The sequence below is a fragment of the Streptomyces sp. NPDC050388 genome (assembly GCF_040655635.1).
In the GTDB taxonomy this organism is placed as follows: Bacteria; Actinomycetota; Actinomycetes; order Streptomycetales; family Streptomycetaceae; genus Streptomyces.
The window spans coordinates 1-88,486 of sequence record NZ_JBFAKH010000033.1 but is presented as its reverse complement, the minus strand read 5'-3'; the positions used below and the strand labels follow the sequence as shown (position 1 = coordinate 88,486).

Annotated in this window: 71 protein-coding genes and 6 pseudogenes; 29 read left to right on the top strand and 48 right to left on the bottom strand. The window is 72.9% G+C overall.

What is annotated here, in order from left to right:
• Window positions 1-89: 89 nt before the first annotated feature.
• Window positions 90-1,018 (top strand): annotated as a pseudogene (locus AB0I73_RS20575) (MFS transporter); the annotation flags it as partial.
• 397 nt (window positions 1,019-1,415) lie between these two features.
• Entirely contained in the window at window positions 1,416-2,894 is a 1,479-nt protein-coding gene (locus AB0I73_RS20570; RefSeq protein ID WP_363039299.1) for a glutamate--cysteine ligase, read from the top strand.
• Window positions 2,895-2,945: 51 nt separating this feature from the next.
• Here AB0I73_RS20570 and AB0I73_RS20565 read toward each other — a convergent pair whose 3' ends face one another.
• Window positions 2,946-3,668: an FAD binding domain-containing protein gene (locus AB0I73_RS20565; RefSeq protein ID WP_363039297.1), complete on the bottom strand. Its 723-nt coding sequence runs from the start codon at window positions 3,666-3,668 to the stop codon at window positions 2,946-2,948.
• Window positions 3,669-3,919: 251 nt separating this feature from the next.
• Between AB0I73_RS20565 and AB0I73_RS20560 the strand changes: the two genes are divergently transcribed.
• The gene (locus AB0I73_RS20560) at window positions 3,920-16,108 is read left to right on the top strand and encodes an amino acid adenylation domain-containing protein (RefSeq protein ID WP_363039295.1); all 12,189 of its coding nucleotides are present in this window, start codon (window positions 3,920-3,922) and stop codon (window positions 16,106-16,108) included.
• 21 nt (window positions 16,109-16,129) lie between these two features.
• Here AB0I73_RS20560 and AB0I73_RS20555 read toward each other — a convergent pair whose 3' ends face one another.
• The 3 genes from AB0I73_RS20555 to AB0I73_RS20545 form a co-directional block, all read right to left on the bottom strand.
• Window positions 16,130-16,708: a TerB family tellurite resistance protein gene (locus AB0I73_RS20555; RefSeq protein ID WP_363039293.1), complete on the bottom strand. Its 579-nt coding sequence runs from the start codon at window positions 16,706-16,708 to the stop codon at window positions 16,130-16,132.
• Between the two features lie 151 nt (window positions 16,709-16,859).
• Window positions 16,860-17,324, bottom strand: coding sequence for a hypothetical protein (locus AB0I73_RS20550; protein WP_363039291.1), 465 nt, complete (start codon window positions 17,322-17,324; stop codon window positions 16,860-16,862).
• Between the two features lie 65 nt (window positions 17,325-17,389).
• Window positions 17,390-18,649 carry a lectin gene (locus tag AB0I73_RS20545; protein ID WP_363039289.1) on the bottom strand — a complete coding sequence of 420 codons (1,260 nt, stop codon included), beginning with the start codon at window positions 18,647-18,649 and terminating at the stop codon, window positions 17,390-17,392.
• Between the two features lie 556 nt (window positions 18,650-19,205).
• Here AB0I73_RS20545 and AB0I73_RS20540 point away from each other — a divergent pair.
• Window positions 19,206-19,628 carry a DUF350 domain-containing protein gene (locus tag AB0I73_RS20540; protein ID WP_363039287.1) on the top strand — a complete coding sequence of 141 codons (423 nt, stop codon included), beginning with the start codon at window positions 19,206-19,208 and terminating at the stop codon, window positions 19,626-19,628.
• A 7-nt stretch (window positions 19,629-19,635) separates the two neighbouring features.
• On the opposite strand, the gene AB0I73_RS20535 is transcribed toward AB0I73_RS20540, so the two are convergent.
• The 3 genes from AB0I73_RS20535 to AB0I73_RS20525 form a co-directional block, all read right to left on the bottom strand.
• Window positions 19,636-20,193: a hypothetical protein gene (locus AB0I73_RS20535; RefSeq protein ID WP_363039286.1), complete on the bottom strand. Its 558-nt coding sequence runs from the start codon at window positions 20,191-20,193 to the stop codon at window positions 19,636-19,638.
• A 98-nt stretch (window positions 20,194-20,291) separates the two neighbouring features.
• A complete protein-coding gene (locus tag AB0I73_RS20530; protein ID WP_363039284.1) occupies window positions 20,292-20,708 on the bottom strand; it encodes a hypothetical protein in 417 nt (138 codons plus the stop codon).
• 218 nt (window positions 20,709-20,926) lie between these two features.
• Window positions 20,927-22,336 (bottom strand): cytochrome P450, encoded by a 1,410-nt coding sequence (locus AB0I73_RS20525; protein WP_363039282.1) that lies wholly within the window; start codon window positions 22,334-22,336, stop codon window positions 20,927-20,929.
• 225 nt (window positions 22,337-22,561) lie between these two features.
• Here AB0I73_RS20525 and AB0I73_RS20520 point away from each other — a divergent pair, with 225 nt between their 5' ends.
• Complete coding sequence (locus AB0I73_RS20520) at window positions 22,562-23,398, top strand: alpha/beta hydrolase (RefSeq protein WP_363039280.1); 837 nt, start codon at window positions 22,562-22,564, stop codon at window positions 23,396-23,398.
• Between the two features lie 12 nt (window positions 23,399-23,410).
• On the opposite strand, the pseudogene AB0I73_RS20515 reads toward AB0I73_RS20520, so the two are convergent.
• From AB0I73_RS20515 to AB0I73_RS20505, 3 genes and pseudogenes are all read right to left on the bottom strand, one after another.
• Window positions 23,411-24,010, bottom strand: a pseudogene (locus AB0I73_RS20515) (transcriptional regulator); the annotation flags it as partial.
• Window positions 24,011-24,076: 66 nt separating this feature from the next.
• Window positions 24,077-24,958 carry a YegS/Rv2252/BmrU family lipid kinase gene (locus tag AB0I73_RS20510; protein WP_363039278.1) on the bottom strand — a complete coding sequence of 294 codons (882 nt, stop codon included), beginning with the start codon at window positions 24,956-24,958 and terminating at the stop codon, window positions 24,077-24,079.
• Between the two features lie 68 nt (window positions 24,959-25,026).
• Window positions 25,027-26,622, bottom strand: a complete 1,596-nt coding sequence (locus AB0I73_RS20505) for an FAD-binding oxidoreductase (protein ID WP_363039276.1) — start codon at window positions 26,620-26,622, stop codon at window positions 25,027-25,029.
• An 84-nt stretch (window positions 26,623-26,706) separates the two neighbouring features.
• Here AB0I73_RS20505 and AB0I73_RS20500 point away from each other — a divergent pair, with 84 nt between their 5' ends.
• On the top strand, window positions 26,707-27,306 hold the full coding sequence (locus tag AB0I73_RS20500) for a TetR/AcrR family transcriptional regulator (protein ID WP_363039274.1): 600 nt from the start codon (window positions 26,707-26,709) through the stop codon (window positions 27,304-27,306).
• Window positions 27,303-28,883 (top strand): glycerol-3-phosphate dehydrogenase/oxidase, encoded by a 1,581-nt coding sequence (locus tag AB0I73_RS20495; RefSeq protein WP_363039272.1) that lies wholly within the window; start codon window positions 27,303-27,305, stop codon window positions 28,881-28,883. The genes AB0I73_RS20500 and AB0I73_RS20495 overlap by 4 nt, the downstream gene beginning before the upstream one ends.
• Before the next feature lie 30 nt (window positions 28,884-28,913).
• Here the strand turns inward: AB0I73_RS20495 and AB0I73_RS20490 are convergent, their stop codons facing one another.
• Both AB0I73_RS20490 and AB0I73_RS20485 read right to left on the bottom strand, forming a co-directional pair.
• Entirely contained in the window at window positions 28,914-30,902 is a 1,989-nt protein-coding gene (locus AB0I73_RS20490) for a discoidin domain-containing protein (RefSeq protein ID WP_363039307.1), read from the bottom strand.
• 320 nt (window positions 30,903-31,222) lie between these two features.
• Entirely contained in the window at window positions 31,223-31,573 is a 351-nt protein-coding gene (locus tag AB0I73_RS20485; RefSeq protein WP_109381155.1) for a hypothetical protein, read from the bottom strand.
• A gap of 180 nt (window positions 31,574-31,753) precedes the next feature.
• On the opposite strand from AB0I73_RS20485, the pseudogene AB0I73_RS20480 reads away from it, so the two are divergent.
• Window positions 31,754-31,894 (top strand): annotated as a pseudogene (locus tag AB0I73_RS20480) (serine/threonine-protein phosphatase); the annotation flags it as partial.
• A gap of 283 nt (window positions 31,895-32,177) precedes the next feature.
• On the opposite strand, the gene AB0I73_RS20475 reads toward AB0I73_RS20480, so the two are convergent.
• The 7 genes from AB0I73_RS20475 to AB0I73_RS20445 form a co-directional block, all read right to left on the bottom strand.
• Window positions 32,178-33,107, bottom strand: a complete 930-nt coding sequence (locus AB0I73_RS20475; RefSeq protein WP_363039270.1) for a hypothetical protein — start codon at window positions 33,105-33,107, stop codon at window positions 32,178-32,180.
• A gap of 88 nt (window positions 33,108-33,195) precedes the next feature.
• Entirely contained in the window at window positions 33,196-33,537 is a 342-nt protein-coding gene (locus AB0I73_RS20470) for a hypothetical protein (RefSeq protein ID WP_363039268.1), read from the bottom strand.
• A 28-nt stretch (window positions 33,538-33,565) separates the two neighbouring features.
• A complete protein-coding gene (gene ctaD, locus AB0I73_RS20465) occupies window positions 33,566-35,293 on the bottom strand; it encodes a cytochrome c oxidase subunit I (RefSeq protein ID WP_363039267.1) in 1,728 nt (575 codons plus the stop codon).
• A gap of 195 nt (window positions 35,294-35,488) precedes the next feature.
• On the bottom strand, window positions 35,489-35,839 hold the full coding sequence (locus tag AB0I73_RS20460; protein WP_363039265.1) for a hypothetical protein: 351 nt from the start codon (window positions 35,837-35,839) through the stop codon (window positions 35,489-35,491).
• An 81-nt stretch (window positions 35,840-35,920) separates the two neighbouring features.
• Entirely contained in the window at window positions 35,921-36,745 is an 825-nt protein-coding gene (locus AB0I73_RS20455) for a transferase (RefSeq protein WP_363039263.1), read from the bottom strand.
• Window positions 36,742-38,007: a glycosyltransferase family 4 protein gene (locus tag AB0I73_RS20450; protein ID WP_363039262.1), complete on the bottom strand. Its 1,266-nt coding sequence runs from the start codon at window positions 38,005-38,007 to the stop codon at window positions 36,742-36,744. The genes AB0I73_RS20455 and AB0I73_RS20450 overlap by 4 nt, the downstream gene beginning before the upstream one ends.
• A gap of 72 nt (window positions 38,008-38,079) precedes the next feature.
• Window positions 38,080-38,514, bottom strand: coding sequence for an AraC family ligand binding domain-containing protein (locus AB0I73_RS20445; protein WP_363039260.1), 435 nt, complete (start codon window positions 38,512-38,514; stop codon window positions 38,080-38,082).
• Window positions 38,515-38,999: 485 nt separating this feature from the next.
• Here AB0I73_RS20445 and AB0I73_RS20440 point away from each other — a divergent pair, with 485 nt between their 5' ends.
• On the top strand, window positions 39,000-39,524 hold the full coding sequence (locus AB0I73_RS20440) for a hypothetical protein (RefSeq protein ID WP_363039258.1): 525 nt from the start codon (window positions 39,000-39,002) through the stop codon (window positions 39,522-39,524).
• 46 nt (window positions 39,525-39,570) lie between these two features.
• Here AB0I73_RS20440 and pgm read toward each other — a convergent pair whose 3' ends face one another.
• The 3 genes and pseudogenes from pgm to AB0I73_RS20425 form a co-directional block, all read right to left on the bottom strand.
• Complete coding sequence (gene pgm / locus AB0I73_RS20435) at window positions 39,571-41,211, bottom strand: phosphoglucomutase (alpha-D-glucose-1,6-bisphosphate-dependent) (protein WP_363039256.1); 1,641 nt, start codon at window positions 41,209-41,211, stop codon at window positions 39,571-39,573.
• Window positions 41,212-41,300: 89 nt separating this feature from the next.
• Complete coding sequence (locus AB0I73_RS20430) at window positions 41,301-41,729, bottom strand: hypothetical protein (protein WP_363039254.1); 429 nt, start codon at window positions 41,727-41,729, stop codon at window positions 41,301-41,303.
• Window positions 41,726-42,217 (bottom strand): annotated as a pseudogene (locus AB0I73_RS20425) (radical SAM protein); the annotation flags it as partial. The pseudogene AB0I73_RS20425 and the gene AB0I73_RS20430, both read right to left, overlap by 4 nt.
• On the opposite strand from AB0I73_RS20425, the pseudogene AB0I73_RS20420 reads away from it, so the two are divergent.
• The 3 genes and pseudogenes from AB0I73_RS20420 to AB0I73_RS20410 all read left to right on the top strand — a co-directional run.
• Window positions 42,206-42,850: pseudogene (locus tag AB0I73_RS20420) on the top strand (DUF6745 domain-containing protein); the annotation flags it as partial. The pseudogenes AB0I73_RS20425 and AB0I73_RS20420 sit on opposite strands and share 12 nt — an antisense overlap.
• Before the next feature lie 105 nt (window positions 42,851-42,955).
• Window positions 42,956-43,105, top strand: coding sequence for a hypothetical protein (locus tag AB0I73_RS20415; protein ID WP_363039252.1), 150 nt, complete (start codon window positions 42,956-42,958; stop codon window positions 43,103-43,105).
• A 152-nt stretch (window positions 43,106-43,257) separates the two neighbouring features.
• Window positions 43,258-43,947, top strand: a complete 690-nt coding sequence (locus AB0I73_RS20410; RefSeq protein ID WP_363039250.1) for an adenosylcobinamide amidohydrolase — start codon at window positions 43,258-43,260, stop codon at window positions 43,945-43,947.
• 26 nt (window positions 43,948-43,973) lie between these two features.
• Here AB0I73_RS20410 and AB0I73_RS20405 read toward each other — a convergent pair whose 3' ends face one another.
• Genes AB0I73_RS20405 through AB0I73_RS20375 form a run of 7 tightly spaced genes read right to left on the bottom strand, consistent with a single transcriptional unit; the run spans window position 43,974 to window position 49,475 of the window.
• Window positions 43,974-44,855, bottom strand: coding sequence for an SDR family oxidoreductase (locus AB0I73_RS20405; RefSeq protein ID WP_363039248.1), 882 nt, complete (start codon window positions 44,853-44,855; stop codon window positions 43,974-43,976).
• Window positions 44,852-45,370: a hypothetical protein gene (locus AB0I73_RS20400; protein ID WP_363039246.1), complete on the bottom strand. Its 519-nt coding sequence runs from the start codon at window positions 45,368-45,370 to the stop codon at window positions 44,852-44,854. The genes AB0I73_RS20405 and AB0I73_RS20400 overlap by 4 nt, the downstream gene beginning before the upstream one ends.
• Before the next feature lie 34 nt (window positions 45,371-45,404).
• A complete protein-coding gene (locus AB0I73_RS20395; protein ID WP_363039244.1) occupies window positions 45,405-47,054 on the bottom strand; it encodes an NAD(P)/FAD-dependent oxidoreductase in 1,650 nt (549 codons plus the stop codon).
• Entirely contained in the window at window positions 47,047-47,553 is a 507-nt protein-coding gene (locus AB0I73_RS20390; protein WP_363039242.1) for an SRPBCC family protein, read from the bottom strand. The genes AB0I73_RS20395 and AB0I73_RS20390 overlap by 8 nt, the downstream gene beginning before the upstream one ends.
• Before the next feature lie 58 nt (window positions 47,554-47,611).
• Window positions 47,612-48,535, bottom strand: a complete 924-nt coding sequence (locus AB0I73_RS20385) for an oxygenase MpaB family protein (protein WP_363039240.1) — start codon at window positions 48,533-48,535, stop codon at window positions 47,612-47,614.
• 50 nt (window positions 48,536-48,585) lie between these two features.
• On the bottom strand, window positions 48,586-48,852 hold the full coding sequence (locus AB0I73_RS20380; protein ID WP_363039238.1) for a hypothetical protein: 267 nt from the start codon (window positions 48,850-48,852) through the stop codon (window positions 48,586-48,588).
• Window positions 48,853-48,887: 35 nt separating this feature from the next.
• On the bottom strand, window positions 48,888-49,475 hold the full coding sequence (locus AB0I73_RS20375) for a hypothetical protein (protein WP_363039236.1): 588 nt from the start codon (window positions 49,473-49,475) through the stop codon (window positions 48,888-48,890).
• 315 nt (window positions 49,476-49,790) lie between these two features.
• Between AB0I73_RS20375 and AB0I73_RS20370 the strand changes: the two are divergent.
• Window positions 49,791-50,447 (top strand): annotated as a pseudogene (locus tag AB0I73_RS20370) (MMPL family transporter); the annotation flags it as partial.
• A gap of 118 nt (window positions 50,448-50,565) precedes the next feature.
• Here AB0I73_RS20370 and AB0I73_RS20365 read toward each other — a convergent pair.
• Window positions 50,566-52,506 carry a DUF1996 domain-containing protein gene (locus AB0I73_RS20365; RefSeq protein ID WP_363039305.1) on the bottom strand — a complete coding sequence of 647 codons (1,941 nt, stop codon included), beginning with the start codon at window positions 52,504-52,506 and terminating at the stop codon, window positions 50,566-50,568.
• Window positions 52,507-52,848: 342 nt separating this feature from the next.
• Window positions 52,849-53,481 (bottom strand): GNAT family N-acetyltransferase, encoded by a 633-nt coding sequence (locus AB0I73_RS20360; RefSeq protein WP_363039234.1) that lies wholly within the window; start codon window positions 53,479-53,481, stop codon window positions 52,849-52,851.
• Window positions 53,482-53,584: 103 nt separating this feature from the next.
• Between AB0I73_RS20360 and AB0I73_RS20355 the strand changes: the two genes are divergently transcribed.
• On the top strand, window positions 53,585-54,652 hold the full coding sequence (locus tag AB0I73_RS20355; RefSeq protein ID WP_363039232.1) for a YhjD/YihY/BrkB family envelope integrity protein: 1,068 nt from the start codon (window positions 53,585-53,587) through the stop codon (window positions 54,650-54,652).
• A gap of 24 nt (window positions 54,653-54,676) precedes the next feature.
• Here AB0I73_RS20355 and AB0I73_RS20350 read toward each other — a convergent pair whose 3' ends face one another.
• Window positions 54,677-55,129: a flavodoxin family protein gene (locus AB0I73_RS20350; protein WP_109377943.1), complete on the bottom strand. Its 453-nt coding sequence runs from the start codon at window positions 55,127-55,129 to the stop codon at window positions 54,677-54,679.
• A gap of 159 nt (window positions 55,130-55,288) precedes the next feature.
• Between AB0I73_RS20350 and AB0I73_RS20345 the strand changes: the two genes are divergently transcribed.
• The gene (locus AB0I73_RS20345; RefSeq protein ID WP_363039230.1) at window positions 55,289-55,948 is read left to right on the top strand and encodes a class I SAM-dependent methyltransferase; all 660 of its coding nucleotides are present in this window, start codon (window positions 55,289-55,291) and stop codon (window positions 55,946-55,948) included.
• 64 nt (window positions 55,949-56,012) lie between these two features.
• Here AB0I73_RS20345 and AB0I73_RS20340 read toward each other — a convergent pair whose 3' ends face one another.
• The 5 genes from AB0I73_RS20340 to AB0I73_RS20320 all read right to left on the bottom strand — a co-directional run bounded on the left by AB0I73_RS20340 (window position 56,013) and on the right by AB0I73_RS20320 (window position 64,467).
• Complete coding sequence (locus tag AB0I73_RS20340) at window positions 56,013-56,354, bottom strand: metalloregulator ArsR/SmtB family transcription factor (protein ID WP_363039228.1); 342 nt, start codon at window positions 56,352-56,354, stop codon at window positions 56,013-56,015.
• Window positions 56,355-56,545: 191 nt separating this feature from the next.
• A complete protein-coding gene (locus AB0I73_RS20335) occupies window positions 56,546-58,282 on the bottom strand; it encodes a SulP family inorganic anion transporter (protein WP_363039226.1) in 1,737 nt (578 codons plus the stop codon).
• A gap of 169 nt (window positions 58,283-58,451) precedes the next feature.
• Window positions 58,452-59,057: a hypothetical protein gene (locus AB0I73_RS20330; protein WP_363039224.1), complete on the bottom strand. Its 606-nt coding sequence runs from the start codon at window positions 59,055-59,057 to the stop codon at window positions 58,452-58,454.
• Between the two features lie 439 nt (window positions 59,058-59,496).
• On the bottom strand, window positions 59,497-63,846 hold the full coding sequence (locus AB0I73_RS20325; RefSeq protein WP_363039222.1) for a cation-translocating P-type ATPase: 4,350 nt from the start codon (window positions 63,844-63,846) through the stop codon (window positions 59,497-59,499).
• Window positions 63,847-63,870: 24 nt separating this feature from the next.
• The gene (locus tag AB0I73_RS20320; RefSeq protein ID WP_363039220.1) at window positions 63,871-64,467 is read right to left on the bottom strand and encodes a hypothetical protein; all 597 of its coding nucleotides are present in this window, start codon (window positions 64,465-64,467) and stop codon (window positions 63,871-63,873) included.
• A 278-nt stretch (window positions 64,468-64,745) separates the two neighbouring features.
• Here AB0I73_RS20320 and AB0I73_RS20315 point away from each other — a divergent pair, with 278 nt between their 5' ends.
• From AB0I73_RS20315 to AB0I73_RS20295, 5 genes are all read left to right on the top strand, one after another.
• Window positions 64,746-65,489, top strand: a complete 744-nt coding sequence (locus tag AB0I73_RS20315) for a nucleotidyltransferase family protein (protein WP_363039218.1) — start codon at window positions 64,746-64,748, stop codon at window positions 65,487-65,489.
• On the top strand, window positions 65,486-65,773 hold the full coding sequence (locus AB0I73_RS20310) for a hypothetical protein (protein WP_363039216.1): 288 nt from the start codon (window positions 65,486-65,488) through the stop codon (window positions 65,771-65,773). The genes AB0I73_RS20315 and AB0I73_RS20310 overlap by 4 nt, the downstream gene beginning before the upstream one ends.
• On the top strand, window positions 65,770-66,534 hold the full coding sequence (locus AB0I73_RS20305; RefSeq protein WP_363039214.1) for a metallophosphoesterase: 765 nt from the start codon (window positions 65,770-65,772) through the stop codon (window positions 66,532-66,534). The genes AB0I73_RS20310 and AB0I73_RS20305 overlap by 4 nt, the downstream gene beginning before the upstream one ends.
• Window positions 66,535-66,941: 407 nt before the next feature.
• Window positions 66,942-68,333 carry an alpha-lytic protease prodomain-containing protein gene (locus tag AB0I73_RS20300; protein ID WP_363039212.1) on the top strand — a complete coding sequence of 464 codons (1,392 nt, stop codon included), beginning with the start codon at window positions 66,942-66,944 and terminating at the stop codon, window positions 68,331-68,333.
• Between the two features lie 222 nt (window positions 68,334-68,555).
• Window positions 68,556-69,095: a hypothetical protein gene (locus tag AB0I73_RS20295; RefSeq protein WP_363039210.1), complete on the top strand. Its 540-nt coding sequence runs from the start codon at window positions 68,556-68,558 to the stop codon at window positions 69,093-69,095.
• Between the two features lie 66 nt (window positions 69,096-69,161).
• Here the strand turns inward: AB0I73_RS20295 and AB0I73_RS20290 are convergent, their stop codons facing one another.
• The 5 genes from AB0I73_RS20290 to AB0I73_RS20270 all read right to left on the bottom strand — a co-directional run bounded on the left by AB0I73_RS20290 (window position 69,162) and on the right by AB0I73_RS20270 (window position 74,793).
• Window positions 69,162-69,725 (bottom strand): hemerythrin domain-containing protein, encoded by a 564-nt coding sequence (locus AB0I73_RS20290; protein ID WP_363039303.1) that lies wholly within the window; start codon window positions 69,723-69,725, stop codon window positions 69,162-69,164.
• Between the two features lie 120 nt (window positions 69,726-69,845).
• Window positions 69,846-70,379 (bottom strand): DoxX family protein, encoded by a 534-nt coding sequence (locus AB0I73_RS20285; protein WP_363039208.1) that lies wholly within the window; start codon window positions 70,377-70,379, stop codon window positions 69,846-69,848.
• A 136-nt stretch (window positions 70,380-70,515) separates the two neighbouring features.
• Window positions 70,516-70,839 (bottom strand): hypothetical protein, encoded by a 324-nt coding sequence (locus AB0I73_RS20280; protein ID WP_363039206.1) that lies wholly within the window; start codon window positions 70,837-70,839, stop codon window positions 70,516-70,518.
• A 174-nt stretch (window positions 70,840-71,013) separates the two neighbouring features.
• Window positions 71,014-72,672: a catalase gene (locus tag AB0I73_RS20275; RefSeq protein WP_363039205.1), complete on the bottom strand. Its 1,659-nt coding sequence runs from the start codon at window positions 72,670-72,672 to the stop codon at window positions 71,014-71,016.
• Window positions 72,673-73,272: 600 nt separating this feature from the next.
• Entirely contained in the window at window positions 73,273-74,793 is a 1,521-nt protein-coding gene (locus tag AB0I73_RS20270) for a helix-turn-helix domain-containing protein (RefSeq protein WP_363039203.1), read from the bottom strand.
• 191 nt (window positions 74,794-74,984) lie between these two features.
• On the opposite strand from AB0I73_RS20270, the gene AB0I73_RS20265 reads away from it, so the two are divergent.
• Together AB0I73_RS20265 and AB0I73_RS20260 are read left to right on the top strand one after the other, a co-directional pair.
• Window positions 74,985-75,605, top strand: a complete 621-nt coding sequence (locus tag AB0I73_RS20265; RefSeq protein ID WP_363039201.1) for an L-threonylcarbamoyladenylate synthase — start codon at window positions 74,985-74,987, stop codon at window positions 75,603-75,605.
• Window positions 75,606-75,784: 179 nt separating this feature from the next.
• The gene (locus AB0I73_RS20260) at window positions 75,785-76,540 is read left to right on the top strand and encodes a dienelactone hydrolase family protein (RefSeq protein ID WP_363039199.1); all 756 of its coding nucleotides are present in this window, start codon (window positions 75,785-75,787) and stop codon (window positions 76,538-76,540) included.
• Window positions 76,541-76,579: 39 nt separating this feature from the next.
• Here AB0I73_RS20260 and AB0I73_RS20255 read toward each other — a convergent pair whose 3' ends face one another.
• Window positions 76,580-77,599 carry a TauD/TfdA family dioxygenase gene (locus tag AB0I73_RS20255; RefSeq protein ID WP_363039197.1) on the bottom strand — a complete coding sequence of 340 codons (1,020 nt, stop codon included), beginning with the start codon at window positions 77,597-77,599 and terminating at the stop codon, window positions 76,580-76,582.
• Between the two features lie 144 nt (window positions 77,600-77,743).
• On the opposite strand from AB0I73_RS20255, the gene AB0I73_RS20250 reads away from it, so the two are divergent.
• Complete coding sequence (locus AB0I73_RS20250) at window positions 77,744-78,574, top strand: aldo/keto reductase (RefSeq protein WP_363039195.1); 831 nt, start codon at window positions 77,744-77,746, stop codon at window positions 78,572-78,574.
• An 84-nt stretch (window positions 78,575-78,658) separates the two neighbouring features.
• Here the strand turns inward: AB0I73_RS20250 and AB0I73_RS20245 are convergent, their stop codons facing one another.
• Window positions 78,659-79,027 (bottom strand): hypothetical protein, encoded by a 369-nt coding sequence (locus AB0I73_RS20245; protein WP_363039301.1) that lies wholly within the window; start codon window positions 79,025-79,027, stop codon window positions 78,659-78,661.
• A 337-nt stretch (window positions 79,028-79,364) separates the two neighbouring features.
• On the opposite strand from AB0I73_RS20245, the gene AB0I73_RS20240 reads away from it, so the two are divergent.
• Entirely contained in the window at window positions 79,365-80,141 is a 777-nt protein-coding gene (locus AB0I73_RS20240; protein ID WP_363039194.1) for an NPP1 family protein, read from the top strand.
• Window positions 80,142-80,258: 117 nt separating this feature from the next.
• Window positions 80,259-81,194: a hydroxymethylbilane synthase gene (gene hemC, locus AB0I73_RS20235; RefSeq protein ID WP_363039191.1), complete on the top strand. Its 936-nt coding sequence runs from the start codon at window positions 80,259-80,261 to the stop codon at window positions 81,192-81,194.
• A 7-nt stretch (window positions 81,195-81,201) separates the two neighbouring features.
• Here the strand turns inward: hemC and AB0I73_RS20230 are convergent, their stop codons facing one another.
• The gene (locus AB0I73_RS20230; RefSeq protein ID WP_363039189.1) at window positions 81,202-81,723 is read right to left on the bottom strand and encodes a hypothetical protein; all 522 of its coding nucleotides are present in this window, start codon (window positions 81,721-81,723) and stop codon (window positions 81,202-81,204) included.
• A gap of 542 nt (window positions 81,724-82,265) precedes the next feature.
• On the opposite strand from AB0I73_RS20230, the gene AB0I73_RS20225 reads away from it, so the two are divergent.
• The gene (locus AB0I73_RS20225; protein ID WP_363039187.1) at window positions 82,266-83,060 is read left to right on the top strand and encodes an RNA polymerase sigma factor SigF; all 795 of its coding nucleotides are present in this window, start codon (window positions 82,266-82,268) and stop codon (window positions 83,058-83,060) included.
• Here the strand turns inward: AB0I73_RS20225 and AB0I73_RS20220 are convergent.
• Window positions 83,008-83,346, bottom strand: a complete 339-nt coding sequence (locus AB0I73_RS20220) for an ANTAR domain-containing protein (RefSeq protein ID WP_363039185.1) — start codon at window positions 83,344-83,346, stop codon at window positions 83,008-83,010. The genes AB0I73_RS20225 and AB0I73_RS20220 overlap by 53 nt on opposite strands.
• 248 nt (window positions 83,347-83,594) lie before the next feature.
• Here AB0I73_RS20220 and AB0I73_RS20215 point away from each other — a divergent pair, with 248 nt between their 5' ends.
• Window positions 83,595-84,398 (top strand): VOC family protein, encoded by an 804-nt coding sequence (locus AB0I73_RS20215; protein WP_363039184.1) that lies wholly within the window; start codon window positions 83,595-83,597, stop codon window positions 84,396-84,398.
• A 43-nt stretch (window positions 84,399-84,441) separates the two neighbouring features.
• Here the strand turns inward: AB0I73_RS20215 and glgX are convergent, their stop codons facing one another.
• Together glgX and AB0I73_RS20205 are read right to left on the bottom strand one after the other, a co-directional pair.
• Window positions 84,442-86,586 (bottom strand): glycogen debranching protein GlgX, encoded by a 2,145-nt coding sequence (gene glgX, locus AB0I73_RS20210; RefSeq protein ID WP_363039182.1) that lies wholly within the window; start codon window positions 86,584-86,586, stop codon window positions 84,442-84,444.
• Window positions 86,583-87,095, bottom strand: coding sequence for a pep a2 (locus AB0I73_RS20205; protein ID WP_363039180.1), 513 nt, complete (start codon window positions 87,093-87,095; stop codon window positions 86,583-86,585). The genes glgX and AB0I73_RS20205 overlap by 4 nt, the downstream gene beginning before the upstream one ends.
• A gap of 395 nt (window positions 87,096-87,490) precedes the next feature.
• On the opposite strand from AB0I73_RS20205, the gene AB0I73_RS20200 reads away from it, so the two are divergent.
• Together AB0I73_RS20200 and AB0I73_RS20195 are read left to right on the top strand one after the other, a co-directional pair.
• Window positions 87,491-87,838: a DUF5133 domain-containing protein gene (locus tag AB0I73_RS20200; RefSeq protein WP_363039178.1), complete on the top strand. Its 348-nt coding sequence runs from the start codon at window positions 87,491-87,493 to the stop codon at window positions 87,836-87,838.
• 75 nt (window positions 87,839-87,913) lie between these two features.
• Window positions 87,914-88,486, top strand: a 573-nt coding sequence (locus AB0I73_RS20195) for a maltotransferase domain-containing protein (protein ID WP_363039176.1), incomplete at its 3' end; no start/stop codon positions are given.

Genomic DNA, 88,486 nt, shown 5'->3' with positions numbered 1-88,486 from the left:
GGAGCGCCGGGACGACATCCATGACGCCTTCCTGCAGTTGGCTGTCTGCCTCATCCTGCACCGGCGCGTCCGAGCACTCTGTTAGGACCTCTAAGGAGGTCATGGTGCCGGAGGCGGCCGAGCGCGGCCGGGTACCGCTGGAACGGGCCGCCGGCCTGTCAGGGGTGACCGGACGCCTGGCCTCCACCGTCGGCCTGGCGTCCGGCGGCGCCCTGGTGGCGCTGCTCGGTCCCCTGACAACGCTGACCGCCGACGCGGGCTGCTTCGCTCTCGGTTCGGTGGTCACCGCGCTGTCCCTGCCTCGCGGCACGGGGCGCGCCGCCACCGCACCGCCCTCGCCGGCCGGTTCGCCGGAAGCAGGCTGCTGGCGACGGTTCGCGGCGGGCTTCACGTTCTTCCACGGTGACCTGTTGCTGCTGACGGTCGCTTTCATGGCCGCCGTCACCGACCTGCTGGACACGGCGTTCAACTCGGTGCTCGTGCCGGTCCGGGCCGACGAGTCCGGGAACGGGCCCGGTGCGATCGGCCTGTTGGGGAGCGTCCAGGAAATCGCCGCGGCGTACGCGCACCGGCTGCGGCGTCGGCTGGTGTTCTTCACCGGGTTCCCGCTCGCCGGGGCACCGAGATTCCTGGTCCTCGCCCACGACGCGCCGAGGGGGCGGTACTGGCCGTGTCCGCCCTCGGCGGTTTCGGCGTCGGCTTCGTCACCCCGGTGCTGGGAGCCGTGCTCTTCGAACGGATCCCCCGCCGGATGCCGGGCAGGGTCAAAGCGCTCACCACGTCACTGGCCTGGGCCGGCATGCCACCGGGCGGGCTGATCGCCGGGGCGGCGGTGGCTTCGGCCGGGCTCGTGCCGGTGCTGCTCGGTGGAGGGGCCGCGCCCTTCCACACCACGAATCCGGCCGGCCTGAGGCCGGAATGGCGTCAGATGGACCGTGCGGGCGGGCCCGGCACCGGGGAACCTCAGTCTGAGAAGCCACGTTCTCCGGTTCGTTCTCCGGAGAGGAAACGCCGCTGATCGGCACTCGGGAGGGAGCGTTGGGCAGGCCTTGCACCTGCATCTCCCCACGGGGAGTGGGGCGTCTTGCCTTGGACCACCAACGCGTGAGAACCGCCGGACGCTGCCACGGCGTCTTCACGCTGCACGCTGGCCCGGTCCGCGCGGCGGTTCGCAACCGAGGTACGCCGATGGGGTGCCGCTGCGGTTTCGGGGGCCGCCGACGGGTGGTGGCGGGGCGAGGGCGCCGGGGCGTCAGGAGCCCGTCGCCCGAGGAGCGTTTCCCTGCCCGCCGGGTACCCCACCCGGGTACCCGGCGGGCAGGGTGTCCTGGTGGGTCCCGTCTGGTCGGAGTCGCCCGGTGGTGCGACGCTGGGGTGGAGAGGTGTCCGAGGACGGGGATCCGGGAGGCGAAGCGATGGGACGCGACGTCCCGGCGTTGGTGTTCACCCGTGAGGACCGCCGCCGGTACCGGATCAAGATGCAGGAGTGCCTCGACACGTTCGCACAGATGCTGCGCGAGGCACGGTTCGAGTCCGAGCGGCCCCAGGTGGGGCTGGAGATCGAGCTGAACCTGGTCGACGAGCGGGCGGAGCCGGTGATGCGCAACCTCGACGCGCTCGAAGTGATCGCGGACCCCGCCTGGTCCACGGAGCTGGGCCGGTTCAACCTGGAGATCAACGTGCCGCCCCGACATCTGACGGCGGGCGGCCCGGACTCCTGGGAGTCCGAGATCCGCGCCGCGCTGAATCACGCGGAGCGACGCGCGAAGTCGGTCGGCACCCATCTGATCATGACCGGTATTCTGCCGACGCTGCGGCAGGAGGACGTGGGTGAGTCGGCGCTGTCGGAGAACCCGCGCTACCGGCTGCTCAACGACCAGATCTTCGCGGCCCGGGGCGAGGACCTGCACATCGAGGTGGACGGCGTCGACCGGCTGCGGACCTACGCGGACACGATCACCCCCGAGGCCGCGTGCACCAGCACCCAGTTCCACCTCCAGGTGTACCCGGAGCAGTTCGCCGACTACTGGAACGCGGCGCAGGCGATCGCGGGGGTGCAGATCGGGCTGGCGGCCAACTCACCGTTCCTGTTCGGCAAGGAACTGTGGCACGAGACACGGATCCCGCTGTTCGAGCAGGCCACCGACACCCGCCCGCAGGAGATCAAGGTGCAGGGGGTGCGTCCCCGGGTCTGGTTCGGGGAGCGGTGGATCAACAGTGTCTTCGACCTCTTCGAGGAGAACCTGCGGTACTTCCCGGCGCTGCTCCCCCTGTGTGACGAGCAGGATCCCGCCGAGACGCTGGACCGCGGCGACATCCCCGAACTGGGCGAGCTGACCTTGCACAACGGCACCATCTACCGCTGGAACCGCCCGGTCTACGCCATCGCGCACGACAAGCCGCACGTCCGGGTGGAGAACCGGGTGCTGCCGGCCGGCCCCACCGTGGCCGACACGCTGGCCAACGGCGCCTTCTACTACGGGCTCACCCGTGCCCTGGTGGAGGAGGAGCGGCCCGTGTGGTCGCGGATGTCGTTCTCGGCCGCCGAGGAGAACCTGCACACCGCGGCACGGCACGGCATCGAGGCACGGCTGTACTGGCCCGGGATGGGCGAGGTGCCGGTGCCCGAGCTCGTGCTGCGGCGGCTGCTGCCGCTGGCGCACCGCGGGCTGGAGCTCTCCGGGATGGACGAGGTCTGGCGGGAGCCGCTGCTCGGCATCATCGAGCAGCGGTGCGTCACCGGGCGCAACGGGGCGGTGTGGCAGAAGGAGATGTTCCACCACATCGACGCCTCGGCCCACTGCGGCCGCCATGAGGCCCTGCGGCGGATGACGCAGGTGTACATCGACTACATGCACCTCAACGCCCCGGTGCACACCTGGCCCGTCGACTGACGCGGGCTCGGCACCCCCACGGCCGGCTGGAGCGGTGAGCCGTCGGTGCCGTCAGCCGTCGGTGGCCCGGCCGAGGACCCCGGACACCTCCCGGCGCATCACGTCCCGGGCTGCCGGGGGGAGCGAACCGAGATCCGTGCGGTCCAGGGCATCCAGCACCTCGTCCGGGCCGGCCGTGAACTGCGTGCTCCCGCCGTTCACCTCGTAGCCGTCACGGACGGCGACGCGGACACGGCGCCGTCCGTCCCCCTCGGCGTGCACGGCGGTGGCGACGACGAGCGGCGGCGGTCCGCCCACCTCGCCGGGCGCCTTGTGGTACCCGCTCGTCACGGGGGCGCGCCAGCGCAGGCTGAGCAGCAGGTGACGCTTGGCCACCACCTCGCCCAGATCGGTCTCGTAGGTCCCGTCCCGGTCCAGCACGGTGGCGCGCGCGTCCAGGACGAGCGCCGCCGGCAGCAGGCAGCGCAGGGTGCTGCCCACGATGTTGCCGCCGACCGTGGCCGTGCGGCGCACGGCGCCGGTGCCCACGGTGGCGGCCGCGCCGCGCAGGACCTCCGGCACCCGCTCGTCGATCCGGTGCAGCAGAACGGCCGCGCCCAGGGTCTCGCGCTCGAGCACATTGGCCTCCGGGAGGCTGCGCAGGGACATCGCCTGCTCGGGGAAGCCGTCCCGCTGCCAGAGTGCCCACACGAGGGTGGCCCCGCCGATGGGCACCGCTCCCTCGGCCATGCAGTTCTGTGCTTCGGACAGGGACGTGGGCAGACGCAACAGCACGGCGGTCGACCTGCTTTCCTCTGCTTCGGCGGAAGGAACCGGGCACTCCGCACATGATCACGGACACTGCATTCTCCGTACGGCCACGGGGGCGCGTACAGGGCTCACGCATGCACCGTGTGCGGCGGAGGTACGCCCAGCGAGAGGCAGCACGGCAAAGCAACCTGTCCCGGCTCCGGACCGTCCCACACAACGCATGCCTCACCCACCGCTCACCACACCGCTTGCCCCACCGACGAACGAACGGACAGATGAACGCCGCGACGCTGCTGGACGTCCTGCTCGATGCCGCCCACCGCTCCCCCGACCAGGTGATCGTCCATGTCCGGGGGGACGGCGGTGAGGTGGCCGTCACCTTCCGGGAACTGGTGGACCGGGCACTGCGCGTCGCGGGCGGTCTGCGCGCGGCACATGTCGCGCCGGGCACCTGCGTCCCGGTGCTCGCGGAGGACAGCGCGGACTTCCAGCCCCTGTTCTGGGGCGTGCTCGCGGCCGGTTCGGTACCGGTGCCGCTGGCGCCGGACGCGCGGCGGGTCCGGCCGGTGTGGGAGCACCTCGGCCGTCCCCCGGTCGTCGTGGACGCGGCCTGCGCGCCGGTGGCCGCCGAACTCCCCGGCGGCGCCGAGGTCCTGCGGCTGGACGCACTGCGGGCGTGCCCGCCCCTGGCCGTTCCCGCCGAAGCGACCCCGGACGGACTGGCCTTCCTGCAGTTCTCGTCGGGCAGCACGGGTGCGCCCAAGGGCGTGGAGCTGACCCACGCGGCCGTCCTGGCGAACCTGCGGCAGCTGACCGAGGCTTCCGCCCTCACGGAACACGACGTGGTGGTCAGCTGGATGCCGTACTTCCACGACATGGGCCTGATCGGCACGCATCTGGCACCGCTGGCCGCGCGGGCCAAGCAGGTGAAGATCGGTCCCCTGTCGTTCGCGAAGAATCCCCGGCTGTGGTTCGACGTGGCCGCCGCGCATAGCGCCACGATCCTGTCGGCGGCCAACTTCGCGCTGGCCCTGACCCTCCGCCGGGTTCCCGCCGAGGTGTTCGCCGGGCTGGACCTGAGCACGGTGCGGCTGATCCTGGTGGGGGCCGAGCCGATATCGGCGACGGTGTGGCGGGACTTCACCGCCAGGACCCGGGCGGCGGGGCTGGATCCGCGGGCGGCGACGCCGGTGTACGGGCTGGCCGAGGCGACGTTGGCCGTCGCGTTCCCGCCGCTGGGCGAGGTGGCCGTGCCGGTGGCCGTGGAGCGCGCCGCGCTCAGCCGGGGCCGTGTGGTGGAACGGGAACCCGGCGGTGACGCCGTGGAGTTGATGGATGTCGGCGTACCGGTGCCGGGGTGCTCGGTGCGCATCACCGACGGCGGGGGCCGGGTGCTGGGCGACCGGTGGGTGGGGCACATCGAGGTGAGCGGTCCGCAGATCGCACGCGGCTACCACGGTCTGCCGGACGCGACGGCGCGGGCCTTCGCGGACGGCTGGCTGCGCACCGGCGACCTGGGTTTCCTCCGGGACGGCAGGCTGTGCGTCAGCGGTCGGCACAAGGACGTCCTGTTCGTCAACGGCCGTACGTTCCACGCCCCGGACCTGGAGGAGGTGGCGGCCGGTACGGCGGGGGTGCCGGCCGGTACGACGGTGGTGGTCGGGTCGACCGACCCGGTGGGCGGCGGGGAGCGGGTGGTGGTGTTCGTCGCCTGGGCTCGACCGCCGCGTACCGCGTCCGAGGTGCTGGACCGGGTCGCACGTCGGGTCCGCGCGGCGCTGGGCCACGACGACGTACGGGTGCTCGCGCTGCCGCCGTCCGCCTTCCCCCGCACGACGAGCGGAAAGGTGCGGCGGCAGCGCATGCGTTCCCGGTTCGAGGCGGGGGCGTACCGGCCGTCGGCGCGTTCCGGTGCGGTGCCCGGCGATCCGGTGGAACGGCCGCGGCCGTCGTCCGCGGGGCCGGGGTCGGCGCCCCGTTCCCGCGGGGAGGTCCGGCGTGCGGTGCGTGAGGCGTGGGCCGGGGCCCTGGGGCTGCCGCAGGCGTCGTTCGGGGACCGGGAGCGGTTCGCCGAGCTGGGCGGTACCTCGATCAGGGCCATGGAGGCGCTCGCCGGGCTGGAACGGTCCCTCGGTGTCGCTCTGGGGCCGGCGGTGATGCGCAACGACACGGTCGCCACGCTCACCGACCACCTCATGGACGTCGTCGGGACGGATGCCGTGGAGGGCACGTCCGCCGGGAGGGAGGCCGTGGCGTACGGACAGGAGGGGGCGTCCGCCGCGGGCCGTGCGGACGGTGTGTCCGCGACCGCCGTGGTGGGGCTGGCCTGCCGGTTTCCCGGGGCCGACACGCCGGAGGAGTTCTGGGACCTGCTCACCGGCGGGCGAGACGCCGTCTCCGCGGTGCCTTTGGGCCGCTGGAGCGCGCACCGCCGTACGGGACCGGAGCAGCCGGCGCGTTGGGGGGCCTTCCTCGACGATCCCGCCGCCTTCGACGCCGGCCACTTCGGCATCGGTGACGAGGAGGCGCGCACGCTGGATCCGCAGGCGCGTGTCTTCCTCGAACTCGCCCACGAGGCACTGGAACGCGCCGGGTACGCGGGGCCCCGGCGGCGGGGCCTGCGGACCGGGGTCTTCGCCGCCGTCGGCGACAGCGGCTACCGGCAACTCCTCGCCGAGGCGGGCGCCGCGGGCGCTTCCGCGGACGCGACGGCCCTGACCGGCAACCTTCCCAACCTGGTCGCCGCGCGCGTGGCACACTGCCTCGACCTGGACGGCCCGGCGCTGGCCGTGGACACCGCGTGCTCCTCGGGCCTGGTGGCGCTGCATCTGGCCCGGCGCAGTCTCGCGGACGGCGAGTGCGACGTGGCGGTCGTCGGCGGGGTCAACCTGCACCTCACCGCCTCCGCACACCAGGCCCTGGAGGCGGCCAAGGCCCTGTCACCGACCGGGCGCAGCCGTGCCTTCAGCACCGCGGCCGACGGGTTCGTACCGGGTGAGGGCGGCGCGGTCCTCGTCCTGCGGCGCCTCGAGGAGGCCCAGCGGGACGACGACGTGGTCCTGGCCCTCGTACGCGGTACCGCGGTGAACAACGACGGCACGTCGCTGAGTCTGATGGCGCCCAACCCGCTGCGGCAACGCGAGGTGATCGGCCGGGCCTACACGTGCTGCGGCGTCGACCCGGCGTCGGTCTCGTACGTCGAGGCCCACGGGACGGGCACCGCCGTGGGGGATCCGATCGAACTGCGGTCCCTCGCCCATGCCTTCCCGGCCCGCCCGGACGGCCGGCCCCGGCTGCTCGGCTCGGTGAAGACCAACGTCGGGCACCTGCTGAACGCGGCGGCGCTGCCCTCCCTGGTGAAGGTGGTCCTGGCCCTCGGGCACGGGCGGCTGCCGGCCTCCCTGCATCACGCACCGGTCTCCCCCGCAGTCGAGCGGTCCGGGTTCGCCCTGGTCACCGAGGTGACGGCCTGGGAGTCGTCCGGGCCGCACAGGGCGGGGATCAATGCCTTCGGCTTCGGCGGCACCAACGCGCACGCCGTACTGGAGCAGGCGCCGCCTTCCCGTGCGCTGCCGCCGGGCGGGGATGCCCGGGGCCCGAACCTGCTCACCCTGTCGGCAAGCAGCGCCGCCGGGCTCGACGCGTGGACGGCGCGGGTCTCGGAGCAGTTGCGTGACCACCCGGAGTTCACGGAGGGCGACGTCTGTCTGACGGCGGGCACCGCACGCGACGAACGGCCGCACCGGCTCGCCGTCGTGGCCGCCGGCGACCTGCGTGAGCAACTCGCCTCGGTGCGCGCCGCCGACGGGGCACCCGTGCCGGGCGCGGTCGCCGGGACGGTGACGCACCGGCCCCGGACCGTCTTCGTCCTGCCCGGTCAGGGCGGCCTGCGACCGGGACAGGGGCGGGAGTTGTACGACACTGCACCCGTGTACCGCACGACGCTCGACGAGGCCTCGGCGCTGGTGGGGGCCGTGCACGGGCGGGAGCTGACGGGCTGGTGCGTCGACGGCGGAGTCGACGCCTCCTCGCTGGCCGCGACCGAGGTGGCGCAGCCGCTTCTGGTGGCGCACGGCGTCGCGCTCGCCCGGCAGTTGACGGCCTGGGGGGTGCGGCCCGACGCGGTGGTCGGGCACAGCGTCGGTGAACTGGCGGCCGCCTGCGTCGGCGGCATGCTGTCGTTGTCCGAGGCGGTGCTGTTCGCCGCGGAACGAGGGCGGCTGATGGGCGGTTCGACCGCGCCGGGTGCCATGGCGGCGGTGCGGGGCGCCGACGAACGGGCGGTGGAGGACCTGGTGGCGGCCTCCCCCGGTGACCTCGCGGTAGCGGCGTACAACGGTCCCGGCCGACTGGTGATCTCCGGCACCCCCGACGCGGTGCGGCAGGCGTCGGAACTGCTCACCGCGCAGGGCGCGACAGTCCGTGCGCTGCGGGTGCCGCGCGCCTTCCACTCGCCGCTGATGACGCCGGTCGCACCCGGGGTGAGCGATGCGGCGCGCAGGCTGCTGAGCCCCTCGGTGCCCGCGCTCGCGGTGATGAGCACGCTCACCGCCGAGTGGCAGCCGCTCCTGGACCCGGACCACCTGCGCGAACACGCGCTGCGGCCGGTCCTGTTCGGCCGGGCCGTGGACCGTCTGCTGGACGAGGGCTACGACACGTTCGTGGAACTCGGCCCGGGTGAGAACCTCGCGGGTCCCATCCGTGCGGTGGCCGCCCGCCGCCGGGGGCACCCCGGCGGCGGCCATGACGGCGCTCATGACGGCGCCCTCGTGGTGTCCGCCCCCGTACAGCGGCCCGGCACCGGGGCCGCGCCGGGCGGGGCACGGGAGTTGATGGAGACGGTGGCGCGGCTGTGGGTGCGCGGGGTGCCGCTGGACCGTACGGCGCTCGACGCGGGCCACCGCAGAGTGCGGTTGCCGCCGTACCCGTACCAGCGGCGCAGGCACTGGCCCGAGCCCGATGCGCGCGGACTGCTGCACCGCGTCGGCTGGCGGCCCGCGCCCCTGCCGGGCGACGGTCTTCCCGGCCCCGTGCTGGTGACCGGCGCGGACCCGGTGGCGGTGCGCCGCCTGGCGGACGGGTTCGCCGCCGTCGGCGTGCGGGCCGTCACGGCCGACGACGGTGAGATCCGTCCGCAGGCGGTGGTCCTCCTCGGCGGGCCGGCCCGGCCGGACCCGGCGGAGGGTCTCGAAGGGGACCTGCGGCAGGCCGTCGCGGCGTTCCAGGACGCCCTCGCCCTGCTCGACCGGTCCGGAGCCCGCCGCCTGCTGGTCGTGACCGAGGACGCGCACGTCACCGGGCACGGTGTGGAGCACGCGGTGCCCGGGCAGGCGGTCCTGGGCGGTCTGGCACTCGCCGTGCCGGAGGAGTCGGCCGGGGTGGTCGCGAACTGGATCGACCTCTCGTCCCACGACGCACCCGGCTCCCCCGACTCCCCCGACGGCGAGCGGCTGCTCCGTGCCCTGGCCGCCGAGTTGACGGCGCCGCAGGCGGCAGGAGCCGTGGCCTGGAGGGGAGGGCAGCGCCTCGTACGGTCCGTCGCGCCGGAAGCGGCGGGAGCGGCGGGCAAGCCGGTCTGCGAGGACCGGCTGCCGGTCGACGGTGCGTACCTCGTCACGGGCGGTGCCGGAGGCATCGGGTCCGCACTGGCCCGGGACCTGGCGGGCCGGGGCCGGCCGGTCCTGGTGCTGGCGGGACGGTCCCCGAACCCGCCCTCGGGTCTGCTGGAAGAGCTCACCGGCCTCGGTGCCGACGCACGCTACGTCACGGCCGACCTCACGGCGCCCGACGACGTGGAGCGGCTCGTCCGCGTGCTGCCGCCGCTGGATGCCGTGTTCCACGCGGCGGGCGTGGTACGGCCCGGCAGCCTGCGCGGGACGGGCGTGCGGGAGACGGTGGACGCGCTGGGGGCAAAGACCCTGGGCACGGTCCTGCTGGCCGACGCGTTGCAGCGGCACGGGCAGCGTCCGGGGGTGTGTGTCGCGTTCTCGTCGGTCTCGTCGGTGCTGCCCGGCCTGGCCGGTGCGCTGGGCGGTTACGCGGCGGCCAACGCCTTCCTCGACTCCTTCGCCGGAGCAGAGCGCCTGGCGGGCCGGCCCTGGCTGTCGGTGAACCTGGGCCCGTTCGCCGAGACGGGCCTCGCGGTCGCCGCGGGCCTCGGAGCACTCGACGGTGCCGGGAGCCGCACGGCCGTCGCGGGCGGCGGAGGCCGGCCCCTGGCCACCGCGCCCGCGCTGGCCGCGTTGCGCACGGCGTGCGGCACCGACGCCGCTCAGCTGGTCCTCGCCGACCTGGCGCCGGCGCCACGGCCTGCCGCCGTGCCGCAGCGTCCCGCACGGCCCACGGCCGTCGAGAGGACCAACGACACGGACGACGCCGGCCGACGCCGGTCCGCGGTGCCCTCGGACACCGCCGTCGTGCTGCGGGAACTGCTGGCGCAGTCGCTCGGTGTCCCGGCGTCCGCCGTCGACGACGACACACCGTTCCTGCGGCTCGGCCTGGACTCGCTGGGCGCCGTCGACCTGGTCAAGCGGCTGGAGCGGAGGCTGGGGCGGCGACTGCCCACCACGCTCTTCTTCGAGCACCGGACGGTGCGTGAACTCACCGCCCACCTGGAGGACCACACCGGTGAACCCTCCGCACCGGCCGCGAACGGGCCCGGGCCGGATGACGGGCCCGGTGCCGGGAACAAGCTGCCCTTCGCCCTGACGCCCGTGCAGCTCGCGCTGTACACCAGCAGCAGGCTGCACCCGGACGTCCCGGCACGGGGGCATCTGCGCCTGACGGTCCGCGGCCCGCTCGACACCGGTCTGCTCGGCCGGGCGCTGGCGGCGCTGGCCGAACGGCACGGCATGCTGCGGCTGCGGGTGGCCGACGTACCTGAACCGGGCGGGCTGCCGACGCAGCGCACGGCGCCGCCGGTGCCGCTGTCGGACTGGTACGAGGTGCGCGACGGCGCCGCCGACGAGGTGGACGCTGTCGAAACGGCCGTGTGCAACCAGCCGTTCGACCTGGCGGCGCTGCCGCCGATCCGGGCCGTACTGCTCCGCCGGGAGCCGGCGCTCGCCCATCTGCTGCTGGTGGTGCACCACGTGGCGGTGGACGGCTACAGCCTGAACCTCCTCGCCGAGGAACTGTGGAACACGTACACCGCTCTGTACCACGGCGAGTGTCCGCAACAGTCGCTCGCGGCCCCGGACTTCGCGCAGTACGCGTCGAGTCTGCCGTCGTCCGAGTCCGCTGAGCGGCGTGCCGACCGGCGCTACTGGTCCGAGCGCCTCGCCGCCCATGACGAACCGCTGCGGCTGCCGTACGACAGTGCTCCCGACGCGCCCCCGTCCGGCCCGTCCGGCCCGATCGTGCAGCACTACGGCGAGCTCGACGCGGAGTTCACCGCCGGCCTGGAACAGTTGGCCGCCGCGCACGGCATCTCCCTGTTCCACCTGCTGCTCGCCGCGTATGTGCGCTGCCTGGCCCGGTGGTCGAAGGGCCGGGACGTCGCCGTGAACGTGGCCAGGGCCCGTCGCGAGGACCGCTTCGAGGGTGTGGAGCGGTTGGTCGGCCCGCTCGCCGACACCCTTCCCCTGCTGTGCCGAACGGCTGACGACGAGGGGATCCTGCCCCTGGCGGAGCGGTTGCGCCGGACCTGGCTGCAGGGCGAACGGCACGCGGGGCTGAGCAGTCTGGACCTGGCCGCGCTGCTTCCCGGTGCCGCGCCCGGTACCGGATCCGGCCCCCGGACGGTGAGCCCGGCGGGCTTCAGCTTCGCCCGTTTCCCGGTGAGCTCGGCCGCGGACTGCCCGGTGGAGGTACGGGCGACGGCGGCCGGCACCGGGTCGGCCGCGACCCGGCTGAGTCTGCTGTGCTGGGCGGACGGCCCGCTCCTGCGCTGGTCGTGGAACTTCCCGGAGCCGCTGTTCCGGCGGGCCACCGTGGCACGACTGGACCGGGAGTTCCGCGCCGAACTGGCCGCGGTGCCGGGCACACCGCCGTCGCCCGGCCCGGCGGCACCGTCGCCGGATGCCGGCGCCGTTCACCCGGTGCCGTCCCCGGTGCCGTCCCCGCTGGTCGCGCGGCTGCTCGACCGGTTCCGGGACCGGCCCGACGCGGTCGCGGTGGACGCCACTGCCACCGCGGACGTCGCGGGTGCGTCGCTCAGCTACGGGGCGCTCGATCGCGCCTCCGCTCTGCTCGCCGCGCGCCTGCGCGCCCTCGGCGTACGGCCGGGTGATCTGGTGGGCCTGCTCACCGAGCCGGGTGCCGACACCGTCGTCGGTGTGGTGGGCATCCTGCGCGCGGGAGCCGGCTGGGTCCCGCTCGACCCGGAGCATCCCGTCGCGCGCCTGGCCGACCAACTGGTCCGCACGGGCACCACCACCGTGGTGTGCCACGCCCCCACCCGGCAGACCGCCGACGCGCTCACGGCCGTACGGGCGGTTCCCGTCCTCGGGGACGCACCGGTGGACGGCGGCGTTCCCGTGACCGTACCGGAGCCTCCTGCCGCGCCGCCCGGTGCCGGGGCGATCGCCTATGTCATCTTCACCTCCGGTTCCACGGGACGGCCCAAGGCGGTACCGATCACCCACCGGGCGATGGAGAACTACCTCGACTGGGCGGTCGCCGCCTTCGGCTACGGTGCCGGCGACCGCCTCGCGCAGACCGCGTCGCCCTGCTTCGACGCCTCGGTGCGCCAGTTGCTCGCCCCTCTCCTGGTCGGCGGCACCGTGGTGCCGGTGCCGCGGGCCCTGCTGCGGGATCCCGAACTGCTGCTCACGCACGTGGAGCGGGCGCGGGTGACCGTGTGGAGTTCCGTGCCGACGCTGTGGGAACAGTTGCTGTCCGCCGCCGAGGCGAGGGTACGGAGCGGGACGGGTCTGCCGGACCTGACCGCGCTGCGATGGGTCCATGTCGGCGGGGAGACACTGCCCGTGGATCACGTGCGCCGCTGGTTCGACCTGTTCGGGACCGGCGCGCGCATCGCCAATCTGTACGGGCCCACCGAGTCGACCGTCAACGCCACCTGTCACGTCATCGACTCCCGCCCCGGCGACGAGGTGCGGCAGTTGCCGATCGGACGCCCCGTGGCCGGAACCGACCTGGAGGTGGTCCGCGCCGACGGCACCTCCTGCGAGCCGGACGAGCCGGGTGAACTGCTCATCGCGGGCGCCGGTCTGACCCCCGGTTACCTGGATGAACCGGAGCTGACCGGGCGGGCGTTCACCCTGCGGGCGGGGCGGCGCTGGTACCGCAGCGGAGACCGGGTCCGCCGGTCGGCCGACGGCACCGTGGAGTTCCTGGGCCGGATCGACGACCAGGTGAAGATCCGTGGGAACCGGGTGGAGCCGGGAGAGGTCGAAGCGGCGCTCCAGGAATGTCCCGGCGTCGCACGGGCGGTGGTGATCGCGCGTGAGGGGCGGTTGCTCGCCTTCGTCACCCCCCGGGCCGCGGCGGACCGGCCGGACACCCGGAAGGTGCGCCGGTACCTGGCCGGTCTCCTGCCGTCGTACATGCTCCCGGCCCGGATCACCTGCCTCGACGCGCTGCCCCTCACGGGCACCGGCAAGGTGGACCGCCTCGCGCTGGCCGACCCGTCCCCCGGCTCCGGCGCGACGGCGGCCCAGGACGGTGTCCCCGCCGATTCGGCGTTGCCGGACGGTGCCGGGACTCCCCCGGCCACAGCGACCGAACGACGCATGGCGGAGATCTGGTCCGACGTGCTCCAGGTGGCCTCGGCACGCCGGGAGGACGACTTCTTCGATCTGGGCGGTGACTCGCTGCTCGTCCTGAGGGTGTTCTCCCGGCTCGCGGAGCTCGAAGCGCCGCTGCCCCGGCCGACCGTGATCTACCGTCATCGCACCCTCGCGGCACTCTCCGCGGCCGTCGACGCCGTCGCGGTGGAGCCGCGTTCTGCTGCCCCTGCCCCTTCTCCTTCCCCGGCCGCGGACGACCGCACGGCCCCGTTCCCCGTCACGCCCGGTCAGCGCGGTTTCCTCCTCGCGGAGGCCCTCGCGCCGGGCGGTGGTACCTGGCTGGCGCGGCTTCGGCTGTCCGGACCGCTGGACCCCGATGTCTTCCAGGCCGCGGTCGACCTGCTGGTGGAACGTCACGGCATGCTGCGCACCGTCTTCCCGGCCGGTGCCCGTCCGCCCGTCCAGCAGGAACTGCCGCCCTCGCTGCGTCTGCCGGTCGCCTTCACGACGGTCGCGACCCCTGCCGAAGTGGACGAACGGGCCGCGGCCGAGGCCGCACGGCGCCTCGAGCCCTGGGCCTGGCCGCTGGTGCGGCTCCAGGTGCTGAGCCTGGCCCCGGAGGAGCACGTCCTGCTGGTGCACGCGCACCATGTCATCGGCGACGGATACAGTGCGGCGCTGCTGATGCAGGAACTGACCGAGGTGTACGACCGGCTGACCGGCGGCGGCGACGCGCCCCCGCTCCCGCCGCCACGCGGCGACTTCCGTGACCACGTCCGGTCCTCGACGCAGGCCGGGCACCAGGCAGGTGCCGCCGGGCGGGCCCGGGCGCGGCGCCGGGCCCGGGTGTGCGCCCCGTACCGACCGCCGGTGCTGCGGACCACCGTCAGCGGCAACGGCGAGGAGGAGCCGACCGGGGCCTGCAGCGACGTCATGTTCCGCTCCGCGGAGTTCACCCTCGGAGCCTCCCCGACGGCGGCACTGCGCGCACTCGCCGCCCGCGCGCGGACCACCCTCTACGCGCCGCTGCTGACCGCCTACTACCAGGAGCTCACGGCGCTGACCGGCCGACCTGACCTGATCGTGGGGCTGGCGGTGAGCGGCCGGGACGGAAAGCTGCCCGACGCGCACCGGGTCTTCGGCCCGTTCGCCACGGCCGTACCCGTACGGCCGGCCTCCGCCCACACCTCCGCCTCCCCCTCCGGCGGACCCCTCTCCGAAGGGGACTTCGACGGCGCGCTCCGCCGCGTCGCAGCGGAGGCGGAGGAGGCACGCGCCCATGAGGACGTGATCCCCCGGAGTACCGACGGGCTTCCCCTGACCTCGCAGTTCTTCTTCACCTTCCTCGACTTCTCCGCGCTGGCTCCCGCGGACGGCGGGACGCTGCGGTTGTCGTGGGAGTCGGGCGACAGCACGTTCCTGCCGCCCTCTGCCACGACGGACGTGTTCATGGCGGTACGGCCCGACGCGGACGGGGTGCGGGTCACGGTCCGGGGCTCGGCGGCGGCGTTCGCACCGGGCACGCTCGACCGTTTCGCCGAATCGGTGCGCCGGCGTCTCATCCGGGCCGCCTCAGGTGGCGGTGGCGTGCCGGAGCGGCCCGGAACACCCCGGCCCGCGCCGCGCCCCTCCGGTTCGGGTGGCCGCCATGGGCCCGGGACGCGGGACACGATGGACGCGGCCCTGGTCGGCTACCTGCCCGCACCCGGTCATCTGGCGCGCCTGGCGGGTCTGCCCGTGTCGGCACTGCCGCGGGCCGAGCTGCGCGACCTGCTGTTCCCCGACGGCGTCCCGCGTCTGCTGGAGACGGTCCGTACGCCGCTGGGCCGGTCCGGTTTCGTCTGCGTTCCGCTCTTCGCCGACGAACTCACGGCGGGCAGCGGGCTGGTGGGGCACGCGGTCCGTGCCGTGTCGCTCGCCGCCGCGCAGGGAGCGCGCTGTGTGTCCCTGGCGGGGATGATTCCGTCGCTGACCGGCTACGGCTTCGACGTGCTGCGGTCCGGAAGTCGTCCGGCGGCCGTGACGACGGGGCACGCGGCGACGGTGGTGGCGGTGGTCAGGACGGTGCACGCGGCGCTCGGCGCCACGGGCCGGGATCTCTCGGATCTCGACGTGGCGTTCGCCGGAATGGGTTCGATCGGCGCCTCCTCCCTGGAGCTGCTGCTGTCCCTGGCCGCCCGGCCTCCCCGACGTCTGCTGCTGTGCGACGTGCGGGGCAGCGGGCCACGACTGGCCGCGCTGGGACGGCGGTTGCGGGAACGTGGACTGGTCGGTGCGGGCGGCGTCGAGGTGGCGGAGTCGGATCGGGTGCTGCCGGACGCGGTCCACGGGGCGGACCTGCTGGTGACGGCGGTGAGCGGCGCCACCGCGGTGCTCGACGTCGACCGGCTGCGGCCGGGGGCCATCGTGGTCGACGACTCCTTCCCGCACTGCTTCGACACCGAGCGGGCCCTCGCACGCATGCGGGAACACGACGACGTGCTGGTGCTGGGCGGCGGGCTGCTGCACGTCGGCCGCACCGACCGGGAGGTCGCCGAGGACCTGCCGGCCGTGGCGGCGGCCGGCTATCTCGCCCAGCCCTGGATCGAGGGCACCCTGGCGTCCTGCCGCGCCGAGTCCCTGCTGCACGCGGCCGGCCACGGACTGCCGCTGGTGCACGGCCTGGTGGACGCCGGGGTGGCCCTGGCCTACTGGGACGCCGTGGAACGGGCCGGGGTGTCGGCCGCCCCCCTGCACCTGCTCGGTCACACCGTCGGAGGCGCTCCGGCGGTGTGACCGAAGGGACCTGAGCGGCCCTCAGACTCCGAATTCCGTCGGTGAGAGGTTCAGGGCCGCGCAGGCCTCACGGATGGCGTACTGCTCGGACGCCTCGAAGGTGCCGTCGGCACCGGCGATGACCATGCCGGTCTGGACGACCGCGCGTGCCTCGACGGGCTTCTTCGCCGCCTTGGCGATGTCCTGCAACGCCCGCGCCCTGCCCGCCTCGAAGTCGGCCACGAGCTGGTCCACGTGGTCGTTGAACCGCTTGCGGAGCTGCTCCGGCGGGAAGTTCTGCAGGACGTCGTTGGAGACGATCAGCTCCTCCACGCGCTGCCGCTCCGCCGGATCCACCCGCCCGTCAGCGGCCGCGACCAGCGCGCACATCGCCATGCTGGCGTCCCGGTAGGCGCCGCTCTTGAGCTCCGCCTTCGCCGAAGCGAGCTGGGACTTCAGCAAGCCCATCAGCTGGGCCTTGGAGCCGCCGGAGGACGAACCGCGCGCAGGGCCGCCGGCCGGTGCCGGTCCGGGGTTCCCGTACTGCCCGCCTCCCGCCCGCGTGCCCTGGGACTGTTGCAGCGCCCTGGCCTGGTCCTTGACACGGTCCCACATCGCCACTGGTTCCACCTCGGCTTCTGTTGCTGTCTCTCCGGTACCGGTCGTCAGTCCCGGATCTCGCGGTCCGACCGGTCAACGGACGCGGTGGCGACCGTGTTCCCACACAACAAAAGAAAGGTAAAAATACTTAGAGTGGTCCAACGCGTCGCGTTCAGGCTTCGGCACGGTCCGCGGACTCGGGGGCCGCCGCCCTCTCGCCGGGGTTGCCCGCTGCGGCGGTGCGCCGTTCGTACCGCAGCGCCGCACCGGTCGCGACCGCGCCGAGGCCCTCCCACACACCGACGCCGATGAACGCCTCGGGCGCTCGCCCGGTGAACACGGCGACCGTGAACACCGTGCACGTCAGCAGCCGGAACGGCACCGTCCACCGGAAGAAGGCCCGCCAGTCGGCGAGCGCCGCCAGTATGTAGTACACGCCCATGTTGAACGCCGCCATGGAGGACGCCGTCACGAAGGCCGGCGTGAGGTCGCCGCTGCCGCCCCGCCCGCCCGGGGCCGCGAGGCCCAGCAGCGACAACTGCGCGGCCGGCGCGATCAGGCCCACCGCGCCCAGCGCGGCGGCGAGTGCTCCGAAGACGGCCATGGTCCAGCCCGAGGCTGAGCGGGGAGTGCGCATCCGGCGAGCGTAGTGGTCGGCGGGACCGCCACCGGGGTCGCGGTCCCGCCGGAGCCGGTCGGGGATCAGCCCACCGTCCACTTCTGGTTCGCGGCGCCCGTGCAGGTCCAGATCTGCAGCCGGGTGGCGTTGGCCGCGTTGTTACCGGTCACGTCCAGGCACTTGTCGGCCTGGGGGTTGACGATGTCGCGGGCGCCGGTGACGACCCACCTCTGGGCCGCGGTGCCGTTGCAGTCCCACAGCTGGACGGGGGTGCCGTCCGCCGTGCCGCCCGAAGCGACGTCCAGGCACTTGCCGAGCGCCCGGATCGTGCCGTCGCCGCCCACCGACCACCGCTGGGCGGAGGTGCCGTTGCAGTCGTAGAGCTGCACCGGGGTGCCGTTGGCCGTGTTCGCCCCGGCGACGTCGACGCACTTGCCCGCCAGACCGCGGATCGCGCCGCCGGCCGGCGCGTCACTCGTCGTCACCGACACGTGGTCGACCACGAGTTGCTGCGGGAAGACGGTCGAGCCGTCCGGGTCCCCGGGCCAGTAGCCGCCCACCGCCAGGTTGAGGATGAGGAAGTACGGCTTGTTGAACACCCAGGCCCGCCCGCCCAGGTCGGCGGGGGTGCGCCGCTGGTAGACGTTTCCGTCCACGGACCAGGTGATCGAGTTCGGCGCCCAGTCGACGGCGAAGGTGTGGAAGCCGTCCGCGAACGCCTGGCCGCCGGGCAGCGTGTAGCCGGCACCGATGCCGCCCGAGCCGGAGTAACCGGGGCCGTGGAGGGTGCCGTGGACGGTGGAGGGCTCGAAGCCGACGTTCTCCATGATGTCGATCTCGCCCGAGTCCGGCCAGTTGACCGGCGTGCCCAGCATCCAGAAGGCGGGCCACATGCCCTGACCGCGTGGAACCTTCATCCGCGCCTCGACGTGTCCGTACTGCGCGGTGAACTTTCCGGAGGTGTTCAGTCGGGCCGAGGTGTACTGGCACGTGCCGTACCAGCACTGGTAGTTGACCGGGTTCTCCTTGCGGGCGGTGATCACCAGGTGGCCCTGGCCGTCCAGGGCGGCGTTCTTGTTGCCGGACGTGTAGTACTGCCGCTCGTGGTTGTTGACGTTGTCGCCGGTCTCGATGTGCCACTTCGAGGAGTCGACCGCCGCGCCGGCGGGCCCGTCGAAGTTGTCCGAGAACGTCACGGCCGCGGGAGCCGCGGCGCCGACCGCCGCCGCGGCGGCGGTGCTGTCCACCGGTTCCGCCCGGGCGGTCCCGACGGCGGCGGAGGCGACCAGGGCTGCGGACAGGGCGGCGATCAGCCATCTGCGGAGCATGCGCGGAGAGGACATGGCTCTCCCTTCCGTGCGGCGGCCCGTACACACGGGTGCGCCGACCGAGGTTGTGGGGGGGTAAGTGCGTCGCCCCTTGATTTAAGGAGTGAGCCAAGAGGGCGTCAATACTTTGGTACGGACCAGTGATTCACCGCCATGCCCCGGTGTGACGCGGACGGGAACCGCGCACCGCCTGCGCGAGAGAACGACAGCACACCGCCGTCGAACATCAAGTGGCCGTAACTTCGGCACGAGACTCCGCAACCGCCTCCCGTACGAGAGCGGTCCGGCCCGGTGGGCCGTACCGGGCGAGGACAGCGCCTGACGTCATGAGCCGCTGCCGGAGGGTGTACTGGCCGGCCTCACTCGGACCTTCCGCTACCGAATCACCGACGGGGCCGCCCGATTCGTCTTCCGCGCGGACGACATCGGCGAGGAGGCCCGACGGCGTCCCGCCGCTGTCGCGCACGCCTTTCCCACCGCACGCACCGGAGCGGCGAAGGGGTGCGCTACATTTTGCTCGCCCTTGACCGCGATCACTCACGATCCCTCACGCTACGGAGCCGGTAACCCCATGAGCGACATCGTCGACGGACTCGGCCGGGCCACCGCCTACGGCGCGCTCGGTCTCGTCCTGCTGGTCCTCGGGATCGTCCTGGTCGACCTGCTGACGCCGGGGAAGCTCGGCCGGCAGATATGGCAGGAGCGCAACCGTAACGCCGCCCTGGTGCTCAGCTCCGCGCTGCTCGGCATCGGCGGCATCGTGTTCACATCCATCTGGACGACGTACGAGGACTTCGGCAAGGGGCTGGTGTCGACCGCGGCGTTCGGTCTGCTGGGGCTGGTGATGATGGCCGTGGCGTTCCTGGTGGTGGACCTCATCACGCCGGGGCGTCTGGGCGCCACGCTGGTCGAGCCGGAGCCGCACCCCGCGGTCTGGGTGACGGCGTCCTGCAACCTCGCGGTGTCCGCCGTCGTTTCGGCCTCCATCGCTTGACGGCGCGTCAGCCCGACACGACGCGGAGCAGAGCCGTGCCGTCCTCCCCCGTCACCGCCTGGACGACGACGGCGTCGGACCGGGCACTGGGTGGCCGTCCGTCGCCCATGCCGCCGCACGAGGTGCTGGAGCCGTCGGAACGCAGCACGACGAGGCAGCCCTGCCCGGGGCCTTCGATCCCGCCCTTGGACTGGCCGTTGCCGGACTTCAGCGCGTACTCGATCCTGTCCGGGCCGACCTCGGTCACGGACAGGGTCGTTGTGCCGGCCGGCCCGTCGAAGCGGATGGTCACCGGTTCAAAGACCGCGATCTCGCAGTTTCCGTCCGAGCAGGCGGCCGTGTCGTGCCCGTCCGCGGCCGACACCGACAGCTGTGCCGAGGCGGAGCGGGACTCCGACGCCCGGTCGCCGTCCGGGGACTGCGCGCCCACGCCGCCCGGACCTCCGCAGCCGGCCAGCGCGCCGACCGTCAGCGCGGCGAGCACCCGGAGCGTGACCGCCCCTCGCACCCGCGTCGTTCCCGCCCGGTGTGCCGTCGCCTCCATGTTCATGATGTTCCCGCGCATCCCCGGAACTCTGCCCGGCTTTCGACGGTGCCGTTCGGCCTTCCCGTGCCGCGTCCCGCGCACCTCGCGCGGCACGGGAGCGCACCTCGGCGGTCGGTTCAGGCCACGCGGGCCGTTCGCACCACGCGGGGGCGCTCCCGCGCCGAGCGTATCGGCGAGGGCGCGATTCGGGGGGACGCGCTGACCCGGTATGTCGTCCGGTTCGGGTCCTCGACGGGGTCCCCGAGCTCGATCTTCCCTGCCGCGTGCAGTTCGTCGCAGTCCGAGGTGGGCAGGGCCGCGTAGCAACCGCCCTGGCCCGTGGTGGAGTCGAGCGGACGCCAGTAGCTGTATCTGCGGCGGCCGTTCGCGTACACCGTGACGAAGGTGGGGGTGCGCGGATCGGCGATGATGCGCAGTGCGTCGGCGCCGCCGGTACCCTCCGGGACGAACGAACTCGCGGGGGCCGCCCGGAGCCCGGTGGTCACCCGTCCGGCGCGCGGACGGTCCTGCATCTGGTTGATGGTGAAGAGCATCGCTGGGGCCTTTCCGGAGCCGGGACTCGAGACCGTCTACCCAGCACGGCGCCGGTGTTGATCTCTTTCATTGATCATTCTGCTCCCTGACACCGACATTAACCCGTCACCGGTGACTGAGGGTGCTGTTTTCTAGCCGCACTTGGCCGTTCTTCGCCGTTCATGGCCGGATCGGTCGAGCCGGTACGCCCACCGCGACCGGCCCGACCGGTCCGGCTTCAGCCGGAAGCCTCGGACGAGAACGTCATCATCAGCTTGTCCGGCTTGACGGTGACCACCGCCTGGGTGCTCGGTGCGGCGGAGGTGACGCCGATCCGGGGCCAGGTCTGGAGGATGGTGGCCAGGATGATCTGGAGTTCCGTCCAGGCGAAGTTCTCACCGATGCACTTCCGGCGGCCGTCGCCGAACGCCAGGAAGGAGCCACGTGTGGCCTGCGAGCGGTCAGGGGTCCAGCGGTCCGGATCGAAGACGTCCGGGGCGGGGAACACCTCCGGGTCGTGCTGGTGCAGATAAGGGCTCCAGACGACGTCGGCGCCCTCGGGGATGCGGTGCCCTCCGAGTTCGATGTCGCGGCTCGCGGTGCGCGTCACCATCCAGGCCGGTCCGTACTTCCGGATCGCTTCCTGGAGGACCCGCCGGGCGTGGACGAGCTGGTCCAGATCCTCGTGCCGCAGAGGGCGGTCGGCACACACGAGGGCGAGTTCTTCACGGAGGAGCCGCTCGGTCCCGGGGTCCCGCGAGATCTCGTACAGGGCCCAGGCGAGGGTGGTACCGGTGGTTTCGATCGCTCCGGTCAGCAGGGTGATGGCCTCGTCCTGCAACTGCTGGCGGCTGAGCGGGGTCTCGGCCGTGAGCAGGGCGGCGAACAGGCCCGCCTGGCGCGCCGGCGGTGCCGACGCGTGCGGGCACCGCGCCGGTACCGCACCGGTCTCGTCCGCCCCCGGGTGCGCGGCGCTTGGGGAGTGGTGGTCGATGGCCTGGTCGATCAGGGACCGCAGGCGGGCGACGCGGGTGGCGTGGGCGCGGTTCGCGGGCAGCGGCAGTCCGGTGATCCAGGAGGGAAGGATCGTCTGCCGGATCGTTCCCTCCATGATCTCGGGCATCAGCGAGGTGAACTCGTTCTCCAGTCGGTCGGGCAGGTCCGTGCCGAAGAGGGCGACAAGGAACGCGGCGAGGGTGGTCGCGTTCATGTCGGCGTACACATCCCGCGGCGCGCCCTGCGGCCACGCCTCGACCATGGCGCGTACCTGGCGGATCATGGCGTCGCCGCGGTCGGCGATGTGCGACTTGTTGAACATGGGCTGCATCAGACGGCGGTTGCGCAGGTGCGCCTCGCCGTCGGCGATGGTGGCGAGACCGTCGCCGAAGAAGAGGCGGAGAGCATCGATGATCCTGCCGCCCTTCGGGAAGTGGGCGGCGTCGGTCACCAGGACTCGGCGGGTCAGCGCGGGATCGGTGACGACGTAGGCAGGGCTCGGACCTATGCGTATCCGGACGACGCTGCCGTACCGACGCAGGGAGGTGATGAACGGAAGGGGGTCCCGGGCCAGCCGGTGGGCGTGACCGATCAGCGGCAGGCCGCCGGGAGCGGTCGGAGTCGGGGCGGACGGTCTCGTCGTGGCGCTCATCGAGCGGATCACTCCTTGTGGGGGGGGCCGTCGGACGCCCCATGCATGCCCAAGATCACGGAGAAGGATGCTGCGGCAGGTCCTCTTCGGCGATCTCACACGCACCGTCGACCGGATGCGGGTTCGCGCATGTCGCGGGAACCTGGAGACATCGCCCGGTTCCGCCCCGGCGCGGTCGTGCGACCCGGGTTGCCCGCCATCAAGCCGAGGAGAGACAGAACCGCAATGCCTTACATCACCGTGGGACGCGAGAACTCCACCGACATCGAGCTCTACTACGAGGACCACGGGGCCGGACAGGCCGTGATCCTCATCCATGGGTACCCACTCGACGGCCGCTCCTGGGAGAAGCAGTCCGCCGCGCTGCTCGACGCGGGGTACCGCGTGATCACCTACGACCGGCGCGGATTCGGACAGTCGAGCCAGCCCACGACGGGATACGACTACGACACCTTCGCCTCCGATCTGAACACGGTCCTGGAGACGCTCGACGTCTCGGACACCGTGCTCGTCGGGTTCTCCATGGGCACCGGTGAAGTAGCCCGATACGTCAGCAGGTTCGGCACGGAGCGCGTCGCGAAGGTGGCCTTCCTCGCCTCGCTGGAGCCCTACCTGCTGAAGACCGACGACAACCCGGACGGCGCGGCGCCCCGCGAGTTCTTCGAGGGCATCTCCGCGGCGGTGAAGGCCGACCGGTACGCGTACTACACGTCGTTCTTCAAGGACTTCTACAACCTCGACGAGAACCTCGGCAGCCGGATCAGCCCGGAGTCCGTCCGCAACAGCTGGCACACGGCGGCGTCGGGTGGATCCTTCGCCGCGGCGGCCGCGCCGATGACGTGGTTCACCGACTTCCGGGGGGACATCCCCGCCGTCGACGTGCCCGCCCTGATCCTGCACGGGACGGCGGACAACATCCTGCCCATCGACTCGGCGGGGCGCCCGTTCCACCGGGCGCTGCCGAGCGCGGAGTACGTGGAGCTCGAGGGCGCTCCGCACGGTCTGCTGTGGACGCACGCCGAGGACGTCAACCGGGCGCTTCTGTCCTTCCTCGCCAAGTGAGGTGACCGGACTTCAGGCCGCCGACTCCGGGCGGACGCGGCAGCGGCCGGGTGTGGCGCCAGGCGTGCTGCGAAGCCGGTGTCGCCGAGGACACCGCGCAGCAGGTGGAGGTTCATTCCGCGAACCGTCCGGGTGTGCGCGCGGGCCGGTGTGTGGAAGGGGCAGTTGCCCAGGACGACGGCGTCACCCTCGTGCCGTGGTTCGAAACCGTACCGCTCCAGCAGGGGGAAGACCTCTTCGTGGCCGTCGGCGCCCACCTGCGCGCCGCATCCCCGTGCCGTGCGGTGCAGGACGTCACGCACCGGCTCCCCGGTGGCGCCGGACTCCTCCACGGCGTGGGCGAGGAGCTGCCCGGCGAGTTCGTGGCGCCGGTCCGGGAGGCTGACGGCGATCTGCTGCGTCGAGCGGCGGTAGAGCTTGGCCGGTCTGCCGCGCCCGGGCCGGTGCGTCCGCTGCGCCGCGCACGGACCACGTCGAGCAGGGACTCGTCGGACGGGCCGGCCGGGCCAGGTGGAAAGCGGCGGTCTGCCGGGCCAGGCCCGGGGCCGCGGCGGCATCGTCCCGGCCCACCGGTTCCGGCTCGCGCACCCCGTAGTCGTGGAGCCTCCGGCGGAGCGCCCCGACCGTACCTCGGCGGGCCTCGCTCGCCCGGCGCTGCCACGGTTCCCGGGTCTGAGGTCAGCACAGCACGCGCAGCGCTCCGGGCAGGACTCTGAGCGTCACGGGGAGAAGGGCGTCGACCTCGCCGTCCGCACCGTAGGGGACTGCGCGGTCGGCGGCGACACGGATCTCCCGTCCCCGCTCCACCCGCACCTGGGGCCGGTGGACGTGGGCGCCCGTCCTCAGGTCGTTCATCAGGGCGAAGAACAGGCGCCTCGGCGCGTCCTCGATCATCACGACGTCCAGCAGCCCGTCGTCCACCCGGGCGTCGGGCGCGATGACACGGCCGGAGCCGTAGTAGCCGGAGTTGGCGGCCACCACGGTGTAGCCGGTGTGTGCGTGCTCCTCGCCGTCGATCGTGACCCGGTAGCGGACCGGCCGCCAGGTGGTGGCCGCCCGCAGTCCGCCTGCGTAGTAGGAGGCGGCGCCCCGCAGCAGCCTGCTGTGGTTGGCGTGGCGGTTGGCGAGCGCGTCCACTCCGGCGTACACGCTGCCGAGGACGACGGTACGGTCGTGGACGGCCGATTCGACCTCGATGGTGTCGACGTGCCGTGGTTCGCTCTCCAGCAGTATCCGGGCCAGGGCCGCCGGTTCGGCGGGCAGTTCCAGGGCCCGTGCGAAGTCGTTGCCCCGGCCTGCCGGCACCAGGCCGAGCGTGGCGCCGGTCCCGCTGAGGGCGCCGCCGATGCCTCCGGCGATGCCGTCCCCGCCGACGGCCAGCACCACCCGCCCCCTTTGCCCGGCGTCCCGCGCCAGCTCCTGCGCGTGGGCCAGACTGCGGCTGTACTCCGTGTGCAGTTCGGCCCCGGCCTCCCGCAGCTGTCGCGCGAGGGCGAGCAGCGCGGCCGCTCCGGCGGATCCGCCCGCGGTGGGGTTGACGACGGCGGTGAACTGTCGCATCGGGTTGCCTCCGGGCGGGCCGACGGGATGGAGCGGGATGGTCCTCTGAGGGATGACGGCGCTTCGGCTCAGTCGGCGGGCAGGAGGACGCCGGGGTTGAGCACTCCGGCCGGGTCCAGGCGCCGCTTCACCGCGCGCAGGGCGTCGGCACCCAGCGGGCCGGCCTCGCGGACGTACCAGTCCCGGTGGTCGGTGCCGACACCGTGGTGGTGGCTGATCGTGCCGCCCGCGGCAAGGATCGCCTCGTTCGCGGCGTGCTTGGCGCGCGTCCAGTGCGCCACGGGGTCGCCGTCGCCCTGTGCCGACACCACGGTGAAGTACAGGGAGGCGCCGTTCTCGTAGACGTGGGAGATGTGGCACATCACCAGGGGCGGGGTGCCGGCCTCGGTGAGCGTGGCGGTGAGCGCGTCGCGGACCGCGGTGTACAGCCCGGGGATCCGGGACCAGAACGTCGCGGTCTCCAGCGTCTCGGCCAGGGCCCCGGCGTCGAGCAGGGAGTCGCGCAGGTAAGGGGCCGAGTAGCGGCCGTGGGCCCAGCGGCGGCCGGGTTCCTCCCCCAGCGGTGTTCCACCGCACGCGCGCAGGACGGTCGCGGCTTTTTCCCTGCGGTACGCGATGTCCTCCTCCGTGCCCTCGTAGCCGGCGACGGCCGTGCATCCGGCGGACTGCGGGGTGCCGGAGCCGATCGCGTCCGGCTGGGCGAGGCCGATCAGTGTCTCGGTCTCGTCGGACAGCCGCAGCACGGTGGGGCGCGGCCCGTCCTGGGCGAGGCGGCGCAGCGCGGCGGTGCCCTCCTCGAAGGAGTCGAACCGCCAGCCCTCGTGGACGCGGGCCTGTGGGAGGGGGCGGATCCGGACGGTCACCGACGTGATGACGCCGAAGGCCCCCTCGGACCCCAGGACGAGCTGGCGCAGGTCGGGCCCGGCCGCCGAGCGCGGGGCCCGGCCGGTGTCGAGGGTGCCTTCGGGGGTGGCGAGGGTGAGGGAGAGCACCATCTCGTCGAAGCGGCCGTACCCGGCGGACGCCTGGCCGCTGGAGCGTGTCGCGGCGAAGCCGCCGATGGTCGCCCACTCGTAGGACTGGGGGAAGTGGCCGAGGGTGAAGCCGTGTTCGGCGAGCAGCGCCTCGGCCTGCGGGGCACGCAGGCCGGGTTGCAGGGTGGCGGTGCGGGAGACCGGGTCGAGGGCGAGCAGTGCGTCCATACGGCGCAGGTCCAGGGCGACGAAGGTTCCCCGCCGACCGGGGGCGAGACCGCCGACCACGGAGGTGCCGCCGCCGAACGGCACCACGGGCAGGCGCTGTTCGGCACAGACACGCAGGGCGGCGAGCACCTCGTCGTGGCCGGCGGGGAACAGGACGGCCGCCGGGATGTCGGTGACGTCACCGTGCCGGATCCGCAGCAGGTCGGGGGTGGACTTGCCGCGCGTGTGCCGGATCCGCGTCTCCGGGTCGGTACGCACATGGTCCTCACCACCCAGCACCTCGACCAGCGCGCGGTGCGCGGCGGACCCCAACCGGGGCTCGGGCACGGCCACTTCCTCGAGGGCCACCGGTCCGGCCGCGCACGGCTCGACGCCGAGCAGATCGCGCAACAGCCCGATCACCGTGTCGGGCAGCGGCGTCGCCCTGGCCGGGTCGCCCCAGCCGCTCCACAGCATGTCCATGACTGTCGTCCTCACCGGTCGGTTCGAGCGTCGATGTGAGCGATGCCGTCGCCGACGGCCCCTCCAGCCGTTACACTGTTACACATGACGCCTATTCGTCACAACCGTTCGGACAACGACGCCGTGCTCGACGCGGTGCGCGACTGCGTTCTGGCCGTCGGGGTCCGCCGCACCACGCTGACCGACGTGGCCCGCCGCGCCGGGGTCTCCCGGATGACGCTGTACCGGCGATGGCCCGATGTGCGCTCGCTGGTCGGGGACCTCATGACCCGGGAATGGATCGACGTGGCCACCGGCGCGGTCCCCGAGCGCCGTCCGGACGTCACCAGCCGGGACCGCATGGTCGACGGACTGGTGGCGGGGGTGCGCGCCTTCGGGGAGCACCCGCTCTTCCGGAAGATCGTCGACGTGGATCCCGAACTGCTCCTGCCCTATGTGCTGGACCGCCGCGGAGCGAGCCAGGTGGCGCTGCTGGAACTGCTGGCCGGCAACGTGCGCGAGGGGCACGCCGACGGATCGGTGCGCACCGGTCACCCCGAACGGCAGGCGCGGTCGGTACTCCTGATCGTCCAGTCCTTCACCCTGTCCCTGCGCACCATGACCGACGAGGACGACCCCGACCTCACCTCCGAGGCTCTCCTCGCGGAACTGCGCGACATCCTGGAGAGGACCCTCACACCATGAACGCCCTCACCGGACCGGCCTTCGTCTCGTCCCTGTCCGCCGGGCGCCGCACCCGCGAACTGACCGAGACCGTGGGCGGCCCGACCGTCGACGTCCTGGTCGTCGGTCTCGGTGCCACCGGCGCCGGGACCGCTCTGGACGCCGCGGCCCGCGGTCTGAGCGTGGTGGCCGTCGACGCCCACGACCTGGCGTTCGGCACCTCCCGCTTCAGCAGCAAACTCATCCACGGCGGGCTTCGCTACCTCGCCTCCGCCCAGCTGGACGTCGCCCACGAGAGCGCGGTCGAACGCGGGGTGCTGATGCAGCGCACCGCCCCCCATCTGGTGCACGCCCAGCCGTTCGTCCTGCCCCTCACCCCCCTGGTCTCCCGCGGTCAGGCCGCCCTGGCCCGCGCCGGTTTCCGGGCCGGGGACGCCCTGCGGCTGGCCGCCCGTACCGCGCGGGCGACCCTGCCCGCGCCGCGCCGGATCTCGGTGACCGAGACCCGCCACCTGGCCCCCGCCGTACGGGGCGACGGGCTGCGGGGCGGCCTGCTGTCGTGGGACGGCCGGCTCACCGACGACGCCCGCCTGGTGACCGCCCTCGCCCGCACCGCCGCCGCACACGGGACGCGCGTCCTCACCCGGCTCCGGGCCCTGGAGCTGACCGCGTCCGGCGCCCGGGTCCGCGACGAACTCACCGGCGAGGAGGGCGAGATCCGCGCCCGCGCGGTGATCAACGCCTCCGGCGTCTGGGCCGACGGTCTCGTCGACGGCATCCGGATCCGCCCCTCGCGCGGAACCCACCTCGTGCTGCGCCCGGACAGCCTCGGCCCGCTCCCGGCCGGCCTGCACATCCCGATCCCCGGGGAGCACAACCGCTTCGTCCTCGTGCTGCCCCAGGACGACGGCCGGGTCTACGTCGGGCTCACCGACGAACCCGTGGACGGCGGCATTCCCGAGGTCCCCGAGGCACCCGAGACGGACATCGGCTTCCTCCTCGACGTCCTGTGCTCCGTCCTGGACGTCCCGCTGCACCGGGACGACGTCGTCGGGGCCTTCGCCGGACTGCGCCCCCTGCTGGACACCACGGCGGCCGGCGCCGGCACGACGACGAGGACCGCCGACGTCTCACGACGGCACGCGGTCCTGACCTCGTCCGAAGGTGTCGTCACCGTCGTCGGCGGCAAGCTCACCACGTACCGGCGCATGGCCGAGGACGCCGTCGACACCGCCGTCCGCCTCCGCCGGCTGCCGGCCGGCTCGTCCCGCACCGCGTCCCTCCCGCTCGTGGGCGCCGCACCGCCGCACGTCCTCACCGGCCTGCCCGCACCCCGCCGCCTGGTGCGGCGCTACGGGACGGAGGCACCGGCCGTCCAGGCCCTCGGCGCGCGGGACACCCGGCTGGGCGAGCCCGTGTTGCCCGGACACCCGGTCACCGGGGCCGAACTGCTGTGGGCCCTGCGCCACGAGGGAGCGCTCGACGAGAGCGATCTGCTCGACCGCCGCACCCGCGTCGGCCTCGTCCCCGCCGACCGCGCGGCGGCGCTCCCCGCCGTACGCGAACTCCTGGACGGCGCGCTGCCGCAACGGAGTTGAGAAGCGCCCCACCCCGGGCGGGGACCGTCGTCAACTCCTGTGGACACCGACCTCACGCAGGGAATAGCCCCAGTCGGTCCCCCGGTCCAGGAACCGGAGGCGGACGTGGCGGGCCGGTTCCGGGGCGAAGCGGGCCGTGTCGAGGCCGCCGTCCCCCGAGACCGTGGACCAGACGGTCCGCCAGTGCGAGCCGTCGGCGGAGAGCTCGACGCGGTACGAAGTCCCGTACGCGCGCTCCCAGTCGAGCGTGACGCGCCCGACCTCCCGGGTGGCACCGAGGTCGATCCGGAGCCACTGGTCGTCACTCCAGTCGCTGGCCCAGCGGGTACCCCGGTCGCCGTCCACCGCCCGGCCGGGAGCGTAGCTGGTGAACGGGTTCCACTCGGTCGAACTGGCGGTCGCCGGGGCGTTCTTGGCGAGATTGACGCCCGCCCGGTGCCGCTCGGAGGCGCCCCAGGTGCCGAGGTAGGACTCGGCGCCCCGGAAGAGGTCGTCCACCACGTCCTGGCCGCCGACGCGCCGGATGTCCTCGATCCAGTCGGGGACGAGTCCGTAGTGCGCGGCTCCGTCGGTGTTCAGGTCCCAGGTGCGTTCGCCGGTGGTCTGCCGGCCGATGACGGACCCGCCGTCCACGCTGCGGAAGGGGTACGTGACGGGGTGGGGCGCGTCGGCCCCGCGCGGGGCGGGCCAGCCGCCGACGCCGTTCATGTCGGTGCCGTAGCCGTAGCCCGCGCCGTACTTCTCGCGCACCGCCTCGGTGCGCCGCGCCTCCTCGACGAAGTCTTCGGAGCCGTGCATGTACTGGGCGACGAAGCCGCCGAGGCCGTAGACGCGCTCGGTCCAGTTCAGGTCCATCCAGCTGTGCGAGGAGAGCACTCCGGGGTACGACTCGGCCTCGAAGAGGTCGAGCACCCTGCCGGTGGCCTTGACGCTCATGTGGTCGATCTCGAGCATCATGTTGCGTTTCATCATGCCGCGCACCGCGTACTCGCCGAGGTCCGTGAGGCCCCGTACATTGCACCGGGCGTCCTCGTCGTAGGCGGGCACCTCGACGCCCGCCGGCAGTTCCTCCTCGGCTCCGGGCGCGGCGGCCAGGCCGATGGGGTTGTCGTGCTGGGGGCCCCTGCACTTCTCGGTCTGCCAGAAGGTGCCCGTCGACAGGAACTGCCCGACGTTGATCGCGGTGCCGAGCGCGCCCTCGTCGAACCGCACCCCGCACAGCGCGTTGTCGAACTTGTGGCACAGGAACATGCTGCGCACGCCGAGGTCGTACAACTCGTCCAGCCCGGCGTCGATGTCGGCCTTGTCGCACTGGGCGATGTCCAGGACCTGCTTGCAGCCGAACGGCTCGGAGGTCTCCACACCCAGGACGACCGCGAGCTTGCCCTGCTCGACGACCTGACGGGCCTGGGTGCTGTCGGTGACGATCCGGAACCAGCCCTTGCCCGTGCCGCCGTACATCCTGTCGACGTAGGCCTGCATGTCGTAGGTCAGCTTCGCCTGCAGCCGGATCGACGTCATCTCGTCGCAGCCGCGGTCCTTGAAGAAGTACACGGAGCAGATCACGCCGTTGGTGACGAGGTCGTTCACCAGGACCCGCTGCCCGCCGCGCCAGGCCCGCTCGATCCAGGCGTAGTAGTTCTGCTGGTGGGTCATCGAGTCGTGGGCCGGCCAGTCCTCGAAGGTGGGCCAGCCGACGGGGTCGTGCCTGCCGTCACCGCCGTTGGTGATGAAGTCGAAGATCGCGAGCGAGCCGTCGGGGTAGTGCTCGGGACAGTCCTTGAGGGCGTCGGCGATCCCCTTCCCGGAGAAGGGCTTGCCGCAGATGAGCCGACCGCCGAAGGCCTCGTTGGACATGATGTGGTTGTGCGCGTCGACGAACCCGCGGACCTCACCGCGCGCGTCGGTACCGGTGAACGGCTCGCCGGTGACGCCGATCCCGGAGTCCGGCGCCGGCCGCGCGGTCGGCTCCCACCAGTCGCCGGCGGCCGCGGAACTGGGCGTGGGGCCGAGGGACATCACGGTGAGCACGAGCAGAAGCAGCGCCACGAGGGCGACTTGGCGGCGTCCACCGTCGTACCGGCGTCGAGCGGTGATCACGGCCCACGTCCCTCCGTCAGCGGCACGGCCGGCCCGCCGGGCGGCCCGGGCCGGTGACCCGGACTCATCCGATTGTCATGGCCGGTACAAGGTATGCCCGAGCATGGCTACCGGCACGTAGGGAGTCAAGGGTCCGGGACGAACGGCGGTGGAGCGGACCCGGGATCCCGTTTCCCCCGGGCGCCGTTGCACCATGGCCGACCGCCGCCCGTGCCCGGTACGGCGGACGCCCCCGCCGGCTACCGCTCGGTCCCGGATTCGTAGCGCAGCGAGATGGAGCGCAGGACGTCCGCGGAGGACACGTCCGTGCGACCCGCGTCGTGCACTTCGGCGAGTTGCACGAAGGCGAAGGTGAGTGCGGAGGTGATGTGCACGATGGCGGGCCCCAGCTTCTCGGTGACGATCTCCGCCACCTCGCGGGCGTTCGCGTCGGCCGGCAACTGGATGTGCGGCAGCATCTCTTCGAGAAGCTTGGAGACGGCTCCGCTCCTCATCACCTCGGCATCCGGGTTCTCCCGGAGTTGCCGCCGCATCTCGAGGGCCTCGGTGAGGATGCCGACGCCCCGCTGCATGATTTCGCGCTGCTCCATGGGCACAGCCTAGGGTCTTCCCCGGCGCGCTCCGGTGCTCGCGTTCCACCCGTCCGTACCCGGCTCCGTGGACCTGGCCCATGCATTCGAGTTCCGCTTATCGCCTTTTACCGCCGGATATGATCATTGAATCCCGAGAGAGGCACCGAGCGTCACCGCCCTCGCCCGAGTGAGTGATCCATGTCCCGTACCGCCTCCACGGACGACGGCGACGAGCGGCCGGCCGGGCTCGGGACGTTGACGGCTCAGACGCGTGCGCAGGCCGAGGTGCAGCACTCCCGGGTCGAACCGGCCCTCGCACTGCAACGCGGCATGCTCCCCGGAATCCGCCCGTCGCTCCCGGCGTGCGCTGTCTCCCTCCTCCTGCCCGCGGTGATCACCGGGCAGCGCGACACCGGGCGTTCCGTGGAACTCGCGTGCCGGTAGCTGGTCCAGGTGCTGGAGCACCTCACCGCGGGTGGGAGCGCCCCTGGACGGCCTCTCCTGGACAGGGGCGGAACACAGCGGGTCGGGGGCCGCCCCGGACCGGGACGAACGCAGTACGGGCGAGTGGACCACGCGACGCGGCGCGGGAGAGCGCGGCACCGGCTCGCCGGGATCGCGTTCACCTGCTCAGTGACCCGGCGTCCCCCATGACGATCACCGGGTGTTGCGCGGGATCGAGCGCCCGCAGGAGTTGTCTCATGTGCGGTTCCTCCAGGCTCACACAGCCCTGGGTGGGCCCTTGGTGGTCCACGTGCAGCCAGATGCCGCCGCCCCGGTCGGCGCCGAGCGGCCGTGTCCGGTCGAGCGGTGAGGTGCCCGGGACGCGGTTGTAGTCGATCGCGATGACGTAGTCGAAGGAGCCGGCGAGCGGTTCCCCCATGAAGCCCGTGCCGCCGATGGCGAATCCCGATGACTCGTCGTACGGCAACAGGGTGCCCGGGTCGGGCAGCAGTCCTCCCGCGTCACTGAGGGTGAACACGCCGATCGGCGAGCGGAGGTCGCCCACCCGGTGGTCGTCGGTCCAGCCGTTGAGGGCGTTGCGGGCGGGCCACGGGGCGCCCGCCTTCCACCCCGAGGCGGTACGCCGGTACAGCACGGCCTCGGAGCGGTTCGCGTCCCTGCCCGTGCCGGTGACGACGACGGCCTGACGGGTGTTCTCGGGGATCAGCGCCAGCGTCCGCGGGCCGAGACCGCCGAGCGGGGCGGGGGGTTCCGTTTCCGCTCCGGCGTCGGATCCGCCCTGTGTGGTGCTGTCGGCGCCGGGGGCTCCGTGCTCCGAGGGTCCGGTCTCCGGCGGTCCGACCACGGGCGGCCCGGCCACCGGGGGCGCGGCCTCGGGCGTGGCGGCCGGGGAGGCGGCGGCCGTCGGGGACTCCCGCACCGTGCTACCGCTGATCGCTCCGCAGCCGGTGAGGACCGCCGTCACCAGGAGCGCGACAGCCGACAGCGGCAGCCGTCCGCGCACCCGGACGGGAACGGCTGACCGTCGGCCGCCCCGGGACGGAACTCGGGGACGTCCGTGGTGCGGGCCCTCGATCGATGAAGCCATGGGGTTCAGCCTGACTTCAACTTCGTCAAAACGCCTCGCACCCCGCGCGAGTCCGGGCAACGTCCCCCATCTGCGTCGCTGCGGTCGGTCATGACCCGGTGAGGATCGCGACGATCGCCGCGCCCACACCGCTGGCCGCGCCCACCGCCGCCGCGGCCACGCAGCGCACCCGCAGCTGCCGGTAGCGGTCTTCGTACTCGCCCCGGAGCTCGGCCGCACGGTCGCAGATCCGGACGAGTGAGGCGCGGGAGGCCGCGATCCGTTCGGCGATGTAGACGTGCTCCACGTCCTCGCGCTGTGCGGTCGTCAGCCACGGCAGCTGCTCGGTGAATCGGTCGGCCTGCCGCCGGGCGTCCTCGACCTCGGCCGCCCACAGGAGGTACCCCTCGAGCTGGTTGAGGCCTCGGGCGCTGTCCTGGATGGGGTTCACATGCTCCTCCACACGCTGGGCTGTGAGATCACTCCTGTTTGTCCCCGGGGGCCTGGATGGCCGCGGTCTCCGGGCGGTTGACCTCCCGGTCGTACGCGGCGACCGCCGGGTGGTGCAGGTCGAAGGCCGGGGATTCGGAGCGGACGCGCGGCAGGGTGAGGAAGTTGTGCCGCGGCGGCGGGCACGAGGTGGCCCACTCCAGGGAGCGGCCGTAGCCCCACGGATCGTCGACCTCGACCTTCTTGCCGTACTTGGCCGTCTTCCAGACGTTGTAGAAGAACGGCAACATGGACAGGCCGAGCAGGAACGAGGAGATCGAGGAGACCGTGTTCAGCCCGGTGAAGCCGTCGGCCGCCAGGTAGTCCACGTAGCGGCGGGGCATGCCCTCGGCGCCCAGCCAGTGCTGGACCAGGAAGGTGCCGTGGAAGCCGGCGAACAGCGTCCAGAAGGTGACCTTGCCGAGCCGCTCGTCGAGCATCTTGCCGGTGAACTTCGGCCACCAGAAGTGGAAGCCGGCGAACATCGCGAAGACGACGGTGCCGAACACCACGTAGTGGAAGTGCGCCACCACGAAGTACGAGTCGGTGACGTGGAAGTCCAGCGGCGGCGAGGCCAGGATGACACCGGTCAGCCCGCCGAACAGGAACGTGACCAGGAAGCCGACGGACCAGAGCATCGGCGTCTCGAACGAGAGACTGCCCTTCCACATGGTGCCGGTCCAGTTGAAGAACTTCACCCCGGTGGGAATGGCGATCAGGAAACTCATGAAGGAGAAGAACGGCAGCAGCACGCCGCCGGTGGCGAACATGTGGTGCGCCCACACCGTCACCGACAGACCCGCGATCGCGATGGTCGCGCCGACCAGACCCAGATAGCCGAAGATCGGCTTACGGCTGAACACCGGAATGATCTCACTCACGATGCCGAAGAACGGCAGCGCGATGATGTACACCTCGGGGTGGCCGAAGAACCAGAACAGGTGCTGCCACAGCAGCGCCCCGCCGTTGGACGCCTCGAAGACCATTGCGCCGAACTTGCGGTCGTACTCGAGCGTCAGGAGCGCGGCGGCCAGCACCGGGAAGGCGAGCAGGACCAGGAGGGCGGTCAGCAGCACGTTCCAGGTGAAGATCGGCAGGCGGAACATCGTCATGCCGGGCGCGCGCATGCAGATGATCGTGGTGATGAAGTTGACCGAGCCCAGGATGGTGCCGAAGCCCTGGAAGGCCAGGCCCATGATCCACAGGTCGGAGCCGAGGCCCGGTGAGCGGACCGCGTTCGACAGCGGGCTGTAGCCGGTCCAGCCGAAGCTGGCGGCCCCGTCCGGGGTGAGGAAACCACTGATCGCGATCAGCGAGCCGAACAGGAAGAGCCAGTAGGCGAGCATGTTCAGCCGCGGGAAGGCGACGTCGGGCGCGCCGATCTGCAGCGGCATGATCCAGTTCGCGAAGCCGATGAACAGCGGCGTCGCGAACATCAGCAGCATGACCGTGCCGTGCATCGTGAACGCCTGGTTGTATTGCTCGTTCGACACGATCTGCAGCCCCGGCCGGGCCAGCTCGGCGCGCAGGATCAGCGCGAGAATTCCACCAAAGATAAAGAATCCGAATGCTGTCGCGAGATATAGCGTGCCGATGGTCTTATGATCAGTTGTGGTCAGCCATGAGACGACGACTTTCCCGGGGCGCCTCCGCCGGACCGGTAGTTCGTCCTCGTAAGTGTCCGACTCGAGTGAGTCCGACGCATTGTGCACCGCCACTGTTCCGCTCCTTGCTCATGGGCTCAGAATCCCTCCGGCAGGATTCCGCAATCGCGGCCGTAGTTGTAAGACCCGTACTCGGCCCGGCGCGTCGCGGTGTGCCGGGCCGGTCGGCGGCCCACGCGCCGGTCGGGACGACTCTCCAGGACTCCGGGACGAGCCGCCAGGTGACGGGGCCGTTCGGCGCAGCAGGCGTCACCGCTGTGTGGGGTCGACCTCCACCGGGTCGAACGTGATCCGGGTGCGGGCTCCGCCGTCGGCCCGCCCGACTTCGATCGCCGCCCCGTCCACCCGGATCTCCCGGACCGCCTCCGACGAGGGCCCGGGGTCCGACGCGGCGGTCAGGCTCGCCAGGCTGATGTGGACGGACGTGCCGTCGGCCCGGCCGGTCAGCCGTGGTACCGGCGCCCAGCGGGTGAAGACCGTGCCCTGGGGGCGCGGACCAGGACCGGGGCGGGACCGTCCCAGCCGTACAGGCCGTGCAGGGACGAGAGGCGGCTCGTCGGGGCCGGTGGCCCAGCCGGTGTGGGTGACACGGGAGTCCACCGGTGTCCCCCACCACCCGGTGCACCCGCAGCTCGTGGCGGCCGCGGGTGAACGATGCCGGTCGTCATGACGATCGCTCGGTCACCGTGGTCGGTCCGTCGCGGTCACCTCGACGGCGAGGTCGTTGTCGACGGTGTAGTAGGGGCGCAGGACGGCTCCGCCGACCGCGGACTCCGGGTACACGCACACCGTCTTGCGGTCGGCCATGTCGTCGAGGAGCCTGCCGATCCGGACCAGCGGGGCGTCGGCGGAGGGACGGAGGAAGGCGTCCCAGACCTGGTCGCCGACCGCCGCGGCCGTCAACTCCGCGAAGGGCACGGAGAAGTCGAACGCGTTGCCCTCGGCCCGCGACCGGTAGCCGCGCACGGTGGCCCTGTCGCCCCGTAGCCGGAGCAACACCTCCGCGTCATCGGTGAGTTCGGCGCCGTACAGGCGCGCGCGGACCGTCATCGCACCGTCGGTGAGGTCGAGCCGGCCGGCCTCCGCGTGAGCGGTACGCAGCCAGGCCCGGACCGCGAGGAAGCCGTCCTTCGTGGCATAGGGCACCCGGACCGCCACCGGGGGCGGCCCGACCCGAAGTGTTCCGTCGACGAGCGCGCGCAGGTCCCGCAGGCCGGGGCGCAGCCGTTCCCGTCCGGCGTCCGGTTCCCTCAGCAAATACGCGTCCCAGCGGCCCTCCGTGAGTTCCGGTCGCGGTGCGAGCACCGCCCGGACCTCTCCGTCGTCGCCGTGGGGTTCGAGGTCGAGGAGGTGCGCCGGCCGCTCCGGCCGGTTCTTCTTCGGCCGTGGCACCAGCGCCAGTCGGGGGCGGCCGGGCGATCGGAGCCGGAGGCGGAAGGTGATTTGGCCGTCGGTGTCGACGGTGCAGTGGGCGCGCAGGTCGTCCGTGTCCCGCCGGGTGCTCATCGACGTCCCTTCCGAAGGGCGCGCAGCGCGTCGGACGCGGCGGCGCGGGCGAGGTCGGCGACGGCGTGGCCCCGACCGGCCAGGGCGCGGTGTTCGCGGCCGTCCTCCGGTGCGAGGCGCCGTCCGGCGCTCCGGGCCGCCACGGCTTCCCGGGCCAGGCGTTCCGCCTGCACCACGACGGGGCCGGGTGCGTAACGGCGGGCGTTGCCGAGGGCCGCCCTGCCCATGCGGCAGCGCAGTTCGTCGTCGCGGACGAGGTCCAGCAGGGCCGCGCCGAGGGCGGTGGCGTCCCCGACCGGCACCAGTCTGCCGTCGACTCCGTCCTTGATGATCTCACCGGGCCCGTAGGGGCAGTCGGTGCTGACGACGGGCAGTCCGCACCGCATCGCCTCGACGATCGTCATGCCGAACGGCTCGAAGTCGGACGCGGCCACGCCGACCGAGCCCTTGACCCATTCCGCTTCCATGGGGGTCGCCGCGCCCATGAGGAAAACGTTGTTCCACAGGCCGAGCGACTCGATCAGGCGCCGCAGCCCGGCCTGTTCCCCGCCCTTGCCGTAGATGCGCAGCTGCCAGTCCGGGTGCTCGGCCGCGACCCGGGCGAACGCCTCGATGATCAGGTCGTACCGCTTCACGGGGACCAGCCGGCCGGCCGCGATCACCAGCTTGGCGGTGCCGTCCGCGGCGGGCAGCCCGGGGTCGGGGACGCTGTTCGGGAGGGCCTCCACCCGTACCCCGGGCAGCCGCATCTTGCGCCGGTAGGCGTCGGCGTCCGCCTCCGTGACGGTGGTGAGCACGTCGAGCCGCCGGTAGGCGCGGCGCAGGACGGTGCGCAGTTTCGGCGGGTGGTTGTCGAGGGTGAGGTGTTCCTGACCGACGCGTACGACGTGCTGCGGAACCTGGAGCGCGAGGTGCACATTGAGTCCCGGCCGGGTCCCGATGACCACGTCGGCGTCGATGCCCTCCAGGCACTCGGCGATCCGCTGGTCGGTCAACTCGCTGTACTGGTGGTAGCGGTACTCGGCCGAGGGGAACACCTTTGCCGGTCTGCAGTGCCGGGGATCGTCCCGTTCCCGCCTGAGATCCACCAGGGCCCGCAGCCTCACTCCGGGGTGCGGGGTGAGGTGGGGGCGCTCCCGGTGCCGTAACACGGAGACGATCTCCACGTCATGACGCTCGGCCAGTGCCGCCGCGAGGTTGAACGTGGTGGTGATCGTGCCTCCGATCCCATAGGCGTTGTGAATCAGGAAAGAGATCTTCATGGCGGACTAGACCGCCTGAAGCACTCGGAAGTTGTCTGTTGTTATTACTTTGTTGGTGTCGGTTTCGCCTTGTCACCGCTGCCGGGAAGGGCCGTCCGAAGGGCTCGCGGCGCCCGGTGACGTGATCCGCAGGCCGGGGCGGCGCCGGTGCGCGGTCAGATAGGTCAGTCCCTCGTCGCCGGCGGCGAGGCTCCGCGTGGAGCCGTGCGGCAGCCAGATCAGGGTGCCCGCGCGCAGGGACTGCGTGCCGTCGGGCGCGGTCAGCGAGCCCTCGCCCGCCAGGACGAGCAGGAGGACGTCGAGGTCGGGCTCCCGGTGGGTGCCGACCCGCCGGCCGGGCGGGATGCGTACGACATTGGCGTCGAGCTGCCGTCCCGGCTCCGCGAGCCGCCACAGAGCGCCGGCCGGCGCGTCCTCGAGCGCCGCCAGCGCTGCCGTGTCGCACAGCGTCCGCGGCAGTGGGAGGTCGCCGTCGTGCTCGGTGGCGTCGTCGCCGTCTGCCGTCATGGGGTGTCACCGTCCTGTGTGCGGGGCCTCTCAAATAGGAACCTAGCATGCATATTTGACGCGTCGGGAGGACAGTGCGGCGAGCCGGCCCGACCACCACGTCCACGAACGCGATCACCGCCATCACCACGACCGGCATCCAGAGCAGGGCAGTCCGGATCGATGGGGGTTTCTCATCGGACATGAGCTGCTCCAGCGGTGTCGAGGCGCTCGAGAGCCGTCCGTTTCCCCCCGGTGGACGCCCCACCGCTGTTCCATCGAGCCCCGCCGCGTCCGGAGCCTGCCGGAGCGCGGCTCGCACCACGGGTGTGACGTGTGCGTCCGGTGGGGCGAAGGAAGGAAGGAAGGAAGAAAAGTGCGAAAACGTCGGCCGTCGGGCCCCTGGTCTTCGGATTTTTCACTGTGCAATGATCCTGCCGGGGTCCTGGTGCGAGTCGGCTGCGGTGTCGTCGGCGGGCTCCCGCACCGGAGAGGAACGAACGGACGTGACCGCGCAGCGACCGGAGGACGGCGAGACGCCGGAGGGCGGGGACGGCACCCCGTCCCTGCCGGACGAGGTCTGGCAGCGGTTCCTCACGGACAACGAGCGTGCCATCCGTGCCTCCGCCCCCGTCGAGCCCTCCGCCTCCCAGCGGGCGGCGGGGTGGCAGCCACGGCCGGCGCGCGCCGACGCCCGCTGCGGCACGGAGGGACAGGCGGACGACACCACGGCCTTCGTCGGCGACCTGTGGCACCCCGAGGACCCGTGGGAGGGGCCGTCGTGGCGGGACCTGGACGGCAGGGCCAGAGTGCGCCGGGCCTGCCGGGTGATCGGCACGGCCGCCGCGATCGCGGTGGCCCTGGGCGCATGGTCCCTGCTGTCCACCGGGGCGGGCACAGCGCGCCAAGGGCCCGGCGAGACCGTGCTGCAGCAGTCGGAGGACATCCCCGCGGAGCTGCCCACGGCGACGTCGCCGCCGACCGGACTCGCCTCACCCTCCCCGACCACGTCGGAGGTCCGGGCGGGCTGACGCGTCGCCGGTCCCTCGTGCCGAGTGGCCGGCGACGCGCGGCCGCTCAGCCGCCCAGCGCCGACAGGACCACCGTCCTGGCCTCCTCCTGCACCCGGCGGAGGTGGTCGGGGCCCTGGAAGGACTCGGCGTAGATCTTGTACACGTCCTCGGTGCCCGAAGGGCGGGCCGCGAACCAGGCGTTGGCCGTGGTCACCTTGATGCCTCCGATGGACGCGCCGTTGCCGGGGGCCTCGGTGAGCACCGCGGTGACCGTCTCCCCGGCAAGGGTGTCGGCGGTGACCTGTGCCGGGGAGAGCCTCGCCAGACGGGCCTTCTCCTCCCTGGTGGCCGGGGCGTCGATCCGCTCGTAGGCGGGCTCGCCGAAGCGCGCGGTGAGAGCGGCGTAGTGCTCGGAAGGGGTCTTCCCGGTGACCGCCGTGATCTCGGAGGCGAGCAGCGCGAGGAGGATGCCGTCCTTGTCGGTGGTCCACACCGAACCGTCGCGGCGCAGGAAGGAGGCGCCGGCGGACTCCTCCCCGCCGAAGCCGAGGGTGCCGCTCGCCAGGCCGTCGACGAACCACTTGAAGCCGACGGGCACCTCGACCAGTTCGCGCTTCAGGTCGGCGGCGACACGGTCGATCATCGCGGACGACACCAGCGTCTTGCCCACACCCGCCCCGGACGGCCACTGCTCGCGGTGTGCGTAGAGGTAGTGGATGGCGGCGGCGAGGTAGTGGTTGGGGTTCATCAGGCCCGCGTCCGGGGTGACGATGCCGTGCCGGTCGGCGTCCGCGTCGTTGCCGGTGGCGATGTCGAAGCGGTCCCGCTGCGCGATGAGGGAGGCCATGGCGTACGGCGAGGAGCAGTCCATGCGGATCCTGCCGTCCCAGTCCAGGGTCATGAACCGCCATGTGGGGTCGGTGAGCGGGTTGACCACGGTGAGGTCCAGGCCGTGCTGTTCGGCGATGCGGCCCCAGTAGGCGACGGACGCCCCGCCCAGCGGGTCGGCGCCGATCCGGACGCCGGCCGCCCGGATCGCGTCCAGGTCCAGCGCGCTGGGCAGATCGGCGACGTACGTCCCCAGGAAGTCGTGGCGGCCGGTGCCGGGGGCGGCCAGGGCGCGGGCGTAGGGGATGCGCCGGACGTCCTTCAGGCCGCCGCTGATCAGGGCGTTCGCCCGGTCCTGGATCCAGGTGGTCGCCTCGGAGCCGGCGGGGCCGCCGCTGGGCGGGTTGTACTTGAAACCGCCGTCGGCGGGCGGATTGTGGGACGGGGTGACGACGACGCCGTCGGCGAGGCCCGCGGCGCGGCCCCGGTTGTGGGTGAGGATCGCGTGCGAGACCGCGGGGGTCGGCGTGTACCCGTCGGCGCTGTCGATGAGCACGGTGACGCCGTTGGCCGCGAACACCTCCAGGGCGGTGACCCTGGCCGGCTCGGAGAGCGCGTGGGTGTCGGCGCCCAGGAAGAGCGGGCCGTCGGTGCCCTGCCCCGCACGGTACTCGCAGATGGCCTGGCTGGTCGCGGCGATGTGGTCCTCGTTGAACGCGCCCGCCAGGGACGAGCCGCGGTGCCCGGACGTCCCGAACGCGACGCGCTGCCCGGCCTCCTTCGGGTCCGGACGCACGGCGAAGTACGCCGTGACCAGCCGAGCGACGTCGACGAGATCCTCGGGGCCGGCCGGACCGCCCGCTCTCTCGTGCTGCATGTGCCCACTCCTTGGCAGGGGTTGTATGTGCGCTTGCGGACACATCCTTCCCCTTCGGGGCCGCACCGCGCGAGTGGAACCGCCCCGGGTCAGATGCGTCCGCCGGTCAGCCGCGTGAGGGGACCCTGGGTGTGGCGTCCCGCACGGCGGCCCACCGCGTAGGAGGCGGCGCTCAGTACGGTCAGGCCGGCGCCCACACCGGCGGCGACGAACTTGCGGTTCGACAGGACCGTCCAGGCGGTCACCGCGGTGGCGGCGACCTGACCCGAGGTGGCGACGACCGCCCTGCGGCCCGCCTCGACTCCCCTGGCCGCGCTCTGCACGGCGCCGTTCGCCGCTCCGGCCGCGCGCTCCGCGCCCGACCTGGCCGCTGACGCCGCGTCATTCGCCTTGCCGACGGCGTCGGAGGCCGCCCGCTCGGCGGGGGCGGTCGCCTTCTCCGTGGCGTTCCGGGCCTTGGACGCGGCGGTCCGGGTGGAGGTGGTCTTCTGATTCGGGCTCTTGTTCTGTTCACTCATGGAAACCGACTTGCCGCTGAGCCCCACGGCAAACCCGCCCGGTCGCCCGGACCGGTCCGCGCGGGCGACGCCGGGATGCGTTCCAGGACACCGCCCGCGAACACGTCGTAGAGCGGCAGTGTCTCCAGGTGGACGTAGCCGATGTGGCAGTCGCAGCTGGTGAGGGAACAGGCCCGGGGGCCCAGTGCCCGCCGGTAGGTGCCGTCGTAGAGGTTGCCGAGCTCGGTGCGGACGAAGTGGCAGCGGCGGACCGTGCCCTCCCCGTCGACGGAGATCACCGACTCCCCGGTGCGGCAGGACCGGCCCGCGCTGGCGTGGGGGCGGCGGCTGTAGCCGAACAGCGGATCCAGTGCCGTCCACACCTCCGCCTCGGCGTCGTCGTACGTGTGGCCCTCGGCGGCGTTGACCCACAGGTACACCCGTTCCGGGAGTTCGGCGCGCAGCCGCCGGGCGGGTTCCAGGTGCTCGGGCAGGCCGACGACGCCGACGCCCGTACCGCGATACGGCTGGTCCTCCTGGACGCGCTGCTCGGGCAGCACGACGCGCCGTGGCTGGCCGCCCTGGACGGCGGCGCCGGGTCCCCGCTCGACGGACTGGCCCAGGTGTGCCGCAGCGCCGGCTGGTGGTGGCCGTTCGAGAAGGTGGCGGTGGTGTGCGAGTGTCCGGTCGCCCTGCACCGTGACGAGGCGGGCCGACTGGACCACGGCGACGGCCCGGCGTTGGAGTTCCCCGACGGCTTCGCCCTGTGCGCCTGGCGCGGCATGCCGGTGCCACGTGCCTTCCTGAAGGAGCTGCGCACCCTCACGCCGGAGCGGATCCGGGCCGAGGAGAACGCCGAACTGCGCCGGGTGATGCTCGAGTACTACGGCTACGACCGCTATCTGACCGACTCCGGGGCCGAGCCCGTGCACCAGGACGAGACGGGCACGCTCTGGCGTGTCGAACTCGTCGGCGACGAGGCGGTCGTGATGGTGGAGGTCGTCAACTCCACTCCGGAGCCCGACGGTACCCGTCGCACGTACTGGCTCCGGGTGCCGCCGGCGACGCGGACCGCCCGGGAGGGGGTGGCCTGGACGTTCGGTGTGGCCCCCGAGGCGTACGAGCCGCTGAGGCAGACGTGAGTCCGCACGGGTGTCCGCAGGGCTGAGTCCGTCCTCCAGGGGGTAGGCGAGGAGGACAGCAACGCCGAGGACGACAAGGGCGCAGGCCCGTGGAAAGGAGCCCTCATGCCCGGCATCGTGGAGCGCATCAAGCGGTTCGCCAGGAGCCCCCAGGGACAGCGCGCGACCGAGCAGGTACGGCGTGCCGCGGCCGACCCCCGGCGCCGTGCACAGGCTCAGCGCCTGCTGCGCAAGCTCCGCGGTCGTCGCCATTGACCGTGTCCCCCGCCCTTCCACACACGCCCGCGGCGACGTCCGGCCGACGGGAGCGGTGACGCCGGCGGAGGGCCGGGCGGGACCCGTGCGCGCCGGGTCGGCCGGTCCGGCATACGATCGGCCGACCCCGATCCCGCAAGGAGTTCTGCCCGGTGACCGCCGTCCTCCCGCCGCCCCGCACACCCGTCGGACTGTTGCGCCCACGCTGCCTGACCCGTGTCGAGGACGGCGAACGACTGCACGCCTTGCTGTGGTTCCCGGGGCCGGGCCTGCGGATGATCAGCAGCGCGGTACTGGGTGGCGGCATCGGCGAGCGGGCCTGGGTCCTCAACGCCCAGGTCTCCCACGGTTATCGGCGCACCGACCCCGACCGGCACCTCGCCGCCCTCGCCTCCGGGGCGGGCGCACGCGGTCCGGGGGTGGGACTGATGACGGCCGCAGACGTCTCGGCGTATGCCCGCGCGCACGACGGCGGCGCGGAGGCGGTCGTCACGTCGGGCGTCAAGGTACGCGGCTGGGCCGCCGCTCCGGCAGCGGGCACGGGCGGCACAGACGGTACAGGCGCTCCGGGCACGATCAACATCGTCGTCGCCGTGCCGGTGCCGCTCACCGACGCCGCCCTGGTCAACGCGGTGGCCACGGCCACGGAGGCAAAGGTGCAGGCCCTCCTGGAGGCGGGTCACGACTGCTCCGGGACCCCCACCGACGCGGTGTGTGTCGCCGCCCGCATCCCCCGCCCCGGTGAGGAGCCGCAGGCCTTCGCCGGGCCCCGATCCCTGTGGGGCGCCCGGTTGGCGCGGGCCGTCCACCGCGCCGTGCGGGAGGCCACGCCCGCGCCCTGAGGCCGACGTCGCGGCTGATCCGGGAATCACCCGTTCCTCCGGGCCGCCACCCGGTCGGCTTCCCCACCGGCGCCCAGCAGGCCCGTGTGCCGCATCGGGTCCTCGGCCTCCAGGCGGGCCAGCTCCCGCCGCGCGACCCGCAGCACCACGGGCGGCAGCGCGGCGCGCGCCGCCTGAGCCAGGCGCAGCCAGCGGGGCACGTACACGGCCGTACTGCGCTGCTCCACTGCCGCTGCCAGCCGGGCGGCGACCTGGTCCACCGGGTACACGCGCCGGGCGGGCGGCGGCATCCGGGCGCGCAGTTCCCGCAGCACGGGGTGCTGGTCGGCGTCACGGATCATGTCGGTGTCGGTCCAGTTCAGGTATCCGATGCCCACGGCCACGCCGTGGTGCGCCACTTCGGCCCGCAGCGCGTGGGCGAAGGCCTCCACCCCGGCCTTGGAGGCGCAGTAGGCGCTCATCATGGGGGCGGCGCCGATCGAGGCGAGCGAGGCGACCTGGTGGTAGTAGCCCCGCGTCGCCAGCAGGTCGGGCAGGAAGGCGCGGGCCGTCGCCGCACTTCCCGTCAGGTTGACGTCGATGACCCGGCGCCAGTCGGCGGGGTCCGAGGTGGCGAACGGGCCGCCTTCCGCGACACCCGCGTTCGCCACGACGACGGACGGTGTGCCGAGGCGCGTGCGCACCAGTGCGGCGGCATCGCCGAGGGCGGCATCGTCGGTGATGTCGACCTCGCAGACCAGCGCCGCCGTGGACAGGTCGGCCGCCACCGACGTCAGTGCCGCCTTCTCGTGACCGAGCAGGGCGAGCCGGGCCCCTCGCCGGGACAGGTCGCGCGCCAGGGCCGCTCCGATTCCCCGCGCGGCGCCGGTCACCACGACGGTGCGGCCGTGGAGCGGGTCGGCGTTCACGGCCCCTCCCTTCGGGATGCTCGGGTGCGGTCCGTGCGATTGCGCTCCTTCGCCCGCACCCCGGGCTCCGGGGTGATGTCGGGACGGGCGGTGTGGTCGGGATGGCCGACGGTACGGCGGGCTTCCTTCATCTCCGCCTCGTAGAGGTGGTCGTGCCCTTCGGCGAGTTCCTCGACGGCGGCGCGTTCGATTTCCCTGAACGGCTCGTAGTACGTGTGGTCGTAGGCCTCGACGATCTGGAACGTCCAGTGGCCGGGAATCACGTTCCGGCCCAGGACCTGTGTGCGCACCGTCTCGGCCCATTCCGGGTGCCCGGCCTCGCGAAGAAGTTCGACCGCCCGGTCCAGTTCGAGGTCGGCGGTGCCGGTGAGCTGGTGGAAGCTGTAGAGGTGGCCCCGGGCGCGCTCGGTGGTCTCCAGTGCCTTCGACAGCGCCCCCAGGGCTTCCACGGTGGCGCGGCTGACGCCTTCGGGGCGCTGGTGCGCGCGGTCGGGACCGTCGTCGTGACGGGTCATCGTCTCGCCTCCGCCTGTGGTCGTCGGTGTTCGGTCATCCGCCGTCGGCTCGGGGGCCCGGGCCGGGTTGTCTGCGGCCGGTGCGGTCCCGGCGAGCCAGCAGGCGTTGCACCCGTGCCAGATCCGGCGTCAGGTGCCGGCGCAGGGCCACGCGGGCGGCGTTGGCGCCCGGTGCGCCGTGGACGCCGCCGCCCGGATGTGCTCCCGCGGACGCCAGGTACAGACCCTTCACGGGCGTCTCCGGTCGTCCGGTGCCGGGCGTCGGGCGGAAGAAGAGCTGCTGGTGCATGGCCGTGGTGCCGCCGTTGATGGCGCCGCCGTGCAGATTCCGGTCGAGGGACTGGAGCGTCGGAGGGGCGAGCACGCGCCGGGCCCGGATCCGTGAGCGGAACCCGGGTGCGAACCGTTCGACCTGGCGCTCGACGCGGTCGGCCATGATCTCCTGCTCCCCGGCGTCCCAGGTACCGGTGAGTCCCTCGTCGCCCGCATCGCCCGCGATGGTGTGGGGCACGTGGGTGTAGGCCCACGCGGACTCGGTGCCCCGGGGGGAGCGAGCGGGGTCGGACGTCGTCATCTGCCCGAACAGGCAGAAGGGGCGATCGGGGACCTGGCGCATGGCGATCTGGGCCGCGAACCGGGTCAGTTCGTCGACGCCGTCCGCGAGGTGGACGGTGCCGGCGCCCGCGGCCTGCCCGGTCTGCCAGGGCACCGGGCCGTCGAGTGCCCAGTCCACCTTGAAGGTGGCGAAGTCCCACTGGAAGCGCCGCAGATCGGACACCAGCTGGGCGGGAAGGTGCACGGCGTCGACGAGTTCGCCGTACAGGGCCGGTACGGACACGTCCGCGAGGACGGCCCGCCCGGCGCCGATCGTCTCGCCGTCCGCGGTGCGCACCCCCACCGCCCGGCCCTCGCGCACGACGACGCGGTCGACGCGCCGACCGCAGCGCAGCAGGCCGCCGCGTGCGGCCAGCCGGCGGGACAGTGCCTCGGTGAGGGCGCCGGAGCCGCCGGACGGCACGGGGAAGCCGTAGGTCTGTCCGAGCATCGACATCAGCCAGCCGAAGCCCCCGCTGCCCGCGGCCTCCGGTGCCAGGTCGGCGTGGAGCGCGTTGCCGGCCAGCAGCATCCCGCCGCCCTCACCCCGGAACTCCTCCTCCCCCAGACGGCGGACGGGCAGCACCAGGGTGCGGGCCATCCGCAGGCCGCCCGCGCCGCGCAGCCGGACGGCGAGCCGGGCGGCGGAGCGGACCGGCGGGAAGGGGGTGAACAGGGAGTTCAGGAGGTCGGGGCGAAGGTCCTGCCACACGTCGTGCAGCCGCCGCCAGGCGGCTCCGTCGCCCGGCGCGAAGGCCTCCAGGGAGTCGGCGGTGACATCGATCCGGCGGTCGAGCACCGCGCACCTGCCATCACTCAACGGGTGGGCCAGGACGTGCGGGGCATGGCTCCAGCGCAGACCGTGGTCCTCCAGGCGGAGCCCGGAGAGCACCGGGGACGCGGCGGCGAGCGGATAGAAGGAGCTGCCGAGGTCACTGACGAAGTCCGGGTCGACACCCCGGTCGTGCCGTACCGCTCCGCCGGGCTCCGGCTGCTCCTCCAGGACTTCCACCCTCCAGCCCGCGTCGGCCAGGAGGTTCGCCGCCACGAGTCCGTTGGGGCCGGCCCCGATCACCACGGCGTCAGGCACGAGCGCCTCCCCGACCGGGCTTCGGTGACACGACCTGCCCGAGGGGGCGGCGACGCTCCTCCTCGGCGGCCTCGGCCTCGCAGAGCTTCGCCAGCCTGGCGAGCATGGCGCGGTGGCGCACCTGGAACAGGGCTTCCACGGCCACGTTGTGCAGGCGCCCGCCGATTCCGCGCAGTGGATGCTCGTCCACGAGCACCAGGCACTGGTCCCCCCACGGCCGCAGCTCGATGGCGATGCGCGCCGTGCCGAGCGGTCCCGCGTTGGCTTCAAGTTCCAGGGTCTCGCCCTGCTCACAGAATCGGACGACCGTCTCGTTGGTCAGACGGAGGGGCCCCAGCCGCACTTCATAGCGGATCGCCGCGCCGAGCTGGGGCCACTTCCCCCGGACCGGCTCCGAGGAGGAGGTCCCCACCACCCACTGTGCGTAGCGACGGCCGTCGGCGAGGACGGCCCAGACCGTCTGCGGACTCGTGCTGATCAGTCGATGACGAACCGCCACTTCGACCTCCTGTGTCCGAACGGCACCAGCCAGTACTGAGTGCCCCGATTCGGACGTGTCAACCGACGGCGCCCTGCCCCGGCCCGGGCGGACGACCACGCTGTCCGCGCCCCGCCCGGGCGACGGGCGGGGCCAGCGCCCAGCGGATGCCCGCGGTGACGGCGGTGCCGAACGGGCGGGCGAGCATGCCTTCGGCGGGCGTCGCCCGGGGCAGCCACAGCGCGCGGGACGCCCAGTTCGGCAGCAGGGACACGGCGCCGGCGGCGAGGGCGCCGTAGGGCAGCCGGGCGAGGACCGGAACGGGTGGGTTGAGCAGCAGGAAACGCGCCGCGCCGCGTGCCTCGGGGGTCGACCGCAGTTCCCCGCGGTACTCCGCCAGCCGGTCGGCGAGTTCGGCTCGGCTCCTCGGCGGGTCGGGCACGCCGAGCGCGGTGGCGATGTGCGCCATGTCCGCCACGTAACCGTCGCAGCCCCCGTCGTCCAGCGGGCGGGCACCGTAGTGCTGGTGGGCGCGCAGGAACATGTCGACCTCCGCGATGTGCACCCAGCACAGCAGGTGGGGGTCGGCGGCGTGGTACTCATGGCCGTCGGCGGTCGTGCCGCGCACCGTCTCGTGCACGGCCCGCACCCGGTCGACGGCCTGCTGGGCGCTGTCGGCCGGGCCGTAGGTGGTCATGGCGAGGAAGGTGCTGGTCCGCTGCAGGCGGCCCCACGGATCCCCGCGGAACCCGGAATGCCCGGCGACGGCGGCCATGGCCAGCGGATGGAGTGACTGGAGCAGCAGTGCCGACAGTCCGCCGATGAACATCGAGGCATCCCCGTGCACCCGCCTGACGGGCCGTTCGGGACCGAACCAGCGCGGACCGGGCGTGCAGTGGATACGGGCACGGTTGTCGCGGCCGTCCGGTCCCGCCACCCGGGAGAAGATCGCGTCACCGATCCGGCCGCGCACCACCCGGCCGCCGTCCGAAAGGAGTCCCATGGCTCACTCCCGCCTCCTCGCGCCCGCGCCGGCCGGCGCGGGCCACGTGTTCAGGGAACATCGCCCTTCCAGTCGAACACACGCCCGCCCCTGCCGCGGGGCACGTACAGGGCGCGGCCGCCCGTGCCGTAGCGGCCTATCTCGGTGGGCAGCCCGACGCCGCCTCGCAGTTCCGTCTCGGAGCGGTCCGTGATGTCCAGCAGGAGACCGTCCAGCGGCCCCCCTGCCAGCTCCGCGTACAACCGCCCGTCGCGCGGCCCCGGATCGTCGTGGTCCGCTCCGTAGACCCTGCCGCGCATGAACTCCAGTTCGTCCATACCGGCAGGGTGGCACCCACCACTGACAATCGCGCTCAGCTCGCACCCGTCCAGCTGTGGGCGACATCGATCACGAGACGGTCCGGGAGCTGCAGCACCCTGAACGGCAACCTGGCGCGCACCCCGAGCCCGATCTGGGTGTCGCCCTCGAAGCCGGCTGCGAACCGCGCGTCCCTGAAGGTGCGGTACCCGGTCAGGTCCACTCCCGGCAGGGGCTGTCCGGCGCGCGCGGGGTAGGTGGGCCGACCGGTCTCGGGGTCGTACGGCGGAGCGGCCACCCGCACTTCCAGGACGGCGCCGCCGGCTACGGGGACGGGCCGGCCGGAGCCGTCCTGGTACAGCCGGTCGACGTACCGGACCGTGTACCCGATGCCGCTGCCGCCCGCTCCCGGCAGATCGACGACCATCCGGTCGTAGCAGGTGTGGTGTCCGGTCCTGACGTCCCGGACCGGTGTCGTGGTGACCGCGGGGGCGGTCCTGACCAGGCTGCCCCAACCGGTGGGGCACGCCGCGGACCGGGGCGTCGCGGCCTGGGCGGAGGCCGCCCGGGTGGAGACGGCGGGCGTGGCCGCGGCGGGGACCGCCGCCGTTCCCAGCGCGCCGCCCACGAGCGCCAGGATCATGCAAATTGTTCTTGTTTTCATTATTTCAGCCCCCAAGGGTCGCCTCCTGCTGATATCAGGTGAGACGACCGAGTTGAGCCGAAGGTTGCACCGACAGGACGCGAGAGGGAAGAGGTCGCCGCCGGGGACGGAGCCGGGGTGACCGACCGAGGCTCCGGTACGCCGCACCGTGGCAACCAGGACCGGCTCGGCCTCGGCACAGGACGGGGCGGAGAGCCGGGGCGGAGGAGAACGCGCCCATGCCTGCGAAGCACGGTGGAGACGCGGCACGGGGCGGACGCGGGAGGGGGTCGCTGCGACGGCTGGGCGAGTGGTGTGCGCGGCACGGGCGCCAAGACCTGTGTCACCGGTACGACGGCGGCCCAGGTCGACTTCCGCGACCTCGTCGCCGACCGGCTGCCGCTGATCATCGGCGTGGTGGTCGCGCCGGCCTTCCTGATCGTCCTGGCGGTGTTCCGGGGGCTGCTCGTCGCCCTCGGGGCGGCCGTCCTCAACGGCCTGTCCGTCACCGCCTCCTGCGGCGTCGTCGTCGCCGTCTTCCAGTGGGGCCGGGGCGGGCCCGCGCTCGGCGTGTCCGGCACCGCGCCGATCGAGAGCCATGTGCCGATGATGATGTCCGCCATCGCCTTCGGCCCCAGCACGGACCACGAGATCTTCCTGCTCTCCCGCGTCCACGAGGCCTGGCTGCGCACCGGCGACGCCAAGGACTCGGTCGCCCATGCCCTGGAGATCACCGCGCGGGTCATCACCTGTGCCGCGCTGATCATGGTGAGCGTGTTCGCGACGTTCATCATCAGCGAGAACACCGTGGTCAAGGTGCTGGGTCCGGGCCTCGCCGTCAGCGTTCTCCTCGATGCCACCGTCGTACGCCTGCTGACGGTGCCGGCCGTCATGATCCTGCTCGGCCGGCACGCCTGGTGGACACCGCGACGGCTGGAGCGGATCCTGCCCCACATCGACACGGAGGGCGAGGGCGCGCCGACGCCTTCCCAGAGGTCCGGACAGCGGGACGTACGACGCGACGACGGCAGGTCCCGCGGGGCCTGCCGCCGTCGTGCGTACCCGCGCCCCGCCGCGCGGGACGTCCGGGTCAGGTGCGGCGCACGCGGCGCAACAGCACGAAACCGGCGATGACCAGGACCGCGCCCGCGGCCGCCGGCCAGAGCTGGGCACCCGTCTCGGCCAGGCCGCCGCCCACGGTCTGCGGCTCGGTGGCGTCGGCCGCCGCGGCCTGCCGGCCGGCGTCGTCGGCCGCCGTGCCGACACCCGGCGTCTCCTGGCCGGCGCCGTCACCCTGCTGGCCGCCCGCGCCTGCCGCGCCGTCACCCTTGGGCGCGACCGAGGCCCGGACCTCGGGCTGCTTGTCGCCGGGCGGGGTGGTGGCGTCGTCACCCGCGGGCTCCTCGGTGGCCGGGGCCTCGGCCGGGGGCTCCGAGGGGTTCTCCGGCCGGCCGTCGCCGTCGCCGCCCTTGTCACCCTTGTCGCCCTTGCCGCCCTTGTCACCGGGCTGGGCGGCGCCGTCACCGGGCTGCTCGGCACCGTTGCCGCCGTTGCCGCCCTCGCCGGGAGCCTCGGTGGGCTCCTCCTTCGGGTCCTCACCCGGCTGTTCACCACCGTCACCGGCGCCGACACCGCAGGTGCGTCCGCTGTTGATGCAGTCGACCATCTCCTGCATCAGGTCCTCGTCGAAGACGTTGATGAAGTCGCCGTGGTCGGTGCCCGGCTTGTGCAGCTGCTCCGGGAAGGAGTCCACGGCGAACAGCGGGGTCGTCGCGCCGCCGTCGTTCAGGCTCGGCGCGTCGACGTCGTAGACGATGCGCTGGACCAGCTGCGGCACGGGCGTGAAACCGGACGGGCAGTTGCCCTGGGCGTCCATGAACGCCATGTGCGTACGGTGGTTGGCACTGTCGGTGTTGCGGCCGTCCCAGCAGCTCTGGAAGTCGAAGGTGCGGACCACGTCACTGCCCTGCGGGCACAGCGGGTACTTGTCCTCGAGCTGCCGGTCCTCGAAGCCGGTGCAGCTCCAGGACGCGTTGGCGTTGGCGGGACCGTTGACGAACGACTTGGCGTCACCGGTGATGATGCGCAGCAGCCGCGGCATGGCCGTGACCTCGCCCCGCGGGTTGCCCACGAACGTCAGCGTGACCTCCTTGGGGGTCACGATCTCACCGACGTTGCCCTCGATGCCGCCGCCGGGGGAGTCGGCGTCCTGCTCCTCGGTGCCGTTCTGCAGCCGCAGCACGGGCCAGTAGTACGACGACTTGTCGCCCTGGTCCTCACAGCTGGTGTCGGCCGCCGCCAACTGGTCGTCGCTGGAGAAGGCGTTGGTGGCCTGGTTGCCGATGTAGTCGTGGAAGTGGTGCGCGCCGTTGGCGACACCGGGGGCCGCGATCACGTTGTCCGAGTTGAACAGACCGTTCTCGTTGACTCCGCAGCTGCTGACGAAGGTGCCCTTCGAGGCGTCCGCCGTCGGGTCGGGCTTGACCACGTTGGGCTGGACACTCTTGATGTCCACGAAGTCCGCGGCGACGGGCCCGTTGCCCGCCTGTCCGCCGTTTCCGCCGCCCTGGTCCTGGCCGTTGTCGCCCCCTTCGCCCTGGTCGCCCTGCCGGCCGTTCCCGTCCTGGCCGTCTCCCGGCTGGGCGGAGGCGTTTCCGGAGTCGCGGACGGAGCAGTCGGCGAGTTCACCGAGGCCCTCGGGGCGGTCCCCCTCCTCCTCCATGGCGGCCGCGATGCGTTCGAGGGTCGCGGAGCGCTCCTTCTCGAGCGGGTCGATGACCTTGTCGTCGGCGACGCCGGGGTCCTGCTGAATGGCCTGCGCGGACTCCCCCAGGCGCTGATAGGCCTGGGCGATCTGCTCGTCCAGCGCGGCCAGTTCCTTGTCGACGTCCGGCCGCGCCTCCTCGGGGACCGTGGTCAGGTTGGTCGCCACGTCGGGGCAGTCGATGGTGGCGCCGCCGAGGACGCGTGCCTGGCCGGCCCCGCCCACGGCGTCGTCCTCCGTCGCGGAGGCGTAGACATTGGCCGCCATCAACCCCCCTCCGCCCAGGATCAGCGCGACCGCGGCGAAGGTCGCGCGCTGTGGACCTCGTGGGCGTCTGCGTGTGTTGCGTGCCAAGGCAGTACTCCTACGCTTTTGTCGCGGGGGGCGGGCATGGAATTCCCACGCCCCATACGTAAGCGCGTCGCGGCGTGTTCAAGCGCCGCACGGTTCCTTCGAGAAATCTCAGGAACTCCCGGGAACCGCAGGGCACCCGGGTCCCGAGCCCCCGCCCGACCCGGCGTGCACGGCGGGGACTTCGAGGGCCGGGCAGTTGGAGCGACCACTGGTCAGCGGAAGTTCACGTCCGCCGCCTGCCGGCACACGGGGCCCTCAGAGCCGGTCGTGGTCCCGCGTCGAGCGCCCGAGGCAGGTGACGGAATCGTCGAGGGGCACCTCGATCTCATGGAAGCCCATCCGGTCGTAGAAGGCCCTGGCGGAGCTGTTGGCCTTCGCCATCACGAGGTGGACCGAGGGCACCCCGCGGCCGTGCAGCGCCTTGAGGAACGTCCGCATCAGCTCCCGGCCGTACCCGCGCCCCTGCCACTGGGGCAGCAGGTCGATGTGCAGGTGGGCGGGGTAGGCCGCCAGTCCGGGGACGGACATCCGCTCGGGGTGGTGCAGGAGCCGGGCCACCTCCTCGTCCGGCGTCCCGGGCGGCCCGTCCGGCTCGGGGTGACGATCGGCGACCAGGGGCAGCCACGCGGCGCGGAAGTCCCGCGCGAAGCGGGGCGTGTCGGCGGCACCGAGGACGTAACCGACCGCGCGCCCCTTCCCGTCGTCCAGGACGAAGGCGAGTTCGGGCTCCAGGTGGACGTAGGGGGCGGCGAAGACCGCCGGGAGAATGCCGGGGTCACGGTAGTGGGGGCGGGCGTCCCGACCGTTGTGCGCGGTACGGACACAGATGTCGTCGAGGGCCGGCCGGTCCTCACGGCGGTACGGACGAATCACGGGAGACGAGATCATGCCCGGCATCCTGCACGCTGCGGGAGCGCTCCCACAACCTTGTTCCGCTCCCGCGGCCGCTCGTGCGCGGAGTGACTTCCCGTCCCGTGGTTACTCGATGGCCATGAAACTGAACGTCCCGGGACGCCGCAGGCGGTCCGACGGTGACACCCCGGAGCCGGAGCGCTCAGACCGGGGGCCTGTGGAGCAAGGGCCGAGCGACGAGGTGGAGCGGGCGGCACCGGACGCGCCGGCCGAGCTCCCGAAGGGGGCCTGGGGCGCCGCGCTGAAGGGCGCGCTGCGCGAGTTCAAGGACGACGAGCTGACCGACCGGGCCGCCGCGCTCACGTACTACGGTGTGCTGGCGCTGTTCCCGGCACTGCTGGTGCTGGTGTCGCTGCTGGGCGTCACGGGCCGCTCGGCCACGGGCAAGGTGATGGAGAACGTCCAGGCACTCGCCCCCGGGGCGGCCCGCGACATCATCACCCGGGCCGTCGAGCAACTGCAGGGCAACGCGGGCACTGGCTCGGTCATGGCGGTCGTCGGCCTCGTGCTCGCCCTGTGGTCGGCGTCGGGCTACGTGGCGGCGTTCATCCGCTCGGCCAACGTGGTCTACGACATACCCGAGGGACGTCCGGTGTGGAAGGTGCTGCCGGTGCGGCTCGGGATCACGGTCGTGCTCATGGTGCTGGCCGTGGTCAGTGCGCTCATCGTCGTCTTCACCGGTGGTCTGGCCCGTCAGGTGGGTGGCACCCTCGGCATCGGGGACGCCGCGCTGACGGTGTGGTCGATCGCCAAGTGGCCGGTGCTGGTCGTCCTGGTGACGATCATGATCGCGCTGCTGTACTGGGCCGCTCCGAACACCCGCGTCAGGGGGTTCCGGTGGATCACCCCCGGCAGCTTCCTGGCCCTGCTGCTCTGGTTGGCCGCCTCCGGCGGGTTCGCGTTCTACGTCGCCAACTTCGCCTCGTACAACAAGACGTACGGCACGATGGCCGGTGTCATCGTCTTCCTGGTCTGGTTGTGGATCACCAATCTGGCGATCCTGCTGGGCCTGGAGTTCGACGCGGAGATCGCCCGGCAGCGGGCCATCGCCGGTGGTCATCCGCCGGAGGCCGAGCCGTACACCCGGCCTCGGGACACCCGCGCCTGGAACGAGCAGGACCGGCGCCGGGTCGACGGGGGGAGCTGATCCCGCCACCGGGGCCCGGACGGGTCAGTCCATCAGTCCGGCGGCGAGCGTGGCGCCCAGTTCCCAGCACCGCTCGAGAGCGGCCTTGTCGGGTTCGCCGGTGACGGTCACCGCGTCCGCGGCGCGCCGCCAGCCGAGGCCCTTCGTGATGGACTCGATGCCCCGCACCGCCCCGGTGACGTCGCTGCCGCCGTGCACGTAGTAACCGAACGGCCGGCCCCGGGTGGTGTCGAGGCACGGGTAGTAGACCTGGTCGAAGAAGTGCTTGAGCGCCCCTGACATGTAGCCGAGGTTCGCCGGGGTGCCGAGCAGGTAGCCGTCGGCGTCCAGGACGTCGCCGGCCGTGGCGGAGAGCGCCGCCCGCCGGACGACCCGGACGCCCTCGATCTCCGGGGCGCCGGCCCCGGACAGGACCGCTTCGAACATCGTCTGGCAGTTGGGCGAGGGCGTGTGATGGATGATCAGCAGAGTCGGCACACCCCCGACCCTGCCGTGCCGGCCGGGGCCTTCGCAAGCCGGTCCGAGGTGCGGGAGGAGCCTCGGAGGGAGCGCCGAAAGGAGCAGCGGGGAACGGTTGTGAGAGCGGCTCGGGGGTGGCACGATGCCCGGCATCGATACGCGGAGACGGGGTGCGCCTTGGCCGACGGGAATCGCAGGTCACCGGCAGCGGCGGTGTTCGACGCGCTGGGCAGCGACTACGAGAAGGCGTTCGCCGCCTCCGAGGCGCACCGGGCCTCGCTGGCGTGGCTGCTCGAACGGCTCCCGCCCGGCAGCCGGGTGCTGGACGTGGGCAGCGGGACGGGCCGGCCCACGGCCGCCACGCTCGCCGCGGCCGGTCACCGGGTGCTGGGCGTCGACGTGTCGCCGGTGATGGTGGAGATCGCGTCCCGGCAGGTGCCCGAGGCCGAGTTCCGCCGCGGTGACATCCGCGAGCTGCCGCTCGAGGACGGTTCCCTCGATGCCGTCTGTGTGTACTTCGCCCTGCTCCAGATGTCCCGTGCGGAGCAGGCGGACCTGGTGCGGCGGCTGGCCCTGGCCCTGCGCCCCGGCGGCCTGTTCGCGCTGGCCACCGTGCCCCTGGACGTCGAGGGCTTCGACGGTGTCTTCATGGGGCAGGACGTGCGGGTCACCAGCTTCGCCGCCCAGGCCGTGACCGCGCTGGTACGTGAGGCGGGGCTGACGGTGCTGTCGCAGGAGAGCGTGATGTTCGTCCCGGCCCACCCCGACGCCACGCCGGAGCCCCAGCTCTTCCTGCACGGCCGTCGCGGGGGCGGGGAGGCGGCCCCGGCGGGCTGACGCCGGCCCGCGGGGCAGGGGTGGTTCCGGCGAGGACGGCCCGCGCAGCGGGACCTCGGCCGCGCTACGGAAGCGGTTTCGACTCGCCCCTGAGGTCGGCGAGCAGTTCGGCCTGGCCGGCCAGCACTCCGGACAGGATGGTGCGGGCCACCCGGAGCAGTTCGGCCACGTGCGGGCTGGTCAGCGAGTAGTACACGGTCGAGCCCTCCTTGCGGCTGACCACGAGGTTCGCCCGGCGCAGCACCGCCAGTTGCTGGGAGAGGTGAGCCGGTTCGATGCCCACCCGGGGCAGCATCTCCGCGACGGCGTGCTCGCGCTCGCTGAGGAGTTCCAGGACCCGGATGCGGGCGGGGTGGCCCAGGGTCTTGAAGAACTCGGCCTTCAGCTGGTAGAGCGGCGTGGTCATCGTGCCGTCCCCTTTCCGGGTTCCGGGTTCCGGTTTCCGGCGCGCCGCCCCGGTCCCGTCGTCCAGCCCAAGGCCCCTCGCCTTGCCTGTGCGTCGTCGGCACCCGACCTCGCCATTTTCTGAGTTTCCGACATTAGCAACTTCACACATCCCTGTGTTCCGGTGGCTGTGCCAGCCGATCCCCCAGGTGGTCAGGGCCCGTTCGGCGGTCCGGTGGGCGCGGCGGCCGGCTGCGGGGCCCTGGGCGCGGGCAGGACGCCGGTGAGCTCCAGGTGGTCGCGGGCCGCGCGGATCGCCTCCGGCGTCGTGGCGTGCTCCCGGCCCTCGTCCCGCAGCGACTCCAGCGCGCCGACGGAGTCGAGGACCTTGCGGTGGTCGGGCCGGACGCCGGAGACCATGACGACGATGCCGCGGCGCCGCAGTTTCGCCACCGCGTCCTTGAGCACCAGGGCGCCGGTGGCGTCGACGACGCTCACATGGGAGAGCCGCAGGATGACCACGCGCACGTCGGCTAGGTCGGTCAGTTCCAGCAGGAAGCGGTGGGCGGCGGCGAAGAACAGCGGGCCGTCGACGCGGTAGGCGACGATGTGCTCGGCCAGCAGTTCGCGTTCCTCCTCCGTGTGGTCGCCCTGATCGAGCGGGAGCGGGGCGAGGTGTGCCTGCCGGGCGACGGCGCCCAGCGCGAGGAGGCCCGCGACGGCCAGCCCGATGATCACGGCGAGGACGAGGTCGAGGGCGAGGGTGGCGACGGCCGTGAGGACGAGGACCAGCCCGTCGGAGCGGGTGGCGCGGGCCATCGCGCGCAGCGAACCGACCTCGACCATGCGGACGGCGGTGGCCAGGAGGACGCCCGCCAGTGCGGCAAGCGGGATCTTCGACACCAGCGGGGCGGCCGCGAAGACGATCCCGGCGAGGACCGCCGCGTGCGCGAGGGCGGCCAGTCGCGAGGTGGCTCCGGTGCGGACGTTGACCGCGGTGCGGGCGATCGCGCCGGTCGCGGGGACGCCGCCGAAGAGCGGCGACGCGATGTTCGCCAGGCCCTGGCCGAACAGTTCGCGGTTCGGGTCGTGCCGTTGGCCGACGGTCATGCCGTCGGCCACGGAGGCGGACAGCAGCGACTCCAGCGCGGCCAGCGCCGCCACGGCCACGGCGGGTGCGACCAGTCCGGCCAGCGCGCCGGTGTCGAGGAAGGCGAGCGAGGGGGTGGGCAGGCCGGAGGGCAGGTCGCCGATGGGGCGCACCCCGTCCAGTCCGGCGATCTGGACCACGAGCGTGGCCGCGGTCACGGCCAGGATGGAGAACGGCACGGTCGGCCGCAGGCGCGCCCCGATCAGCATCACGGCGGCCACCGAGAGCGCCAGGGCGACGGCGGTCCAGTCGGGTGTGCGCGCGAACTCCTCGAACGCCCGCCAGGCCACCACCAGCACCCGGTCGCCCTCGGGCATGGGGACGCCGAGGGCGTTGGGGACCTGCTGCAGTCCGATCACGCACGCGATGCCGAGCGTGAAGCCCTCCACCACGGGTGCGGGCACGTACCGCATGCTGCCTCCGGCCCGCAGCAGCGCCAGGAGGACCAGGATCACGCCCGCCATCAGCCCGACCGTGAGCACGCCCGACGCGCCGTGGTCGGCGACGATGGGGACGAGCACCACGGTCATCGCCCCGGTCGGGCCGGAGACCTGGAGGTTGGAGCCGCCGAACACGGCGGCCAGCGCGCCGGCGACCACTGCGGTGGCCAGCCCCGCCTCCGCGCCGAGCCCGGAGGAGACGCCGAATCCGAGGGCGAGGGGCAGTGCGACGACGGCGACGGTCAGTCCGGCGAGCAGGTCCCGGCGCGGATCGCGCCGCATCTGGTCGAGGTCACCGCGGGCGGGCAGCAGCGACGTGATCCGGGCCCAGGCCCCGGCGAGCAGCAACGGTACCGACACAACCCCTCGACTTCCCGGTGGCTACGACGCTCCGTCGTACGGCGTGCCTCGAGGACCCACGACGACGGGCATATCAGTCAAGGATGTAGGCAATTGCCAATTTTTGCAATTCAGCAGATAGGGAACACCGCACATGGTCCCTGCGTGCTCCGTTCGGACCGTGCGTCCGTCAGCCCGTCATGCGCTTCCGCCACGTCGGCTCGACCAGCCGCCACTCGGCCTCCCACGCCACCGCGCGCCGCCGCTGGATCCGCCTCTGGACGAGCCGTCCGCCGAGCAGGACCAGTCCCCCGCCCGCGGCCGCGACCGTGAGGCCCGCCATGACGATCTGGAACTGAGCGTCCGCTCCACCGGTCGGTTCGGAGACCAGACGCCCCTCCCCGTCCGTCCACACGGTGACCACGCTGCCGGCCTTGCTCCCGGGGACGGCCTCCGCCCGGCCCGTGCGGACGGTGCCGTCGGGGGCGGTCCACCGGACCTTGGCCCACACGTGGCCGCTGCCGTCACCGTCCTCGGCCACCGGCGTGGGCAGCGCCCGTGCCGCGTCCCCGACCAGTGTGGCCTGGACGGTGTGGGCCTGGGCGCGGCGCCCCGCGAGGGACCCGTCCACCGCCCCCGCCGCCGCCAGGCCGGCGAACGCCCCGGCCAGGAGGGCGAGGACGAGGGTGGCCAGCAGCAGCCAGGCCTCGATCAGATCGCTGCGGCGCCGCAGCGGGTTCTTGCGCCAGCGCCACCACCACACCCTGCGTGGCCGCGCACCACGCGTCCGCGCCATGGGACGTCACCTCCTCGCGCGGGTGCCGGAGGCCACGACGAGCCGCGTCGGTACGTCGCCGGCCGGTTCGTCGGGACCGCGGCGCCTCCTCTTCAGGGTCCGTCACCGGGGCCGTTCGGCGCATGGGCCGAACGGCCCCGTCCCGGGTTCGGACCGGCCCGGGAACGGCCCTGCCGAAGACGTCGTACGCGTCCTGCATGCGTTCGAGCGGGAAGGTGCGGGTGCCCGGGGCCGTGGAAGACGTAACCCTTCATGCCGATCCTCACCCTTCTCGGTGCCGGCGGGCTGCGGCTTCGGGCGCAGCCCGCGCCCGCCTGCGTCGGCGGACCCCCGAAGGGTTCCGGGGCCGCCCTGCTCTTCCAGTCTGAGCGCACCCGGGGAGTTCCGCTCGGGCCGCTGCCGTCCCGGTCGACGGTCGCCTCCTCCGGGACGAGAGCCCCTACGCCACCACCGGCCGCGCGATGCCGCTGTGCAGCAGGTGCCGGGCCTGCTGGGCACCGGCCCCCAGGCGCAGGGCGAGGCGGGAGAGCAGCTCGTACAGGCGCCGGACCGTCTCCAGGCGTTCCAGGCGCGGTGCGAGGGCCGAGAGGGCGATGGCCAGCGTCACGCCCGCCAGGGCCACGGGACCCAGCGGGGTGCAGCCGAAGAAGTGGCTGACGCCGGGGGTCTGGACGAGGGCGGCGAGCACCGCGGCGGAGCCCAGAGCCGTCGTCCACACCAGGGGGCTGTGCCGGCGGCCGGAGAGGGTCTGCACGAGTTGGGCGCCGACCACGCCGCACAGGGCCATGGTGGTGGAGCGGCGGTTGGTGCCGGGGGTGAGGCGGCCGATCAGGTACGCGGTGACCGCGCCGAGGCAGGTGGTCACGCCCCGGCGCCGGATGGCACGCAGCAAGGGGGCTCCGAGGACGTCGAGGCCCATCGGGCCGGTCTCGGCATGGGCCGCCGTCGACGGATCGTCGCTCGGGGTCACCGCCACCGCCATCGCCGGGAACATGTCCGTGAGCAGGTTGACCAGCAGCAGCTGACGGGTCGACAGCGGTGAGGAGCCGGCGAGCAGGGTGCCCAGCACGCTGAAGCCGACCTCGCCCGCGTTGCCGCCGATGAGGATGCTCACCGCGTCGGCGACGCTGCGCCACAGCGCGCGGCCCTCGCGAACCGCGTCGACCAGGACCGACAGGTCGCCGGTGGTGAGGACGAGGTCGGCGGCGTTGCGGGCGGCGGCCGAACCGCGCGCCTCGATGCCGACGCCCACGTCGGCGGCGCGGATCGCCGCGGCGTCGTTGGCGCCGTCGCCGACCATGGCCACCACCCGGCCCGCCTGTTGCAGCGCCTCCACCACATGGAGTTTCTGCTCGGGCGCGACCCTGGCGACGACTCCGGCGCCGTGCAGGGCGCGGACCCGGTCGCGGCGGCCCATGGCGACCAGTTCGTCGCCGGTGACCACCCCGGTCTCCTCCGGCCAGCCCAGTTGCAGAGCGATCGCGCGGGCGGTCTCCGGGTGGTCGCCGGTGAGCATGACGGGCAGGATGCCGGAGCGGCGCAGCTCCGTGAGGAGGGCCTGCGAGGTGTCGCGCGGGACGTCCGCCAGGGCGATCAGCCCGACGAACTCCAGATCCGCGAGGTCGGCCTCGAGTTCGGCGGTGGCGTCCGGGCCCCGGCACGGCCGCCGGGCGACGGCGAGAACGCGCAGCCCCTGCCCCGCGAGGGTGTGGGCCGTTTCGGTCGTGTCGTCGGGCAGGTCGCGGCAGGCCGGGAGGACCGTCTCGGGGGCGCCCTTGACCACGAGGAGGTCACCGGCGTCCGGGGAGGTGCCGCCGTTGTCCCGGCCGACGGCGGCGGCATAGCCCCGGCTGGCCTCGAAGGCGAGCTCACCGCTGGGCGCCCAGGACCCGTCGGGCGGTGCGGCGTCGAGGACCGCTTCGTCGGTGGCGTGCGCGATCCGGCGGCCCTGGCCCGTCTCCACCTGCGGGCAGGCGCGGGCGGCCAGCCGTACCACCGGCACGGCGGGCTCGGCGCCCGGGGCGAGGACGGTGCCGTCGGCGGTGGCGACCCGGACCAGGCGCAGCCGGTTCTCGGTGAGGGTGCCGGTCTTGTCGAAGCAGACGGTGTCGACCCGGCCGAGCGCCTCCAGGGTGCGGGGCGTGCGCACCAGGACGCCCCGCCGGGACAGGCGGCGGGCCGCCGCCATCTGGGCGACGGTCGCGACGAGCGGCAGTCCCTCGGGGACGGCGGCGACGGCCACCGCGACCCCGCCGCTGACGGCCTGCCGTACCGGGCTGCCGCGCAGCAGCGACAGCCCGGCCACCAGTGCGCCGCCGGTGAGGGTCACCGGCAGCGCCTTGCGGGTCAGTTCCTGCAGCCTCGCCTGGACGCCGGCGGGCGGTGGGGTGCGGGCGGCGAGCGCGACGGCGCGGCCCGCCTCGGTGCGGTCGCCGGTGTCCACCACCAGCGCGACGGACCGGCCGGCCACGACGGTGGTGCCCTCGAAGACCATGCAGGTCCGCCCGCTCACCGGCGCGCCGGGAGTGGCGTCGAGGCCCTTGGCCACGGGCAGGGACTCGCCGGTGAGCGCCGACTCGTCGACCTCCAGCCCGTCCACCTCCAGCAGTCGTGCGTCGGCCGGTACGACGTCGCCGGCGGCGAGGCTGATCCGGTCGCCGGGCCGCAGCCGGACCGCGTCGACGGTGACCGTGCGCCTGCGGGCGTCCTGCCGGCGTGCCTTGGGCTGCTGGCGGGCGGCCAGCCGGGCGAGCGCCTGTTCCGCGCGCAGCCGCTGGAGTCCGCCCGCCACGGCGTTGAGGTCCATGGCGCCGACGACGAGCAGCGCGTCGACGAGCGAGCCGAGCAGGGCGGAGGCGACCGCCCCGGTGGCCAGGACGGGCGTGAGGGGGTCGTCGAGTTCCCGGCGGACGGCACCGGCCGCCTGCCAGGTCCAGCGGGCCGGTGCCGCCACGGGGGTACGGGCGAGCCGGGCCGCCCGCCGGCGGGACCGGTCGACGAGCAGGGCGAGACCGCGGGGTTCGGCGTCGGTCGCGGGGCTGCTCAGCCGGTCGCGCGCCTCGTGCGGCTCCAGCGCGTGCCAGGGCACGTGCAGCCGGGGTTCGGGCGGCGTGGCGCGGGCCACGCCGACGGCCTCGGCCCAGCCGGAGAGCAGGGCTCCGGCCGCGGCGATGTTCACCGGGGCGTGCCGGGTGAGCCGCCGCCAGGCGCGGCCGCCGGGTTTGCCGCCGCGGGCCACCATGAGCCCCGACAGGGCGGCGCCCGCGCGGGCCAGGACCTGCGAGCGGCGGCCGACCCGGCGGACCGCCGGAATGGCCGTCAGCAGCCGCCACACGTCGGCCGTTCCGCCCGGGGCGAGCACGTCGGCTCCCCAGGGGATCGCCGACCGCGCGTCGGTGAGGGCGACGGCCACGTCACCGGCGGGCAGCCCGTCCGCCACCTCGCCGTCACCGCGTTCGGCCACACGGGCGACGCTGACCACGATGTGCCCGTCGTTCTGCAGCGCCCGTACGACGTCGCCGAGCGGCATGTCCGCCGGGGCCGCCTCGTCCGCGAGCCGGGTGATGTCCTTCAGGTCGGAGCCGCCCGTGATCACGACGTACAGCCCGGCCCGACGGGCCGCGTCGAGGACGGCTTCGGCGAACGGGTCGACCGGGTCGTCGAACGCGGCGGCCCCGCCGTCGGCGTCCGGGGTGCCCGGCGGGCGGCTGCGCAGGGCGTCGGCGTGCAGGACGAGGGAGTCGGCGATCTCCAGCTGTCGCAGCCGCTCCCCGCTGCGTACGAGCATCCCGGACCGGGCGAGGGAGGTGCCGAGGGCCGCTTGGAAGGCGGCCGGGCCGTAGCGTGCCGCCTTGGGGGATCCGGCGAGGACGGCTTCGGCTGCCTCCTGGGTCTCGTGCGTGACGAGGAGGGCGGCGGCGGCACCGGCCAGGCTGCCGGTGCCGGCGTTGGCCGCGTAGGCCTGGGCGGGGGTGACCCGCAGCGGTGGGCGGCTGTCGTTGGGACCGGGGATGCCGGCGCGTTCCTCGGTGCAGAGGTCGTCGTGCAGCGCCTCGAAGGCCGCGGCCCGGGCCACCGCCTCGGTCAGCTGGCTGGTCCGCAGCAGCCCGTCGAGGACCAGGGACATGGGCGACTGTCCGGCTCCGTGGGCGGCGGCGTTGGCGGCGGCGAGGACGAGTTCCCTGCCGTTCCAGCCGAACCGCTGCCGCAGCAGGGCGCGGAAGCGGGGGTTCTCACGCATCAGCGTGACGGCGGCGGTGACCGTCCTCGGGGTCCGCGGCAGGCCCAGCGAGCGCCCGGCGAGGGCCCCGGCCGCACCGGCGGCGTCCAGCAGCAGCGCGGCGGCGCTGACCCGTACCTCGCGGGGGTCGCCGGGGTGAGGGGTCTCTTCCTCCTCCGGATCGGCGTCCTCGCTCAGTCCGAGGCGGGCGGCGAGCGCGACGGCCCGCTCGGTCACCCGGTCGCCGGCCGCGTCCTGTGCCACCGTCACGACGAGGCGGGTCAGTCCCTCGTCCCAGTACGCCGTCAGCACGTCGGGGTGGTCGAGGAGTTCGTCGGCCGCTTTGCGGGCGAGCGGGCCGGTGTCGCCGCCGGGATTCCGCAGCGCCAGGTGGACGCGGTGTCCGGCCCGCCAGTGCCGGCCGCCGCCCAGAGCGTTGCGGGCGACGTTGCCGATGCGGTGCGTCGTGTCGTGGACGGACGTCATGCCCCGGGCGGTACTGCGGGCGGCGCCTGCGGCGGCCCCCGCCACGGCCCCGGCGAGGGGGGCGACGTCGAAGCGTGTGAGCATCTGAGGGTGTCCCGTGGTCCTGGATCAGCCGGTCTGCGGGTCGTGTGCGCCGGCCCGGCCCGGGTGGCGGTCGGTGTGCTCGTGGTGCGCGGTGGCTTCGGCGACCTGCTTGAGCGCGGACGCCGTCGCGGTGTCGCCCACCTTGGCGGGTTGTTCGTGCACGTGGGGTTCCGCCGGTTCGTGCCGGTGGCGGGAGAGGTCCAGCCGGTCGCCGGGGCCCTGGTCGGTGGGCGGTCCGGGCGCGGGCTCCGGTTCCGTTCCGGTTTCCGGGCGGTGTATCCCGTGCTCGCCGGGCGGTGCCGCGCCGTCCGGCGACCCCGTCTCCGGCGGCCGGGCCGGACGCTGCTGGGTGAGCCAGGCGACGGCCGCGCCGGTCAGCGCCACCGGCCACTCGACGACGCCGGCCACACCGAGCACGCCGGCTCCGGCGTAGACGGCCATCCTGCGACCGCGCGGGGACACCGCCCCGATCGCGTCCAGCGCCCCGCCGGCCGCCTTCCCCACCTGTTCCGCGCCCGGCACGTGCCGCAGGCCCGACGCCACGGCCCGCAAGGGCTGCGGAAGACCCGACGAACGAGACGTGTCCCTGCTCATGTCGTTCATGTCGTTCACTTCGTTCATGTCGACCTCCGCAAGCGCATCACCCAGGGGCACCCATCGGCTTCCCTGCCCTGTGGCCCATATTCAGCCGTGAACGGCCGGAGCGCTTTTCCTGTTCACCCGAGGCGGCCCCGTCGCGGCCCCGCCGCACGGACAGCGGTCCTTGCGCTTCGTACCTCCGCCGGTGTCGGACCGGGTGCCCCGGGTACCCAGTGCACACACAGCGGCCGGCCCGTCCCCGGGGCAGGGACAGGGGGCCGCGGCCGTGCGGATCGTCCGCTCGGGCGAGGGGAGAGGACATGACGGAGAACGGCGACGGCGCCCCGCTCGTCCGGCGCCCGGGGGCCCCTGGTGTCCGGCCGGCCACGGACGCGCCCGGCCGGACACCGGCACGCACCGGGGAGGAGAACACCGAGCTTCCCCGCGACCGCAACCAGGCCATCCTGGAGGCGGCCAAACAAGTCGGGTCGATCCTCAAACGGAACGGGCACCGTTTCGCACTGGCCGGCAGCGTCGCCGTGCACGCCCATGGCGGCAGCGGGAACCTCCAGCACGACGTCGACTTCTGCGTCCGCCCCGAGGACGCCGACTCCGTGGCCGCCACACTCCACGAGGCCGGGCTGACGGTGTACACGCCGCCGGAGGACTGGCTGATCAAGGCCACGTGTTTCGGCCAGGACGTCGACATCATCTTCGAGCTGGCGCACCGGCCCGTCTCCACGGAGATGCTCGACCGGGCGGAGGAACTCCCGGTGGAGTCGGTGCGCATGCCCGTCCTGGCACCGACCGACCTGCTGTGGAGCCTGATCGCCGCCTTCTCCGAGCACCACCTCGACTTCGGCGCGGTCCTGCCCATCGCCCGGGCCCTGCGCGAGAAGGTCGACTGGGGCCGGGTGCGGCGCGACTGCGGGGACGAGCCCATGCCGGCCGCCTTCTTCTTCCTGTTGGAACGTCTGGACGTCATCCGGACGCCCCACCCCCCGGACACCCCGCCGTCCGGGGAAACCGTCGTCCGTGAGCCCGCGGAAGGAGCATCCCCATGAGCAGCCGAGGTGCCGAACCGGCGGGCGGCGTGCCCCCGGCGCAGAGCCGGGAGTACCGCGTCGCCCATCTCCAGGACCGTCTCGCCGCCGGGGAGCTCGGTGAACTCGGCGTACGGATCGAGGTCCGCGGCGAGGCCGTGCTGGTCACGGGGACCGTTCCCTCGGCCCCCGCCCGCGAGGAGGTCCTGCGCGTCGTGCACGAGGAGCTCGCCGGGCTTCCGGTGCACTGCGACGTCGTGGTCAACGAGACGTCGTCGCCCGACCAGGCGGAGGAGCTGACATGATCCGGGTCGCCGCTGTCGGGGACATCCACATGGGGCCGGACAGTCAGGGGTTGCTCCGTCCCGCGTTCGACACCCTGCCCGACTGCGCCGACCTGCTGCTGCTGGCGGGCGATCTCACCCGGCACGGGACTCCGGAGGAGGCTCGCGTGGTGGCCGAGGAGATCCGGGGCCTCGCCGTCCCGGTGGTCGCCGTGCTCGGCAACCACGACCACCACGACGACCACCCGGACGAGGTCACGGCCATCCTGCGGGACGCCGGCGCCCGGGTCCTGGAAGGCGAGGGGACCGTCGTGCGCAGTGGCGGCACACGCATCGGGGTGGCCGGCACCAAAGGGTTCGGGGGCGGGTTCGTCGGGCGCAGCGCCGGGGAGTTCGGCGAGCCGGTGATGAAGGAGTTCGTCCGGCACTCGCGCCGCTGCGCCGACGGGCTGCGGGCGTCCCTGGAGCGGCTGGGCGCGGAGGGCTGCGACCTCCGGATCGCCCTCACCCACTTCTCCCCCGTGCCGGAGACCCTGGCCGGGGAGCCGCTGGAGATCTATCCGTTCCTGGGCAGCTACCTGCTGGCCGAGGCGATCGACACGGCCGGCGCCGACCTCGCCGTGCACGGGCACGCGCACGCCGGTACGGAGCACGGCATGACCAGCGGAGGCGTCAGGGTGCGCAATGTCGCCCAGCCGGTCATCGGTCGCGCCTTCCATGTCTACCATCTGCCGGTCCCAGAACGCGTGAGCACGTCGGCGGGTACCGAAGCGTCCGGCTGAACACAGCCGCGCACCCCGCTCGTCCAGCGCCGTCGGCCCCTTGCCGGCGGCGCTTCCGTCTGACCACGCCCGACCGCCTGCCGTCGCGTCCTGGTACTGCACGTGGCACATCCGCCGCACCAAAGCGCGAAATCGGCGCGCTCCTGACATCGCATCGGGCGCCGCGGGCAAGGCCTAGGTCCTGTCCGGCGTTTCCTGCCGGACCGGTCCGCGAAGTCCGGCGCTGGGGGTGCCTCCCACGCCCTTCAGGCAGTGAGGAAGCGTCGCAGGGCGGAGGGTCGTCGTCGTACGGGACGTACGCGGGCGGGCCCGGCAGCGCGGCGGGGTGCAGCAGCGGGCCCGGCGGAAACCGCCGGACAGGTCCCGGGCTCGCGGCGGCCGGCCCCCGAACGAAGGAGACGTCCCCCATGGTCCTCAGACATGCCCGGACCGCGCGTCGAGCGGCCCTGGCCGCGCTCGGCGGTCTCGTCCTCACCGGCCTCCCCTCCGTCGCGGCGGCCGGGCTCCCGCCCACGGCGGGACTCGCGCCCGTCGCCGCCCGGCCTCCGGGCGGCGACGCCGAGCGGCCGTCGGCGCAACTGCTCGGCGCCCTGCGGCGCGACCTGGGGCTGACTGAGGCTCAGGCGTTCGAACGGCTGGCCAACGAGGCGGAGTCGGGCACCCGCGCGGGCCGTCTGCGCATCGCCCTGGGCGAGCGGTTCGCCGGCGCCTGGGTGCACGGCGCGGCCTCCGAGAACCTCACGGTCGCGACCGTCGACGCCGGGGACGTCCCCGCCATCGAGGCCCAGGGTGCGACGGCCTCGGTCGTCCGGCGGACACTGTCCGACCTCGTGGCGGCCAAGGCGAAGCTGGACGCGGCGGCCACCCGGGTCCAGACCCTGGACACGCCCGTGTGGTACGTCGACGTGCCGAACAACCGCATCATGGTGCAGGCGAGGAGCCGGGCGGCCGGCGCCGCCTTCGTCGAGGCGGCGGGGCTCCAGGACTCGGACGTCGGCATCCATCCGACGACGGACTCGCCGCGCCTGATGCAGGACATCACCGGCGGTGACGCCTTCTACATCGACGACGCCGCCCGCTGCTCCGTCGGATTCTCCGTCACCAGGGACGAGCAGCAGGGCTTCGTCACCGCGGGCCACTGCGGCGCGCCCGGCGCGGTGACGACCGGCTACGACCGCACCGCCCAAGGCACCTTCCAGGCCTCGACGTTCCCCGGCAAGGACATGGCGTGGGTGGCCACCGACGACCAGTGGACGGCCACGCCCGGCGTCAGGGCGCAGGACGGTCAGGAGGTGCAGGTCACCGGATCGGTGCAGGCGCTCGTCGGTGCCGCGGTGTGCCGGTCCGGTTCGACCACCGGATGGCGCTGCGGGACGATCCAGCAGCACGACACGAGTGTCGCCTACCCCCAGGGCACGGTCGGCGGGCTGACCCGGACCACGGTGTGTGCCGAGCCGGGCGACTCCGGTGGGCCGTTCGTCGCGGGCGCCCAGGCGCAGGGCGTCACCTCCGGCGGCTCCGGGAACTGCACCAGCGGTGGCACGACGTTCTACCAGCCGGTCAACCCGATCCTCAGCGACTTCGGCCTCGTCCTCACCACCGCCCAGGCCACGACACCGGCCCCGGCCCCGGCCCCGGCCCCGCAGGACGGTGCCGGCCAGGAGTGGACCGAGGGCCGCGTGTACGAGGCCGGAGCCGTGGTGACCCGCGACGGCGTGCGCTACCGGTGTCTGCAGAGCCACCAGGCCCAGGGCGCGTGGGCACCGGCCGGGACCCCGGCCCTGTGGCAGCGCGGGTGACCGCTTCACATGGGCTGCGGTGAGGCTCCGGGCGGCCGAGTCGTCCACGGCCGCCCGGTGCCCTGCTGACGCGTCCGGACACCGCGGGGTGAACGGGCGGCCCCGGCCGGTGTGGCCCAGGCCACGCCCCGAAGGAGACCGGGGCCATATCCGGCCGGGTGCGCCGGAAGCTACCGTTTCCGGGCAGAAGTCCTTGACCCCACCAGCTCGGACGGCCCGGCAGTGAAAGCAGATCTCTCCCCCGTCATCGCGGCGACCACGCAGTGGCTGACCCGTTCCTTCCCCGCCTCCGGCGGAGCGCTCGCCTCCGCCCTGTGCGAGGTGCAGGCGCGGCAGGCGGTGACGGTCGCCGCGTGGCTCCGGTATCCGACGGCGATGGACGCCGCTCTGGTCGGCCTGGCGGGCCCGGGCGGTTCGGCACGGCTCGACGGGGTCACCGGAGTCGACAGCGGCACTGATCCCGACCCGGACGCCCCGGACGACACGGACGCCTGGCGCACCTGGGTGGACGAGGTCGTGACCAGCTGGGCGGCCTGCCTGCTCGCCGACCCGGACACGGCCTCCCGCGCCGTGACCGCGCTCGCCGGGGGAACTCACACCACCGGTGCGCCGGCCGAGTTCCGGCGGCTGCTCGCACCCGACGAGACCGACCGGAGGGCAGCGGCGCTGCTGCGCCACCCCGACCTGCTGGCGCCCGTGGCCGAGCTGCACCGCTCCCATTTGCTAGACCGTCTCCGTCCGGACCACACGCTCACGGCCTGACGCCGGGCCCCGTACGCGCCCTCCGCCCGGACCGCTTGCGCGGCCCGGGCAGGTCCACAAACGGCGTCAGCCGAGCTTGCCGCGACCGCTCAGCGCGTCGCGGAGCCGGTCGACCAGGCCGGCGCCCGGTGCCAGCAGCTTGTTGGCCGGGGGCTTGTCCGGGGCGGCGGGGTGCGGCCGGGTCGGGGCCGTCTTCTTGGCCTGCCGGACCTTGTCACCGAGCTGGTCGAGCTGGTCCGGGGAGCAGGACGCGCGCAGCTTGGGGAACAGGTTCTGCTCCTCGTCGGCGATGTGCTCGCGGATCTCGCCCATCAGCATGCCGACGAGCCGGTCGAACTCGGCGTCCTCCGCGTCGCGGCTCTCCAGGTCCTTCATGACCTGCTCGGCCTTGGCGTGGTCCGCGAGTTCCCTGTCGGCCAGGGTGTTCCCGTTCTCCACGTGCTCGCGCACGGCCGGGTAGAGACAGGCCTCCTCCGCCACCGAATGCCGGACGAGTTCGATCGTCGCCTGGTCCGCGTACACCTTGCGGTCCTTGTGGCCGGGCGGCAGGGCCTCGATCTTGCCGAAGAGATCCTCGACTTCCCGGTGATCGGTCACCAGTTCGTCGATGACGTTGCCTCCGTGTCCCATGTTCTTCACCTCCGGATCGTGGTGGCACCCGGCCGGGTCCACCCGCCTCTGGGTTCCCCGGGCTCCGGGGGGCTAACGCGATGCGGACCCCCGTCGGCTCCCTCACCGACGGGTCCCGGGTCAGCCGGGCAGCTCGGCCCGGACGCGGGCGGCCACCGCGGCGGGGCGGGCTCCCGCCCGGGCGGCGTGCCGCACCAGGCGGGCATCGCGACGCAGTTCGCGGGCCGTGTGACGGCCGCGCCACAGCAGCGAGGGGGCGGCTCCGGTGTCGTCGGCGGTGATCAGCAGACCGCCGAGCATGGCCAGGTTCTTGAGGAAGTGGATGCGCTGCTGGACACGCTGGGAGGTGTCGTCCTCCTCCCAGAAGCGGTGCCCGGCGAGCGTCGTGGGCACGAGCGTGACCGCGAGTGCGAGCGCGGCGGTGCGGGGGACCCGTCCGGCGGCCAGCAGCAGCCCGGCCACGACCTGTACGGCACCGTTGAGCCGTACGGTCTGCTCGGTGCGGTCCGGGAGCACGGCGACGCGTTCGGCGACGGGCCGGACGACGGGCTCGGCGACCGGGACGACGGCCTCGGGGTTGCGAACGGATTCCAGGCCGCCCGCGACGAACATCGATGCCAGCATCGGGCGGCCGACGGCGCGCAGCAGACTCATGGCCTTCTCCTGGTGGGTATCGGGGGTCTCGGGAGTATCAGGGTGCTGTCGATGGGGTCCGTGGTGCGGGCCGCCGGGTTCCCCCGCGGGAACGGGCCATGCGGCGGCACCTGCTCCGGTGACGGCGGACGGTGTCTCACCAGAACCGGTTCGTGAGCGCGGGCCGGCGGACCGCCTGGACGGCGTCGCGCAGGCTCAGGGCGACGCTGATGGTGGCGCGCAGCGCCGACGGCCGTACCGTCTGGGCGGTCTCGGTGGCCAGGACGAGCAGACAGGCCGCGGCCTGTTCCACCACGGAGACCGGGAGGGTGTAGTCGCTGTCGGCGGCCGCGCGGAACGCCTTCAACGGGATCCCGGCCCCGTCGACGGTCCGCTTGGCGGCCTGCTCCAGGTGCTGTGCGGCCTGGTCGCACACGGAGGCGGGCAGGGTGAGGGTACGTTGGAACGATGCGCTTGTCATGACTCGATTGGTTTCCGGAACCGGTCCGTTCGATCGGCGGGCAGCGCGTTTTCACCGTCCTGCGTGACGAGTTGTGACAAGTCGGAGGGCGGGTGCCGGACGCGAAGGAGCGCACGACGCGAACGCCCCCGGGCCGGCCCCGTGGCGGGGGCGGCCCGGGGGCCGGTGACCTGTTCAGCGGTTCACCACGTGCCGTTCGTTGGGAACGCAGTGGGTCATCGTCAGTCCCCGCACGTCACGCGGCGGGTTGTCGCCCAGGTTGGCGAGCCGCTTGCGGTCCTCGTCGGTGAGGTCCTGGTCGGCGAGGGGTTCCAGACCGGCGACGTCCTCCGGAGCGATGCCGAGTCCGTCGCCGACCCGGCGGCCGAGGTCGTTCTCGACCAGCAGGAAGTGCCACACCATGCGCTCCTGCACCGGCCGGTCGCACTGGGAGATCAGGTCGACGAAGTTCTTCACCAGGTCGTCGCGCTCCCAGTCCTCCATGAGCATGTAGCGCTGGCCCGCCTGGAGGTAGTCGTTGGTGCGGGGGATGCGTTTGCGGGTGAGGTAGCCCCGGATCTCCGGGCCCTGCTCGTCGTGCGACGGTTCCTTGGCCTCGCGCAGGCCGCCGATGAGCGACGGTTCGTAGTTGACCTCGGGGTGCTCCCCCGCCTGGTCCACGAGGTAGGCCATCTGGCCGTCGCGTTGGTTGGTGTTCACCTCGGCGGCCTTGGCCTGGTTGACGGGGAGCTGGAGGTAGTTCGGGCCGACCCGGTGGCGCTGGGTGTCGCTGTAGGAGAAGGTCCGGCCGACGAGCATCTTGTCGTCGGAGAAGTCCAGGCCGTCGACGAGGACACCGGTGCCGAAGGAGATCTGCTCGTTCTCGGCGAAGTAGTTCTCCGGCATCCGGTCGAGCACCATCCGGCCGACCGGCTTCGGCGGGAAGTCCTGCTCGGGCCAGGTCTTGGTGTCGTCGAGCGGGTCGAAGTCCAGTTCCGGGTGGTCGTGGTCGTCCATCATCTGGACGAGCAGTTCCCACTCCGGGTGGTCGCCGCGCCCCACCGCCTCGTAGAGGTCCTTGGTGGCGTGGCCGAGGGAGCCGGCCTGGACGTTCGCGGCGTCCTCCTCGGTCATGGAGCGGACGCCCGCTTTGGGCATCCAGTGGTACTTGACGAGCTTGGTCTCGCCCTCGGTGTTCACCCATTTGTAGGTGTTCACGCCGAAGCCCTGCATGTGACGGTAGTCCGCGGGGATGCCGCGCGGACTGAACAGGTTGACCAGCATGTGCATGCACTCGGGCGTCTGCGACATGAAGTCGAAGATGCGCCGCGGCTGCTGCTCGAAGGTGACGGGGTCGGGCTTGAGGGCGTGGATGACGTCCGGGAACTTGATCGCGTCCCGGATGAAGAAGACGCCGAGGTTGTTGCCGACGAGGTCCCAGTTGCCGTCCTCGGTGTAGAACTTCACGGCGAAGCCGCGCGGGTCGCGGGCGGCCTCGGAGGAGTCGCGTCCGCCGATGACGGTGGAGAACCGGACGGCCACGTCCGTACGCTTGCCGCGCTCCTGGAACAGCAGGGCCCGGGTGTAACGGCTGACCGGCTCGTCCCCCCAGGTGCCGTAAGCCTCGAAGTGACCGTACGCGGTCACTCCCCGGGCGTGCACGACGCGCTCGGGGATGCGCTCCCGGTCGAAGTGGCTGATCTTCTCCAGGAACTGGTAGTTCTCCAGCGTGGCGGGCCCGCGGGCGCCGACCGTGCGTTGGTTCTGGTTGTCGTGGACCGGATGGCCCTGCCGGTTGGTGAGTACCTTGCGGTCGTCGCCCGGGGCGGGGCCCCGGCTCGAAACGTCCGTCATGTTCGTGGACTCCTTCGGCTGCTCATGGCTGGTGGCGGGCCGGGACACGGTGGTGTGTGGCCGTGGGCCGGCCGTCGCGGCCGGTCCGGGCGATGTGTTCCTCCGGTTTCCCGGACTCACGGACTCTTCGGCTTCCGGGGCCGCGTGGTCGCTCACGCGGCCCCGGAAGCCGGGGACCGCTCGCGGAACCTCCCGCCGCCGAACGGCCTGGCCGCGCGCATCGCGCGCGTCCCGCCGGTGGCGTGCGTACGAGGGCCATGCTGCCGTGCATCACGGAGAGCGGCGACTCGGAGCGACGGCGCGCACACCCGCGGTGCGCCGGTCGGTGCGAGAACGGCGGGGCCATCCGCAGCCGCCACGACTGTCATGGGACGGGCCGGCGGCAGGTCCTGGGGAAGGAAAAGCGGGAGCGCGACCGGTCCCCCGTTCCGGTCGTGCTCCCGCGGCAGGGAAGAACCTATGTGAACGGCGACACGGGTGTGTATCGCACCGATGCCCGCTGCACCGACCGCAGCACTCAGCCGTGCACAAGTGAGTCCGATAAAACCCGTTTCACCCCGCGCGACCGGCCACGGGGCCATCGAAAATCCGGTCCGTCGTTCATCCGGATGAGGGCGCCGGCGCGGGGCCCGTGAACACCGGGTGCTCGAGGTCTCCCAGTGCCAGATGGGCCAGCACGACCTCGTACAGGTCGGTCCCGGCGGCCGACAGCTGGCGTTCCAGGACCGGCTCGGAACTGCGTACGTGCTCGCGCACGGTCTGCGCGTGGACGCCCAGGAGCTGCGCGGTCCGCTCGGCGTTGACGCCGGCGGCGATCCAGGCACGCAGCGTGCGCCGCAGGGGGCGGGTGTCCCGGTCCAGCCGTTCGAGCAGCCCTTCGGCCCAGGAGCGTACGGCGGGCCCGGACACCAGGTGCGTGAGCCCCGGGGCGGGTGTCGCGCAGGCGCCGCCCGCCTGTCCGTCCTGGAGGTTGATCTGGGTGTGCAGCGCCAGGTGCACGACGGCACGGACGGTGACGTCGTCGAAGTCGGTGCCCAGCATGGTCTCGACGCGTTCCATGCGGGCGCGCACCGTGTTGCGGCTCACGCCGAGGATCTTGGCCGTGTTGACGGCGGTGAACTCCAGACCCAGGCGGGTGGTGGCGAGGAGCTCGGCGCGGGTGTGGTGCGAGACGGCGTCCAGTGGGCGCAGCAGCCGGGCCGCCCAGCCGCGCAGGGCCGCCGGGTCCATCAGCCGCTCGGGATGGGTGCGCTCGGCGTAGACCGCCGTCTTGTCCGGGCGGAAGCGCGCCACGGCGAGGGCGCTGACGGCCTGCCCGTACGCGGTGGCGGTCCGGGCCAGGCTCTGCCGGACGCTGCCCCCGAGGAAGGTGTCCGGGTGCCGTTCGACCAGGGACTTCAGTTCGCCGGCGGTGGTCTCGCGGGGGCTGACGACGATCACGTGCCCGTCCATGGCCGGGCACCGCACGACCAGGGCCTCCTCCCGCGTGGTGTCCAGGCACTCCTCCGCGAGGCGGTCGCGGAGGGCGGGCTCCGACTCGACGACGTAGACGCATGCCGTGTCGGCGTCGAGCAGTCCCGGCCAGAGTCCCGCGGCCACCCGGCGGGCGGCGACGGTGTCCTCGACCATGAGGAGTTGAAGGATCGCCAGCCGCAGGTCGGCGCTGGCCCGCCGCAGCCGCTGCCCGGCCGCGACGGTCTCGCGGGCGGTCAGCAAGAGCTCGACGACCTGGGCGGTGTGCGTGACGACGTCGGCACTGCGCCGGTCGAACGGGGCGTCTCGGGAGACGGCCAGTGCCCAGACCTCGAAGGGGTGCCCGACCTTCACCAGGCGCAGGTGGTGCTCGCCGTCCTCCCAGGCCGCGGAGGCGATCCGGCCCGAGGTGACAGCGGCGACGAGGTCCTCGTCCAGCGGCAGCCCGGTCCCGGCGACGAGGGCGCCGGAGGCGTCCCGGAGAGCCACCGACGCGTGCACGGTGCCGGCGAGCCAGTCGACGATCCTGCGGACGTCACGGCCCGTCGGCCGCAGGTGCTCCAGCAGTTCCCGTGCCCACCCGGGTTGCTCCGATCGCTCCCCTGCCGTCGGCTCCGGCCGCCGGATTCCGTCCCCACGGGCTGCCACCTCGGTCTTCCCCTCGTTCCGCCGGCCGTCTTCCGCCCGGCCCCGGACGTTACCCCACCGATGCGTCGAGACCCCACCGATGCGTCGGGCTCACCTTGGCCGGACACAGTGTCCAGGGTGCCCGGCCGTGGCGCGGGTGGGCGCCGGCCGGGGTGTGCGGTCCTGCCGCCCGGGCGGCATAAGCTCGGTGAATGGCGAAGTACTTCGACGTGCACCCCGACAACCCCCAGCCGCGCACCATCGCCCAGATCGCCGGCAGCATCCGCGCCGACGCCCTGGTCGCGTACCCCACGGACTCCTGCTACGCGCTCGGCTGCCGACTGGGCAGCCGGGAGGGCCTCGACCGGATCCGTACCATCCGCAAGCTGGACGACCGCCACCACTTCACTCTGGTGTGCCGGGATTTCGCGCAGCTCGGCCAGTTCGTACGGATCGACAACGACGTGTTCCGCGCGGTCAAGGCGTCCACGCCGGGCAGCTACACGTTCATCCTGCCCGCGACCAAGGAGGTGCCGCGCATGCTGCAGCATCCGAAGAAGAAAACCGTCGGCGTGCGCATCCCCGATCACGTCGTCACCCAGGCGTTGCTGGCGGAGCTCGGCGAGCCCCTGCTCTCCAGCACCCTGCTGTTGCCCGGTGAGGACGAGCCGATGACCCAGGGCTGGGAGATCAAGGACCGGCTCGACCACCAGGTGGACGCGGTGCTCGACTCCGGGGACTGCGGCACCGAGCCGACCACGGTGATCGACTTCTCCGGCGGCGAGGCGGAGATCGTACGGCGGGGCGCGGGCGACACCTCACGGTTCGAGTAGGGGCGGTCGGGGGCGTGGGAGGCGACACGGACGTGATGAGCAAAGAAGCGTCTCCTCGCCCGAGTCGACCCGGATACGGCCGAAGTGCCGGTCCCGCGTCGTGTCAGGATGGGCTTGATCCGTCCCGTGCCGCGGGCGCGGGTCCCGGCCGACATCCCGTGGAGAGGCGCCCGCCCGTCATGACCGCCGTACAGGGAACCACCGCTCACATCGCCACCGAGGACGGCACCGTCGACGCCTGGCTGACGCATCCCGCCGACGGTGCTCCCCACCCCGCGGTCCTGTTCTACATGGACGCCTTCGGGCTGCGTCCGGGGCTGCTGGCCATGGCCGACCGGCTGGCGGAGTCCGGGTACACCGTCCTGGTGCCGAACGTGTTCTACCGTCACGGGCCCGCTCCCGTGACCGAGCTGCCCGAGTTCATCGACCCGCGGGCACGGCCGGAGATCTTCCGGCGCATCGCGCCGATCATGCAGGAGCTGACGCCGGAGCGGGCCATGCGCGACGCCGACGCCTATCTCCGGTGGCTGGCCGGCCACCCCGCGGTGGCGGGCGGTCCCGTGGCGGTGACGGGCTACTGCATGGGTGCGGTGCTCTCCCTCCGCACGGCCGGCACCTACCCGGACCGGGTGGCCGCCGCGGCCGGTTTCCACGGGGCCGGGCTGGCGTCGGACGCGCCGGACAGCCCGCACCTGCTGGCCGACAGGATCACCGCGGAACTGTACTTCGCTCACGCCGACCAGGACCCGTCGATGCCCGAGGAGCAGATCGAGCGTCTGGAACAGGCACTGACCGCGGCCGGGGTCCGGCACCGCTGCGAGGTGTACGCCGGGGCCCGCCACGGTTACACCCAGGCCGACACCGCCGCGTACGACAAGGAGGCGGACGAGCGTCACTGGGCCGCGCTGCTGGACCTGTTGAGCCGCGCCTTCTGAGCGGCCCTTGAACGGGGGGTCGGACGGCTGATCGGTCGGTCACCAACGTCCCGGGGCGGTTCCGGTGATCGGCTCCGAGGGGCGGCCGTCGACACCCACCGGCACGTCACCGGTCAGCATCACCCGGTGCATGATCCGCGGGTGGCCCAGGTGGGCGGCGTCGCTCGGAGCCAGGTGGATGGTGGCACGGTTGTCCCAGAACGCCACGCTGCCCGGCTCCCACCGGAAGCGCACCGTGTACTCGGGCCGGGTCGCCTGCTCCAGCAGCATCTCCAGGACGGCGTGGCTCTCCGGCCGGGACAGGCCGGTGATCTGCTCGACGTAGTAGCCGTTGACGAACAGCACCCGCTCCCCCGTCTCCGGGTGGACCCGCACCACGGGGTGCTCGGAGGCGGTCTGGTGGTCCAGCAGGTGCCGCAGATACGCGTCGTCGCCGGGCCGGGGCTGGTAGCCGACCCCCAGCCGGTGCTCGGCGCGCAGCCGGTCGGCGAACTCCCTTACCGGAGCGGACAGTCCGGCGTAGGCGGCGGCCAGATTCGACCAGGTGGTGTCGCCTCCGTAGGGCGGAACGGTCTCCGCGCGCAGGATCGTCGCGGCGGGCGGATCGACGCGGGCGCCGTGGTCGCAGTGCCAGCCGCGCAGCAGGGTGTGGCGGCGGCGCCGCAGCCATTCGTCGTGCTCCATGCCGAACCGTCCGCCGAGCTCCAGCCGGTCGGCGGTCGTCTCGATCTCGGGGAAGCCGGGCGGCGAGGCCTTCCCGCGCCGGGGGAGCACGACCGGCTCACCGAACCGCCGCGCCAGCGCCACGTGTCCGGCGTGGTCCAGGCGCTGTCCGCGGAAGAACACCACCTTCCAGCGCAGCACCGCCGCCCGGACGGCGGCGATCACGGCGTCGTCGGGCTCGTCGGCGAGGTCGACGCCGGTGATCTCGGCACCGATGTGCCCGGCGACCGGACGCACCTCGACACCGGCGTTCTTCTCGACGTCCTCCCCTCCGCCCGCCCCGCGCTCCGTGCCCCCTCCGCTCGCCCCGCCCACACCGCTTCCGCCCGTCGTCATGTGCGCCCTCTCCGTCGATCTGTGCGGATCCCGCCGATTCATGCGAGTGCGTGTCGTCCGTCCGGCCCGCCCGTCAGGTTGATCATCGGCCGTCCGGTCGGTGAGGCTGGAGGGCGACGACACTGTCCATGGGAGGGTCCCCTCGTGATCAGCATCCCGAACCACACACTCAACGACGGCACGACGATCCCCGCCCTCGGTCTGGGCACCTGGCCGATGGACGACGCACAGGCGGAGCATTCGGTGACGGCGGCCCTGGAGATGGGCTACCGCCTCGTCGACACGGCGACGAACTACCGCAACGAGACCGGTGTCGGCCGTGCCGTGGCCCGCGCCGACGTCCCGCGCGAGGAGGTCGTCGTGACGACGAAACTCCCCGGTCGTCACCACGGCTACGAGGAGACCCTCGCCTCCTTCGAGGAGTCCCGCGCGCGTCTCGGGCTGGAGTACGTCGACCTGTACCTCATCCACTGGCCGCTCCCCCGGGTCGACAAGTACGTCGCCTCCTGGAAGGCCATGATCAAGCTGCGTGAGGACGGGCTCGTACGCTCGATCGGGGTCTCCAACTTCACACCCGCCCACATCGAACGGCTGGAGAAGGAGACCGGGGTGCTGCCGTCGGTCAACCAGGTCGAGCTGCATCCGTTCTTCCCCCAGGAGGAGCTGCGCTCCTACCACGCGGACAAGGGCGTGCTCGTCGAGAGTTGGAGCCCGCTGGGCCGGGGTTCACAGGTGCTGGACGACCTGACCGTGGTCTCGGTGGCCGAGGCCCACGGGGTCACACCGGCCCAGGCGGTGCTGCGCTGGCACATCCAGCTCGGCGCACTGCCCGTGCCCAAGTCGTCCGATCCCGGACGGCAGCGCGCCAACCTCGACGTCTTCGGCTTCGAACTGGACGCCGCCCAGATGCGGGCCATCGCCGACCGGGCCCACCGGCGCATCGGCGGGGACCCGGAGGTGCACGAGGAGTTCTGACCGCCCCGTCCCCGGGCCGCCGGCGAACTCCGCCTGCCGGCCCACGTCGTCACCGCTGCCGCGGTCGCCCGCTCATGATCGGTTCTACGTACCTCTGGCGATCCCGCACGCCCACAGCACCAGTGGCACCTGCAGGAGCAGCCGCCCCCGGGCCGCGGCCCGCTGCGGTGTGGGGCGGCGGCTCCATTCGACGGCCATCGTCACCTGGGCCGGGAACACTCCGACGAAGAAAGCAGCCGTGGCCGACGCGGCGGCCTTACGGGTCTGCGGCAGTGCCGCTCCGGCGGCCGCGCGAGCTCCGCGGCGGTCGCTCGCGTAGGTCCAGGCCCGGGGCGAGCCGGGCGGGGAGCGCGGCACGATGGGGGCGAACCGGCGCGGGGCCGTGAAACGGGTGGCGACCGCGACGGCCGGCAGGCCCGCGAGCAGCAGGGGCGAGCGATCGGACCGGAGCAGGGTTCCTCCTCTACCGACCCGCCGCACGGCCTTACCGGACAGTAAGTGTGCAGGGGGTACCGGGCTTCCCGTTCGCGCCGGGGGCTGCGCGAACGGGGCCGGGCGGCGCAGGCCGAAGCCGTCGGGCCGCACGCCCCGCCCGGACCTCACGCCCGAGAAGGCGTCCGCCGGCATTCCGGACGAGATGGAGTGATCCGGTAACGGCTCGCCGAGTGTTGGGCAGCGCTTCATCATCGGTACGCCCGTGGCCCCTTGGCACGGAAGTGCACAACCGGGATGCTGAACTCCCTTGCTCCCCACAGCCGTTGGGCTGCGCCCGGACCATGAGGAGGACGCAGTGTCGTCGAGCACGTTCCGAACGCACCGCAGGAGATGGCTGACCGGTCTCGCCGGCGCCGTCGCTCTCGTCGTCGCCTTCCCCGCCACCGCCTTCGCCGCTCCGCCGCCGGCCCTGCCGGCGAACGCGGACAGTCTCGACCGGACCTTCCAGCCCGCCTACGACTACGACACCGACGGGTGCTACCCCACACCCGCGATCGGCCCGGACGGAGCGATCAACCCCGGCCTCAACCCGACCGGCGCCCTCAACGGCAACTGCCGTGACGCCCCGGACCTGGACAACACCAACGGCTACTCGCGCTCGAAGTGCAACAACGGCTGGTGCGCCATCGTCTACGCCCTGTACTTCGAGAAGGACCAGGCGCTGCCGGGCATCAGCCTCGGCGGCCACCGCCACGACTGGGAGCATGTCGTGGTGTGGGTGCAGAACGACACCGCCCAGTACGTCGCGACGTCCAACCACGGCTCGTTCTCGATCCACGCCCGGTCGGCGGTCCGCTTCGACGGGACGCACCCGAAGATCGTGTACCACAAGGACGGCATCAGCACGCACTGCTTCCGGCTCGCCGGCCCGGGTGACGAGCCGCCGGAGAACCACAAGGGCAGCTGGCAGTTCCCGCCGCTGGTCGGCTGGAACGGCTATCCGGCCGGGCTGCGCGACAAACTCGTCGCCCACAACTTCGGCAGTGCCAACTTCGGCCTCAAGGACGGGAGTTTCGCCTCCCATCTGACCGCAGCGAAGCCGGCGGGCATACCGTTCGACCCGAACGCCTGACACCCGCTTCCGGACAGCTGACCGCCCGTCACCGGGGGCCTGGACGGATCCCCCGTTCGGACCCCCAACCGGTCCGTACGGCACGGGGATTCGAGTGGAAGGGTCTATCGTGTCGCCATGCCGGTCCCCGAACTGATCCGAATCGTCTCCCGCGACTCACCCATGGCGCTCGCCCAAGTAAGACGCGTCCAGGATGAGTTGGCGGTCGCCCTGCCCGGTGTGCGCACCGAGGTCGTCCCCGTGCGGACCACCGGGGACAAGTGGCTGGGCGACCTGTCGCAGGTGGAGGGCAAGGGTGCGTTCACCAAGGAGGTGGACGCCGCGCTGCTGGCCGGGGAGGCGGATGTCGCGGTGCACTGCGTCAAGGACGTGCCCGCCGACCGCCCGCTCCCGGCGGGTACCGTTTTCGCCGCGTTCCTGAAGCGGGACGACGTCCGTGACGCGCTCGTGCACCCGGGCGGACTCACTCTGGACGAACTCCCGGCCGGGGCCAGGGTCGGCACGTCCGCGGTGCGCCGGGTCGCGCAGCTGGCGGCCACCCACCCGCACCTTCGGTGCGTGCCGTTCCGCGGCAACGCCAACCGGCGGCTGGCGAAGCTCGCTGCCGGTGAGGCGGACGCGCTGCTGCTCGCGGTCTCCGGCCTGGAACGCATCGGCCGGGACGACGTGATCAGCGAGGTCCTCTCCCCCGAGACGATGATGCCGCCCATCGGCGCGGGCATCCTCGCCCTGCAGTGCCGTGAGGGCGACACCGGTCTCATCGACGCGGTCAGCGTCCTCGGCCACCCGGACACCCATCGGGAGGCCACCGCCGAGCGCATGTTCCTGCATGTGCTGCAGGGGCACTGCAACAGCCCGATCGCCGGGTACGCACGAGTCGACCGGAGCGGCGAACTGTCGCTGCGGGCCTGCGTCTTCACACCGGACGGCAAGGTGCGGCTGAACGCCCACGAGTGGGCGGGCCGGCTGGATCCGGCGACGCTCGGCACCTCTGTCGCCGTGGCCCTGCTGCGTCAGGGCGCTCGCGAGATCATCGACGGAATCACCCACTGACGGCGGATCAGGCGGTGCCCTCCTCCGCCTGGTCCCGGAGGAACGCGCTCAGCTGGTGCGCGAGACCCTCCCTGGCCCCGCCCCCCGGGGCTCCGGCGGCCCCGTCGTGCACGGCGAGGGCCCCCGACCACAGGCGGCGGCCGGTCCACTCCTCGTCGGCCCGGAGCTGGACCTGGACGTCGACATGGCTCAGGGACGCCTCGGGGGCCGCCGCGTAGAGCACGGCGGTGGCGCGGCGCAGCGGATAGACGTCGAATCCCTCGATGAACTGTGAGTTGCGCCAGTCGATGAACGCGCTCTCCCCGTCGGGCCCTGTCCGTACGTCGACCTGACCGTCCTCGAGATGAATCCCGAATTTCCGCTCACCACGGTTCTCGACGGTCACACGGACGCTGAAGTACGTCAGTCCTTGGGCGGCGTCGTCCCGTCCCCGGGGCGGTTCGCCCGATTCCAGACGGTGGACGCAGACCCGCAGACCGGCATGCTCGTCGTACTCCTGCCAGTCCCCGACCACGTTCGGCTCGTACACGGTTCACCTTTCCACTTCCGTCGCTGCTTCCTATCCGTGGGCTCCCGGCACTGTCAAATGCGCGGAATGCGCCGTGGTCAGTTGGTTCATCCCCTCTGATCGCTGATCAAGCGCTGCGCTGGAACGATCCGCCGGACCGGCCGTCCGGCCCGGACCGCGGCGTGCCGCACATCACGTCCCGTGGCGCGATCACACCGGCGGGCCCAGGGGCGGGCCGCGCCACCGGCGGCCGGGACGCGGACCCGCCCGCGTCCCGGCCGCCGACCGGCTCCCCCGGGCCTTCCGGAACTTCACACGATGAATTTCCGCGATTTCACAGCGTGCGCCTGCCGCACATTCCCTCGCATTCCCGCGAATTTCCGCCCCGGAAATTCGATAAGCAGTTTCACCGGCGCGGCGCGGGGGAATGAAAGGGCCAGTGCTTCGGACCGGAGGCACGACCGTGGGAACCGGCTCGCCGCCCCGGGGTCTCCTCCGTGCGGTCCGAGCCCGCGCTCCCACGGTGCCCGTCCACCCGGCACCTGCTCAGGGAGGTGCGCGTCATGCGTATCGCCGGCAGCACCACGAAGCCGCATCCCCACCACGACGCACCCGACACCGCCGAGGACTTCCTCCGCCTCGCCCGGCTGCCCGAGGGCCCCGAGCGCAAGGCGCTGCGGGACGAGCTCGTCCGTTCCTGGCTGCCCATGGCCGAGCGGATCGCCGTCCGCTTCCGGGGGCGCGGTGAGGCTCTGGAGGATCTGTACCAGGTGGCGGCTCTGGGCCTGGTCAAGGCGGTCGACCACTACGATCCGGCGCGCGGCAACGCTTTCGAGGCGTACGCCGTGCCGACCGTCACCGGCGAGATCAAGCGTCACTTCCGGGACCACATGTGGACCCTGCACGTCCCCCGCCGGGTCCAGGACCTGCGCAACCGGGTGCGGCACGCCGTGAAGGAACTGGCGCAGACCACTCCCGGCCGGACCCCGACGACCGCCGAGATCGCCGCGTACGCGCAGCTGACCGAGGACGAGGTGCGTACCGGCGCGGAGGCCCTCGAGTGCTTCTCCGCGCTGTCGCTGGAGGCCGAGATGCCCGGTACGGACGGCTACGCGCTCGGGGACTCGCTCGGCGGCCCGGATCCCGCCTACGACACCGTCGTCGACCGGGTGGCGGTCCGGCCCTGTCTCGAGGCACTCCCGGAGCGCGAGCGGCTCATCCTCTACCTGCGGTTCTTCCGGGGCATGACGCAGAGCAGCATCGCCGAGCTGCTCGGCATCTCGCAGATGCACGTGTCCCGGCTGCTCAGCAGCTGTTTCGCCCAGGTACGTGAGGAGCTGCGGACGGAGGCCGGCTGATCCGGTCCAGGACCCTCTCCAGCTCAGCACCTATCTCCGACGGCAGCACACCGGTGCTTCCCCAGCCGACGATCGCCCCGGCGATGTCGCGGAGTTTGACGTTGGTGTGCTGGGAGACCTCCTTCAGCACCGTCCACCCCTGATCGGGTGACACCCGCCCGATCGCGACGATCACACCGATCGCCTGGTCCACCACCGCGTGCGAGACGACCGCCTCCTTCAGCTGCTGCACCTCTTCCTCCAGCCGGAGGATCCGGTCCGCGTCCGCGTCCCCGTCCGTGGGCATGGTCACCTCCGGGTCCGGTGTGCCGCTCTCGTGGTGTCTTCACCCGGTGCTCGGGTGCCTTCCCCCAGGGTCCTGTCCCTCCATCGTCGTCACTCGCCCCGTCCGGTGCCACCCGGACGTCGCGAGATGTCCCGGTCACCGTTTCGGCGCCCTCACCGGGGTACTCGGCAGGCGCCCGGAGCGGTACAGGCCGGACACTGGAGTCCTGCAGATGGCTGCCAGGCCGACGAGATCAGGACGCGACTGCCATGAACCACGACATGCCCTCCCCCGTCGGCACGACGGATGTCTTCTCCACCCACTCCGTGTACGGGACACCCTGCTGGGTGAGCCTGACCAGTCGCGACATCGGGACGACCGAGGATTTCTACACGGCCGTGCTGGGCTGGCGGTGGCGCCCTGCCCGGCTGGGCGAGCGGTTCAGGATCGCCCTGGTGGACGACGCGCCGGTGGCCGGCCTCGCCGGGGTGGCCGACATGTGGCGGATGGCCGTGGCCTGGACCCCGTACTTCGCCGCGCGCAGCGCGGACGAGGCCGTGTCGCGGGTGCAGGAACGCGGCGGCACCCTGGCGGTCGGCCCCCTCTCCCTGCCTCCGGGGCGCGCGGCGCTGCTGGCCGACCGGGACGGCGCGACCTTCGGCGTCTGGGAGGGCGAGCTGTTCACCCACTGGCTCAGCTGGCGCCGGTCGCAGCCCGCCTTCATCAGGCTGCACACCCGTGACGCCTTCGACGCCGCGATCTTCTACGGCGAGGTCTTCGACTGGGGTGCGGCGGGGTCCGGTCGCACCGAGGTCGTCTACGAGGGCGACGAGGTGGTGCTGCGCAGTGACGGGCACGTGGTCGCCTGCATCGAGTCGGGGGCGCTGGGGTCGGCCCCCGATCCTGCGATCCGGCCGCGCTGGCAGGTCCACTTCACCGTGGCGGACGTGGCCGCATGCGCCCGCGCCGCCGAGCGGCACGGCGGCAGCGTGCTGGCCCTGCGGGACGACGAGGCCGTGCTGCGCGACAACGAGGGCGCCCAGTTCACGGTGACCGCGCGCCGCGGCCGCTGATCCGGGCCTGTCGGGCGGTGTTCCCGACAGACCCGCCCGTGTCTCATTTCGCGGTGAGTGACGGCCTGGACAGCAGCACCAGGCTGCGTGGCCCGACAGTCAGCCGGGTGCCCGCCTTGTGCTCCGACTCGTCGGGGACGCCGTCCGGGTCGGTGGTGTCGATCAGCGCCGTCCAGCGTTCGCCGTAGACGGCCGCCGGGAGTCGGAAGTCCACCGGTTCCCAGTGGCTGTTGAGCAGCAGCAGGAAGGAGTCGTCGACCAGGCGCCGGCCGCGCGGATCGGGTTCGGCGATGGCGTCGCCGTTGAGGAAGACGCCGACGCTGTGGGCGTCGGAGCGCTGCCAGTCGTCGTCGGCCATCTCCTCGGCGTTCGGCAGCAGCCACGCCAGGTCGGGCAGGTGCCGGCCCGCGCGGCGCGCGCTCTCGCCGCGGAAGAAGCGGCGCCGCCGCAGCACGGGGTGGGCGGCTCGCAGGGCGATGACCCGCCGGGTGAAGTCCAGCAGGGCGCGCTGCTCGTCGGTCGGCCGCCAGTCTATCCAGGAGATCTCGTTGTCCTGGCAGTAGGCGTTGTTGTTGCCGCGCTGGCTGCGCCCCACTTCGTCGCCGTGGGAGAGCATCGGGATGCCCTGCGAAAGGAACAGGGTGGCAAGGAAGTTGCGCTGGCGGCGGGCCCGGAGTTCGAGCACGGACGGGTCGTCGGTGTCGCCCTCGGCGCCGCTGTTCCAGGACCGGTTGTGGCTCTCGCCGTCCCGGTTGCCCTCGCCGTTGGCCAGGTTGTGCTTGTCGTTGTACGAGACGAGGTCGCGCAGGGTGAAACCGTCGTGCGCGGTGACGAAGTTGACGCTGGCGCGGGGCCGCCGCCTGCTGTGCGCGTACAGGTCGGAGGAACCGGTGAGCCGGGAGGCGAACTCGCCGAGCGTGTGCGGCTCGGCGCGCCAGAAGTCCCGTACGGCGTCCCGGTACTTGCCGTTCCACTCCGACCACAGCTGCGGGAAGTTGCCCACCTGGTAGCCGCCCTCACCGACGTCCCACGGTTCGGCGATCAGCTTGACGCGGCTGATCACGGGATCCTGCTGGATGAGGTCGAAGAACGCCGACAGCCGGTCCACCTCGTGGAACTGCCGGGCCAGCGTGGCCGCGAGGTCGAAGCGGAAGCCGTCGACGCGCATCTCGGTGACCCAGTACCGCAGCGAGTCCATGATCAGCTGAAGTACGTAGGGGTGGCGCATCAGCAGGCTGTTGCCGGTGCCGGTGGTGTCGTAGTAGTGCGACCAGTCGCCGTCCACCAGGCGGTAGTACGAGGAGTTGTCGATGCCGCGGAACGAGAGGGTGGGGCCCTTCTCGTTGCCCTCGGCGGTGTGGTTGTAGACGACGTCCAGGATCACTTCGAGCCCTGCCGCGTGCAGGGTCCGCACCATCTTCTTGAACTCGGTGACCTGTTGGCCGCGGGTGCCGTGGGCGGCGTAGGCGTTGTGCGGGGCGAAGAAACCGATGGTGTTGTAGCCCCAGTAGTTGGCCAGGCCGCGGCTCTGCAGCACGCCGTCCTGAACGAACTGGTGCACCGGCATCAGCTCCACCGCGGTGACCCCCAGCGAGGTCAGGTGGTCCACCACCGCCGGGTGCGCCAGTCCGGCGTAGGTGCCGCGCAGTTCGGCGGGGACGTCGGGGTGGGCGCGGGTCATGCCCTTGACGTGGGCCTCGTAGATCACCGTGTCGGCGTACGACCGGCCGGGCGGGCTGTCGTCGCCCCAGTCGAACGCCGGGTCGGTCACCACACCCAGCATGGTGTGTCCGGCGCTGTCGGCCCGGTCGGGGCCGTCGGGTCGGCGCTCGTAGAGCGAGGGGTGGTTGTCGATCTGTCCGTCGACGGCCGTGGCGTACGGGTCGAGCAGCAGCTTCGCCGGGTTGCAGCGGTGCCCGGCTTCCGGTGCCCACGGCCCGTGCACCCGATAGCCGTAGCGCTGGCCGGGGCCGACACCGGGCAGGTAGCCGTGCCACACCGACCCGTCGACCTCGGTGAGCGGGACGTCCGTGTGCCGGCCGGCGTCGTCCACCAGGACGAGTTCGACGTGTTCGGCGACCTCGCTGAACAACGCGAAGTTGGTGCCCTCGCCGTCAGGGACCGCGCCCAGCGGGTAGGGGCGCCCGCTCCACGCGAGCGCCCCTTTCCGGTTGTTCCGTCGGGTCACCGGGCCGCCTCCAGAAGGCCGGCCGGGGTGCGCACCAGCCCGGCCAGCTGGGCGACGCTGAGCACACGGGGCAGGTCCAGGCCCTCGCTGAGCCTCGGATCGGGTGCGGTCGGCACCAGCGGGACGCGTTCGCCGGCCCGGGCCCGCCGCGAGAACCAGATGACCCTGCTGCCGGTCTCGGCGGCACAGCAGCCCCAGCCGTCGCTGCTGGCCGCGATGTGCTCCAGACAGCCCCGCAGCTCCTGGTCGGGGCGCAGCGCGCGGTCGTGGTCCCCGATGGCCGTGATGAGGTGCTGGCCGTTCCACCACATCTCGATCGACGTGTTCTTGTCGGTGGCGTGCTCGTCGATGGCGTGCAGCAGCATCTCGGTGCCGCGGCAGACGGACTCCACCAGGTTCTCCAGGTCCCAGTGCCGGAGGTGGGCGGCCAGAATGCGGCTGACCTGCCCCACCCGCTCCGGGCTCACTTCCACGTCGAGGTGGTAGTAGCAGGGCACTGTCGTCTTCATCGTGGTTGGCTCCTCACCGCGAAGCTCCCGGTTCCCCTCGCCCTGCGTGGCGAGCCCCGAACACGAAACGTGAGCGGTTGGCGCTTCTGAGTCACCATCAGAGTGACCCGGTTGGTCCATCCGTGCAACACGAGCGTACGGCCGAGACGCCCGGGACGGCAGTTCGGCATGATGCGACCCGCCCCGAGCCTCACCGCCGAGCCACGTCCGGTCCGCACCCGACCCGCACGCCGCCTCTTAATGGTTGAAAAACCAACAAGACGCGGAGTTACCGTGCATGCACCATGTGTGAATACCCTCGATCGCCGTCACGGGTCAGTGCCGCCGTACGCACGACCGTCACCCTGCCGTCGGGAGTACGTGCCCCATCGAGCCACGGAAAGGTGAACGGCGCCATGCTGCTACCCGCCAGAGCCGAAGTCGCCCGGCAGTTGCGTCGCTACCGGGCCTGGGAACGCGTGATGCTCGCCGCCCCGACGGATCGCACGGTCCGCACCACGTTCGAGGACTCGGGATACACCCTATGTGTGCTGATGGGAAAGCGCTGCGCGCGGGAGGCGGCCGACGCCGCCGAACGGTATCTGCGTACCAGTCTCGTCACCTACCTGCAGGAACAGAACGAGTGGACTCGTCCGGCCGCGAACGCGTGGCCCGGTCCGGCGGCGAACGACAGGCCGCGCCCGGCCGCCCCGGCGAGACGGGTCCCGCCGTCGATCGAGCGGCGCTCCCCGGCGGGAAGGTAATGGACCTTCCCGCCTCAGTTTGGTCCCCACGACCGGGCGCCGGCCCGGCGTCGAGCACGGCGGAGGTGCAGACCCATGAAGACGACGCGGACCATCGGACGTATCCCCGTACGGGACGTCCGGCCGGCCGTCGAATGCGGCAGACGGCCGGCGAAGGCCGTCGTCGGTGAGACGTTCGAGGTGACGGCCACCGTGTTCCGTGAGGGGCACGAGGCGGTGGCCGCCAACGTCGTCCTGAAGGACCCCGAGGGCCGTCGGCGGCCGTTCATCCCGATGCGGGAGCTGGCGCCGGGCACGGACCGGTGGGGCGCGGAGGTCACCCCGGACGTCGTGGGCCAGTGGACCTACCGCGTCGAGGCGTGGGGCGACCCCATCACGACCTGGCGCCGCCACGCGCGGAACAAGGTGCACGCCGGCATCGACACCGGTCTGGTGCTGGAGGAGGGCGGCGACCTGTACAAGCGGGCCGCCGCCGGAGTGCCCAAGGGCGACGGCCGCTCCGCCGTGCTCGCCGCGGCGAAGAGGCTCCACGACGACTCCCTGCCCTGCGCCACCCGGTTGGCGGCGGCGTTGACGCCGGAGGTGGACGCGGTCCTGGCCCGCCACCCGCTGCGGGAACTGGTCACCCCCGGCGACCCGATGCCCCTG

What these genes read in the sequence shown, in the direction of transcription:
- AB0I73_RS20485 (WP_109381155.1), bottom strand. Translation starts at nt 31,573, where the DNA reads ATGGAGCAGCGCGAAATCATGCAGCGGGGCGTCGGCATCCTCACCGAG.
- AB0I73_RS20495 (WP_363039272.1), top strand. Translation starts at nt 27,303, where the DNA reads ATGAACGCCCTCACCGGACCGGCCTTCGTCTCGTCCCTGTCCGCCGGG.
- AB0I73_RS20520 (WP_363039280.1), top strand. Translation starts at nt 22,562, where the DNA reads ATGCCTTACATCACCGTGGGACGCGAGAACTCCACCGACATCGAGCTC.
- AB0I73_RS20500 (WP_363039274.1), top strand. Translation starts at nt 26,707, where the DNA reads ATGACGCCTATTCGTCACAACCGTTCGGACAACGACGCCGTGCTCGAC.
- AB0I73_RS20260 (WP_363039199.1), top strand. Translation starts at nt 75,785, where the DNA reads ATGACCGCCGTACAGGGAACCACCGCTCACATCGCCACCGAGGACGGC.
- AB0I73_RS20535 (WP_363039286.1), bottom strand. Translation starts at nt 20,193, where the DNA reads ATGCGCGGGAACATCATGAACATGGAGGCGACGGCACACCGGGCGGGA.
- AB0I73_RS20225 (WP_363039187.1), top strand. Translation starts at nt 82,266, where the DNA reads ATGCGTATCGCCGGCAGCACCACGAAGCCGCATCCCCACCACGACGCA.
- AB0I73_RS20540 (WP_363039287.1), top strand. Translation starts at nt 19,206, where the DNA reads ATGAGCGACATCGTCGACGGACTCGGCCGGGCCACCGCCTACGGCGCG.
- AB0I73_RS20315 (WP_363039218.1), top strand. Translation starts at nt 64,746, where the DNA reads ATGACGGAGAACGGCGACGGCGCCCCGCTCGTCCGGCGCCCGGGGGCC.
- AB0I73_RS20475 (WP_363039270.1), bottom strand. Translation starts at nt 33,107, where the DNA reads ATGGCTTCATCGATCGAGGGCCCGCACCACGGACGTCCCCGAGTTCCG.
- AB0I73_RS20415 (WP_363039252.1), top strand. Translation starts at nt 42,956, where the DNA reads ATGCCCGGCATCGTGGAGCGCATCAAGCGGTTCGCCAGGAGCCCCCAG.
- AB0I73_RS20215 (WP_363039184.1), top strand. Translation starts at nt 83,595, where the DNA reads ATGAACCACGACATGCCCTCCCCCGTCGGCACGACGGATGTCTTCTCC.
- AB0I73_RS20275 (WP_363039205.1), bottom strand. Translation starts at nt 72,672, where the DNA reads ATGACGGACGTTTCGAGCCGGGGCCCCGCCCCGGGCGACGACCGCAAG.
- AB0I73_RS20325 (WP_363039222.1), bottom strand. Translation starts at nt 63,846, where the DNA reads ATGCTCACACGCTTCGACGTCGCCCCCCTCGCCGGGGCCGTGGCGGGG.
- AB0I73_RS20280 (WP_363039206.1), bottom strand. Translation starts at nt 70,839, where the DNA reads ATGACAAGCGCATCGTTCCAACGTACCCTCACCCTGCCCGCCTCCGTG.
- AB0I73_RS20510 (WP_363039278.1), bottom strand. Translation starts at nt 24,958, where the DNA reads ATGCGACAGTTCACCGCCGTCGTCAACCCCACCGCGGGCGGATCCGCC.
- AB0I73_RS20505 (WP_363039276.1), bottom strand. Translation starts at nt 26,622, where the DNA reads ATGGACATGCTGTGGAGCGGCTGGGGCGACCCGGCCAGGGCGACGCCG.
- AB0I73_RS20545 (WP_363039289.1), bottom strand. Translation starts at nt 18,649, where the DNA reads ATGTCCTCTCCGCGCATGCTCCGCAGATGGCTGATCGCCGCCCTGTCC.
- AB0I73_RS20355 (WP_363039232.1), top strand. Translation starts at nt 53,585, where the DNA reads ATGAAACTGAACGTCCCGGGACGCCGCAGGCGGTCCGACGGTGACACC.
- AB0I73_RS20300 (WP_363039212.1), top strand. Translation starts at nt 66,942, where the DNA reads ATGGTCCTCAGACATGCCCGGACCGCGCGTCGAGCGGCCCTGGCCGCG.
- AB0I73_RS20330 (WP_363039224.1), bottom strand. Translation starts at nt 59,057, where the DNA reads ATGGCGCGGACGCGTGGTGCGCGGCCACGCAGGGTGTGGTGGTGGCGC.
- AB0I73_RS20560 (WP_363039295.1), top strand. Translation starts at nt 3,920, where the DNA reads ATGAACGCCGCGACGCTGCTGGACGTCCTGCTCGATGCCGCCCACCGC.
- AB0I73_RS20220 (WP_363039185.1), bottom strand. Translation starts at nt 83,346, where the DNA reads ATGCCCACGGACGGGGACGCGGACGCGGACCGGATCCTCCGGCTGGAG.
- AB0I73_RS20400 (WP_363039246.1), bottom strand. Translation starts at nt 45,370, where the DNA reads ATGACCCGTCACGACGACGGTCCCGACCGCGCGCACCAGCGCCCCGAA.
- AB0I73_RS20450 (WP_363039262.1), bottom strand. Translation starts at nt 38,007, where the DNA reads ATGAAGATCTCTTTCCTGATTCACAACGCCTATGGGATCGGAGGCACG.
- AB0I73_RS20385 (WP_363039240.1), bottom strand. Translation starts at nt 48,535, where the DNA reads ATGGGACTCCTTTCGGACGGCGGCCGGGTGGTGCGCGGCCGGATCGGT.
- AB0I73_RS20265 (WP_363039201.1), top strand. Translation starts at nt 74,985, where the DNA reads ATGGCGAAGTACTTCGACGTGCACCCCGACAACCCCCAGCCGCGCACC.
- AB0I73_RS20290 (WP_363039303.1), bottom strand. Translation starts at nt 69,725, where the DNA reads ATGGGACACGGAGGCAACGTCATCGACGAACTGGTGACCGATCACCGG.
- pgm (WP_363039256.1), bottom strand. Translation starts at nt 41,211, where the DNA reads ATGCAGCACGAGAGAGCGGGCGGTCCGGCCGGCCCCGAGGATCTCGTC.
- AB0I73_RS20430 (WP_363039254.1), bottom strand. Translation starts at nt 41,729, where the DNA reads ATGAGTGAACAGAACAAGAGCCCGAATCAGAAGACCACCTCCACCCGG.
- hemC (WP_363039191.1), top strand. Translation starts at nt 80,259, where the DNA reads ATGCCGGTCCCCGAACTGATCCGAATCGTCTCCCGCGACTCACCCATG.
- AB0I73_RS20255 (WP_363039197.1), bottom strand. Translation starts at nt 77,599, where the DNA reads ATGACGACGGGCGGAAGCGGTGTGGGCGGGGCGAGCGGAGGGGGCACG.
- AB0I73_RS20380 (WP_363039238.1), bottom strand. Translation starts at nt 48,852, where the DNA reads ATGGACGAACTGGAGTTCATGCGCGGCAGGGTCTACGGAGCGGACCAC.
- AB0I73_RS20285 (WP_363039208.1), bottom strand. Translation starts at nt 70,379, where the DNA reads ATGAGTCTGCTGCGCGCCGTCGGCCGCCCGATGCTGGCATCGATGTTC.
- AB0I73_RS20320 (WP_363039220.1), bottom strand. Translation starts at nt 64,467, where the DNA reads ATGAACGAAGTGAACGACATGAACGACATGAGCAGGGACACGTCTCGT.
- AB0I73_RS20340 (WP_363039228.1), bottom strand. Translation starts at nt 56,354, where the DNA reads ATGACCACGCCGCTCTACCAGCTGAAGGCCGAGTTCTTCAAGACCCTG.
- AB0I73_RS20455 (WP_363039263.1), bottom strand. Translation starts at nt 36,745, where the DNA reads ATGAGCACCCGGCGGGACACGGACGACCTGCGCGCCCACTGCACCGTC.
- AB0I73_RS20445 (WP_363039260.1), bottom strand. Translation starts at nt 38,514, where the DNA reads ATGACGGCAGACGGCGACGACGCCACCGAGCACGACGGCGACCTCCCA.
- AB0I73_RS20310 (WP_363039216.1), top strand. Translation starts at nt 65,486, where the DNA reads ATGAGCAGCCGAGGTGCCGAACCGGCGGGCGGCGTGCCCCCGGCGCAG.
- AB0I73_RS20490 (WP_363039307.1), bottom strand. Translation starts at nt 30,902, where the DNA reads ATGTCCCTCGGCCCCACGCCCAGTTCCGCGGCCGCCGGCGACTGGTGG.
- AB0I73_RS20365 (WP_363039305.1), bottom strand. Translation starts at nt 52,506, where the DNA reads ATGGCGGCCAATGTCTACGCCTCCGCGACGGAGGACGACGCCGTGGGC.
- AB0I73_RS20525 (WP_363039282.1), bottom strand. Translation starts at nt 22,336, where the DNA reads ATGAGCGCCACGACGAGACCGTCCGCCCCGACTCCGACCGCTCCCGGC.
- AB0I73_RS20200 (WP_363039178.1), top strand. Translation starts at nt 87,491, where the DNA reads ATGCTGCTACCCGCCAGAGCCGAAGTCGCCCGGCAGTTGCGTCGCTAC.
- AB0I73_RS20530 (WP_363039284.1), bottom strand. Translation starts at nt 20,708, where the DNA reads ATGCTCTTCACCATCAACCAGATGCAGGACCGTCCGCGCGCCGGACGG.
- AB0I73_RS20570 (WP_363039299.1), top strand. Translation starts at nt 1,416, where the DNA reads ATGGGACGCGACGTCCCGGCGTTGGTGTTCACCCGTGAGGACCGCCGC.
- AB0I73_RS20205 (WP_363039180.1), bottom strand. Translation starts at nt 87,095, where the DNA reads ATGAAGACGACAGTGCCCTGCTACTACCACCTCGACGTGGAAGTGAGC.
- AB0I73_RS20550 (WP_363039291.1), bottom strand. Translation starts at nt 17,324, where the DNA reads ATGCGCACTCCCCGCTCAGCCTCGGGCTGGACCATGGCCGTCTTCGGA.
- AB0I73_RS20305 (WP_363039214.1), top strand. Translation starts at nt 65,770, where the DNA reads ATGATCCGGGTCGCCGCTGTCGGGGACATCCACATGGGGCCGGACAGT.
- AB0I73_RS20360 (WP_363039234.1), bottom strand. Translation starts at nt 53,481, where the DNA reads ATGATCTCGTCTCCCGTGATTCGTCCGTACCGCCGTGAGGACCGGCCG.
- AB0I73_RS20375 (WP_363039236.1), bottom strand. Translation starts at nt 49,475, where the DNA reads ATGATCCTGGCGCTCGTGGGCGGCGCGCTGGGAACGGCGGCGGTCCCC.